The 103,389-nt window shown below is 70.9% G+C and carries 83 protein-coding genes, 2 pseudogenes and 1 riboswitch; of the genes and pseudogenes, 60 read left to right on the forward strand and 25 right to left on the reverse strand.

Annotation, left to right across the window (positions count from 1 at the left end; translation table 11 throughout):
• Positions 1 to 99: 99 nt before the first annotated feature.
• The 14 genes from pyrR (at position 100) to PV419_RS23925 (ending at position 17,041) form a co-directional block, all read left to right on the forward strand.
• A complete protein-coding gene (pyrR, locus tag PV419_RS23860) occupies positions 100 to 693 on the forward strand; it encodes a bifunctional pyr operon transcriptional regulator/uracil phosphoribosyltransferase PyrR (RefSeq protein WP_319692025.1) in 594 nt (197 codons plus the stop codon).
• 159 nt (positions 694 to 852) lie between these two features.
• The gene (locus PV419_RS23865) at positions 853 to 1,824 is read left to right on the forward strand and encodes an aspartate carbamoyltransferase catalytic subunit (protein ID WP_319692027.1); all 972 of its coding nucleotides are present in this window, start codon (positions 853 to 855) and stop codon (positions 1,822 to 1,824) included.
• A gap of 2 nt (positions 1,825 to 1,826) precedes the next feature.
• Positions 1,827 to 3,122 (forward strand): dihydroorotase, encoded by a 1,296-nt coding sequence (locus PV419_RS23870; RefSeq protein ID WP_319692029.1) that lies wholly within the window; start codon positions 1,827 to 1,829, stop codon positions 3,120 to 3,122.
• The gene (locus PV419_RS23875) at positions 3,119 to 3,772 is read left to right on the forward strand and encodes a hypothetical protein (RefSeq protein ID WP_415925374.1); all 654 of its coding nucleotides are present in this window, start codon (positions 3,119 to 3,121) and stop codon (positions 3,770 to 3,772) included. The genes PV419_RS23870 and PV419_RS23875 overlap by 4 nt, the downstream gene beginning before the upstream one ends.
• A gap of 170 nt (positions 3,773 to 3,942) precedes the next feature.
• A complete protein-coding gene (carA, locus tag PV419_RS23880) occupies positions 3,943 to 5,082 on the forward strand; it encodes a glutamine-hydrolyzing carbamoyl-phosphate synthase small subunit (RefSeq protein WP_319692031.1) in 1,140 nt (379 codons plus the stop codon).
• A complete protein-coding gene (gene carB / locus PV419_RS23885) occupies positions 5,075 to 8,386 on the forward strand; it encodes a carbamoyl-phosphate synthase large subunit (protein WP_319692033.1) in 3,312 nt (1,103 codons plus the stop codon). The genes carA and carB overlap by 8 nt, the downstream gene beginning before the upstream one ends.
• A gap of 133 nt (positions 8,387 to 8,519) precedes the next feature.
• Positions 8,520 to 9,656, forward strand: coding sequence for a quinone-dependent dihydroorotate dehydrogenase (locus PV419_RS23890; protein WP_319692035.1), 1,137 nt, complete (start codon positions 8,520 to 8,522; stop codon positions 9,654 to 9,656).
• Positions 9,653 to 10,501 (forward strand): orotidine-5'-phosphate decarboxylase, encoded by an 849-nt coding sequence (gene pyrF / locus PV419_RS23895; RefSeq protein ID WP_319692037.1) that lies wholly within the window; start codon positions 9,653 to 9,655, stop codon positions 10,499 to 10,501. Before PV419_RS23890 ends, pyrF begins: the two co-directional genes overlap by 4 nt.
• A 204-nt stretch (positions 10,502 to 10,705) precedes the next feature.
• Positions 10,706 to 11,029 (forward strand): integration host factor, encoded by a 324-nt coding sequence (locus PV419_RS23900; protein WP_009713618.1) that lies wholly within the window; start codon positions 10,706 to 10,708, stop codon positions 11,027 to 11,029.
• A 38-nt stretch (positions 11,030 to 11,067) separates the two neighbouring features.
• Positions 11,068 to 11,661, forward strand: a complete 594-nt coding sequence (gene gmk, locus PV419_RS23905; protein WP_319692040.1) for a guanylate kinase — start codon at positions 11,068 to 11,070, stop codon at positions 11,659 to 11,661.
• Between the two features lie 105 nt (positions 11,662 to 11,766).
• The gene (rpoZ, locus tag PV419_RS23910; RefSeq protein ID WP_319692041.1) at positions 11,767 to 12,039 is read left to right on the forward strand and encodes a DNA-directed RNA polymerase subunit omega; all 273 of its coding nucleotides are present in this window, start codon (positions 11,767 to 11,769) and stop codon (positions 12,037 to 12,039) included.
• 107 nt (positions 12,040 to 12,146) lie between these two features.
• Complete coding sequence (gene coaBC / locus PV419_RS23915; RefSeq protein WP_319692042.1) at positions 12,147 to 13,355, forward strand: bifunctional phosphopantothenoylcysteine decarboxylase/phosphopantothenate--cysteine ligase CoaBC; 1,209 nt, start codon at positions 12,147 to 12,149, stop codon at positions 13,353 to 13,355.
• A 243-nt stretch (positions 13,356 to 13,598) separates the two neighbouring features.
• Positions 13,599 to 14,807, forward strand: coding sequence for a methionine adenosyltransferase (metK, locus tag PV419_RS23920; RefSeq protein WP_319692044.1), 1,209 nt, complete (start codon positions 13,599 to 13,601; stop codon positions 14,805 to 14,807).
• A gap of 86 nt (positions 14,808 to 14,893) precedes the next feature.
• Entirely contained in the window at positions 14,894 to 17,041 is a 2,148-nt protein-coding gene (locus tag PV419_RS23925) for a primosomal protein N' (protein WP_319692047.1), read from the forward strand.
• Between the two features lie 60 nt (positions 17,042 to 17,101).
• Here PV419_RS23925 and PV419_RS23930 read toward each other — a convergent pair whose 3' ends face one another.
• Entirely contained in the window at positions 17,102 to 17,662 is a 561-nt protein-coding gene (locus PV419_RS23930) for a hypothetical protein (protein WP_319692049.1), read from the reverse strand.
• A gap of 239 nt (positions 17,663 to 17,901) precedes the next feature.
• Between PV419_RS23930 and fmt the strand changes: the two genes are divergently transcribed.
• The 3 genes from fmt (at position 17,902) to PV419_RS23945 (ending at position 22,502) form a co-directional block, all read left to right on the forward strand.
• Positions 17,902 to 18,834, forward strand: coding sequence for a methionyl-tRNA formyltransferase (fmt, locus tag PV419_RS23935; RefSeq protein WP_319692050.1), 933 nt, complete (start codon positions 17,902 to 17,904; stop codon positions 18,832 to 18,834).
• 150 nt (positions 18,835 to 18,984) lie between these two features.
• A complete protein-coding gene (locus PV419_RS23940) occupies positions 18,985 to 20,955 on the forward strand; it encodes an ABC transporter ATP-binding protein (protein WP_319692051.1) in 1,971 nt (656 codons plus the stop codon).
• Between the two features lie 89 nt (positions 20,956 to 21,044).
• The gene (locus tag PV419_RS23945) at positions 21,045 to 22,502 is read left to right on the forward strand and encodes an RsmB/NOP family class I SAM-dependent RNA methyltransferase (protein ID WP_319692054.1); all 1,458 of its coding nucleotides are present in this window, start codon (positions 21,045 to 21,047) and stop codon (positions 22,500 to 22,502) included.
• A 26-nt stretch (positions 22,503 to 22,528) separates the two neighbouring features.
• Here PV419_RS23945 and PV419_RS23950 read toward each other — a convergent pair whose 3' ends face one another.
• A complete protein-coding gene (locus tag PV419_RS23950; RefSeq protein WP_319692055.1) occupies positions 22,529 to 23,404 on the reverse strand; it encodes a serine hydrolase in 876 nt (291 codons plus the stop codon).
• A gap of 109 nt (positions 23,405 to 23,513) precedes the next feature.
• Between PV419_RS23950 and rpe the strand changes: the two genes are divergently transcribed.
• Both rpe and PV419_RS23960 read left to right on the forward strand, forming a co-directional pair.
• Positions 23,514 to 24,215: a ribulose-phosphate 3-epimerase gene (rpe, locus tag PV419_RS23955; protein WP_319692056.1), complete on the forward strand. Its 702-nt coding sequence runs from the start codon at positions 23,514 to 23,516 to the stop codon at positions 24,213 to 24,215.
• 114 nt (positions 24,216 to 24,329) lie between these two features.
• Positions 24,330 to 25,319 (forward strand): sugar-binding transcriptional regulator, encoded by a 990-nt coding sequence (locus PV419_RS23960; RefSeq protein WP_319692057.1) that lies wholly within the window; start codon positions 24,330 to 24,332, stop codon positions 25,317 to 25,319.
• A gap of 42 nt (positions 25,320 to 25,361) precedes the next feature.
• Here the strand turns inward: PV419_RS23960 and pseB are convergent, their stop codons facing one another.
• The 5 genes from pseB to PV419_RS23985 are packed head-to-tail and all read right to left on the reverse strand — an operon-like array spanning position 25,362 to position 31,380.
• Positions 25,362 to 26,366, reverse strand: coding sequence for a UDP-N-acetylglucosamine 4,6-dehydratase (inverting) (pseB, locus tag PV419_RS23965; protein ID WP_319692059.1), 1,005 nt, complete (start codon positions 26,364 to 26,366; stop codon positions 25,362 to 25,364).
• On the reverse strand, positions 26,366 to 27,043 hold the full coding sequence (locus tag PV419_RS23970; RefSeq protein ID WP_319692061.1) for a PIG-L family deacetylase: 678 nt from the start codon (positions 27,041 to 27,043) through the stop codon (positions 26,366 to 26,368). Before PV419_RS23970 ends, pseB begins: the two co-directional genes overlap by 1 nt.
• Positions 27,044 to 27,093: 50 nt before the next feature.
• Entirely contained in the window at positions 27,094 to 28,848 is a 1,755-nt protein-coding gene (locus tag PV419_RS23975; protein WP_319692062.1) for a carbamoyltransferase, read from the reverse strand.
• Positions 28,849 to 28,857: 9 nt separating this feature from the next.
• On the reverse strand, positions 28,858 to 30,066 hold the full coding sequence (locus tag PV419_RS23980; RefSeq protein WP_319692065.1) for a DegT/DnrJ/EryC1/StrS family aminotransferase: 1,209 nt from the start codon (positions 30,064 to 30,066) through the stop codon (positions 28,858 to 28,860).
• A 9-nt stretch (positions 30,067 to 30,075) separates the two neighbouring features.
• Positions 30,076 to 31,380 carry a peptide ligase PGM1-related protein gene (locus tag PV419_RS23985; RefSeq protein ID WP_319692067.1) on the reverse strand — a complete coding sequence of 435 codons (1,305 nt, stop codon included), beginning with the start codon at positions 31,378 to 31,380 and terminating at the stop codon, positions 30,076 to 30,078.
• Positions 31,381 to 31,892: 512 nt separating this feature from the next.
• Here PV419_RS23985 and PV419_RS23990 point away from each other — a divergent pair.
• Complete coding sequence (locus PV419_RS23990) at positions 31,893 to 33,683, forward strand: hypothetical protein (protein WP_319692069.1); 1,791 nt, start codon at positions 31,893 to 31,895, stop codon at positions 33,681 to 33,683.
• Between the two features lie 22 nt (positions 33,684 to 33,705).
• Here PV419_RS23990 and PV419_RS23995 read toward each other — a convergent pair whose 3' ends face one another.
• The 7 genes from PV419_RS23995 to PV419_RS24025 form a co-directional block, all read right to left on the reverse strand.
• On the reverse strand, positions 33,706 to 34,704 hold the full coding sequence (locus tag PV419_RS23995) for a glycosyltransferase family 2 protein (protein WP_319692071.1): 999 nt from the start codon (positions 34,702 to 34,704) through the stop codon (positions 33,706 to 33,708).
• Positions 34,683 to 36,374: a condensation domain-containing protein gene (locus PV419_RS24000; RefSeq protein WP_319692073.1), complete on the reverse strand. Its 1,692-nt coding sequence runs from the start codon at positions 36,372 to 36,374 to the stop codon at positions 34,683 to 34,685. Before PV419_RS24000 ends, PV419_RS23995 begins: the two co-directional genes overlap by 22 nt.
• A gap of 28 nt (positions 36,375 to 36,402) precedes the next feature.
• Positions 36,403 to 37,767, reverse strand: coding sequence for a peptide ligase PGM1-related protein (locus PV419_RS24005; RefSeq protein WP_319692075.1), 1,365 nt, complete (start codon positions 37,765 to 37,767; stop codon positions 36,403 to 36,405).
• Positions 37,761 to 40,295, reverse strand: coding sequence for an amino acid adenylation domain-containing protein (locus PV419_RS24010; protein WP_319692077.1), 2,535 nt, complete (start codon positions 40,293 to 40,295; stop codon positions 37,761 to 37,763). Before PV419_RS24010 ends, PV419_RS24005 begins: the two co-directional genes overlap by 7 nt.
• A 67-nt stretch (positions 40,296 to 40,362) precedes the next feature.
• Positions 40,363 to 42,147: an ABC transporter ATP-binding protein gene (locus PV419_RS24015; protein WP_319692079.1), complete on the reverse strand. Its 1,785-nt coding sequence runs from the start codon at positions 42,145 to 42,147 to the stop codon at positions 40,363 to 40,365.
• On the reverse strand, positions 42,144 to 43,850 hold the full coding sequence (locus PV419_RS24020) for an ABC transporter ATP-binding protein (RefSeq protein WP_319692081.1): 1,707 nt from the start codon (positions 43,848 to 43,850) through the stop codon (positions 42,144 to 42,146). The genes PV419_RS24015 and PV419_RS24020 overlap by 4 nt, the downstream gene beginning before the upstream one ends.
• Positions 43,851 to 43,976: 126 nt before the next feature.
• The gene (locus PV419_RS24025; protein WP_319692082.1) at positions 43,977 to 44,966 is read right to left on the reverse strand and encodes a methyltransferase; all 990 of its coding nucleotides are present in this window, start codon (positions 44,964 to 44,966) and stop codon (positions 43,977 to 43,979) included.
• A gap of 496 nt (positions 44,967 to 45,462) precedes the next feature.
• Between PV419_RS24025 and PV419_RS24030 the strand changes: the two genes are divergently transcribed.
• The 20 genes from PV419_RS24030 to PV419_RS24125 all read left to right on the forward strand — a co-directional run bounded on the left by PV419_RS24030 (position 45,463) and on the right by PV419_RS24125 (position 72,967).
• A complete protein-coding gene (locus PV419_RS24030; RefSeq protein WP_319692084.1) occupies positions 45,463 to 46,599 on the forward strand; it encodes a glycine amidinotransferase in 1,137 nt (378 codons plus the stop codon).
• Positions 46,596 to 47,663: a 3,5-dihydroxyphenylacetyl-CoA synthase DpgA gene (dpgA, locus tag PV419_RS24035; RefSeq protein WP_319692086.1), complete on the forward strand. Its 1,068-nt coding sequence runs from the start codon at positions 46,596 to 46,598 to the stop codon at positions 47,661 to 47,663. Before PV419_RS24030 ends, dpgA begins: the two co-directional genes overlap by 4 nt.
• Before the next feature lie 17 nt (positions 47,664 to 47,680).
• On the forward strand, positions 47,681 to 48,409 hold the full coding sequence (gene dpgB, locus PV419_RS24040; RefSeq protein WP_319692088.1) for an enoyl-CoA-hydratase DpgB: 729 nt from the start codon (positions 47,681 to 47,683) through the stop codon (positions 48,407 to 48,409).
• Complete coding sequence (dpgC, locus tag PV419_RS24045; RefSeq protein ID WP_319692089.1) at positions 48,406 to 49,740, forward strand: (3,5-dihydroxyphenyl)acetyl-CoA 1,2-dioxygenase DpgC; 1,335 nt, start codon at positions 48,406 to 48,408, stop codon at positions 49,738 to 49,740. The genes dpgB and dpgC overlap by 4 nt, the downstream gene beginning before the upstream one ends.
• An 8-nt stretch (positions 49,741 to 49,748) precedes the next feature.
• The gene (locus PV419_RS24050; RefSeq protein ID WP_319692091.1) at positions 49,749 to 51,074 is read left to right on the forward strand and encodes a PLP-dependent aminotransferase family protein; all 1,326 of its coding nucleotides are present in this window, start codon (positions 49,749 to 49,751) and stop codon (positions 51,072 to 51,074) included.
• Positions 51,071 to 52,261, forward strand: a complete 1,191-nt coding sequence (locus PV419_RS24055) for a cytochrome P450 (protein ID WP_319692092.1) — start codon at positions 51,071 to 51,073, stop codon at positions 52,259 to 52,261. Before PV419_RS24050 ends, PV419_RS24055 begins: the two co-directional genes overlap by 4 nt.
• Positions 52,262 to 52,315: 54 nt before the next feature.
• A complete protein-coding gene (locus PV419_RS24060; protein WP_319692094.1) occupies positions 52,316 to 53,356 on the forward strand; it encodes an LLM class flavin-dependent oxidoreductase in 1,041 nt (346 codons plus the stop codon).
• A gap of 246 nt (positions 53,357 to 53,602) precedes the next feature.
• Positions 53,603 to 54,385, forward strand: coding sequence for a TauD/TfdA family dioxygenase (locus tag PV419_RS24065; protein ID WP_319692096.1), 783 nt, complete (start codon positions 53,603 to 53,605; stop codon positions 54,383 to 54,385).
• Between the two features lie 67 nt (positions 54,386 to 54,452).
• Positions 54,453 to 55,760 carry an asparagine synthase C-terminal domain-containing protein gene (locus PV419_RS24070; RefSeq protein WP_319692098.1) on the forward strand — a complete coding sequence of 436 codons (1,308 nt, stop codon included), beginning with the start codon at positions 54,453 to 54,455 and terminating at the stop codon, positions 55,758 to 55,760.
• Positions 55,761 to 55,778: 18 nt separating this feature from the next.
• Complete coding sequence (locus PV419_RS24075) at positions 55,779 to 56,561, forward strand: enoyl-CoA hydratase/isomerase family protein (protein WP_319692099.1); 783 nt, start codon at positions 55,779 to 55,781, stop codon at positions 56,559 to 56,561.
• Entirely contained in the window at positions 56,561 to 58,045 is a 1,485-nt protein-coding gene (locus tag PV419_RS24080) for a class I adenylate-forming enzyme family protein (protein ID WP_319692101.1), read from the forward strand. The genes PV419_RS24075 and PV419_RS24080 overlap by 1 nt, the downstream gene beginning before the upstream one ends.
• Positions 58,042 to 61,116, forward strand: a complete 3,075-nt coding sequence (locus PV419_RS24085; RefSeq protein WP_319692102.1) for an AMP-binding protein — start codon at positions 58,042 to 58,044, stop codon at positions 61,114 to 61,116. The genes PV419_RS24080 and PV419_RS24085 overlap by 4 nt, the downstream gene beginning before the upstream one ends.
• A complete protein-coding gene (locus PV419_RS24090) occupies positions 61,109 to 64,909 on the forward strand; it encodes an amino acid adenylation domain-containing protein (protein WP_319692104.1) in 3,801 nt (1,266 codons plus the stop codon). Before PV419_RS24085 ends, PV419_RS24090 begins: the two co-directional genes overlap by 8 nt.
• The gene (locus PV419_RS24095) at positions 64,906 to 65,160 is read left to right on the forward strand and encodes an acyl carrier protein (protein ID WP_319692106.1); all 255 of its coding nucleotides are present in this window, start codon (positions 64,906 to 64,908) and stop codon (positions 65,158 to 65,160) included. Before PV419_RS24090 ends, PV419_RS24095 begins: the two co-directional genes overlap by 4 nt.
• Before the next feature lie 5 nt (positions 65,161 to 65,165).
• On the forward strand, positions 65,166 to 66,299 hold the full coding sequence (locus PV419_RS24100; protein ID WP_319692107.1) for a hydrolase: 1,134 nt from the start codon (positions 65,166 to 65,168) through the stop codon (positions 66,297 to 66,299).
• A gap of 44 nt (positions 66,300 to 66,343) precedes the next feature.
• A complete protein-coding gene (locus tag PV419_RS24105) occupies positions 66,344 to 67,108 on the forward strand; it encodes a TauD/TfdA family dioxygenase (protein WP_319692108.1) in 765 nt (254 codons plus the stop codon).
• A gap of 49 nt (positions 67,109 to 67,157) precedes the next feature.
• Complete coding sequence (locus tag PV419_RS24110) at positions 67,158 to 68,600, forward strand: MFS transporter (RefSeq protein WP_319692109.1); 1,443 nt, start codon at positions 67,158 to 67,160, stop codon at positions 68,598 to 68,600.
• A complete protein-coding gene (locus tag PV419_RS24115) occupies positions 68,590 to 69,810 on the forward strand; it encodes a cytochrome P450 (RefSeq protein ID WP_319692111.1) in 1,221 nt (406 codons plus the stop codon). Before PV419_RS24110 ends, PV419_RS24115 begins: the two co-directional genes overlap by 11 nt.
• A gap of 22 nt (positions 69,811 to 69,832) precedes the next feature.
• Entirely contained in the window at positions 69,833 to 71,155 is a 1,323-nt protein-coding gene (gene ccrA / locus PV419_RS24120; protein ID WP_319692113.1) for a crotonyl-CoA carboxylase/reductase, read from the forward strand.
• Positions 71,156 to 71,503: 348 nt separating this feature from the next.
• The gene (locus PV419_RS24125) at positions 71,504 to 72,967 is read left to right on the forward strand and encodes a GuaB1 family IMP dehydrogenase-related protein (RefSeq protein ID WP_319692115.1); all 1,464 of its coding nucleotides are present in this window, start codon (positions 71,504 to 71,506) and stop codon (positions 72,965 to 72,967) included.
• 78 nt (positions 72,968 to 73,045) lie between these two features.
• Here the strand turns inward: PV419_RS24125 and PV419_RS24130 are convergent, their stop codons facing one another.
• Both PV419_RS24130 and PV419_RS24135 read right to left on the reverse strand, forming a co-directional pair.
• Positions 73,046 to 73,846: a DUF2637 domain-containing protein gene (locus tag PV419_RS24130; protein WP_319692117.1), complete on the reverse strand. Its 801-nt coding sequence runs from the start codon at positions 73,844 to 73,846 to the stop codon at positions 73,046 to 73,048.
• Positions 73,843 to 74,049, reverse strand: a complete 207-nt coding sequence (locus tag PV419_RS24135) for a hypothetical protein (protein WP_319692119.1) — start codon at positions 74,047 to 74,049, stop codon at positions 73,843 to 73,845. Before PV419_RS24135 ends, PV419_RS24130 begins: the two co-directional genes overlap by 4 nt.
• A gap of 213 nt (positions 74,050 to 74,262) precedes the next feature.
• On the opposite strand from PV419_RS24135, the pseudogene PV419_RS24140 reads away from it, so the two are divergent.
• The 4 genes and pseudogenes from PV419_RS24140 to PV419_RS24155 all read left to right on the forward strand — a co-directional run.
• Positions 74,263 to 74,437: pseudogene (locus tag PV419_RS24140) on the forward strand (amino acid permease); the annotation flags it as partial.
• A gap of 108 nt (positions 74,438 to 74,545) precedes the next feature.
• The gene (locus tag PV419_RS24145) at positions 74,546 to 75,001 is read left to right on the forward strand and encodes an Lrp/AsnC family transcriptional regulator (protein WP_319692121.1); all 456 of its coding nucleotides are present in this window, start codon (positions 74,546 to 74,548) and stop codon (positions 74,999 to 75,001) included.
• Between the two features lie 166 nt (positions 75,002 to 75,167).
• On the forward strand, positions 75,168 to 75,983 hold the full coding sequence (locus tag PV419_RS24150; RefSeq protein ID WP_319692123.1) for a carbon-nitrogen hydrolase family protein: 816 nt from the start codon (positions 75,168 to 75,170) through the stop codon (positions 75,981 to 75,983).
• 55 nt (positions 75,984 to 76,038) lie between these two features.
• Positions 76,039 to 77,754 carry an NAD(P)/FAD-dependent oxidoreductase gene (locus PV419_RS24155; protein WP_319692125.1) on the forward strand — a complete coding sequence of 572 codons (1,716 nt, stop codon included), beginning with the start codon at positions 76,039 to 76,041 and terminating at the stop codon, positions 77,752 to 77,754.
• A gap of 39 nt (positions 77,755 to 77,793) precedes the next feature.
• Here PV419_RS24155 and PV419_RS24160 read toward each other — a convergent pair whose 3' ends face one another.
• Both PV419_RS24160 and PV419_RS24165 read right to left on the reverse strand, forming a co-directional pair.
• Complete coding sequence (locus PV419_RS24160) at positions 77,794 to 78,489, reverse strand: DUF5995 family protein (RefSeq protein ID WP_319692126.1); 696 nt, start codon at positions 78,487 to 78,489, stop codon at positions 77,794 to 77,796.
• An 88-nt stretch (positions 78,490 to 78,577) separates the two neighbouring features.
• Positions 78,578 to 79,441, reverse strand: a complete 864-nt coding sequence (locus tag PV419_RS24165; RefSeq protein WP_319692128.1) for an NAD(P)-dependent oxidoreductase — start codon at positions 79,439 to 79,441, stop codon at positions 78,578 to 78,580.
• A gap of 139 nt (positions 79,442 to 79,580) precedes the next feature.
• On the opposite strand from PV419_RS24165, the gene PV419_RS24170 reads away from it, so the two are divergent.
• Positions 79,581 to 80,426: a helix-turn-helix transcriptional regulator gene (locus PV419_RS24170; protein WP_319692129.1), complete on the forward strand. Its 846-nt coding sequence runs from the start codon at positions 79,581 to 79,583 to the stop codon at positions 80,424 to 80,426.
• A gap of 1 nt (position 80,427) precedes the next feature.
• Here the strand turns inward: PV419_RS24170 and PV419_RS24175 are convergent, their stop codons facing one another.
• The 3 genes from PV419_RS24175 to PV419_RS24185 form a co-directional block, all read right to left on the reverse strand.
• Positions 80,428 to 81,834, reverse strand: a complete 1,407-nt coding sequence (locus PV419_RS24175) for a uracil-xanthine permease family protein (protein ID WP_319692181.1) — start codon at positions 81,832 to 81,834, stop codon at positions 80,428 to 80,430.
• Between the two features lie 71 nt (positions 81,835 to 81,905).
• Positions 81,906 to 82,613, reverse strand: coding sequence for a winged helix-turn-helix domain-containing protein (locus PV419_RS24180; protein ID WP_319692130.1), 708 nt, complete (start codon positions 82,611 to 82,613; stop codon positions 81,906 to 81,908).
• 52 nt (positions 82,614 to 82,665) lie between these two features.
• Positions 82,666 to 83,928, reverse strand: a complete 1,263-nt coding sequence (locus PV419_RS24185) for an MFS transporter (protein ID WP_415925375.1) — start codon at positions 83,926 to 83,928, stop codon at positions 82,666 to 82,668.
• A gap of 107 nt (positions 83,929 to 84,035) precedes the next feature.
• Here PV419_RS24185 and PV419_RS24190 point away from each other — a divergent pair, with 107 nt between their 5' ends.
• The 11 genes and pseudogenes from PV419_RS24190 (at position 84,036) to PV419_RS24240 (ending at position 94,100) form a co-directional block, all read left to right on the forward strand.
• Positions 84,036 to 85,241, forward strand: coding sequence for an ROK family transcriptional regulator (locus PV419_RS24190; RefSeq protein WP_319692133.1), 1,206 nt, complete (start codon positions 84,036 to 84,038; stop codon positions 85,239 to 85,241).
• Positions 85,242 to 85,363: 122 nt separating this feature from the next.
• Positions 85,364 to 85,507: pseudogene (locus tag PV419_RS24195) on the forward strand (alginate lyase); the annotation flags it as partial.
• Between the two features lie 81 nt (positions 85,508 to 85,588).
• Positions 85,589 to 85,719: riboswitch (FMN riboswitch) on the forward strand.
• Between the two features lie 146 nt (positions 85,720 to 85,865).
• The gene (gene ribD, locus PV419_RS24200) at positions 85,866 to 86,987 is read left to right on the forward strand and encodes a bifunctional diaminohydroxyphosphoribosylaminopyrimidine deaminase/5-amino-6-(5-phosphoribosylamino)uracil reductase RibD (RefSeq protein ID WP_319692134.1); all 1,122 of its coding nucleotides are present in this window, start codon (positions 85,866 to 85,868) and stop codon (positions 86,985 to 86,987) included.
• Positions 86,988 to 87,617 (forward strand): riboflavin synthase, encoded by a 630-nt coding sequence (locus PV419_RS24205; RefSeq protein WP_319692135.1) that lies wholly within the window; start codon positions 86,988 to 86,990, stop codon positions 87,615 to 87,617. It begins immediately after the preceding gene.
• 65 nt (positions 87,618 to 87,682) lie between these two features.
• Positions 87,683 to 89,002, forward strand: a complete 1,320-nt coding sequence (locus tag PV419_RS24210; protein WP_319692183.1) for a bifunctional 3,4-dihydroxy-2-butanone-4-phosphate synthase/GTP cyclohydrolase II — start codon at positions 87,683 to 87,685, stop codon at positions 89,000 to 89,002.
• 82 nt (positions 89,003 to 89,084) lie between these two features.
• Entirely contained in the window at positions 89,085 to 89,570 is a 486-nt protein-coding gene (gene ribH / locus PV419_RS24215) for a 6,7-dimethyl-8-ribityllumazine synthase (RefSeq protein WP_319692137.1), read from the forward strand.
• Positions 89,571 to 89,606: 36 nt separating this feature from the next.
• A complete protein-coding gene (locus PV419_RS24220) occupies positions 89,607 to 89,879 on the forward strand; it encodes a phosphoribosyl-ATP diphosphatase (RefSeq protein WP_014174926.1) in 273 nt (90 codons plus the stop codon).
• A gap of 44 nt (positions 89,880 to 89,923) precedes the next feature.
• Entirely contained in the window at positions 89,924 to 90,772 is an 849-nt protein-coding gene (hisG, locus tag PV419_RS24225; protein WP_319692138.1) for an ATP phosphoribosyltransferase, read from the forward strand.
• A 73-nt stretch (positions 90,773 to 90,845) separates the two neighbouring features.
• Positions 90,846 to 91,325: a PH domain-containing protein gene (locus PV419_RS24230; RefSeq protein WP_319692139.1), complete on the forward strand. Its 480-nt coding sequence runs from the start codon at positions 90,846 to 90,848 to the stop codon at positions 91,323 to 91,325.
• Between the two features lie 223 nt (positions 91,326 to 91,548).
• On the forward strand, positions 91,549 to 92,964 hold the full coding sequence (locus tag PV419_RS24235) for a hemolysin family protein (RefSeq protein ID WP_319692141.1): 1,416 nt from the start codon (positions 91,549 to 91,551) through the stop codon (positions 92,962 to 92,964).
• Positions 92,961 to 94,100: a hemolysin family protein gene (locus PV419_RS24240; RefSeq protein ID WP_319692143.1), complete on the forward strand. Its 1,140-nt coding sequence runs from the start codon at positions 92,961 to 92,963 to the stop codon at positions 94,098 to 94,100. The genes PV419_RS24235 and PV419_RS24240 overlap by 4 nt, the downstream gene beginning before the upstream one ends.
• A 49-nt stretch (positions 94,101 to 94,149) precedes the next feature.
• On the opposite strand, the gene PV419_RS24245 is transcribed toward PV419_RS24240, so the two are convergent.
• Together PV419_RS24245 and PV419_RS24250 are read right to left on the reverse strand one after the other, a co-directional pair.
• The gene (locus PV419_RS24245; RefSeq protein ID WP_319692145.1) at positions 94,150 to 96,051 is read right to left on the reverse strand and encodes an AAA family ATPase; all 1,902 of its coding nucleotides are present in this window, start codon (positions 96,049 to 96,051) and stop codon (positions 94,150 to 94,152) included.
• 449 nt (positions 96,052 to 96,500) lie between these two features.
• Entirely contained in the window at positions 96,501 to 97,133 is a 633-nt protein-coding gene (locus tag PV419_RS24250; RefSeq protein ID WP_319692147.1) for a hypothetical protein, read from the reverse strand.
• A gap of 217 nt (positions 97,134 to 97,350) precedes the next feature.
• Here PV419_RS24250 and PV419_RS24255 point away from each other — a divergent pair, with 217 nt between their 5' ends.
• The 4 genes from PV419_RS24255 to PV419_RS24270 all read left to right on the forward strand — a co-directional run bounded on the left by PV419_RS24255 (position 97,351) and on the right by PV419_RS24270 (position 102,573).
• Positions 97,351 to 98,754 carry a peptidase C39 family protein gene (locus PV419_RS24255; protein ID WP_319692148.1) on the forward strand — a complete coding sequence of 468 codons (1,404 nt, stop codon included), beginning with the start codon at positions 97,351 to 97,353 and terminating at the stop codon, positions 98,752 to 98,754.
• 256 nt (positions 98,755 to 99,010) lie between these two features.
• Positions 99,011 to 99,511 (forward strand): Hsp20/alpha crystallin family protein, encoded by a 501-nt coding sequence (locus PV419_RS24260; protein WP_319692150.1) that lies wholly within the window; start codon positions 99,011 to 99,013, stop codon positions 99,509 to 99,511.
• Between the two features lie 101 nt (positions 99,512 to 99,612).
• On the forward strand, positions 99,613 to 99,966 hold the full coding sequence (locus PV419_RS24265) for a DUF2267 domain-containing protein (protein WP_319692152.1): 354 nt from the start codon (positions 99,613 to 99,615) through the stop codon (positions 99,964 to 99,966).
• A gap of 396 nt (positions 99,967 to 100,362) precedes the next feature.
• The gene (locus PV419_RS24270) at positions 100,363 to 102,573 is read left to right on the forward strand and encodes a putative bifunctional diguanylate cyclase/phosphodiesterase (protein WP_319692153.1); all 2,211 of its coding nucleotides are present in this window, start codon (positions 100,363 to 100,365) and stop codon (positions 102,571 to 102,573) included.
• 53 nt (positions 102,574 to 102,626) lie between these two features.
• Here the strand turns inward: PV419_RS24270 and PV419_RS24275 are convergent, their stop codons facing one another.
• Both PV419_RS24275 and PV419_RS24280 read right to left on the reverse strand, forming a co-directional pair.
• Complete coding sequence (locus tag PV419_RS24275; RefSeq protein ID WP_319692155.1) at positions 102,627 to 102,989, reverse strand: DUF779 domain-containing protein; 363 nt, start codon at positions 102,987 to 102,989, stop codon at positions 102,627 to 102,629.
• 39 nt (positions 102,990 to 103,028) lie between these two features.
• The coding region (locus PV419_RS24280) for a condensation domain-containing protein (RefSeq protein WP_319692157.1) at positions 103,029 to 103,389 on the reverse strand (361 nt) is incomplete at its 5' end.

Genomic DNA, 103,389 nt, shown 5'->3' on the forward strand with positions numbered 1-103,389 from the left:
CGATGCCGGGTCGGCCCGCCGCCCCTGCTACTGTGAATGGCGCAATTCCGACGTCCTTTAAGGTCCGTCCCGTGAGGCGGAGAAGGGGGTCCGTTTCGTATGGACGCACATACCACTGACGTGGCCGCCGCGGCGCGTTCCGTGCTCGAGGCACCGGACATCGCCCGCGTTTTGACCCGCATCGCCCACGAGATCGTCGAGCGCGCCAAGGGCGCCGACGACGTAGTGCTCCTCGGCATCCCGACCCGCGGTGTGCACCTCGCCCGGAGGCTGGCCACGCGGCTCGAGGAGATCACCGGCAAGGCGCCCGGACAGCTGCCGGTCGGCTCGCTCGACATCACCATGTACCGCGACGACCTGAGGCTGCGCCCGGCCCGCGCGCTCGCCCGCACCGACATCCCAGGCGACGGCATCGACGGCCGTCTGGTGGTGCTGGTCGACGACGTGCTGTTCTCGGGCCGCACCATCCGCGCCGCCCTCGACGCCCTGGGCGACATCGGCCGGCCGCGCGCGGTCCAGCTCGCGGTCCTGGTCGACCGCGGCCACCGCGAGCTGCCGATCCGCGCCGACTACGTCGGCAAGAACCTCCCCACGTCGCTGCGGGAGACGGTCAAGGTCCAGCTCACCGAGGAGGACGGCCGCGACAGCGTGCTCCTCGGCTTGCGCGGGACCGCCCCCGCGGACGGGCAGTAACCCCGGCGGAGCCGTCGCGGCACGAACCACGGCCCCACGGCCGCCCGCGGACGTAACCGGAGCCCCGGTGACCGCCGCGGGCCCGGTACGCCGGCCACGACGACGCCCCCGCCTGCCCGCTGCACGCCTGAACATCTCCCTCACTCACGGAGCAACCGGATGAAGCGCCACCTCATCTCGGCCGCCGATCTCACGCGCGACGACGCCGTCCTGATCCTCGACACCGCCGAGGAGCTGGCCCGTATCGCCGACCGGCCGATCAAGAAACTGCCGACCCTGCGCGGCCGCACCGTCGTCAACCTCTTCTTCGAGGACTCCACCCGTACCCGCATCTCGTTCGAGGCGGCCGCCAAGCGGCTGTCCGCCGACGTCATCAACTTCTCCGCCAAGGGCTCCTCGGTCTCCAAGGGCGAGTCCCTGAAGGACACCGCGCTCACCCTGGAGGCGATGGGCGCCGACGCCGTTGTCATCCGCCACCACGACTCCGGGGCCCCGCACCGGCTGGCCACCTCCGGCTGGATCGGCGGCTCGGTCGTCAACGCCGGGGACGGCACCCACGAGCACCCCACCCAGGCGCTGCTGGACGCCTTCACCATGCGCCGCCATCTGACCTCGGGCACCGGGCAGGACCTGGCGGGCCGCCGGATCACGATCGTCGGCGACATCCTGCACAGCCGGGTCGCCCGCTCCAACGTGCATCTGCTGTCCACCCTGGGCGCCGAGGTGACCCTGGTCGCCCCGCCGACCCTGGTGCCCTTCGCCGTCGAGAGCTGGCCGTGCGAGGTCTCGTACGACCTCGACGCGGTCATCGGCAAGTCCGACGCCGTGATGATGCTGCGCGTCCAGCGCGAGCGCATGCACGCCGCCTTCTTCCCCACCGAGCGCGAGTACGCGCGCCGGTACGGGCTCGACGGCGACCGGATGGCCCGCATGCCCGAGCACGCCATCGTCATGCACCCCGGCCCCATGAACCGCGGCATGGAGATCACCGCCGAGGTCGCGGACTCCGACCGCTGCACCGCCGTCGAGCAGGTCGCCAACGGTGTCTCGATCCGCATGGCCGTCCTGTACCTGCTGCTCGGCGGGAACGAGCCCGCCGTCGCCACGTCCCGCACCGAGGAGAACAACTGACCATGAGCGACACCCACAAGACCCTCCTCCGCGGCGCGAAGGTCCTCGGCGGTGAGCCGCGGGACGTGCTGATCGAGGGCGAGCGGATCGCCGCGGTCGGCACCGGCATCGACGCGGGCGAGGCCACTGTGATCGACGCAGAGGGGCAGATCCTGCTGCCCGGCCTGGTCGACCTCCACACCCATCTGCGCGAGCCCGGCCGCGAGGATTCCGAGACCGTCCTCACCGGCACCCGCGCGGCCGCCTCCGGCGGCTACACCGCCGTCCACGCCATGGCCAACACCTTCCCGGTCGCCGACACCGCGGGCGTCGTCGAGCAGGTGTGGCGGCTGGGCAAGGAGTCCGGCTACTGCGATGTGCAGCCCATCGGCGCCGTCACCGTCGGCCTGGAGGGCAAGAAGCTCGCCGAGCTGGGCGCCATGCACGACTCCGCCGCGGGCGTGCGGGTCTTCTCCGACGACGGCAAGTGCGTGGACGACGCCGTGATCATGCGCCGCGCCCTGGAGTACGTGAAGGCCTTCGACGGCGTCATCGCCCAGCACGCCCAGGAGCCGCGGCTGACCGAGGGCGCCCAGATGAACGAGGGCGTGGTCTCCGCCGAGCTCGGGCTCGGCGGCTGGCCGGCCGTCGCCGAGGAGTCGATCATCGCCCGCGATGTGCTGCTCGCCGCCCACGTCGGCTCCCGGGTGCACATCTGCCACCTGTCCACCGCGGGCTCGGTCGAGATCGTCCGCTGGGCCAAGTCCAAGGGGTGGAACGTCACCGCCGAGGTCACCCCGCACCACCTGCTGCTCACCGACGAGCTCGTACGCTCCTACAACCCCGTCTACAAGGTGAACCCGCCGCTGCGCACCGAGGCCGACGTCATGGCGCTGCGCGAGGCGCTGGCCGACGGCACCATCGACTGCGTCGCCACCGACCACGCCCCGCACCCGCACGAGGACAAGGACTGCGAGTGGGGCGCGGCGGCCATGGGCATGGTCGGCCTGGAGACCGCGCTCTCCGTCGTCCAGCACACCATGGTCGACACCGGCCTGCTGGACTGGGCGGGTGTCGCCGACCGGATGTCGCACCGCCCGTCGGCCATCGGCCGCCTGGCCGGTCACGGGCGTCCCATCGCCCCGGGGGAGCCCGCCAACCTCACCCTCCTCGACTCCGCATACCGTGGTGTAGTGAACCCCGCGGGCTTCGCCTCCCGCAGCCGCAACACCCCCTACGAGGGCCGTGAACTGCCGGGCCGAGTGACGTACACCTTCCTGCGGGGCCGGGCGACGGTCGTGGACGGGAAACTGGCGTGACACCTCTGAGCAGTCTGAGCAGCCTGACCAATCCGGTGGCGGGCCCCCTGGTGGGCCTGGCGGCGGAGCAGAAGTCGCAGGACGTGACGGACTGGGCCGCGCGCGCCGGCTGGGTCGTGGGCCTGCTGCTCGTCATCGCGCTCGTCTACTGGCTGATGCGCGAGGGGTGGAAGTGGCGGGGCACGCTCCAGGGCGATCTGCCCGAGCTGCCCCAGGTCCCGGACCCGGCCGAGCTCGGGCCCGCCCGGCTGAACCCCGCCCGGCTTTGCCTGTCCGGCCGCTACCACGGCTCGACCACGGCCGGGCAGTGGCTCGACCGGATCGTCGCCCAGGGCCTGGGCACCCGCAGCCGCGCCGAGCTCACCCTGACCGAGCAGGGCCTGGCCGTCGTACGCCCCGGGGCGCGCGACTTCTTCATCCCGGCCGCGAGCCTTCGCGGCGCCCGGCTCGACAAGGGCATCGCCGGCAAGGTCCTCGCCGAGGGCGGCCTGCTGGTGATCACCTGGCAGCTGGGCGACCGCCTGATCGACTCCGGCTTCCGCTCCGACCACGCGGCCGAGCACAGCGTCTGGATCGAAGCCGTGGGACGGCTCACATCAGGCACTGTGCCCGCCAAGACGCAATCCGAAGACACGGAAGGCGCACGTTGACCTCCTCCCCACCGCAGGGGCGGGGACGCCCCCAGTCGCCCAGGGGCTCTTCCTGCTTCACAGCCGACAGCCCCCGGGACGAACCCAAGACGAGGTCTTACATCAGCTCCACAGGCCGTAACCGCCAGCCCGGCGGCCACTACGGAACGTACCAGCCGGGAGGAAACCCGATGCCCGGATTCATGAAGAATCCCCAAATTCCCGCCATCCTCGTCCTGGAGGACGGCCGCACCTTCCGTGGCCGCGCCTACGGGGCCGTGGGGGAGACCTTCGGCGAGGCGGTGTTCTCCACCGGCATGACCGGCTACCAGGAGACCCTGACCGATCCCTCGTACCACCGCCAGGTCGTCGTCATGACCGCCCCGCACGTCGGCAACACCGGCGTCAACGACGAGGACCCGGAGTCGAAGCGGATCTGGGTCTCGGGCTATGTGGTCCGTGACCCCGCCCGGGTGCCCTCCAGCTGGCGCTCGCGCCGCTCCCTGGACGAGGAGCTGGCAGCCCAGGGCGTGGTCGGCATCAGCGGTATCGACACCCGCGCCCTCACCCGCCATCTGCGCGAGCGCGGCGCCATGCGCGTCGGCATCTTCTCCGGGCAGGAGATCGCCGACGAGGCCGCGCTGCTGGCCAAGGTGCGGGCCGTGCCCGAGATGAAGGGCGCGGACCTCAGCGGTGAGGTCGCCACCACGGAGCGTTATGTCGTCCCCGCGATCGGCACCAAGCGGTTCACCGTCGCCGCGGTCGACCTCGGCATCAAGGGCATGACCCCGCACCGGATGGCCGAGCGCGGCATCGAGGTGCACGTCCTGCCCGCGACCGCCACGGTCGAAGACGTCTACGCGGTGAACCCGGACGGGGTGTTCTTCTCCAACGGGCCGGGCGACCCGGCCACCGCCGACCACCCGGTCTCCGTGATGCGGGCGGTCCTGGAGCGCTCCACCCCGCTGTTCGGCATCTGCTTCGGCAACCAGATCCTCGGCCGCGCGCTGGGCTTCGGCACGTACAAGCTGAAGTACGGCCACCGGGGCATCAACCAGCCGGTGCAGGACCGGACCACCGGAAAGGTGGAGGTCACCGCGCACAACCACGGCTTCGCCGTCGACGCCCCGCTGGACAGGCCTTCCGACACCCCCTACGGGCGGGTCGAGGTCTCCCACGTGTGCCTCAACGACAACGTGGTCGAGGGCCTCCGGCTGCTCGACCGTCCCGCGTTCAGCGTCCAGTACCACCCCGAGGCCGCCGCCGGCCCGCACGACGCGGCCTACCTGTTCGACCGTTTTGTCTCCCTGATGGAGGGCCAGCGTGCCTAAGCGCACCGACATCCAGTCCGTTCTGGTCATCGGCTCCGGCCCGATCGTCATCGGCCAGGCCGCCGAATTCGACTACTCCGGCACCCAGGCCTGCCGCGTCCTCAAGGCGGAGGGGCTGCGGGTCGTCCTGGTCAACTCCAACCCGGCCACGATCATGACCGACCCGGAGATCGCCGACGCGACGTACGTCGAGCCGATCACCCCGGAGTTCGTCGAGAAGATCATCGCCAAGGAGCGCCCCGACGCGCTGCTGCCCACCCTCGGCGGGCAGACCGCGCTCAACACCGCGATCTCCCTCCACGAGGCGGGCACGCTCGAGAAGTACGGCGTCGAGCTGATCGGCGCCAACGTCGAGGCCATCCACAAGGGCGAGGACCGCGACCGGTTCAAGGACGTCGTGGAGGCCGTCCGCGCCAAGATCGGCCACGGCGAGTCCGCCCGCTCGGTCATCTGCCACTCCATGGACGACGTCCTCGCGGGCGTCGACGAGCTCGGCGGCTACCCCGTCGTCGTGCGCCCCTCCTTCACCATGGGCGGCGCCGGCTCCGGCTTCGCCCACGACGAGGAGGAGCTGCGCCGCATCGCCGGCCAGGGTCTGACCCTCTCGCCCACCACCGAGGTGCTCCTGGAGGAGTCCATCCTCGGCTGGAAGGAGTACGAGCTGGAGCTGATGCGCGACAAGCACGACAACGTCGTGGTCGTCTGCTCCATCGAGAACTTCGACCCGATGGGCGTGCACACCGGCGACTCGATCACCGTCGCGCCCGCGATGACGCTCACCGACCGCGAGTACCAGGTCCTGCGCGACATCGGCATCGCCGTCATCCGTGAGGTCGGCGTCGACACCGGCGGCTGCAACATCCAGTTCGCGGTCAACCCCGCCGACGGCCGGGTCATCGTCATCGAGATGAACCCGCGCGTCTCGCGCTCCTCCGCCCTGGCCTCCAAGGCGACCGGCTTCCCGATCGCCAAGATCGCGGCCAAGCTCGCCGTCGGCTACACCCTCGACGAGATCCCGAACGACATCACGCGGGAGACCCCGGCCTCCTTCGAGCCGACGCTCGACTACGTGGTCGTCAAGGCCCCGCGGTTCGCCTTCGAGAAGTTCCCGAGCGCCGACTCCACCCTCACCACCACCATGAAGTCGGTCGGTGAGGCCATGGCGATCGGCCGTAACTTCACCGAGGCGCTGCAGAAGGCGCTGCGCTCGCTGGAGAAGAAGGGCAGCCAGTTCTCCTTCGTGGGCGAGACCGGCGACAAGGCCGCCCTGCTGGAGGAGGCCCAGCGCCCGACCGACGGCCGGATCAACACGGTCATGGGGGCCATCCGCGCGGGTGCCACGCAGGAAGAGGTCTTCGAGGCCACGAAGATCGACCCGTGGTTCGTCGACCAGCTCTTCCTGATCAAGGAGATCGCCGACGAGCTCGCGGCCGTCGAGAAGCTGGAGCCGGAGCTGCTCGCCGAGGCCAAGCGGCACGGCTTCTCCGACGCCCAGATCGCCGCCATCCGCTCGCTGCGCGAGGACGTGGTCCGCGAGGTGCGGCATGCGCTGGGGGTGCGGCCCGTCTACAAGACCGTGGACACCTGCGCCGCCGAGTTCGCCGCCCAGACCCCGTACTTCTACTCCTCCTACGACGAGGAGTCCGAGGTCGCGCCGCGCGAGAAGCCCGCCGTGATCATCCTGGGCTCGGGCCCCAACCGGATCGGCCAGGGCATCGAGTTCGACTACTCGTGTGTGCACGCCTCCTTCGCGCTGCACGACGCGGGCTACGAGACCGTCATGGTCAACTGCAACCCGGAGACCGTCTCCACCGACTACGACACCTCCGACCGGCTCTACTTCGAGCCGCTCACCCTGGAGGACGTGCTGGAGATCGTCCACGCCGAGCAGCAGGCGGGCCCGGTCGCGGGCGTCATCGTCCAGCTCGGCGGCCAGACCCCGCTGGGCCTGGCCCAGGCGCTCAAGGACAACGGCGTGCCGATCGTCGGCACCTCGCCCGAGGCGATCAACCTCGCCGAGGAGCGCGGCGCCTTCGGCCGGGTGCTGACCGAGGCCGGGCTGCCCGCGCCCAAGTACGGCACCGCCTTCTCCTTCGACGAGGCCAAGGGCATCGCCGCCGAGATCGGCTACCCGGTCATGGTCCGCCCCTCGTACGTCCTGGGCGGCCGCGGCATGGAGATCGTCTACGACGAGCCCTCCCTGGCGGCCTACCTGGAGCGGCACGCCGGGCTGATCTCCGAGCACCCGGTCCTCATCGACCGCTTCCTCGACGACGCCATCGAGATCGACGTGGACGCGCTCTACGACGGCCACGAGCTCTACCTCGGCGGCGTCATGGAGCACATCGAGGAGGCCGGCATCCACTCCGGCGACTCGGCCTGCGCCCTGCCCCCGATCACCCTCGGCGGCTTCGACATCAAGCGGCTGCGGGCCTCCACCGAGGCCATCGCGCGCGGCGTCGGGGTGCGCGGCCTGATCAACATCCAGTTCGCCATGGCCGGGGACATTCTCTACGTACTGGAGGCGAACCCGCGCGCCTCCCGCACGGTCCCCTTCACCTCCAAGGCCACCGCCGTGCCGCTCGCCAAGGCCGCCGCCCGCATCTCGCTGGGCACGACCATCGCCGAGCTGCGCGCCGAGGGCCTGCTGCCGAGCGACGGCGACGGCGGGGAGCTCCCGCTGGACGCGCCGATCTCCGTCAAGGAGGCCGTGATGCCGTGGAGCCGGTTCCGCGACGCGTCGGGGCGCGGCGTGGACACCGTCCTCGGCCCGGAGATGCGCTCCACCGGCGAGGTCATGGGCATCGACTCGGTCTTCGGCGCGGCGTACGCCAAGTCGCAGGCCGGGGCGTACGGGGCGCTGCCCACCAAGGGCCGCGCGTTCGTGTCCGTCGCCAACCGCGACAAGCGCTCGATGATCTTCCCGGCCCGTGAGCTGGTCGCCCTCGGCTTCGAGCTGCTGGCCACCTCCGGCACCGCCGAGGTGCTCAAGCGCAACGGCATCAACGCGACCGTGGTGCGCAAGCAGAGCGAGGGCGAGGGCCCGGGCGGCGAGAAGACCATCGTCCAGCTCATCCACGCCGGCGAGGTCGACCTGATCGTCAACACCCCCTACGGCACCGGCGGCCGCCTCGACGGCTACGACATCCGTACGGCGGCCGTGGCCCGCGGCATCCCCTGCCTGACCACGGTCCAGGCCCTCGCGGCCGCCGTGCAGGGCGTCGAGGCGCTCGGCCGGGGCGCGGTCGGCGTCCGGTCCCTGCAGGAGCACGCGGAGCACCTGACCGCGGCCCGCGCGCGGTAGCGGCGGGAGGGGGACGCCGGGGCCGTACGCCCCGGCGTCCCCCTCGCCTCGGAGCGCCCCACTGTCCCCTCCCGCGCCTCTGCGGCGCCTCTCCAGTGTGTTCCCGCCGCGCGGGACGCGCAGAAAGCCCGCCATGTATCAGCTCTTCTTCCGTCTCGTCTTCCGCCATATGGATCCCGAGCGGGCGCACCACCTGGCCTTCTCCTGGATCCGGCTCGCCGCCCGCGTGCCGGTCCTGCGGACCTTCGTCGCGGCCCTCCTCGCGCCGCGCCACCGGGCGCTGCGCACCGAGGCGCTCGGCCTGCGCATGCACGGACCCTTCGGGCTCGCGGCCGGATTCGACAAGAACGCGGTGGGCATCGACGGTATGGCCATGGTCGGCTTCGACCATGTCGAGATCGGCACCGTCACCGCCCAGCCGCAGCCCGGCAACCCCAAGAAGCGGCTCTTCCGCCTGGTCGCGGACCGGGCGCTGATCAACCGCATGGGCTTCAACAACGAGGGCTCGGCGGCGGTGGCCGCCCGCCTCGCGGCCCGCCGCGCCGGCCGCCCGGCCTTCCGGACCACGGTCGGCGTCAACATCGGGAAGACCAAGGTCGTCCCGGAGGCGGAAGCCGTCGCCGACTATGTGACATCCACCGAGCGGCTGGCCGGCTACGCCGACTACCTCGTCGTCAACGTGTCCTCGCCCAACACCCCCGGGCTGCGAGACCTCCAGGCCGTGGACCAGCTGCGGCCCCTGCTGAGCGCCGTGCGCGAGGCCGCGGACCGCACGGTGGCCGGCCGCCGGGTGCCGCTCCTGGTCAAGATCGCGCCCGACCTCGCCGACGAGGACGTGGACGCGGTCGCCGACCTCGCGGTCGAGCTGGGCCTGGACGGCATCATCGCCACCAACACCACCATCGCCCGCGACGGCCTCGGCCTCGCCTCAGGCCCGGCACTCACCGCCGAGACCGGCGGCCTGTCGGGGGCGCCGCTGCGAGCCCGCTCCCTGGAGGTGCTGCGCCGCCTGTACGCCCGGGTCGGCGACCGGATCACGCTGGTGGGAGTCGGCGGGATCGAGACCGCCGACGACGCCTGGGAGCGGATCCTGGCCGGGGCCACGCTGATCCAGGGCTACAGCGGCTTCATCTACGAGGGCCCGTTCTGGAGCCGCCGCGTCCACCGCGGCCTCGCGGCCCGGCTCGCGGCGAGCCCGTACGCCACGCTCGCCGACGCGGTCGGCGCCGAGGCCCACAAGCCCGATGAGGCTGACAAGGAGAACGCATGACCCCCTTCGGTGCGCGCCTGCGCCACGCCATGGACGCCCGCGGCCCGCTGTGCGTCGGCATCGACCCGCACGCCTCGCTGCTCGCCGACTGGGGGCTCGGGGACGACATCGCGGGCCTGGAGCGGTTCACCCGTACGGTCGTCGACGTGCTCGCCGAGCGGGTCGCGGTCCTCAAGCCGCAGTCCGCGTTCTTCGAGCGCTTCGGCTCGCGCGGTATCGCGGTGCTGGAGCGGGCCGTCGCGGACGCCCGGGCCGCCGGGGCGCTGGTGCTCATGGACGCCAAGCGCGGCGACATCGGCTCCACGATGGCCGCGTACGCCTCCGCGTACCTGGACCCGGGCAGCCCGCTGTTCTCGGACGCCGTCACCGTCAGCCCGTATCTGGGGTTCGGCTCGCTGCGCCCGGCGCTGGACGCGGCGCGGGCGAGCGGGTCGGGGGTGTTCGTGCTGGCGCTGACCTCCAACCCGGAGGGCGCCGAGGTGCAGCACGCGGTACGGGCCGACGGGGCCTCGGTCGCCGCCACGGTGCTGGATCACCTCAGGGCGGAGAACGCGGAGGAGGCCCGCGCGGGCGACCTCGGCTCCTACGGCGCGGTCGTCGGCGCGACGCTGGGGGGCGCGGCGGGGGAGGCCGGGGCGGATCTGGCGATCGGCGGGCCACTGCTGGCTCCGGGCATCGGCGCCCAGGGCGCGACGCCCGCGGACCTTCCGGGGGTCTTCGGCGCGGCGGTGCGGAATGTGGTCCCGAGCGTCAGTCGGGGGGTGCTTCGGCACGGCCCGGACCCGGCTTCGCTGGCCTCTGCGGCGCTCCGAATGGCTGATCAAGTGCGCGCTGTGGCCGAATAAGCGGGTTATTTTGCCCCTAAATGTCCAAGTCGAGAGAGTCTGACCAGGACTTTTCGTCTGTTCTCGCTGACTGGAGCGGGATCGGCCGCTAGTCTCCGATCAGAGCCAGCGCGCAGCTGCGTTGCGCGTTGCTCCCCAGGTGAGGGGCGACTAGGTTCCTCACCGGTCCGTATCCGACAGTTCGACATCCGAGGTGACGTAGGCGTGGCTCTTCCGCCCCTTACCCCTGAACAGCGCGCAGCCGCGCTCGAAAAGGCCGCCGCGGCTCGCCGGGAGCGCGCCGAGGTCAAGAATCGACTCAAGCACTCCGGCGCTTCCCTGCACGAGGTCATCAAGCAGGGCCAGGAGAACGATGTCATCGGCAAGATGAAGGTGTCCGCTCTCCTGGAGTCCCTGCCTGGCGTCGGCAAGGTCCGCGCCAAGCAGATCATGGAGCGGCTCGGCATCTCCGAGAGCCGTCGTGTCCGCGGTCTGGGCTCCAACCAGATCGCATCGCTTGAGCGTGAGTTCGGCGGCGCCGCCGGCTGACGTTTCCAGGCACTCCGGGGAACCTGGATAATCGCTGCATGGCAGCACACTCCCGGGGGGCGACCCCCGTACCCCCGGACGCACGTCCGCGGCTGACCGTGCTCTCCGGCCCTTCCGGGGTCGGCAAGAGCACGGTCGTCGCTCATATGCGCAAAGCACACCCTGAGGTATGGCTCTCGGTCTCGGCCACCACCCGCAAGCCGCGCCCCGGCGAGCGCCACGGAGTCCAGTACTTCTTCGTGGACGACGGGGAGTTCGACAAGCTCATCGCCAACGGTGAGCTGCTGGAGTGGGCCGAGTTCGCGGGCAACCGCTACGGCACTCCGCGCGAGGCGGTCCAGGACCGCCTCGCCGCGGGTGAGCCGGTGCTGCTGGAGATCGATCTGCAGGGCGCCCGCCAGGTGCGCGAGTCCATGCCGGACGCGCAGCTGGTCTTCCTCGCCCCGCCGAGCTGGGAGGAGCTGGTGCGCCGGCTCACCGGCCGGGGGACCGAGCCGCCCGAGGTGATCGAGCGGAGGCTGGAGGCCGCGAAGACCGAGCTGGCCGCCGAGCCCGAGTTCGATGTGACCTTGGTCAATACCTCCGTCGAGGATGTGGCGCAAGAGCTGCTAACCTTGATGCGAGTCGTTTGATCTTCACTGGTATTCACAGCGCCGGTCTCGGCCGAAGCGTCAGTCACCACTGATCGAAACTGATCGAATTTCTCATCTCTTCATCACCCGTTCGGAAGGCAGAGAGTGTCCTCTCCCATCACCGCGCCCGAGGGCATCATCAACCCGCCGATTGATGAGCTGCTCGAGGCCACCGACTCCAAGTACAGCCTGGTGATCTACGCGGCCAAGCGTGCCCGCCAGATCAACGCGTACTACTCGCAGCTCGGCGAGGGCCTGCTCGAGTACGTCGGCCCGCTGGTGGACACCCACGTCCACGAGAAGCCGCTGTCGATCGCGCTCCGCGAGATCAACGCCGGTCTGCTGACCTCCGAGGCCATCGAGGGCCCGGCCCAGTAGTCGGAACTCCCACCACGGGCCCGGCGGCATGTCCGCCGGGCCCGTGGTGTGTCATGGGTACGTACATGACGGGGCAGCGCGTGACGCGGCGCGCGGAGAGGCGAGCGATGGACAAGCCCAAGGTCGTCCTGGGGGTCAGCGGCGGAATCGCCGCCTACAAGGCGTGCGAGCTGCTGCGCCGCCTCACCGAGTCCGGCCACGAGGTACGGGTCGTGCCGACCGCCTCGGCGCTGCACTTCGTCGGGGCGGCGACCTGGTCCGCCCTGTCCGGCAACCCGGTCGCCACCGAGGTCTGGGACTCCGTCCACGAGGTCCCGCACGTACGCATCGGCCAGTCCGCGGACCTCGTCGTGGTCGCCCCCGCCACCGCCGACCTGCTCGCCAAGGCCGCCCACGGCCTCGCCGACGACCTGCTCACCAACACCCTGCTCACCGCCCGATGTCCGGTCGTCTTCGCGCCCGCCATGCACACCGAGATGTGGGAGCACCCGGCCACCCAGGAGAACGTCGCCACCCTGCGCCGCCGCGGGGCCGTTGTCATCGAGCCCGCCGTCGGCAGGCTGACCGGCGTGGACACCGGCAAGGGCCGCCTGCCCGAGCCCGGCGAGATCTTCGAGGTCTGCCGCCGGGTGCTCGCCCGCGGCACCGAGGAGAGCCGCCTCGACCTCGCCGGACGCCATGTCGTGGTGAGCGCCGGTGGCACCCGCGAGCCCCTGGACCCGGTGCGCTTCCTCGGCAACCGCTCCTCCGGCAAGCAGGGCTACGCCCTGGCCCGGGCCGCCATCGCCCGCGGCGCCCGGGTGACCCTGGTCTCGGCCAACAGCGAGCTGCCCGACCCGGCCGGGGCCGACGTGGTGCGGGTGGGCACCGCGGTGCAGCTGCGCGAGGCGGTGCTCAAGGCCGCCGCGGACGCCGACGCCGTGGTGATGGCCGCGGCCGTCGCCGACTTCCGGCCCGCGACCTACGCCGAGGGAAAGATCAAGAAGCGGGACGGACAGGAGCCCGAGCCGATCGCCCTGGTCCGCAACCCGGACGTGCTCGCGGAGATCTCCGCCGACCGCGCCCGGCCCGGGCAGGTCGTCGTGGGCTTCGCCGCCGAGACGGACGACGTGCTCGCCAACGGGCGCGCCAAGCTCGCCCGCAAGGGCTGCGACCTGCTGGTCGTCAACGAGGTGGGGGAGCGCAAGACCTTCGGCTCGGAGACGAACGAGGCCGTCGTCCTGGCGGCCGACGGCACCGAGACACCGGTGCCCTACGGGCCCAAGGAGGTCCTCGCCGACACTGTCTGGGATCTGGTCGCCCCGCGCCTCGGCTGATGGTCCGGTCGGCCGGTCCGTATCGGGCCATCGGGGGGAATGACATTTTCCTGCCTCATCGGCAAGGCTGATTTTCCGGTCAGGGAGAGGTATGTTCCAGGTCACGGCCTGCCCGTTCTGTGGGACGGGGATGCTCGACCGGTGAGCGTGCCGGATAAACTGGCCGAGGAACCGCACCGGGCGCAGCTCCCGAGCGGTCCCAACCATGATCAGCCAGCAGCCGCTGCAACCCCAGGGAGCGATGTGTCCCGCCGCCTGTTCACCTCGGAATCAGTGACCGAGGGTCACCCCGACAAGATCGCTGACCAGATCAGTGACACCATCCTCGACGCGCTGTTGAAGGAGGACCCGACCTCCCGGGTCGCCGTCGAGACGTTGATCACTACCGGCCTGGTGCACGTGGCCGGTGAGGTGACGACCAAGGCGTACGCACCGATCGCCACGCTGGTGCGCAACAAGATCCTCGAGATCGGCTACGACTCGTCGAAGAAGGGCTTCGACGGGGCGTCGTGCGGCGTCTCGGTGTCGATCGGCTCCCAGTCCCCGGACATCGCGCAGGGTGTGGACGCGGCGTACGAGGCCCGGGTCGAGGGGGATGAGGACGAGCTGGACAAGCAGGGCGCGGGCGACCAGGGCCTGATGTTCGGCTTCGCCTGCGACGAGACGCCCGAGCTGATGCCGCTGCCGATCAACCTGGCCCACCGGCTCTCCCGCCGCCTGTCCGAGGTGCGCAAGAACGGCACCATCCCCTACCTGCGTCCGGACGGCAAGACGCAGGTCACCATCGAGTACGACGGCAACAAGCCGGTCCGCCTGGACACCGTGGTCGTCTCCTCGCAGCACGCCTCCGACATCGACCTGGACTCGCTGCTGGCACCGGACATCCGGGAGTTCGTGGTCGAGCACGTCCTCAACGGGCTCGTCGAGGACGGCATCAAGCTGGACACCGAGGGTTACCGCCTGCTGGTCAACCCCACCGGACGGTTCGAGATCGGCGGCCCGATGGGTGACGCCGGCCTGACCGGCCGGAAGATCATCATCGACACCTACGGCGGCATGGCCCGTCACGGCGGCGGCGCCTTCTCCGGCAAGGACCCGTCCAAGGTCGACCGCTCCGCCGCGTACGCGATGCGCTGGGTCGCGAAGAACGTCGTCGCGGCCGGCCTGGCCTCGCGCTGCGAGGTGCAGGTCGCCTACGCGATCGGCAAGGCCGAGCCGGTCGGCCTGTTCGTCGAGACCTTCGGCACCGCCACGGTCGACCCCGAGAAGATCGAGCAGTCCATCTCCGAGGTCTTCGACCTCCGCCCGGCCGCGATCATCCGCGACCTGGACCTGCTGCGCCCGATCTACGCCGAGACGGCGGCGTACGGCCACTTCGGCCGCGAGCTGGAGGACTTCACCTGGGAGCGCACCGACCGCGTGGACGCGCTCCGCGCGGCCGCGGGTCTGTAAGCCCCCCTGTACCGAATCGGACACCGGCCCGGGCGCCTTGCGGGGACCCCGGGCCGGTGTCCTTGTCGTCTGCTAAGACTGAAGCTGTGAGCAGCGACAACGGGCGGCCGGAGCCCGCGGCGGGGGAGCCGTGGGGGGAGCAGCTCGCGTTCATTCGGGAGACCGTGCGCCAGACCAGGGCGCCGAAGGCCAAGCCGCGGACGTGGCGGGGTGCCGCGCTGGCGCGGGAGTTGCCGGTCGCCAAGGTGCTGGTGGACAAGGGCCCGGTGCACCTGGACAAGCTGTGGGACTACGCGGTGCCCGCCGAGATGGACGCCGAGGCCAGGCCGGGCGTGCGGGTGCGGGTGCGGTTCGGGGCCGGTACGGGGAAGGTGCGCGAGGGGCGCCGGGAGGGCGGGGGGCTGCTCGACGGGTACATCATCGAGCGCGTCGCCGAGTCCGACTACCGGGGGCCGCTGGCGGCCGTCGCGCAGGTGCTCTCGCCGGAGCCGGTGCTGGGGCCCGGGCTGCTCGCGCTGTGCCGGGCGGTCGCCGACCGGTACGCGGGATCGCTCGCCGACGTACTGCAGCTGGCCGTGCCCAAGCGGAACGTACGGGCCGAGGGCGAGCCGTCCCCGTCGCCGCTGCCGCCGCCGGAGGTGCCCGCGGCCGGGAGCTGGGAGCGCTATCCGGCCGGACCCGGGTTCGTCGACGCGCTCGCGGGCGGCGGGACGCCGCGGGCGGTGTGGACCGCGCTGCCGGGACCGCACTGGCCGCGCGAATGGGCCGTCGCGGTGGCCGCCACCCTCGCCTCGGGGCGCGGCGCGCTCGTCGTCGTTCCCGACGGGCGGACGGCCGCGCGGGTGGACGAGGCGCTCACCGAGGTGCTCGGCGGGGCGGGACGGCATGTGCTGCTCACCGCGGACCTCGGTCCCGAGGAGCGCTACCGGCGGTGGCTGGCCGTCAGCCGGGGCTCGGTCAGGGCCGTGGTGGGCACCCGGGCGGCCATGTTCGCGCCCGTCAGGGGGCTGGGGCTGGTGGGGATCTGGGACGACGGCGACCACAGCCACAGCGACGACCACGCACCGTGCCCACACGCCCGCGACGTGCTGCTGCTGCGCGCCGTCCATGAGCGGACGGGCTTTCTGCTGGGCGATCTCGGCCGCACCGTGGAGGCCGCCCAGTTGGTGGAGAACGGCTGGGCCAGGCCCCTGGAGGCCGACCGCGAGCAGGTCCGGGTCGCGGCGCCGCTGATCCGTACGGTCGACGAGGGCGAGGTGGCCCGGGACGCGGAGGCGCGCGCCGCCCGGCTGCCCACGCTCGCCTGGCAGACCGTACGGGAGGCGCTGGCCCGAGGCCCCGTGCTGGTGCAGGTGCCGCGCCGGGGGTACGTGCCCCGGCTGGCCTGCGAGCGCTGCCGCGAGCCCGCGCGCTGCGCGCACTGCGCAGGGCCCCTGGAGGCCCGGGACGCGGACCGGCTGGCGTGCGGCTGGTGCGGCCGGGCCGAGACCTCCTGGCACTGCGCCGAGTGCGGGGGCGTGCGGCTGCGGGCGCGGATCGTCGGTGCCCGGCGCACCGCCGAGGAGCTGGGCCGGGCCTTCCCGGCGGTGTCGGTGCGGACGTCCGGGCGCGACCATGTGCTGGACCGGGTGCCGGACCGGCCGGCGCTCATCGTCAGCACCCCGGGCGCCGAGCCGGTCGCCGACGGCGGGTACGCGGCGGCGCTGCTGCTCGACGGCTGGGCCCTGCTCGGCCGCCCCGACCTGCGGGCGGGCGAGGAGGCGCTGCGCCGCTGGCTGGACGCGGCGGCGCTGGTGCGGGGCCATGGGGACGGCGGGCTGGTCGTGGTGGTCGCCGAGCCGACGCAGCGGCCGGTGCAGGCGCTGGTGCGCTGGGACCCGGCGGGTCACGCGGCGCGGGAGCTGGCCGAGCGGGCCCAGCTGGGCTTTCCGCCGGTCTCCCGGATGGCCGTGGTCGCCGGCCCCGCCGAGGCGGTGGAGGAGCTGATCACCGCGGCCCGGCTGCCGGAGGGCACCGAGACCCTCGGCCCGGTCCCGCTGCCCCCGGCGGAGCCCGGCCGCCCGCGCCGTCCCGGTCAGCCGCCGCCGGGGGAGGAGTGGCAGCGGGCGCTGCTGCGCGTGCGCCCGGGACAGGGCAGCGCTCTCGCGGCGGCGGTCAAGGCGGCGAAGGCGCAGCGGCTGGCCCGGGGCGAGAAGGATCCGGCGGTGCGGATCGACCCGCTCGACATCGGCTGAGCCGGGCTTCGGCCGGTGCGCCGGCTCAGCCGCGGCGCGTGTTCAGCCGGTCGCGTCTGCTCAGCCGTTGCGCGGGTTGGGGAGCGCGCCCGGGCGGGGCTCCTCGCGCAGCGCCGGGGTGGCCTGCGGCGGCATCGAGCGCGCCGCGGGCACCGAAGGCAGTGACGGCGCTGAGGGCACTGAGGGCCCTGAGGGCACCGACGGCACGGTGCCCGGCTCCGCGGTGCGTACCGACGCCTCGGCGCCCTCGGCGGCGGCGCTCTGCGCGGCGGCGGCCCGGCGCGCCCCGTAACGGCGGTGCACCGCCTGCTTGGTGACGCCGAGCGCCGAGCCCACCGCGTCCCAGGAGAAGCCGAGCGAGCGGTCGAAGTCCACGGCGGCCGTGACCAGCGTCTCGACGCTGTCCCGCAGCTCCTGGGCCAGGCGCACGGTGGGCGCCGGGGCGCGCCCGTAGACGACGAAGCCCGCGGACGCGCCCGTGCGCCGCGGACGGTAGACATTGCCGAGCTGGGCGGTGAGCGTGCGCAGCGCGTCCACCTGTCGGCGGACCCGCTCGATGTCCCGGACCAGGAGGTGCAGGCTGGCCCGTGCCTGGGCGTCGTGGGTTGCGTGGTCGGCCATGAACAAGCCTCTCGAATCCGGCGTTGATACTCGAAGGCAGGGGACGTGAAGTCGGAAACGCGCCGGGCCGCCGCAGCGGCCCGACGCGGTCAATCTGCCTTGACTGCCTTGACCAACGCGGCACGCGCCCGTCGGTCACGGTCCGGGGGCGTGCGCCACCGTTTTCGTACGCCCCCCGGAGCGCGGCGTCATAGACTGGTGCGCTGTTCCCGCTGCGCGTGAGAGGTAGTTCGCCACCCATGAGGCTCGTCTTCGCCGGTACCCCCGAGGTCGCCCTGCCTGCCCTGGACGCGCTGATCGCGTCCGACCGGCATGAGGTGGTGGCCGTCGTCACCCGGCCGGACGCGCCCGCCGGGCGGGGCCGGCGGCTGGTGGCGAGCCCGGTCGCCGAGCGCGCGGCGGAGGCGGGGATCGAGGTGCTCAAGCCGGCCAAGCCGCGCGACCCGGAGTTCCTGGACCGGCTCCGCGAGATCGCGCCGGACTGCTGCCCGGTGGTCGCGTACGGCGCGCTGCTGCCCAAGGTCGCGCTGGAGATCCCCGCGCACGGATGGGTCAATCTGCACTTCTCGTTGCTGCCCGCCTGGCGCGGCGCGGCGCCCGTGCAGCACGCGGTGCTGGCGGGCGACGAGGTGACCGGGGCGTCGACCTTCCTGATCGAGGAGGGTCTGGACTCCGGCCCGGTGTACGGGGTGGTGACGGAGGACGTACGGCCGACGGACACCAGCGGCGACCTGCTGACGCGGCTGTCCCTGGCCGGGTCCGGGCTGCTGGCCGCCACGATGGACGGCATCGAGGACGGCACCCTGCGCGCCGAGCCGCAGCCCGCCGAGGGCGTCTCGCTCGCCCCGAAGATCAATGTCGAGGACGCGGAGATCGACTGGACCGCGCCCGCGCTGCGCGTCGACCGGCTGGTGCGGGCCTGCGCCCCGGCGCCGGGGGCGTGGACCGCCTTCCGCGGGGAGCGGCTGAAGGTGAATGCGGTGGCGCTCGTGACGGACGTGAAGGACCTGGCGCCCGGCGAGCTCGCCGTGACGAAGAAGGCCGTGTACGCGGGGACGGGCAGCCACGCGGTGCAGCTGTCGTGGGTGCGGCCGCAGGGCAAGCGGCCCATGCCCGGGGCCGACTGGGCGCGTGGTGTGCGGATCGCCCAGGGCGAAGGACTGGGCGGGTAGCGCCCGCTGCCCGCCCGGCCGGCTCCTGGCGAGCGCGGTTACGTCGGGTTGACCTCAATAATGGTTCAAGTCTTACGGTCCTGAGGTGTGCCGCCGGTCCGGAAGAGCCGCGATCCCGGGACGGCACCCCAAGACCGACGGAGGTGCGCGATGGACATGGAAGCCACCGCCATGCACTCGCTCTACCGGACCGCGAGCGCCAACGACGACAAACGTCCCTTCTCCCGCGAGACCCTGCGGCGTATCGGCGGCTTCGCCCGCCCCCACCGCCGCCGCATCTCCTTCTTCCTGGCCAGCAGCATCGTCACGGCGGTGCTCGCGGTCGCCACCCCGCTGCTCGCCGGCCGGGTCGTCGACGCGATCGTGCACGGCTCCGGGCAGGGCACCGTCCTCGGGATCGCGGCGCTCATCGCCGTCATCGCGGTCGCCGAGGCCGCGCTCGGGCTGCTCACCCGCTGGCTGTCGGCGAACATCGGTGAAGGGCTCATCCTCGACCTGCGCACCGCCGTGTACGACCACGTCCAGCGCCTGCCCGTCGCCTTCTTCACCCGCACCCGCACCGGCGCCCTGGTCAGCCGCCTCAACAACGACGTCATCGGCGCGCAGCGGGCGTTCAGCGACACCCTCTCCGGGGTGGTCGGCAATATGGTCACCCTGCTGCTCACGCTCGTGGTGATGCTCGGCATCTCCTGGCAGATCACCCTGCTGGCGCTGCTGCTCCTGCCGATGTTCCTGCTGCCCGCCCGGCGGGTCGGCGGCAAGCTGGCGCGGCTGCGGCGCGAGGCCGCGGACCACAACGCCACGATGGGCACCCAGATGACCGAGCGCTTCTCCGCGCCCGGCGCCACGCTCGTCAAGCTTTTCGGCCGGCCGGACGAGGAGTCCGCCGAGTTCGCGGCGCGGGCCCGGCGGGTGCGCGACATCGGGGTGCGCACCGCGATGGTCCAGACCTCCTTCGTCACCGCCCTGACCCTCGTCTCCGCCCTGGCCCTCGCCCTCGTCTACGGCCTCGGCGGCTACTACGCCCTGCGCGACCAGCTCGACCCCGGCGCGGTCGTCGCCCTCGCGCTGCTGCTCACCCGCCTGTACGCGCCGCTGACCGCCCTGGCCGGCGCCCGGGTGGAGGTGATGAGCGCCCTGGTCAGCTTCGAGCGGGTCTTCGAGGTGCTGGACCTCGAGCCGCTGATCGCCGAGAAGCCGGACGCCCGCCCGGTGCCCGACGGGCCGGTGTCAGTGGAGTTCGACCGCGTGGACTTCGGCTACCCCTCGGCGGACAAGGTCTCCCTCGCCTCCCTGGAAGAGGTCGCGACCCTGGACACCCGAGGCGGGGAGCAGGTGCTGCACTCGGTGTCCTTCCGCGCCGAACCGGGGCAGATGGTCGCGCTGGTGGGCTCCTCCGGCGCCGGGAAGTCGACCATCGCGCAGCTGCTGCCCAGGCTCTACGACGCCGACGGCGGCGCGGTGCGGCTGTCGGGCGTGGACGTTCGCGACCTGACGGCCGAGTCGGTCCGCCGGACCCTCGGCATGGTCACCCAGGACGGCCACCTCTTCCACGACTCGATCCGCGCCAACCTGCTGCTGGCCCGGCCCGAGGCGGCGGAGGAGGAGCTGTGGGAGGTGCTGCGCCGGGCCCGGCTCGACGGGCTGATCGCGGCCCTGCCCGACGGCCTGGACACCGTGGTCGGCGAGCGCGGCTACCGGCTCTCCGGCGGTGAGCGCCAGCGGCTGACCATCGCCCGGCTGCTGCTGGCCCGCCCCCGCGTGGTGATCCTCGACGAGGCCACCGCCCACCTGGACTCCACCTCCGAGGCGGCCGTCCAGGAGGCGCTGGCCGAGGCGCTGGACGGGCGGACCGCGGTGGTCATCGCCCACCGGCTGTCCACCGTACGGGCCGCGGACCTCATCCTGGTCGTCGAGGACGGGCGGATCGTCGAGCGCGGCACGCACACCGCGCTGCTCGCGGCCGGCGGACGCTACGAGGAGCTGTACCGCACCCAGTTCGAGCAGCCGTCGCCCCTGAGCGAGGCGCCCCTGAGCGAGGTGGCCCTGAGCGAGGCGCCCCTGAGCGACGGGGCCCTGGTCGAGGCCCCGCCCCAGGCGGCCAAGGGCGCGCTGAACTGAGCCGGCCCGCTGGGCGAACCGCGCCCCCTGAAGAGCGAGCCGTAGGCTGGGACTCCTCAAGCCCCATCTTTCCCCGGAGCACATTTCCCGTGAGTCCCCAGCCCGGCCGTCCCCGCCGCAGCACCCCCGGAAAGCCCTACCGGCGCCCGAAGAAGGACCCCGTACGGATCCTCGCCTTCGAGGCGCTGCGGGCCGTCGACGAGCGCGACGCGTACGCGAACCTCGTCCTGCCGCCGTTGCTGCGCAAGGCCCGCCAGGAGAGCACGGAGGCCAAGCCCTTCGACGCGCGGGACGCCGCGCTGGCGACCGAGCTGGTCTACGGCACGCTGCGCCGCCAGGGCACCTACGACGCGATCATCGCCGAGTGCGTGGACCGGCCGCTGCGCGAGGTGGACCCGCCCGTGCTGGACGTGCTCAGCCTCGGCGCGCACCAGCTGCTGGGCACCCGCATCCCCACCCACGCCGCCGTCTCGGCGAGCGTCGAGCTGGCGCGGGTGGTGCTCGGCGACGGGCGGGCGAAGTTCGTCAACGCGGTGCTGCGCAAGGTCGCCGCCGACGACCTCGACGGCTGGCTGGAGAAGGTCGCCCCGCCGTACGACGAGGACCCCGAGGAGCACCTGGCGGTCGTCCACTCGCATCCGCGGTGGATCGTCTCCGCCCTGTGGGACGCGCTGGGCGGCGGCAGCGCCGGGATCGAGGACCTGCTGGAGGCCGACAACGAACGGCCGGAGGTCACCCTCGTCGCCCGGCCCGGCCGGAGCACGACGAAGGAGCTGACGGCGGCGGTCGGCGAGGGCTCCGCGCTGCCGGGCCGCTGGTCCCCGTACGCCGTGCGGCTCGCCGAGGGCGGCGAGCCGGGGGCGCTGGACGCGGTCCGCGAGGGGCGCGCGGGGGTGCAGGACGAGGGCAGCCAGCTGGTCGCCCTCGCGCTGGCGAGCGCGCCGCTCACGGGGCCGGACGAGCGCTGGCTGGACGGCTGCGCGGGCCCCGGCGGCAAGGCCGCGCTGCTCGGCGCGCTGGCCGCGGAGCGGGGCGCCGCGCTGCTCGCCGCCGAGAAGCAGCCGCACCGGGCGGGCCTGGTGGAGCGGGCGCTGGCGGGCAACCCAGGCCCGTATCAGGTGATCGCGGCGGACGGCACCCGGCCGCCGTGGCGGCCGGGCAGCTTCGACCGGGCCCTGGTGGACGTGCCCTGCACCGGGCTCGGCGCCCTGCGCCGCCGCCCCGAGGCGCGCTGGCGCCGCCGCCCGGAGGACCTGGCCGGCTTCGCGCCGCTGCAGCGGGAGCTGCTGCGCCAGGCGCTGACCGCGGTGCGGGTGGGCGGCGTGGTCGGCTACGCGACCTGCTCGCCGCACCTCGCCGAGACGCGGGCCGTGGTCGAGGACGTCCTCAAGGGCCGTGGCGGCCCCGCGCCCGCCGCCGAGTGGATCGACGCCCGGCCGCTGATGTCCGGGGTGCCCGCGCTCGGGGACGGCCCGGATGTGCAGCTGTGGCCGCATCTGCACGGCACGGACGGGATGTATCTGGCCCTGCTGCGCCGCACGGCCTGACCGGGGCCGCCTGACCGGGCGGGAGGTCATGCCGGGGCGAGGTCCTTGTGGACCGCGCGGGCGACGGCCTCAATGGTGGCGACTCCGGCGTTCATGGTGCGGTTGTCCTGGGTCAGGACCGTGAGGGTGTAGCTGTGGCCGCCGCCCGTGAAGGCGCCGATGCTGTGCACCCGCCAGCCGTGGGTGGCGCGGGACAGCCAGCCGTTCTTCACCCGGCTCCGCACGGTGTCCGGGGCGCCCGCCGGGGTGCCCCAGCGCTGGGAGGGGACGACCTTGCCCATCAGGTCCAGGATGTACGCGCGAGCGCTGTCGCTCAGCACCGTGTTCGGGGTGGTCACCAGGTCCAGGAGCCGCATCTGGTCGCGCGCGGTGATCTGTGTGAGGCCCCAGTGGCCGTCGGCGCCGGGGACGGTCCGGGACATCCCGGCGGCCAGGAGAAACTTCTTGACCTTCCCGGCGCCCAGCTGCCGCCACAGCGCGCTGGTGGCGACGTTGTCCGACTTGATGATCATGGCGGTGGCCAGGTCGGACTCGCGCCGGGTGAGCTGGCGGCCCTGCTCGTGGGCGTCCCACAGCAAGGTGGCCAGGACGGTCACCTTGACCACGCTCGCGGAGTCGAAGACCCGGTCCGCGCGCAGTGTGCAGACGGTGTCCGTGGCCGGGTCGCGCAGGGCGACCGCGACCGTGTCGGGTCTGCCGCGCAGCGCCGTGGCGATGTCCGTGGAGAGCTTGGTGGCCAGCCCCGCCCGGGCGGAGGTGCACACCGGCCGCCACGCCGTGGCCGTGGCGGCCCCCGCCCCGGTGGCCGGTGCGACCAGCAGCCCCACGGCCAGGGCCAGGGACAGCGCGCCCCGGGCGGGCCCGGACCAGTTCGCTGTCGCGGATATTCGGTGTCGCGTCATGCGTGTTTCTCATTCCCCTGCCGGATCGGGGCGACCGGAGGCCGGTTTCGGTGCGGCTTCGTGGTCACCCGGGTCCATGGGCCCGCGGCGGCCGTGGCAGGCTGGTGCCATGGCCGTGCAGATCAATCCCAGCATCCTGTCCGCCGACTTCTCCCGCCTGGCGGAGGAAGCCAAGGCCGTCGAGGGTGCCGACTGGCTCCATGTCGATGTGATGGACAACCACTTCGTTCCCAACCTGACTCTCGGCGTGCCGGTGGTCGAGGCGCTGGGCAAGGCGACGGACACGCCGCTGGACTGCCATTTGATGATCGAGGACCCGGACCGCTGGGCCCCGCAGTACGTCGAGGCGGGCGCGGGCTCGGTGACCTTCCACGTCGAGGCGGCCGCCGCCCCCGTACGGCTGGCCCGCGAGATCCGGGCCAAGGGCGCCCGGGCGTCGATGGCGCTCAAGCCCGCCACCCCCATCGACCAGTACGAGGACCTGCTGCCCGAGCTGGACATGGTGCTGGTGATGACGGTTGAGCCGGGCTTCGGCGGGCAGGCGTTCCTCGACATCATGCTGCCGAAGATCCGTCGCACCCGCGAGCTGATCTCCAAGCACGGCCTGCAGATGTGGCTGCAGGTGGACGGAGGCGTTTCCGCCTCGACGATCGAGCGGTGCGCCGAGGCCGGCGCCGATGTGTTCGTCGCCGGGTCCGCGGTCTACGGGGCACAGGACCCGGCCAAGGCGGTGGAGGAGCTGCGCGGTCTGGCCCGGCAGGCCATCCCCACGGCCCGGCGTGCGGAGGACGGGCCCGCGACCGCACGATGAACTCATGGGTAAAGGGCAGATCAAGTCCGCCGTTTCTGACAGGATGGACGGTGAGACCAGAACTTAGGAAGCAGTGAGGAGACCGCGGTGTCGACGGGCCGTTCAGGCACGCGGATGGGACCAGCCGAACTGGTGCAGGCGGCCGCCATGGCGCGCCGCTTCTACCTCGAAGGCAAGTCCAAGATCCAGATTGCCGAGGAGTTCGGCGTCAGCCGCTTCAAGGTGGCGCGGGTGCTGGAGACCGCGCTCGAGCGCGATCTGGTGCGCATTGAGATCCGGGTGCCCGCCGAGCTGGACGCGGAGCGCTCCGACGCGCTGCGCGCCCGGTACGGGCTGCGCCACGCGGTCGTCGTGGAGTCCCCGGCCGACGCCGAGGCCGACACCCCGGACCCGGAGAACCTCGGCGAGGTCGCCGCGGATCTGCTGGGCGAGCTGGTGACCGAGGGCGATGTACTGGGCCTGGCCTGGGGGCGCTCCACGATCCATATGGCCGCGGCCCTGCACCGGCTGCCCCCGTGCACCGTCGTCCAGCTCACCGGCGTGTATGACGCGGGCACCGCCGAGCGCGGCTCGGTCGAGGCGGTGCGGCGTGCCGCCGCCGTCTCCGGTGGCGAGGCGCACCCCATCTACGCGCCCATGCTGCTGCCCGACACGGCCACCGCCGACGCGCTGCGCGGCCAGACCGGCATCGCCCGCGCCTTCGAGTACTTCGACAAGGTCACCGTCGCCGCCGTCTCCATCGGCTCGTGGGAGGCCGGCATCTCGACGGTGTACGACATGCTGACCGAGCAGGAGCGGGCCCACTACGCGGGCCTCGGCGCCGCCGCCGAGATGTCGGCCCACCTCTTCGACGCCGAGGGCCGGCGCATCGGCCGGGACCTGGGCGAGCGGTGCATCACGGTGGAGGCCGACCGGCTGCGGCGGATCCCGGAGGTCGTCGCCATCGCGGGCGGCCGCCGCAAGGCCCCCGCGATCGGCGCGGTGCTCCGCTCCGGCCTGGTCACCAGCCTGGTCACGGACACCGCCGCCGCCGACCACCTGCTGCTGGAGACCGGCCCCGGCCCGCGCCCCGCGCTGGACCGGACGGACCCGGACGGGCCGTAGGGCGGGGGTGACGGGCGGGCAACCGGTTCGGACGCCGTGCCGTCACACGGCGTCCAGGTCGAGCAGCGCACGCAACTCGTCGACGGACAGCCACAGGTCGTTGGTGTTCGATCGATACGCGAATCCCTCCGGCACGGGCTGGCTGCCCTCTGGCGGCACGTAGTCCTCCGCTCCCACCGTCGGCACGACCACGTATCGGTCCTTGCTCTGGAAGGCCCGATGGCTGTCCTCTCTGGCGATCATCTCCTCGTGCAACTTCTCGCCGGGGCGGATGCCCACCTCGTAGTTCGGGCAGCCCGGGGCGATGGCCTCGACCAGGTCGGTGACCTTCATGCTGGGGATGCGGGGGACGAACAGTTCGCCGCCGCGCATCTCGTCGAAGCAGTTCACGACGAACTTCGCCGCCTGGGCGAGGGGGATACAGAACCTTGTCATCCGTTTGTCGGTGATCGGCAGGCTGGCCCCCTCGCTTGCCAGCTTGCGGAAGAGTGGGACGACCGAGCCGCGGCTGCCCATCACGTTGCCGTACCGGACCACCGAGAAGAGGGTCCCGTGCCGGGCCCATGCGCGGTTGGCGGAGGTGAACAGCTTGTCCGACACCATCTTTGTCGCGCCGTACAAGTTGATGGGACTGGACGCCTTGTCCGTGGACAGGGCGACCACCTTCCGTACGCCCTTCTCCGCTGCGGTCTCGATGACGTTCTGCGCCCCGTCGATGTTGGTCTTCACGAACTCGAACGGCTGATACTCCGCCGTATCCACCTGTTTGAGGGCCGCGGCGTGCACCACGTGGTCGATTCCGTGCATGGCGTACCGCAGGCGGTCACGGTCGCGTACGTCGCCCAGGACCCAGTGAAGCCGCGGATCCGCGTGGAACATCTGGCGCATCTCGTACTGCTTGAGTTCGTCGCGGGAAAAGATCACGAGGCGCTGCGGATCGAGATGGTCCAGCATGTGGCGGACAAACGTTTTGCCGAAGGAACCGGTACCACCGGTCACGAGGATTGATGACTGCCGCAGCACGCTTACCGAGGAGGACTCCAGCATCAGTCGCACAATTGCCGGATGAGGACGAACGGCTCGGCGCAGGCCCAGCCGGCGGACGAACCCCAGCTCTCGGCGATCGCCCGGATCGCCCTGGGCGACCGGGGATGCGGCCAGGGGCGGTTCTCGGTGGTGTAGCAGTCGAAGGAGCGGATCTTGTCCTCGATCGTGTCGGAGATGTTCGAGAACCAGTTGGGTCTGAAGGTGTTCTCGAAATGCGGTGTCCACTCGACGCTGGACATCGGCGCGTAGCTGAGCACGCGGCGCACCGGGGTGCCCACCCGCGGACGGGTCGCCACCATGACCGAGCGGAAGACCGTGCTGTGGTCCATGTTGATGTCCGCATGGACCGTGTACACCGTGTCGGGGCCGAATTCCGCCACGGCATCCTCAATGACCTTGTTGACCTCGACATGCGGCAGCGTGTCGAGCCTCATGTCCGGCAGGTGGTGCTGCCGGCAGTCGGTGACCCCGAGGATTTTCGCCGCGGCCCTGGCCTCCAGGAACTTCCTCTCCATGATCTCGACATCGCCCGGATACTGCTGGGAGCTTCCCTCGGTGACCCAGAGGATCGCCACCTCGGCGCCCTCGTGCAGCGCATGCTTGGCGATCGTGCCTCCCATACCGAGGATCTCGTCGTCCGGGTGGGCGGCAACGACCAGTATGCGTCTGGCGGACATGCGTCATCTCCCTCCGTTATGTCCGTTGCTTCGTCGGTCTTTGCTCGATGTCAGGGCTTGCGCACCACGAAATTCCCCAGCACCAGAACGTCCAGGCCGGTGGCGAAGAAGGTGCGCAGGGCGTCTTCGGTCGTGCACACGATGGGCTCGCCCCGGACGTTGAACGACGTGTTCAGCAGGACCGGCACGCCGGTCAGGGCCTCGAACTCGCGCAGCAGCCGGTGATACAGCGGATGTGTCTCCTCGTGCACCAACTGCACGCGAGAACTCCCATCCGTGTGCACGATCGCCGGTGCGTCCCGGCGCAGTGCGTCGTTCGCGGGGAACGCCATCGTCATGAAACGGGAGTCGGTGCTGTGGTGGAAGTAGCGGGGCGCGGCGGAGGCCGCCATGGAGGGCCCGAACGGGCGCCACAATTCACGCTGCTTGACCGCGGCGTTCACCTTGTCCCGAATCCCCGTGGTGCGCGGATCGGCGAGGATGCTGCGCTGTCCCAGGGCCCGGGGACCCGCCTCCAGACGCCCTTGGCACCATCCGACTATCTTCCCGGCGGCCAGTTCGCGGCTTACCGTCCCGGCCAGGTCGGCGCAGTCCTCATAGCGGATCCCGCAGTTGCGCAACACGGCCGCGACCGCGCCCGGGTCCTCCTGCGGACCCATCGCCAACGTGGTCAGCGTGGTCGGCAGGCATCCGGTCTCCTGGTAGCAGGTGACCAGCGCGGCGCCGGCCGCGGCACCCGAGTCGGCACACAGGGGATGTGCGAACACGTCGGCCACCTCGGGCAGCTCGAAGATCCGCGAGTTCATCTTCACGTTCAGGCCGACGCCGCCACCGATGCACACCTGGGGGATGCCGGTTTCCCGTACCGCCCACCGGATCAGTCGGCACACCGCCTCCTCAAGGGCCTGTTGGACGGCGAAGGCCAGATCCATGTGCCATGGCGTGACCTCTTCACGGGGCAGCCGCGGCGGGGCGCCCAGCAGTTTGACCAGCTCGTCGGTGAACCGGCCCGAATAGGAGTGCTCGCCGTAGTGGATGTAGGCCGGATCCAGCCGGAATTCGATGCCGTCCGGCGCGGGGCCCAGTACCCGGCCCACGGCGTCGGCCAGGGTGGTGTCCGGCTTTCCGTGCGCGGCCAGCCCCATGACCTTGTACTCACCGTCGTACGCGGCGAATCCCAGGTACTCGGTGAACGCCGAGTAGAACCAGCCCAGCGAATGCGGCATCCGGATCTCACGCAGGAGCGACAGCCGATGGTCGTCCTTGACCCACAGAGTCGTGGTGTGTTCGTCCCCCGAGCCGTCCGCGACCAGGACGACAGCCGACGGGAACGGCGACTCCATCGCCGCCTGGAACGCGTGCGTGAAGTGGTGCGGCGCGGAACGGATCGGCGGGAAGTCGAGGTCACCGAAGTGCTGTCGCCAGTGGCGGTGGTGGAACGCCGTGACGCGGTCGGTCCCGAACTGGCTCAGACAGGAACGCTGCCAGGACAGCGTCGCCTCGTCGACCGGCCAGTCCTCGGCGAGTCCCGCGAAGAACTTCTCCATCCGGCCGTCGGTGTAGGCCGGGAGGTTGTAGTTCACCGTCACGGCGGCGACACCGTCCAGGGACGTCCCGGCGGCCTCCAGACAGTACTGGAGCGCGCGCCGGGGATATCTGCCCACCGCGTGCTTGTCCCTGGCGAACCGCTCCTCCTCGGCATAGGCGATCACCTGTCCGCCCCGGACCGCCGCGACCGTCGGGTCGGCGTCCTGCGGCCCGGTACTGATCCCCAGGTACACCCGCTGTTCGGTCTGGTTCGACATGCCGCCTCCTCACCCCTCTCGCAGGGCCGCGCTCCGCGCCACCGCGTGGGCGACGTCTCCCGCGTGCTCGTGAATCCGGCGGATCACCGCGCAGACCTCTTCGACTTGGTGGTCGGTCATGGCCGACCACAGGGGCACGGTGATGATCCGGCCGGCCAGCGCCTCACTGTGCGGTACGGCACCGGCATCGCCGGCCGTCCCGCGGTACACGGTCTGCCGGTGCAGCGGCGGTACGAAGTACTTCCGGGTCGACACCCGCTCCGCGCCCAGGGCTTCGGCCAGCACGTCGCGGTCCAGGCCGAAATCCGCTGCGTGGACGGTGAGGCAGAAGTCTTTGTACGTGCTGCGCGCCCCCGCCGGAATCCGCTGGAAGCCGATCCCCGGCAGGTCGCTGAGTCCGGCCCGGTACCGCTCGGCGAGTTCTTCCCGGCGTTCCAGCCACCGTGGCAGATGCGGCAGGTTGTGCAGGCCCAGCGCGGCGGACAGCTCAGGCATGCGCCCGTTCAGTCCCACGAACAGGCTGTCGAAGTTTCCGGGGTTGCCGTACTCGCGGCCGATGCGGAGCCGCCTGGCCAGGTCGGCGTCGTCAGTGGCGATGAGCCCCCCTTCACCGGTGGTGAACGGCTTGGTGGGGCTGAAGCTGAAGACCTCCGCGATGCCCTTGGTCCCCACCATGGTGCCGTCCGGATAGCGTGCGCCGAACGCCGGGGCCGCGTCGATGACCAGCGGTACGCCCCGCTCGTTCGCCACCTTCGTGAGGGCGTCGGCGTCGCACGGCGCGCCGAAGGTGTGCACTCCCATGACGGCGGCACCGTCCTCGTCCAGCATCCGCGCGGCCGATTCGGGAGCCAGGGTGAAGGTATCGGGGTCGATGTCGGCGAGCACCGGATCCAGGCCGTTCCACAGGGCGGCGTGGCCGCTGGCCATGAACGTGAAGCTGGGCAGGATCACCGACCCGGTCCGGCCCAGGCATCGCAGCACCAGCATCAGCCCGGTGGTACAGCTGGACACGGCCACCGCGTGTTCGACGCCGATGAAGGCCGCCACCTGGCGCTCCAGCTCCGCCAGCCGCCCGCCCTTGGTGATGATGCCCGAGGCCAGAACAGCGTCCAACGCCGAGGTCAGCTCGGGATCGAGGGCGATACTCGGGCGGGACAACGGCAGCTCGTCCGCCACCACGGGCGCGCCACCGAGAACGACCGGCAATCCGGTACGCACGGTCCCCCCTCAGGCTTCCGGGAACAGGGTCGAGACCACGTCTTCGTACCTGCGGGCCGCCTCGACGTCCTCGGCTACCACGCAGTACCAGACGTCACCCCCGGAGAAGGCGGTGTTGAGCAGCACCCCGGTGCGGGTCTCGCGGTCGTAAGCGATCCCGGCCGCGGTCAGCCGCTCGGCGGCGGCGTCGAAGGACGGCACCTGCCAGCCGACGCGCTCCATGACCACGCGCCGCCGTGGGTAGTCCTGGCCGACCACATGCTCGCCCAGGACCCGGTACATATGGGTGGAGCCGGTGACGCGCCCGTTGTACTCGGTGAACAGCACCGCGCCGTCCGGCGTCACCACGGCGTCCGCGCTGAGCCGGCCGCGATACCCCATGGCGTGCAGCGGCAGGCACAGCCGGCGCCCCTCCTCGACCAGGACGGTGAGCTGCTCCGCCGTCAGCCCCGGTGCCGGGATCACCTGGGCGTTGGCCACCGGGGCCATGATCATCTCGCCGTGGGCGCCCAGCTCCGGACCCCGGTCCGTGATCAGGAACTCGGCGAAAACCGCGGTGCTCTCCGGGAAGTAGCGCTCGACCACCAGGTGGTACCGCCCGCCGTCGGTGAGCGGATCCCAGTGCTTGGCGAGGAAGTCGTCCACGGCGCTGCGGTCCGTGGCGAGCGTCACCTGGGGCGCTCCCAGAGCGCGGACTCCCGGGAAAGGGCTGAGGATCTGGTTTCCGGCGCCGCCGGAGGCGTACTCGTGTTTGGCGATCACCGGATGCCCGCGCTCCAGCATCTCCCAGATCGTGTCCTCCGCGTCCTGCCGGTTCCCGCACACCGTCCCCTCGGGCAGCGGCACTCCGCTGCCCGCCGCCACGGCGCGGAACACCACCTTGCTGTTGACCAGCGCCCCGCCGCCCTGGCTGAGGAAGCGGTGGCCCGGCACAGCGGTTTCCGCGCCGAGCGAGCGCGCCATTTCCGCCACCGCGGCGTCGGGCCATAAGGGGAAGACGGAGGTGATCTCCCGGCCGTCCACGGCCTGCCGCAGAGCCTCGTGGAACTCCGGGTTCACCAGTCTGTCCCGCGTCAGGCGGTAGCTTCCCTCGGCCCCCGGCGGTGGTACGACGACCCGCAAGCGGTCGCGCCTGGTGCCCGTGAGCGAGGTGACGTAGTCGAGGAACTCGTCCTGCGGCGGGACCGGCAGGACCACGATGTCGGTGTCCCGTGCGAACCACAGCAGGCGTTGCGCCCACCAGCCGGCGCCATCACGTTCGCTGCTGCCGACGAGATCCGCATTGGTGCTGTTGCCTATCAGAACTGCCACCATGTCAGGTTCTTCCCTTCGGCCGGTACGAGACGTGGGCGCGCGAATCAGATGGCGAGCAGCGTCGAGGAACGGTTTCCGACGAGCGGTCGCGGCAGGTGACCCCGGGGAGAAGGGGGTTCGGGAATTTTCCTCATTCCGGAGCGGATTCGACGCCGCGGAACAGGTCCCTGAGTGGAAATGCGTGCATTTACCAAAAGAATGCAACTGTTCATTTACTGAACCGGTTCAACTCAGGTGAGGTTAGCCAGCCTTCGGCAAGGCGTCAAGATAGTGTGTTGCTTCTGCCGGTCGCTTGACGGGGGTACTGAACCGGGTTAGCTTGTGCTATCTGCTCTTCTTCGATACATGGTGACGGACGAGGGTGGTGCCATGAAACTCGACAGTCTCGGCAAATGGCTTCCCCTCAAGGAAATACACCTGCTCCGAGGGAGTGGCTGACCCGTATGAATCGCCTCCGGCTCAGTGGCGCGGTGATCACCCACCCGCGTCGCATCGACTTCGCACGAGCACTCATGCGTTCCGCCCGACCGGGATTCCTCGACATCGTGCTCGACCCCGACCCCGACGGCCCGCCGACCGCACTGCGAAGCATGATGCGTGCGTGGGCCGATATCCCGGCGGATTCCACGCACCATCTCGTACTGGAGGACGACGCCCAGCTCTCACCCGGCTTCGCCGAACACGCCGAACGGGCGGCGGCCGCGGCACCGCACGCCGCCATCGCGTTCTACACCAACTGGAACGCGAGAAACGGCGCCATGGTCCGGGTCGGGGTACTGGCCGGCGCCCGCTGGGTCGAGGCGGTCAACGAATACACCCCCACCGTGGCCCTGCTGCTGCCCGCCGCGGTCGGCCGGGGATTCGCCGACTACGTGAGAGAGCACGCGGGCAGTGGTTCGGACGACATCCTGATGTCCCATTACCTCGCGGCCGCCGGCGTGCCGACCTACCTGACCGTGCCCAACATAGTCCAGCACGGCGCCGAACCCAGCATTTCGGGCAATGACGGGCAGGGGCAGCGCCGCGCCATCTGCTTCGCCGCACCGAGCCCCGAAACGGACTGGAGCCTCAGACATATCGTCGAGCCCGACGTGGTGCCGTATTTCGAACTCGGGGTGGCGCAGTGCATGGCCCGTGCCGGACGCCATTCCCGCTGGCTCCGGCGCGGCACTGAGCCTTCCATGCGCCGACTGGGCCTCGACGTCGACCTCTGCCACCGGGAGTTCCGCGAGTCGCTGCCGTCCCGGGCCGACGCCGCGGCCGGTCCGCTCTCCGAGGTCACCCTGGAGGAGATCTGGCAGGCGGCCTATGTGGCGGGTGCCGTCAGCCGTCGGTTCGACACCTTCCCGGACGTCGACGCACAAATCGGCCAGTGGAACGATGACCCGCTGGTGCGCGAGGCGTTGAGCACCCTCGCACCGGGCGGTCTGTGCTGGCGTTACGGCTCGGCCGAGCTCACCGCCATCCAGGATCATGTGACGGAGCTCGCCTGCCGGGCCGCCGCCGCCGGAGCCCGTTCCGCCCGGCCCGAGCGGCAACCCCCGCTCCGGCGGTCGGCGACCACCCCGACAACGCACCGGTTCGTCGTCGTCGGCGGGGCGGGAACGCTCCGGAAGTTCCTGCTCACCGAGCTCCCCGACCGGGGCCACCGGGTCGTGACCGCGCCGTCCGGCACCGGCTCCCCTTCTGTCTCCTTGCGTCCGCTCCTCGAGCACGCGGACGCGGTCCTCCACATACCCGATCCCTCGTCTCCCGCCGGCACGCTCCAGCGGCTCACCGAGGAGGCACGGGCCGTGGGCGTCCACCGCATCGCGTCCCTGGTGCTTCCCGGGCTCGGCGAGCAGCCGGACCCCGGCCCCTTTGTCACCACGCTGCGCCTGGGCCTGCTCTATGGCCCCTATGTGACCGACTCGCTCGTCAACGACCTGGTCCGGCAGGCGGCCGGGACACGGCCGCCGGTGGCGGTCCGCCCCTGTCTGCCGGAGCGGATCCAGCTCGTCCATGTCGAGGACCTGGCGGATCTGCTGGAGCTGTTCGCGGAGTCGGACACCACGTCGGGGTCCTTGTCGGGGTCTTTCGACGTCTGCAACCCCGACAGCCCCAGCGGTGCCGGGCTGTGGGACCTCGTCTGCCGGACCGTGCTGCGGGCTCCGGCCCCTCCGTACGAGGACACTTGCCCCGCCCCGCCCCTTCTGTCGCCCGCCCGTACGCAGACCGAACTGGGCTGGACCCCCTCTGTCGATCTCGTCTCCGGTATCAAACATGTGCAGCACTGGCTCGCCTGGTCGTCAATATCCGACTGAGCGGACGTGGACGACCGCCTCCTCATCCATCCCGCTGCCCCTCCAGAGAGCTGATCAGGTCGTGAACCCGACCGTCCGTAATGGCCGAATACTTCTCCCGCAAGGACGGGGGAACCTCTTCGACCAGCGCCGGGTCGATCCTGCCCAACAGGATCGCCGCCCGCTTGACGAACGCGTGGCGATGGCGCTCACTCGCCTCGATCAGCTCATCGAAGAACAGCGGCAGTTCCTCCGCGAGGATATTCCGGTCGTAGAGGGCCAGACATGACGCGGCGGATTTCATCTGCCTGTCCTTGAGGAAGGCCCGGATCAGGTCGATGGAACGGAAGCGGTCGAGCATGGCCCGGACGGTTCGCTGCTGAGTGATGGAAGGCGGCGCCCCGGCCTCCCTGATGCGCCAGTAGTAGACCGTGTCCGAGGTGATGTCCACGGCCTTCGCCATGAAATGCAGCGGTACGGAGACGGGGCTGTCCTCATAGAACATGCCCTCGGGAAACGAGAGGCCGTACCGGTCCCAGAAGGTGCGCCGGTAGACCTTGTTCCACATGGTCCGGTCCATGGCGAGCTCCGGGATGTCGGAGATGTGGGTGCGGGCTCGCCTCTCGCGGAACGCGGCGTACTTGTCGCAGGGGAAGAACCCCGAGGAGTTGAAGCGTAGGACGTTGCCCGCGGCGAAATCCGAGCCGCTGTCGTCCAGGGATGCCACCAGGGTCGCATAGGCGTTCTCGGGGAGCAGGTCGTCGGAGTCGGCGAAGGCCAGATAGTCGCCGCACGGGTCGCTGTGCGCTATCCCGGCGTTCCGGGCGGAGCCGGGCCCCTTGTTCACCGGCCGTCGAAGAATCCGGAATCGCGAGTCCCGGGCGAACCGCGCGGCGATCACCGGGCTTTCGTCGGTCGATCCGTCGTCCACCAGGATGACTTCCAGGTCGGATAAATCCTGTGCGGCGACGGACTCGAGACATTCCGCGAGATACGGACCAGAATTATAAAACGGAATGATCACGGAGAGTCTGGGAGGCATCTCGCTCCTTGTGCCGACTGCGGAACCTCGATCACATACCGGTGCGGGGCCATGGCGAATCTGCGGCCTTTGATGCCGGCGCCCACGAGCCGGTGGACATCTCTGGCGGTCGGGTTCTCCCGGTCCAGCTCCAGGTACGCCGTGATGGTCCGGTCCGCCCCACCGACGTCGCCCTCCGGAACCACTTTCACGCTTCTGGGCGCGAGACAGTCGACGATGGCGCGGCGTACCTCGGCCAGATCCACCCAGCAGCCGTCGATGTACTCCAGGCCGGGCTGCAGGGGGACGTCGAGGGGGCGCACGGCTCCCTGGAGCGCTTTACCCGCGGTCAACTCCCCGTCGTCGGCGACTCGCAGCAGGATGTGCTCGAGGCACCGAAGACAATCGGACAGCACATCCGAGGGAAAGAGCGCGGTGTCCCCCCAGAGCGATACGACGAACTCCTGCGACACCCGCCATACGTCCACGTAGAACTTGCCCGGCTCCCATATGTCGAGGCCGCCGTTGGCCCGGATCCTGGTGGAATCCCGCTCCTCGGGTGAGCCGTCGGGCATGGCCCCCGGGGAATCCGTTCTGGATCCGTGCAGGTTGATGAAGCACTCGAGGTCGGGGTGGACACCCCGGTCCCGGCTCAGCGCATCGGTGAGTTCGGCCAGCCGGTCGGGGTCGCACGACCCGAGGTGGTAGGCGGTCATGGACGCCTTCCAGGAGTTCCCGAGCACCTCGCGGAACGGCAGCTCGCCCACCTCGACGGTCACCGGTACCACCTGGTAGAAGTTCCCCAGAGAAGACCTACTGGCCTCGCTCAGGCGATTCGTGCAAAAGAGCCGGAAGGTGGCCAGGCCGGAGTGGCTGATCGCGCTCAGGAGGACCGAGAGCGCTCCCACGACCGCGGTGTGGGGGGTCACCTGGTGCTGTTCGGCGATGCGCGCGATGGCGGACGCGGCGGCCGGGGACGCCATCATGACCTCGGGGAAACGCGGTGACTCCGCCGGCCGCTGGGGGACGGGAAACCTGTCGTTGGGAAAACGCCTGAGCTGCCCGGCCCAGTAGTCCTCCACCACCCGCGCGGCCGAACCGCCGTCGGCGCGCTCCCGGGCGGCCTGCTCCCGTGGCTGCACGACCGGCCTGCGCAGGATCTCCGCCCGCTGGTCGGGTGGAGACGAGATGAGATCGATCATCTCTCGCTGTATCACCTCCTTGCCCCAACCATCCGTCGCCGTATGGGAGAGGGCGAAGGCGATCCGTGTCACCCGCCCCCCGGACAGGAGAAGAGCGACGCGGAGCGGCCACTCGACCGCGGTGAAGGGCATTCCTTCCATGTCGGCCAGGACACTTCTCGCGTCCTCGTCCGTCGCGCACTCCCGAAGGGCGACCGGAAGCCGCCCACGGGCATGGACGATCTGCCGGTACACCCCGGAACCGTCCAGATGTATCCGGGTCCGAAGCGCCTCATGACGCTCGATCAGCAGCCGCAGGGCCGCCGTCGCATCAGCGACATCCGCTCCCCGCGGTAGCTCGAGCAACAAGCCCAGGTTCATGTTCGCGAAATGCGGCGCCGTCTGCTCCATCCAGCGGCACACCTGCTTCTGGCTCCAGGTGAGGTCGTACGTTCCGGAGCCCTCACCGCGGAATTCGATGACCTGGCGCTGCCCGTCGCTCTGTTCCATTCCCGCCTCCCCTTCTGGGACTCCACGGTCACTCCTGCTGGGTGAACAGGGGTTTGAGAGCGCGGTCGCACGCCCAGGCGCGGTCCAGGTCCTCCGCCACGACGCAGTACATGACCCCGTCGCGGCCGTCGTGCGCGTTGGTCAGCACGACCCCGGTGCGGGCCTCGGGCCGGTACGCCAGACCCGCCTTCGTCAGCCGGTCCCGCGCCGCGGCGAAGGACGGGGTCGACCAGCCCTCCGGCCACACCCGTTCGAGGATGATGCGGTCCTCGCCGAAGCCGGGGCCCACGACGGCGTCCCCGATGACGCCGTAGATATGGGTCGACCCGGTGATCCGGCCGTTGTACTCGGTGAACAGCACCTCACGCCGCGGCGTGACGATCGCGTCGGGACTGAGGGTCCCCCGGTAGCCCACGGCGTGCAGCGCCGTGGCCAGCCGGCCCGAGCCCTCCACCAGCCGGTCCAGCACGTCCGGTTCGAGGCCCTGGGCGGGCATCACCTGACCGACCGCGTACGGCGCCGACAGCAGCTCGCCCGTCCCGGCCAGGCGCGGCCCCGAGTCGGTGACGGTGTACTCGGCGAAGAACGCGGAGCTGTCCCGGTAGTAGCGCTCCACCACGGGGCGGCTGCGTCCACCGGCGGTCAGCCATGCCCACCGCTCGTCGAGGAAGGCCTTCACCTCGGCCGCCCCGGTGACCGGGACCACCCGGCGGGCCCCGATGGGGCGCACGGTGGTGTCGGTGCTGAGGATTTCGTTGCCGCGCCCGCCGGACAGGTAGTCGTGCTTGACCACGACGGCCTCGCCACGCTCGAGCAGGTCCAGGATGGTTCGCTGCGCCACCTCCGCACTGGTGCACACCGCGCCGGGCGGCATGGGTACGCCCACCCCGCCGGCCAGCGCCCGGAACGCCGACTTGCTGTTGACCAGCGCACCGCCGCTCTGGGAGACGAAGCCGTGGCCGGGCATGGCCGTGGTGACGCCGAGGCGCCGGGCGAGGTCCGCCACGGCCGCGTCCGGCCACAGCGCCGACAGATGGCGGACGTCGCGGTCGCCGATCACCTCGCGCAGCCGCTTGACGACGTAGGGGTCGGCCAGGCGCCCGGCGGTGAGTGTGCCGGCGTCGTCCGTCCCCGCCGGGGGGACCACGAACGTCAGCGTGTCGGCGCGGGTCCCGGTCAGCGAGGTCGCGTAGGCCACGAAGTCCTCGTCCGGCGACTGGGGGAGGACCACGATGTCGCCGTCGGTGGCGAACCAGACCACTCGCTGCACCCACCAGCCGGTCCAGCCGCGGTCGGTGCGGACGTCCTCGCCGAAGTCGTTGCCGATCAGGACCCGGACGGAGTGGGAGTGCGCCGCGCGCTCGGCCGCGCGGTCGCAGGGCGGTATCAGCACGGGCGCTCCCGTTCGACGATGCGGGCCACGGTGGCGACGGTGGGGCTGCTCAGAAAGTCCATCAGCGGTATCTCGACGGACAGTTCGTCACGGACCGCGGAGAGCATCTGCAGCAGACGCACCGAATCGCCGCCCGCCGCCATGAAGTTGGTGTTCACGGCGACCGACCGGACACCGAGGACGTGGCACCACAACCGGGCCACCGCCCGCTCCGCCTCGGTGCGCGGCTCGCCGGCCGGATCCGTCCCCGAGTCGGAATCCGCGTCGGCCGGCGGGGCGGGCAGCCGTGTCCGGTCGAGCTTGCCCGTCGGGCCCAGCGGCATGCTCTCCACGGTCAGGATCCGCCAGGGCACGGCGTAGTCCGGCAGGATCGACTCCAGATAGCGCCGGAGATCGTCCGGATCCGGTGCGAACACGGTCGCCGGTGACACATAGCCGACGATCCGGAGGCCACCCGGATGGTGGGCGGGGACCGCCGCGGCCTGCGCCACCGTCGGGTGGGCACGCAGTGCCGCTTCGATCTCACCCGGCTCCACCCGGTGCCCCCGGACCTTCAGCTGCCGGTCCTCGCGGCCGGTGAAGACCAGCGCCCCATCGGCACGCCGGCGCGCGAAATCGCCCGTCCGGTAGGAGCGGACACCGTCGGACCGGGTCCCGAACGCGCCGGCCGTCGCCTCCGGCTGGTTCCAGTAGCCGACGGCCAGTCGCTCGCTGACCAGCTCCACCTCTCCGTACACCTCGGTGGGCAGACCGTCCCCGTCGAGCAGCCGCACCTCGACACCCGGCACCGGACGGCCGACCGGCAGGGCGCCGGCGGGCACCTCGAAGCGGCTCGCCCGGTACTGGAGCGCCAGTGTGCACTCCGTGGGGCCGAGGCCGTTGATCAGAGTGCAGTTGTCCGGGAACACCGCCGAGAAGCGCCGCAGATCCTGCCCGGTCGCCTCCTCACCGCCGAGGACGACCGTACGGACGCCGGAGAGCGACTCCTCGGGCCCGGCGCCCTTCCGCTCCGGGGGAAGGTCGCCGACGAGGTGCCGGAACAGGGTCGGGGTGCAGTGGAGAAGGGTCGCCCCCACGGCCGCGAGGCGTGCGCGCAGGTCGGGCGCGGACAGCAGCGGGTCGACGATGTGCAGGCTCGCGCCCGTCAGCAGGGCACCGAAGAGGTCCATCACCGCGGCGTCGAACGTGAACCGGGCCAGCAGCGGCACCCGGTCGCCGGGGGCGATACCGGCCTGCTCCGCGTAGAGGGTGGCATGGCCCAGGACGTTGCCGTGGGTCTGCATCACGCCCTTGGGCGCGCCGGTCGTCCCGGAGGTGTGCAGCACATAGGCCAGGGTGTCCGCACCGGGCGGCGCCATGTCCCCGGAGGCCGACCCGTCCGCCGGGGAGAGGGGGATGACGGGTCTGTCCCCGGCCAGGGCGGCCGCCCTGTCGGCCAGCGCGGGGTCGCAGGCCACGACGGCCACATCGGCGTCGGTGACGATCCGGGCCAGCCGCCCGTCGGGCTGACGCGGGTCCAACGGCACATAGGCCACGCCCGCCTTGAGCGCGGCCCACACCCCGAGGACCGCCTGCACGTCGTGCTCGCACAGCAGCGCCACGCGGCTGCCGGGCGCGGCTCGGCGGCCCAGCCGGTGGGCCAGGAAGGTGGTGGTCCGGTCGAGTCGCGCATAGCTGTACTCACCTGAGGGACCGCTCACCGCCGTCCGCGCCCCGTGCTCGGCGGCCACCGCCCGGAACCGGTCGACGAGGGAGTCGGGCCCGGCGCCGGCCGCCTGCCGTCCGTCCGGCGCAGGGTCGGCGATGCTCTTCAAACCGTCCTGGACGGGCAGTTCCCGCACCCGACGACGAGGGTCGCGCACCGCGCCGGACAGCAGCGTGGCGCAGTGGCCGAGCAACCAGACCGCGGTGGCGGAGGTGAACAGGGTGGCGTCGTAGCGCAGCCGCAGAACGGCTCCTGTGGCGTCGCGGGCCAGGGCCAGCGAGATGTCGGCTTGGTACGGAAGGGCACACGACGCCCGTGCGGTGACGACGATCCGCGGTGCCGCCGCGGCCCCGTCGGGTTCGCGGGCGCTGCCGAGCGCGTCGGTCACGGCCTCCTCGACGGCGCCGGCCAAGGTCGTGAAGGGCTCCGCCGGGGCCAGCCGTACGCGTATCGCCAGCGGGCCGGACGGATGCGAGAACGCGCCGACGCCGTCCCCGTCCAGGCCGATGAGCAGGTCGGTGGTGCGAGTGTGCCGATGCACGACGGCGGCGGCCACGGCGAGCAGAAGCACCGTGGACGGTGGGTGGTCAGCGGTGGTCGGTAAGTGCGCCGGTACCTGTGCCGGTAAGTGCGTCGGTACGGGCGAACGTCCCGTCCCCGCCATCGCGTCGAGCAGCGCGGCCACGTCCTCGGGCAGCGCCGATTCCACCAGCGCGGCCCGGTACGGGCCCGCGGCGCGGCGCGGCAGGTCGGTCGGCAGCTCCGCCGGAGCCGGGCCGGAAGGCAACGCGTCTCGGTCGGTTGTCGGAGCGTCGGCGCCCATGGTCTCCCTCCCATCGTCGGCTTGCCTGGCAACAGCCGCCCATTCTCGGGCCCACACCTTCGAGGGGTCACGTACCGCCGGTCCGCACCGCCGGGCCCTCGTCCGGCCCGTGCCACGACTCCCACAGGGCCGCGTAGGGGCCGCCGCGGCCGATCAGTTCGCGGTGCGGACCGGCTTCGGTGATGCGACCGTCGTCCAGCACGACGACCCGGTCGGCGTCGTGGGCGGTGTGCAGCCGGTGCGCGATCGCGATGACGGTCCGCCCTTCCAGTACGGCCGCGAGCGACCGCTCGAGATGGCGCGCGGTCCGGGGGTCGAGCTGGGCCGTGGCCTCGTCCAGCACCAGGGTGTGCGGATCGGCGAGCACCAGACGGGCCAGCGCCAGCTGCTGGGCCTGCGCCGGCGACAGGCGCGCCGCTCCGGAACCCACCTCCGTGTCGAGGCCGAGGGCCGAGGCCCACTCCCATGCGTCGATCGTCTTCAGGGCCTTCTCCAGCTCGTCGTCGGCGGCCTCCGGCCTGGCGATGAGCAGGTTGTCGCGCAGGGTGCCGCGGAAGACGTGGTGTTCCTGGCTGACGAGGGCGACCTGGCGGCGCAGCTCCGGCAGCGGAAGAGCGTCGAGGGGTACGCCGCCGACGGTGACGGAGCCGGTGCGCGGGGTGTGGATTCCGGCGAGCAGTCGGCCGAGGGTGGACTTGCCCGCGCCGGAGGGACCGACGATCGCCAGCCGTTCCCCGGGCCGGATGACCAGGTTCACGTCCCGCAGGATGTCGTGTCCCTCCCGGTACGCGTAGTGCACACCACGGACCTCGATCCCCTGACCGGCGGGCGTGTGCACGGCGTCCTGCCCGGCCTCGGTGTGCCGGTCGGGCAGCGCCTGGCCCACTCCCAGGATGCGGGCCAGGGACGCGCCGCCCACCTGCAACTCGTCCATCCAGAACAGCAGCCGGTCGACGGGCCCGATGATCTGCTGGACGTACAGGGTGGCGGCGGTCGCGGCCCCGAGGCTCACCGCGCCGTCGACGTAGAACAAGCCGCCGACGACGAGGGTGGCCGCCACCGGGAGCATGTAGGCGGTGTCCGCGAACGGCAGGTACACGCTGCGCAGCCAGAGGGTGTGGCGTTCGGCGGCGTAGGACTCGGCGATGTCGCGGTCGGTCCGGGCCAGGCGCCGCTTCGCGATGCCCAGCGCCTCCACCGTCCTCGCCCCGTCGACGGTTTCCGTCAGTCCCTCGGTGAGCCGGGAGTACGAGGCGCTCGCGCGCAGATACCCGGGCCGGGCGCGCCTGAGGTACCAGCGGGTCGACGCCCACAGGACCGGCACCGCCACCAGACTGGGCAGCAGGAGCAGCGGGCCGGCCAGGGCGATCGCGCCCAGGGTGAGCAGGATGGTACACAGGGCGATCAGGGTGTCGGGAGCCGCGAGCTGCACGGTGCGCGACAGGACGTCGATGTCCCGTGTGGTACGCGCGACCAGGTCCCCGGAACCGGCCCGTTCCACCGTCGTCAGCGGCAGCTCCAGCACCTTCCTGACGAAGTCCTCCCGCAGCCGGGCGACGATCTTCTCGCTGAGCCGGGTCGAGGTGACGGTCGCATAGCGTTCCAACAGGGCCTGGGCGGCCACCGCGGCACAGATGACGGCTCCCGCGGTGGCGGCGGTGCCCGCGTGGCGTCCGGCGTCCTGGACCAGGTCGCCGAGCATCCAAGGGGCGACCAGGCCGGCGGCCGCGGCCAAGGAGTACAGCAGCAGCGAGGCGGCCAGTTGGCGTGGGTGGAGCAGGACGAGGCGCCGGGCGTAGGCCCGTACCTCGGCGGCGTCGGCGACGGGCAGGGTGGATTGCGGCTGACTCATGTGGTGACGACCTCCCGGGTGACCACGGACCGGTAGCGGGGATCGTTCAGCAGCTCGTAATGCGGACCGGTGGCGACGACCCGTCCGCCGTCCACCAGCACGGCCTGGTCCGTGTGGGCCAGGAGGATCGGGCTGGTGGTGAACACCGCGGTCGTCCGGCCGGAACGGTGTGCCGCCAGACGGGCGGCGATCCGGCCCTCGGTGTGGGCGTCGACGGCGTTGCTCGGTTCGACCAGGATCAGTACCTCGGGGTCGGCCAGCAGCGCCCGGGCGAGCCGCAGCCGTTGCTGCTGGCCGCCGGAGAACTCGCGCCCGCCGACACCGATGTCCCCGTCGGTGCCGCCCGGCAGCGTGTCCAGGAGGTCGAGCGCCGAGGCATCGTCCAGGGCCTGCCGTATCAGCCGCTTGTCGCCCAGGGCCCGGTCGCGGGGGTCGAGTTCGGTGCGCAGCGGTCCGGAGAAGAGCGGGGAGTCGTTGTCCGCGACCAGGATCAGGCGCCGTGCCTCGGCCAGGGGCAGAGCGGACAGCGCCACGCCCCCGTAGGAGACCTCCGAGTCGGTGTACCGGCCGAGCCGGTCGGCGAGCGGGGCCGCGTCCTCCTGCTCGGTGCAGACGACTCCGACGAACCGCCCCGCGGGCAGGACAAGACCCGACTCCGGGTCGGTCAGCTCGGACGCGTCGGCGGGAGCGGCGGCGGTGCCCGTCGCCGGCTCGGGTTCCAGGGCGAGGAAGTCGGTCACCTGCCGGGCGGCCACCAGGGCGCGGGTGAGCTGGTCGATCATGCCCGTGATACGGCTCAGCTGGTCGGCGAGGAACACCGCGAAACCGTAGAAGGACACCAGCGCTCCGGCGCCGATCCGGTCGGTCTCGACGTAGTGTGCGCCCAGGGTGACGATCGCGGTGACGAGCAGCCCGGGCAGCAGGATCCGCGCGGCGGATATCCAGGACTCCACACCGGCGACGCGCACCCCGTGGTGCCGCACCCGCTGGGACGCCTCCTGATAGCGCCGGGCGAAGACCTCCTCGCCCCCGATACCGCGCAGGACGCGCAGGCCGTCGACGATGTCCACGGCCAGCCCGGTCATCGCGCCCTGGCTCTCCCTCAGCTCCCCCTGCCGACCGTGCAGACGCCGCATGAGCAGGGTCATCAGCCAGGCCATCAGCGGCACACCGGCCAGGGTCACCAGGCCCAGTTGCCAGGACGTGGCGAGCATGATCCCGGCGACGACGACGGTCGAGACGACCGCGCCGCTGCCCCGGGCGGTGCTCTCCAGGGCCGCCCCGATGCGGGTGATGTCGGCGGCGCCGACACTGACCACCTGGCCGGTGGACACCCGCTTGGGCAGGGTGGCCCCGAGCCTGGTGGCGTGCCGGGTGACGTACTGCATGGTCAGGTAGCCGGCGCCGAACCGGTTGTTCTCCGAGCTGCGGTCGCGCAGCATCCCGGAGAGTGCCTGGACGACGCCCAGGGCCAGGACCGTGCCGCCCCACAGCAGCAGTTCGTCCCGCTGCCGGGGGATGAGACCGGCGTCGACGCCCCGGCCGACCGCGGCGGGGACGAGTCCCTGGGCGAGGGCGCAGACGATCCCGCAGGCCGTGGCGAGCGAGATGCTGCCCCGGCGGTCGGCGATGAGGTGGAGCAGATAGCGAAGTGGCGAGCGCGTGTCCGGGGTGCCCGGACGGGGATCTGGGATGGGACGCATGTCACCCAAACAGTGGTCTCGTGGCCTCGGACATGAGCCAGGAAATGGCTACAGACATGAGCCAGGAAATGGCCTCAGACATGAGCCAGGGAGCGGTGGATACGGGAGGGGGACCCGATATTACTACTACCTTTTGACGCCGTAGGTCAGCCCGTGTTCGTACGGCAGGCCCGAGGTGGTCCGCACGTCCTGGAAACCGGCCGTGCGCAGCCAGTCCTCGTAGTCCCTGGCCGGATAAGCCATTCCCTGGCCGCTGGCGAGGACGTTGAGGTAGAGGGAGAGCCGGGCGGAGAAGATGCCGGCCGTCTCGTCGTCGGACACGTTGTACCCGTAGACGAAGACCCGGCCGCCCGGGGGCAGGGCCTGGTGCGCCTTGGTGAGCAGGGCGACGATCTGCTCACCGGAGAAGATCTCCAGGACATGGCTGAACAGGACGCCGTCGACCCCGGTGGGGAAGTCGTCCTTGAACAGGTCCCCGGGATGATGTCGCACCCGGTCGCCCAGGTCGGCCGTGGTGTCCTCGGCGAGCCCGGAGACGCTCGGCAGGTCGAAGACGGTGACCCGCAGGTCGGGGTGGCGCCGCACGAGGTGTGAGGTGGTCGTCGCGTCGCCGCCGCCGACGTCCAGCAGGTGCCGGACGGAGGAGAGTTCGGGGTGGTCGAGGAGCGCGGGAAGCGACCGCAGGGTGAACGCGCTCATCGCGGCGTGGAACAGCGCTTCGCGTTCGGGCTGGTGGGACAGGCGCTGGTAGAGGGTGGGTTCGTCGCCGGGATAGGCGGCCAGGGCGGTGTTGGTGCCGGCCCGCAGCGCGGTGGTCATCTGCCCGAACGCCGGGTAGTAGACCTCTTTCCAGCCGATGAGGATGTGCCGCCAGCTGTCGGGCCCGTCCGGGACGAGCAGGTCGCGTGCGGCGTCGGAGTTGGCGTAGCGCCCGTTCTCACGGCGGAGCAGCCCGGTGACACACACGGCCTGCAGCAGTACGCGGAGTTGGTGGGCTGGGAGTCCGGTGGCGGCCTGGATCTCCTCGAGCGTCGAGTCGGGCCGCGAGTCGAGGAAGCGGAAGATGTCGCACTCGACCGCTGTGGCCACGGCGTTGAACAGGGCCGGGGCGTTCACAAGAAAATGGAAGCGGTTTACGACAGGATCCGAGGACCGGTCAGCGTCGAAATCGAGCGAATTCGACCATAAATCTTGAGTCATCAATGGTTCTTTCTTCGATGCATACATGTCCGCTGAATAACGGCTGAGCAATCGCCGAATAACCGAGGGTGAACCTAACATGATCTCAGGCGAACGGGCAAGGGATATGCTCGCGAAAGTTTCGTCCGTATTGCCCCGTTCCGCCACTCAAGGGGTGTGGTTGTTCGGAATTCCGAACGGCTTGCGAATCTTGCTTGACGGAGCATATTGACCGTCGTACAGTGAGATCGCTTTCTGTCGCTTTCGCGACCATGCCACCCGTGAGAACGCGGCTGTATTGGCCTCCCCGTAGGTTTACCGTACCGGGCCGTTTCCCGTGGTACCTCACGCATGTCCAGCTCCGCTGCTTTCAGATCCATGGCCCGCATCGGGCTCCATCCGTTCGTCCAGCACTCAGGGGGAACAGATCGCCATGCAGCTGAACAGTTACGACGAATGGTCCACGCTCAAAGAGGTCATTGTGGGCTCGGCGGTCAATTACACATCGCATGAGCGCGAGTTATCGTTCGACCTCTTCTTCCACGACAACCTGATCCGGACCGAGTGGTACTATCCGCGGCTGCGGGCCTCCGGGCCGGCCGGCGGGAGCTCCAGTTCGCCGATCAAGCAGCGCTACGTCGAGGAGCTGCGGGAGGACATCGAGGGGATCGTCAGCGCTCTGGAGTCGCTGTCGGTGACCGTACACCGCCCGCTCGATGTGCACGAGACGACCTCGCAGGTCACCACGCCGGCCTGGTCGGCGGCGGTGGTGCCGCCGCTCAACGTCCGGGACAACACCCTCATCCTGGGTGACGAGATCATCGAGACCGCGCCGATGATCCGGTCCCGCTACTTCGAGACACAGTTCCTCACCCCGGTCTTCAACGAGTACTTCCGGCAGGGCGCCAGGTGGTCCGTGATGCCGCGCCCGCTGATGACCGACGCCTCCTTCGACCTCTCCTACGCCCGCACCGGCACCGCGGGCGGGCCGATGGAGCCGGTGGAGGATCCGCAGCCGTCGCCCTACGACGTCGGCTTCGAGATGATGTTCGACGGCGCGCAGTGTCTGCGGCTGGGCCGCGACGTGGTCGTGAACATCTCGACGGAGAACCACGCCATGGCCTGCGACTGGCTGGAGCGTCATCTCGAAGGCCGTTTCCGTATTCACCGCGTCCACCGCCTCAGCGACAGCCACATCGACAGCATGGTGCTGGCACTCGGGCCCGGAAAGCTCCTCGTCCGTTCGCCGGAAGTGGTCGACCAGCTGCCCGCTCCACTGCAGAAATGGGATGCGATCGTTCCGCCTCCGCCGGAGGGCAACAACTTCCCCGAATACGACGACGGCGACCTGATTCTCACCAGTCCGTTCATCGATCTGAACGTACTCTCGGTGACCCCGGACACGGTTCTGGTGAACGAGGCGTGCCCGGAATTGATACGGACGCTGGAGAACCATCGATTCACGGTGGTTCCGGTCCGGCACCGGCATCGGCGGCTGTTCGGCGGTGGATTCCACTGCTTCACCCTGGACACCGTACGAGAGGGAGGGCCGGAGGACTACCTCGAATGAGTGGGGCGCGAGTCGTGGCCGTGGGCACGGCGGTTCCACCACATTCGTACACCCAGAGTGAATTACTCGAGGAATTCCACATCACCGATCCACGGATCAGGTCGGTTTTCCTGGGCGGCGCGATCGAGCGCCGCCATCTGCTCCTTCCCCCTCGCGGGCCCGACGGGACGCGACAGCCGGAGACGCAGGGCGATCTGCTGCGCAAGCACACCGCGGGCGGACTGGATCTGGGCCGAAGGGCGGTCGAGACATGCCTGGAGCGGGCGGGCCTCGCCTTGGGCGATGTCTCGTACCTGTGCTGCGTCACCTCGACCGGATTCCTCACCCCCGGCCTCTCCGCGCTGCTGATCAAGGAGCTCGGGCTCAACCGGCACTGCACCCGGCTGGACGTGGTGGGCATGGGCTGCAACGCCGGGCTCAACGCCCTCACCGCGACCGCCGGCTGGGCCGCCGCGCACCCCGGCGAACCGGCGCTCATGGTCTGTGTCGAAACCTGCTCGGCGGCCTACGTCTTCGACGGGACCATGCGGTCGGCCGTGGTCAACAGCCTCTTCGGCGACGGCGCCGCGGCCGTCGCCGTCGTGGCCGCAGGCCCCGGGCAGGACGGGCCGCCGGCCGCGGCGGGACCGGAACTGCTGCGGTTCTCCAGCCGCATCATTCCGGAGGCGGTCGGCGCGATGCGCTACGACTGGGACGACGACCACGGCAAGTTCAGCTTCTACCTCGACCCCGACGTGCCCTACGTCGTGGGGGCGAACGCCGGGCCGGCGCTGGAGCGGCTGCTCGCCGGCACCGGACTGCGTCCGTCGGGCATCGCCCAGTGGATCGTGCACTCCGGCGGCAAGAAGGTCATCGACGCCATCCGGGTCAACCTCGGCCTGACCCGTCACGACGTCCGGCACACCCTGAGCGTGCTGCGGGACCACGGAAACCTGTCCAGCGGGTCGTTCCTGTTCTCCTACGAACGGCTGGCGGCCGAGGGCGCGGTGGCGCCGGGCGACATCGGTGTCCTGATGACCATGGGACCCGGTTCGACGATCGAGATGGCCTTGGTGCGCTGGTGAGCGCGGAGGAGGGCACAGTGAAGGCGAACAACGACGAAACGGTCCTGCCGGCGGATGTGGCCGACGGGCTCGGCGTCGGCGTGGAGATCGACGGCGCACGTCCGCTCGCCGACCTGACGGCGGCGGTGAACGCGGCCTGCGACCGGGCCGAGGAGCGTGAGGGACGGAGCGTCGTGGTCCTGCGGCTGGCCACCGCGCTGCCCGAGCACCGGGCCTGGCCCGGCGCCGTCGAACTCCGGGACGTCAGCCGCTGGGAGAAGGCGCTGCGCCGGCTGGAGCGGCTGCCCACGATGAACATCGCCGTCGCCCGGGGCACCTGCGGCGGTCCGTCCCTGGACGTCCTGCTCACCGCCGATTACCGGATCGTCACCCCCGATCTGCTGCTGCTGCCACCGGTCAACGACGGGCACTTCTGGCCCGGGATGTCCGTCCACCGGCTGGTCCAGCACCTCGGGGTGGCGAGGGCGCGACAGATCGTCCTGTGGGGCGACGACATCGAGGCCGAACGGGCCATCGAGGTCGGCCTCGTCGATCAGGTGACCGAGAGCGTCGACGAGGCACTGCACACGGCCGCGGTCCTCATGGGCCGTATCTCCGACGCCGAGCTCGCGGTACGGCGGCAACTGCTGTACGACGCCGCGTCGACGCCGTTCGAGGACGCGCTCGGGCTGCACCTGGCGGCCTGCGCCCGGGAGTTGCGGCGCCTGGACGCCGAGGGCTCCCGGGAACTGGAGGACAACCGATGACGCCCCTGGCCGCACCCGCGCCCTCGTTCACCGGAAAGCTCCGGGCGGACGGAGAAACCCTCGCCCGGTACGCGGCCGACGCCGATGACCTGCTCGCCTCCCTGCCCGCCAAACCCGACCGCGACGAGGGCCGGCGGCGGCTGGCGCAGGAGGCCCTGGAGTCCTGCCGGGCCGTGCGCGGCGCGTTCCTGGACCGGCACGCCGACGAGGTGTACGCCGCGCTGACCGACGGCCTCACCCGTCATCTGCGGTTGACACCCCTGGTCCACGCCGCGGCCGAGCGGTTCCCCGGGCTGGTACCGACGCGTGCGCAGCTCGACGCCGAGCGGGGGCACGTGCAGGCGGACAAGGAAGGCCGGGAGATCGACCAGGGCGTCTTCCTGGCCGCCCTGCTCAGGTCCGCCACGGCCGGGCCGCACCTCATGGACGCCATGCTGTTGCCCACCGAGCGCGCCACCACCCTGCTCGAGGAGTTCCGTCGCAACGGACGCGTGGCGCTGGAGTCGGTCCTGCTGGAACGGCGCGGCGAGCTCGCGTATGTGACGATCAACAACCAGCACTGCCTCAACGCGGAGGACGAGCGGCTGGTCGAGGACCTGGAGACCGCCGTCGACCTGGCGCTGCTGGACGACGCCGTGCGGGTCTCGGTGCTCCGCGGCGGCGTCATGACGCATCCGCGGTACCGGGGACGGCGCGTGTTCTGCGCCGGCCTGAACCTGTCCGACCTGCGCAACGGCGCCATCTCGCTCACCGGTTTCCTCCTCGGACGTGAGCTCGGCCTGGTGGCGAAACTGGTGCACGGGGTGGTGACCGACCCCGACCAGGGCGCCTGGGCCCGACGGACGGTACAGAAGCCGTGGATCGCGGCGGTGGACGCGTTCGCCATCGGGGGCGGTATGCAGCTGCTGCTGGCCTGCGACCACGTCATCGCCGAGCGGGACGCCTACTTCACCCTGCCCGCCGCCCAGGAGGGCATCGTGCCCGGTCTCGGCAACCTCCGGCTGACCCGTTTCACGGGCGCCCGGCTCGCCCGGCGGATCATCCTGGGCGGGCAGCGCGTCCGGGCCACGGACCCGGAGGCCGTGCTGCTGTGCGACGACGTGGTGCCCGCCGAGGAGATGGACACGGCCATCGCGCGCACCGCACGGGATCTGGCCGCACCGGCCGTCGCCGCCAACCGGCGCATGCTCGTGCTCGCCGAGGAACCGCCACAGCTGCTGCGCGCGTACGCCGCGGAGTTCGCCCTCGTCCAGGCGGAGCGGCTGTACAGCCCCGACGTCATCGACAAGGTCGAACGGCGCTGGGCCGCCCGCTCCTCGGCCAGGCGGTGACCGGACCGGTGACGGAGCTGAACCGGTCCTCGCTGCACGGGTCGGTCGGGGAGCCGTCGCTGGAGGCCGTCCGCTTCCTCAACGAGGTGATGAGCCGCCATCCGGAAGCCATCTCCTTCGCCCCGGGCGCACCCCACCCCAAGGCCGTGGGCGACATCGACACGGAGCGGTACGTGCGCGGCTACCTCGAGCACATCGCGGGCGGCGACCGACCGGCTCTGGAGCGGGCACGGCGCAGCCTGTACGAGTACGGCCCCAGCATCGGCCTGATCAACGACCTGATCGCGGACGCACTGCGGCGGGACTGCGGTATCGATGTGCCAGGAACGGCCCTGGTCGTCACCGTCGGGGCACAGGAAGGCATGTTGCTGGCGCTGCGCGTGCTCTTCCGGTCGCCCGGTGGGCCGGCGCGGGATCTGCTGGCCGTCCCCAACCCCAGCTACGTCGGCATCACCGGAGCCGCCCGCCTGCTCGACATCGACATGGTGCCGATCCCCGAGGCCGACGGCGGCATCGACGTCGACCTGCTGGCAGCAGCCTGCGCCGAGGCCCGCCGGGCGGGCCGACGGATCCGCGCCTGCTACGTCGCACCGGACTTCTCCAATCCGGGCGGGACCCGGATGACACCGGCCGCCCGGCACCGTCTCCTGGACCTCGCCGAACGCGCCGACCTGTTGCTGCTGGAGGACAGCGCCTACGGATTCACCGCGGGCCCGGACGACGGCCTGCCCACGCTGAAGAGCCTGGACCGGACCGGCCGGGTCGTCCACATCGGCACCTTCGCGAAGATCTGCTTCCCCGGCGCCAGGGTCGGCTACCTCGTCGCCGATCAGCCGGTGCGGGCACAGGACGGGACGGTCAGGCCGCTCGCCGACGAGATCGCCGTCGTCAAGGGCATGGTCACCGTGAACACCTCGCCCCTGTGCCAGGCCGTGATCGGCGGCATGCTCCTGGCGCACGGCGGCTCCCTCGCCGAACTCAGCCGCCGAGGAGCACAGACCTACCGGCGCAACCTCGCCCATCTCGTGGGCGCCCTGGACCGGCATCTGCCGCCCGGCGCCGTGCCGGGCGTGCACTGGAACCGGCCGGACGGCGGCTTCTTCGTCACGATGACCCTGCCCGTGCCCGCGGACGCCGCGCTGCTCGAGGTGTCGGCATCGGCGTACGGGGTGCTGTGGACCCCCATGGCCCCCTTCTACCTCGACTCCACGGGAGACCGGATGCTCCGCCTGTCCTGCAGTTACCTGGACCCCGACCGGATCGACACCGGTGTGGCCCGGCTGGCCGACTTCCTGAAGAACGAGACGGGCCCGCGCGGCGGGGTCCGGTCATGACCGGGCCCCGGCCGATGCCGACGGTGCGGCGCGGGTTCTTCGACCCGCCGCCAGAGCTCGCCGAATACCGCGAGCAGGATCCGCTGATGCGCCTGAAGTACCCCGACGGGCACGTCGGCTGGCTGGTCACGGGGCACCGCCTGGCCCGTACCGTCCTCGCCGACAGCCGGTTCAGCGCCCGGTCCGAGCTCAAGCGCGCTCCGGTGCACCGCCCCGGCGCCGACCCCTTCTACGGGAAACCGGCCCTGCCCGGCTGGCTGGTCGACATGGACCGCCCCGAGCACACCCGGCTGCGCCGACTGCTCGCCGGACAGTTCACGGCACACCGGATGGAGGAGCTGCGGCCCCGTATCCACCGCATCGTCGAGGACCACCTGAACGAGATGGAGCGGCGGTCAGGCCCCGTCGACCTGGTCACGGCGTTCGCCCTTCCCATCCCGTCCCTGGTGATCTGCGAACTGCTCGGTGTGCCCTACGACCGGCGCGAGGCGTTCCAGCGGGACAGCGCGACCCTGTTCCGGCTGGACGCCACCGCGGAAGAGGCGGCCGGGGCCATGGAGGGGCTGGAGGCCCTGCTCCGCGAGGTGACCGAGTACCAGAGTCGGCCCGGCGGCAGCGGACTTCTGGGCGCTCTCGCCGTCGGCGGCCAGATGAGCATGGCGGAGATCACCGGGACGGGGGTTCTGCTGCTCACCGCCGGGCACGAGACGACTGCCTCCTCACTGGCCCTGGGGGTGTTCGCCCTGCTGTGCCACCCCGAGCAGTTGGCGGCACTGCGCGCCGACCCGGCGCTGGTGGACGGCGCGGTGGAAGAGCTCCTCCGTTACTTGACGATCTTTCAGTTCGGGGTGCCGCGCACGCCGCTGGAGGACGTGGAACTCGAAGGCCGGGTCATCAGGGCGGGGGAGTCGGTGACCATCTCGCTGCCCGCCGCCAACCGGGACCCCGACCGGTTCGAGGACCCCGACCGGCTCGATGTGACCCGGCAGGCCAGGGGCCATCTCGCATTCGGGTACGGGATACACCAGTGCCTCGGCCAGAACCTGGCCCGCGCCGAGATGCGCACCGCGTTGCCCCTGCTGCTCGCACGGTTCCCGCAGCTTCGGCTCGCGGTGCCCGCCGAGCGGGTTCCGCTCTCCCACGACATGGGTTTCTACGGGGTCCACCGCCTGCCGGTCATCTGGTGAGGACCCTTCCCAGGCCTCTCCCACGCCGCCGCCGACCACCGACAGGAGCCGACCATGGTGAAGGTGTACTCGGTCACGCCGGAGTCCGTACCGGCGCGGTCCTCCGCCGTGCACGACACTGCTGCGGAGGGCTTCGCCGAACGGCTGACAACGACCGCCCGCGCATCCGAGCGGGCGGGCTGGGAAGGCATCCTGGTCCCGCACAATCTGCACGAGGTGGATCCGTGGATCGTCGCGGCCCACATCGGCTCGGCCACCCGGACCCTCGTACCGCTCCTGGCGCTCCAGCCCGCCGCCACCCCTCCGCACACGGCGGCCCTGTGCGCCGCCGCCTACGCGATGCTCCACGGCCTGCCTCTCTACTTCAACCTGGTGGCCGGCGCACGCGACGACGAGATGCGCAGGATCGGTGACGACCTGAGCCACGACGAACGCTACGCCCGGCTGCGCCAGTACGGACATGTGCTCAGGCGGCTGCTGCGGGGCGAGACGGTCGACGCCGAGGGCCCCTACTACACGTACCGCGGCTTCCGCCTGGAACCGCGGCCCGATGTCCTGTCCCGCTGCCGGATCTTCGTCGCCGGCTCCTCCTCGGCCAGCGTGTCCGCGGCCAAGGAGATCTCCGATGTGGTCGTCACCCACCCACTGCCGTACGAGGAGTGGCACCGCACGTTCCTGCGGCCGCTGCGGGCCGACGACTACATGGGGGACATCGGCATCAGGATCGGCATCCTGTGCCGTCCGGACCCGGAGGAGGCCTGGAAGCTCGCGTACGAGCGCTTCCCCGACTCCTGGATCGGACGGCAGGAGACGCTGCTGAAGACCATGTCGCAGAACACGTGGTCGCGACAGCTGGCACAGCGCGCCGTCGAGGCCGACGGGCGGCCCGTCGACGTGGAGCGGAGCACGTACTGGCTCGGTGCCTTCCGCAGCGGTCTGGCCAGCGCCCCCTTCCTGGTGGGCGGATACGACGAGGTCGCCGCCCGCCTCGGCGACTACGTCCGGGCGGGGGTCGGGCATGTGCTGCTCAACGGGGGACTCGACGAGGACTTCGAGCATACGAGGGAGGCCGTCCGGCTCGCCTCGCGAAGGTGAGCCGCGGGGGCGAGCGTCGAACTTTTCTGCCGGTTGTCACTCCTAACTGCCGGTCTTTATTTCCGATTTGTCCTTGACCCTCCTCCGGCCGCCCTATTAACGTGCTGTACCGGTTCAGTAAACGCTTGCTCACCCGTGAGTACCTGTCGGCTCTCCCTGTTGCCTGAGCTGCCCAAAACTGAGCCGCCCGCATCCCGGAGACCGGTTTTCTGCATTTCGCTGTAGTTGATGCAAGTAAACGCACTCATGGAGACGGTGAAAATGATCAGCTCGTGCCACATGGAAGAAATTGCGCAGCGATCGATATGTGCTCCTGGACAGCATTGGGAATTGCGGGAGAAGCTCGACGACTGCGGATTCGTCATTCTCGAACCGGGCGGGCCGGACGAGCGGGCCCTCGATGAAATCATGCCGGAGCTCGGCAAACCGGTCGAATACGGCTTCGGCACCAAACTCACCCTCGAACCGCAGGAAGCGTCCGACAATCTGCAGTTCACCACCAGTGGAATGCCGTTGCACACCGACGGGCCTTTCAATGCGGGTCCGCCGGTCAAATACATCGGCATGTACTGCGTAACGGCTCCCGAAGTGGGCGGGGAGTCGCTGGTCGCAAGCAATGCCGCGTTCTTCGAGCACGCCCCGGCCGATCTGCTCGAAATCATGGACGACATCGTCATCGAGTACCGGAACCGGATCTCCGGCTATTACAAGGACCGGCCCGCGGGGAGCCATCCTCGGGTGGCGCCCGTTCAGATCGATCCGGAGACCGGTGAGCGGAGACTGGTCATCGGTCTCACCGACCCCGACGATCCGATGCGCACCCATGATGCGGTGGTGGTCGGCTACGGGGAGGCGGAGAGCGCCGAGTTGCTCGGCAGAATCAAGACGGTGCTGCACCTTCCGAGCGTGCTGTACGCCCACAAATGGCGGGTCGGCGAGGTGATGATTATGGACAACCGGCGGGTCATCCATGGCCGTGCCGCCTTCCCGGGTCAGCCCCGCAAACTGGTCCGGCTGTCGGTTTCTTGAGAGCGGGTGTCAGATGAACAGGTATCCCTCGGTTCTGTTGGACGTCCGTAGCCGGCGTACCGGCCTCATGACACGGCTCGACTCCGCCGCGGAGCCCAGCGAAACGGGCCATCTCATCGTCGAGGAATTCGGCCGGGGATGGCCGCTGCCCTCCGGCGATATCGACAGCTGCAACACGATCGAATGGACCGAACAGCAGGTCACGGTCCGCACCAGCCGGCAGAACCCGACGATTCTGTACTACTGGGGTGAGCCCGGTGGCGGCCGCTTCCTGATCGGGACCGACCTGGCCGAACTGGCCGCGCGGGCCATCGTCCGTACGGGTGCGGAACCTGATCGTGCCGTGCGGGTCCGCTCCCTTCTGGAGTCGATCCACAAGATCGGCGGCGGCCGGACGGTGGTGTTCTCCCGCTCCGCGGACGGCGGCACGGTGGAGGTCACCGAGACGGTGACACGAGGCTGGAAGGTCGCGCCCATAGCGGGCGAGACCCCGGTGGAGGCAGGAAACCGGCAGATCGAGGCGCTGCTCCAGGAGATCACCGCCAGCGGCAAACCGCAGCCCGTCACCGCCGTGGTGTCCGGTGGCGTGGACTCCGGGCTTGTCGCCGCGCTGGCGCAGCAGGCCGGAGTGCTTGATCACCTCGCCACGCTGGGCACGCCGTGGGGTGATGAGTACGCCGCGGCGGATGAGCTCGGCGCCCATCTGGGGATGACGGTCCGCCATGTCGCGCTGTCGGAGGACGACATCCTTCGAGCCCTTCCGGACATGGTCCGGATGCTGGGCAGGCCGAGCCGGGAAACCGTCGCCGGGGGCGTCAGTCTCGTCGCGGTCTATCGGCAGGGCCAGATCCCTCCCGGCACCGTGCTGACCGGCGTCGGTGCCGATTTCATCAACAGCGGGCTGCGCGTCGAAGCGGGCGCGGTGTCCGATCTTCAGCGTGCCGTCGCCGACTGTCTGGCCGATGCGGCGCTGGCCGGCGAGTTGTCCGGCGTGGCAGCCGCGGCACACGGTTATGCCCTGCGCCATATGTACTGGAACGCGTCCGTCATTCAGGCTGCCCTCGACACGGCGCCCGAAATCATGCGCTATCGCGATCGCGAGAAAGGGCATATGCGGGCGGCCGCGGAACGACTTCTGCCGCAGAACATCGCATGGCGGGCCAAGCAGGCTCTGCATCACGGCAGCGGTGTCGATCGCAATCTGGACGGCGCCATAGCCCGTCGTATCGGCATGGACACGGTCGATGTCGAACGGTTCTACGAGCTCATCACCTGTGAACTGGTGAGCCAACTTGTTGATTCACCGCATGAGCCGGTCGACTCGGACGGCTGCCTGGAGGCGGCGATATCCGCTTACATCCGTGAGTACCGCTGAGGACGGGGGACGAGAATTATGGCACTGATCAACGTCGAAGATGTCGAGCGGGTGCGACTCCTCACGCTGGCCCATGAAAAGCCGACGAATCCGTTCGGAAAGGAGATGGCAGGAGTCTTCATGGAAGCCATGCGCGAAGCGGATGGCGACGAAAACATCGACGCCATTGTGGTCAGCGGCGGTCGGGATCGATGTTTCAGCGCCGGCGGCGACTTCAACGAGGCGCTGCGGCTGGCGACGGACGATGCCGTCAACGAGACCATCGACTGGTGTACGGATCTTTATCTGTCGGTTTTGGACACGAGCAAGCCGACGATCGCGGCGATCGACCGTCACGCCATCGGTCTGGGATTTCAGCTGGCCATGATGTTCGACTGGAAGATGATGACGACGCGTGCGGATCTGGTGATGCCCGAGCTGGAACACGGGATCGGTGCGTCCATGGCGGCCACGATTATCTCCACGACGTGCGGTTACGATGTCGCCCGCCACGCCATCATGTCGTGCCGGCCGATCGCGCCCGATACCGCTCTGCGGCTGAGCATGGTGGACGAGGTGTGTGAGCCGGATTTTCTGCTCGACCGGGCACTGCAGCGGGCACAGCGGATGGGGCGGTATCCGAACGTCGCGTTCTCGGCGACCAAGAGGGTTCTCACCGACCGTCTGCGGACGGCACTTGAGTACAGCCGCGAAGAGTCCAAGGCGGTGCACCGCAAGACGTTCGCCGCCAAGGCGATGCACAAGCACTTCGGTAATATTCTGGGAACTCAGAGCGAAAAAGCGGCGAGCGCCGCATCGTGATGACCGACAGGAGCGCTGTCCGTACCGGCGAAACGGAGATCCGTCCGCTGTACCCGGCATTGCGCGCGGTCGCCATGCGAGCACCGGACGCGCCGGCCGTGGTCGGTTTCGACGGCACAGCCCTGGCCTATGGCCAGTTGCTCGAGACCACGGACGCTGTCGCCGAAGCGCTCAGCGGCTCCGTGCGGTCCGCCCGGGTCGTCGGCCTGGCCCTGGACGATCCGCTCACCTTCGTCGCCGCCTACTTCGCCGCCGCCAAGCTCGGCCTGGTCATCGTGTTGCTGGACAGCAGAGCGGCCCCCGAGGAGACGGCACGCCTGGCGGCCAAGTTCGACCTGGACGTGCTGGTGCGCGACGGGGCAGCGGGCAGCGGCTCCATCGCGGTCGAGGCCATCGGAACAGCCGGCCGCGGCGCCGCGATGTCCCATGAGTACCTGCCCGCCGACTTCGTCGTCCATTGCACCTCGGGCTCGACCGGTGAGCCGAAGGGCATCGTCATGAGCCAGCCGGCGGTCATGGAGCGGGTGCGGTCATGGTCGCACCACGGCGAACTGCGGCCGTCGGACGTGGTGTTGTGCGCACTGCCGCTGTGGCACGGTCACGGAATCGACGTGCTGACGCTGCCGAGCCTCCTGAGCGGAGCGAAGGTCGTCTTCGCGCGCGGTGCGCATCTGACCGCCCGCGGTCTGGCCCGCATGATCGATGCGCACGCGGTGACCATTGTCAGCGGCCTGCCGGTGATGTACCACATGCTCGTCGAGGCCGACGGGGTGGACCGGTCGATGCTCGGTTCGCTCCGACTGGCCCTCACCGGATCCGCACCCATCAGCGCTGACACCCAGGTGAAGTTCCGCGAGCAGTTCGGGCTGCCGCTCCGCCAGGGGTACGGACTCGGCGAGATCGGCATCATCACCTATGACGCCGCATACGCGGGGCCCGGCACCATCGGGCTCCCCCTGTCGGGTATCGACTGGCGGCTGGAACCGGTCGAGATGCCCGACGGCGAGAGCCAGGTCTTCGAACTCCTGGTGCGCGGACCATCCCTGGCCCGCGGGTATTACCGAGACCCGGCGGCAGAGGCGACGATGTTCGTGGACGGCTGGCTGAGAACGCATGATCTCGTCGCCGTGCGGCCGGACGGCTGGTTCATCCGTGGGCGCAAGTCGACCTTCATCAACGTCACAGGCAACAAAGTCGCACCGACCGAAGTCGAGATGGCACTGCGCAAATGCGACGGCGTCATCGACTGCGCGGTCGTCGGGGTGCCCGATGGGGAATGCGGCGAACGGGTCGCCGCGCTGATCGTGTCCGGCGCCGCGGGTGATCCGGAAACCGTCCGGCGACAGGTGGGTGCGCATCTGCTCCCGCACCAGTTCCCCCAGACGTACACGTTCGCCGCCACGGTGCCGCGAACCCCTGTCGGCAAGATCGACTACGAAGCGGTCAGGCGCATCATCCACAGCGACGGAGCGATCTCGGAATGACCGGCCTGGACAGTATCGGCTGTCACCACCCGAATCCCGCGGGTGAACCGTCGGCGAAGACAGCCGTCGAGTGGTGTGGTTCCCAGCTGACCTACCCGCAGTTGGACGCCGCGGTCACCAGCCTGGCCGACCGGCTCGCCGCAGTCGGCGCGGCACGGGCGAGCGTGCTGGTCATGGGACCGCTGACGCCCGCGTATGTGGTCGGGCTGCTGGCCACCTGGCGGGCCGGGGCGGTGCCGGTGCCGGTCGATGCCGGACTGACCCCACAGCAGTACGCGTGGCTGGAGGAACGCACCTGTCCCGCGGCGGTGGTCAGTCACGATGCCACCCCGGCGGACCAGTACAGGGGGGCGACCACCGGGCCGACCGAGATCGTTCTCGACGCCGGCACCGCCGAGGTCATCATCGAGTCGGCCCCGGAAACCACGTGGCGGGCAAGGACGTTCCGCGATCCCGACGCGGGCTATGTGATCCCCACCTCCGGTTCGACGGGGGAACCCAAGGCCATCGTCGGCAGCCGCCGTGGCCTGGAGGAATTCCTCACCTGGTTCCGGCACGAGTTCGGGCTCGACCACTCCGATCGATGCGCCGCCGTCACCCGGGTGAATTTCGACCCCTCACTGCGGGAGCTGCTCGGTGTGCTCGGCGTGGGCGGAGTGCTGTCGCTGCCGCCCGTCGACGCACAGCTGGACCTGCCCGCCTTGGCCGACCACCTGGTCGACCGCGGGCCGACGACGCTGTTCCTCGTGCCGTCCACGGCGACGCGCCTGGCCGACGAACCGCGCCTCGCGACGGCCGGGCTACCGGACCTGCGGCTGATCTTCTTCGCCGGCGAGGTGCTCGGCCGACGGGTCGTCGAGCAGTGGGCAGCGATCGCGCCGGGCGCCGAGATCGTGAACCTGTACGGCCAGACGGAAGCAACGCTGGCCCAGCTGTACCGGCGCGACGTCCAGCACCTCGACCACGACAAAACCCGGTCGATACCGGTCGGAAAACCACGACCCGGCGTCGAAGTGACCATCACCGACCCCGACAGCACCGGAGTCGGTGACATCCTGCTCGCCGCGGAGGCGCCGGCCCTCGGGGTCCTGCACCCGGAATCCGGAGACGATCCCGGCGTTCACGGGATTACCCCGATCCCCGCCCCACTGCCCACCGGCGATATCGGCCACCGGACCGGCGACGGTGACCTGGTCATCGTCGGCCGGTCAAGCAACGACATCAAGTTCGGGGGCAGACGGGTCTCCTTTCACCCACTGATCGACGCCGTCGAGGCGCTGCCGGAAGTACGGCAGTGCGTCGTCGTCGACCGCGGCGGCCCGCACGTCTTCGTCTCGGTCGCGCCGTACGACGCCGCTGCCGTCGAGCCGTTGCGCACCACGATCCACACCATCGGCAGGAGCGGGAAACTCCCACGCTTCACGCTGCATCTGCGCGCGGATCTGCCCGTGCTGCGCAGCGGGAAGGTGGACCGCCTGGCACTGCTGGAGTCCGCGGACCGACTTACGGAAGCGTCCGCAGCCGCCGCACCCGACGAACCGCCGGGTGACGCCGGGCAGGCCGAGGTCGAGCAGCTGTTACGCGACCTGCTGGGACCGGACATCGGCACGGCCGGCCTCGTCGACGCGGGCGTTTCGTCACTGGACATGCTCACAGCCGTCTCGAAGATCAATCGCACCTACGGGATCCGGCTCACGGTCCCGGAATGCTTCGCGCTGCGCGACGCGCCGTCCCTCGCCCGCGAGATCGACAAGAGAAGGTGCTCCGAAGAGGGCGCCGGAGCCTTCGCCGACGAGACCGCCGGCACTCCGAGGACGACGGAGACCGCTGTCTATCCGCTGTCGAGCCGTCAGCTGGCCTACATCTGGGTCTGCATGCCGGGCGGCAACGCGAACTGGTGCAACCTCTCCCGTGAGATCCAGGTCGCACCGCGGTGCTCCGAAACAGCGGTCGCGAAGGCGCTGCACACGCTGCTCATGCGACACGACGCACTCGGGCTGGCACTCACCGCCGATGGACGGCACCAGACCTGGACACCGCCGCCGGCATCGTCCCCTCCGGTCGCCGTCGTGGACACCGGTGTCGCGGTGGACTCGGCAGCGTTTCGGACGAGGGTCCAGACCGAGCGTGCCGCGCTGGTGTCCGAACTGATCGACCCCGCGGCTCCGCCGCCGATACGGGCCTTGCTCGTACGGGGCACCGACGGCTCCTCGGTCGTGCTGGCCGCGCATCACCTGTTCGTGGACGGGCTGGGCATGGACGTGCTGGCCGATGAGCTGCACGCCGTGCTGACCGGGCGGGGACTCGACCCCGCGGCGGACCCCGACAGCTACCGCGCCTACTGTGTCGCGACGGCGCGAGCGGAACTGCCGGGCGCTGCGGCCGCCTACTGGCGCGGTCTGCTGGACGGCGTCAGCCAGGTCCGGCTGCCCGAAGCCACCGGCGGTGACGGGGCCCAGGGCGAGCTGGTCTCGATGCCCTTGGGGACACTGTGCACACGCGGGGTCCATCGGATCGCGCAGGACATGGGCGTTTCCGCGTTCACCGTCGCCTTGGCCGCGTTCGAGACGGCGGTCGCGGACACCTTCGGCCTCGACCAGCCCCCGATCATCGTGGCCAGCCAGTACCGCGGGAACGCCGATGCCGCGGCGGTCGGAATGTTCACCACCACGCTGATCGTCCGCAGTCCGGGCGCACCGTCCCCGCGGCACAACGTGGCAGCCTTCGCCCGCCAGTTGGCCGAGGGCGCGGAGCACAGCGGCTGGGAGTTCGACCAGCGCGTCGCAGATCTGGGGCTGACCGACACGGACTGCTTTCCGCTGTCCACGATCCTGTTCAACCAGCGCCCCATGCCGCGTGACCGGCGTGCCCGCGCTCTCGGGTCCTGGCAACCGAGAGCGCTGGGCCGTGCGCTGCGCTACCAGCTGCAGGGGGAAGTGCAGATGTCCGGACCCGAGATGGTCATGACGTACTACTACCGAAAGGGCATCTCCGGCGCCGACGTGATTCCGAGCGTGCACCGCAATCTCCTGCGGGCCATCCGCGCGGGGCAGGAGGCAACCGATGGCTGAACACGCGTTAGGTGGTGCCGCCGAAACGTCGCTCGGCCCGATCCAGCGCGCGTATCTGGTCGGCGACCAGGACGGGCTCGAACTGCGCAGCCCCGCCCGCTACTACCTCGCCTGTGATGTGCACGTGTCCGGCGTGGAGGACATCCAGCCGCGGCTGGACCGTCTGGTGCGCGGCAATCCCCTCCTGCGCCTGAGTGTCGGACACGACCTGATACCCAGGCCCGTCGCCGCCGACGCGGTGGTGCCGGTAGCCGTGCTGGAAGCGACCGAGAGGACGTTCGACACGATCGACCGCGACGTTCGCGACGAATTCAGCTCCGATTCGTTCGAATTCGACGCCTGGCCGCAATTACGGATCACCGTGGTGCGTTCGCCGCGGCGGGCCAGGATCCATCTGGTCTACGCGCTGTGGCTGATGGATGCCGCGTCGCTCAACCTCTTCCTGCGAGAACTGGTCTCTCCCGCCCGTCTCCCACCACCACCCTCGAACGGCGCCGCTACCCCCGCCCCGGACGCGGTGGGAAGCCGGCGGCGAGAGCGCGACGAACGGTACTGGCGCGCGGTGGCGCCGACCCTGCCCGAGGCCGCCGAGGTGCCCCTGAGGCCCGGCTGGCGACAGGCGGGCCGGGCCATCACGCACCGGATGCTGCACATCGACGAGGCCACGGCGAGCGCGATCGCGGATCAGGCACGCCGGCACGGCCTGACCGTTCCGATGTTCTTCCTCACGGTGTACGGGGCGCTCCTCGGCACTGTCGGGGGCGGCAGATCGCACACGATCACACTCGTCCATTCGCAGCGGCCCGTCGGTGCCGAGCAGGTGCTCGGAAACTACGGAAGCCCCCTTCCGCTGGCCATACCGGCGGCCGAGGGACGCACCTTCGTCACCCTCGCGCGAGAAGTGCAGGGCCGCTTCATGGAACAGCTGTTGCACTCCTCACTCAGTGGTCCCGATATCGCCCGGCTGGCCGACCCGTCCGCTGATCGGCGCCGTCTGCAGTACCCGTTCGCCTTCACGGCGGCGGAACTCGACACCAAGGGCGAGGCGAAGCTCGGACTGCGGCGTGACTGGGACAGCCTCCAGTTACGGGTGCCGCAGGTCCTGCTGGACCACCAGGTCGGCGTGGAGTCCGACGGCAGCTTCCGATTGGGTTTCGACTGGCGCACCGACGCTTTCGACGAAGGCTTCGTCGACGATTTCATCGAGCAATACGCCCGTAGCGTGGCCCAGTTGGCGGCCAACGAGACCGACTGGGTCCGTACGGGCGAGCGCACAGGACCCGTCGACACCGACACCGGCCCGCGGCCGGCGGATCACAGCGGCGTGACACTCCACCAGCGGGTCATGCGGACGGCCGAGCGGACACCCGACGCACCGGCGGTCCGTGACGACGACGGCGTTCTCACCTACGCCATGCTGGCCGCCGCCGCCTCGGACGTCGCGGAGCGACTGGTGGCCGCGGGCGCCGGTGTCGGTGATCACGTCGCCGTCCACGTGCCGCGCGGACGCGGCCAGGTGGTGGCGATCCTCGGCGCGCTCCTCGCCGGTTGTGTGTTCATCCCGCTGGATCGCGGGGTGCCCCCTGGCCGTCTCGACCGCATCACCCGCCAAGCCCACCTGCGGTTCGCCGTGACCGGGCAGGAGGCGGGCGACGCCGACCACTGGCGCCGACGCGGGGTGTATCCCCTCGCGACAGCGACAGCGACAGCGACAGCGGCACAGGGCCGGCGCCGGCCGCCGAGCCGTGGCGCGCCCGATGTCGCATACGTGATCTTCACCTCGGGGTCGACAGGAGAGCCGAAAGGTGTGGTCATCCGGCACGCGGCCGTGCTGAACACCATCGACGCGGTCAACGGTCTGATCGGGCTCGGCCCCTCCGACAGCGTGCTGTCGGTGTCGTCGATCGGCTTCGACCTGTCGGTGTACGACGTGTTCGGCCCGCTGCTCGCCGGGGCGACGGTGGTCATGCTGTCGGAGGACACCGCGCGCACGCCGTCGGCATGGTCGAGGACCATCACAGAAAACGCGGTGACGATCTGGAATTCGGCTCCGGCGCTGGCAGCGCTGCTCGCGGAGGAGGCCGGCGCCCTGCCTTCGGTGCGGGCCTATCTGCTCAGCGGAGACTGGATTCCGCTGCGCCTGCCCAGCGCGTTGCAGCGGATATCCGCCGGGTCGCAGGTCATCAGCCTGGGGGGTGCGACCGAGGGCTCGATCTGGTCGATCTACCACCGGATCACGACGGCCGATGGCTCCGGCCGGTCGATCCCGTACGGGAAACCGCTGCCCGGCCAGGACATTCTGGTGCTGGACGCGCAGCGCCGAGCGTGCCCGAACTGGCACATCGGCGAGATCTGCATCGCGGGTGCGGGAGTCGCCGACGGGTATCTGAACGATCCGGACCGGACCTCCCACGCGTTCGTCGACGATCCCGAGTACGGCTGGATCTACCGGACCGGCGACCGCGGTCGCCGCGGCCCGGACGGCGTCGTCGAGTTCCTCGGTCGCGCCGACACCCAGGTGAAGGTCAACGGCTACCGGGTCGAACTGGGCGAAATCGAATCGCTGCTCAACGAGATGGCGCATGTGCGCCGAAGCGCCGCGTGTGTCTCCGAGGACGGCGGTGGCGTCCTCGCCTTCGTGACCCTGTCGCCCGACGCCCCGGCCGCGTGGCGGGAGCGGAGCATCGCCGCGCTGCGGGACGAACTGCCGTCGTACATGGTCCCCTACGCGCTCATCGACATCGATGAGATTCCGCTCACCAGCAGCGGCAAGGTCGATCACCGCCGGCTGCGCGCGGCCGTGCCGACCACCGGCACGCCGGTGGAGTCGCCCGAGCCCCGGCGGAAGGGACTGCATGTCCACGAGGTGGAGGCCTGTTGGACCGAGATCCTGGGAAGGGCGCCGGGACGGGAAGGGTTCTTCGAGTCCGGCGGTGGCTCCCTCGACGCGATCCGGCTGTTGTCGTTGCTGCGCAGCAGGTTCGGATACGACGTCCCGTTCGGCCGGTTCCTCGCGACCCCCACCGTGACCGGCCTGGCGGAGCTGTGCGGGACCGAGCGCCGATCGGCGAACACAGCGGTGTGGAGTTTCACCCCGCGTTCGGTGGCGAGTCCGCGTGGCAGAGTGATCGTCTTCCCACCGGTCGGTGGTGGCGTCGCGTGCTACTCCGGGCTGATCCGAAGCCTGCCGGGGGATCTCGACGTGCATGTGCTCGGTTTCGACCGACCGATCGAACTACCGCGGCACACCGTCCCGACACTGGACGCTGTCGCGGACGTCTGCCTCCGGCGCCTGGCGGCGGAGATCACGGATTCGGGGGTGCCTTGTGTTTTCGTCGGTTGGTCGTTCGGCGGCGCACTCGCGGTAGAGGCCGCACGCTCGGCGCCGTACCCGATGACTCAGGTGGTCGTGCTGGACACCCCGGTGTCGGCGGCGTCGCGCCACTGCGATGACACCGATGCGGTCATGCTGTCCGAATTCGTCGACGATATCCGGCGCGTGGGTGGCGTGGCGGTGTCGGCGGCGGACGTGAGCGCGGACCCGGCATTGCACCGCAGGTTCGAGGTGTACCGGCAGAACAAGCTGCTGCTGCGGGACTGGGAGCCACGACCCGTGGGGGTACCGGTCGTCGAATGCCGCGCCGGTGAACGGCCGGCCGAGCCCGACCCGGACGCCTGGCGACGGTGGGCGCCGGCGGTGCGCACCGTCCCGCTCACCGGAGGGCATTTCGATGTGTTCGAGGCGCAGAACGCCCATCGAGTGCGAGACGAGATCAAGGGAGCCTTCCAGTGAACGAATCGATGGTGCTCGAGGCCGTTGTCGGTCAGCTGCGCAAACAAGGATATTCACTCCGTCCGGAGGAGTACGACACGGATCTGATCAGCGCGGGAGTCAACTCCGTGAATCTGGTCAGACTGCTGTCCACACTTGAGGATTCGTTCAATGTCGAAATCCGGGTCGCCAAATTCGCCGAACAGCCGGTGACCGTCGCACGCCTCGCAGAATTGATCATTTCCAATCGCGGAGTCGATGCGGAGCGATGACACCCATGAAGTTGACTCAAGCCTCGTCCCTTGTGGAGCAGGCGCATGAGATCGCCGCGCTGGCGAGTCGGCATGCAGAGAAAGCCGAGGCGGCGCGCACACCCGATCCCGAGGTCATGGCCGCGGTGGTCGCCGCCGGATCGGCGCGCCATTTCGTGCCGATATCGCTCGGCGGTTCCGGCGGCACGTTCGCCGAGTTGAAGCAGGCCGCCGCCGTCATCGGCGCGGAGTGCCCGGCAACCGCCTGGTGCATGGTGGTGGCCGCGCTCATGACCCGGGCGGCGGGACATCTGCCACCAGAAGGACAGAAACAGCTCTGGGCCGGCGGGCCGGACACCCTCATCGCCGGGGGCGTGACACCCCGCGGCACCGCGACTCCGGCGGCTGGTGGCTGGACGCTGTCGGGAGCCTGGCCGTCGGCAACGGCGTCCGAGCACGCCGACTGGATACTCCTCGCCGCCGTGGTGGAGGACGACGACGCAGGTGGCAACCGAGTGTTCCTGGTGCCGCGTGCCACGGTCCGCATCGAGAAGACCTGGGACGACGTCGGGATGCGGGCGACCGGAAGCCACACCGTGGTCGTCGACCAGGTCTTCGTCGCGGCACGGATGACATTCCCGTTCGGCCGCATGGCCGACCTGGACGCTCCGCAGGCCGGCCCGGACGGCCGCGCGATTCCGCTCCTGGCAGTGAACACGTTCATTTTCTGTCTGCCGATGCTCGGCGCCGCCCGCGGCGCACTGCGCCACTGGAAGCAACTGATCGGGCCGAAACTCCGTAACCGGCCGACCGAATACGATCCGCTGGTCGCCCACCACGCCGATGTGTTCGCACGCAGCTCCAGCGAGATCGACGCAGCCGAATTGATTCTCGATCGCATCGCACAGCTCATTGATTCGGCACCGACCATCACCCGCGCCCAGGTGGCTCGCAACCACCGGGACTGCGCCTTCGCAGCCGATCTGCTGATCTCCGCGGTGGATCGTCTCATGCGCTCATCCGGCACCAGCGGCCACAGTACCGGGTTGACGCTGCAGAGGCTCTGGCGCGATATCCATACCGCGGGCTCGCACGCGGCGTTGCAATTCGGCACGGCAGCAGCCGGCTACGTCCGGGAAGAGCTCACGTCCGTCGGCTGAGCGAAGCCGGTTCCGCCGTCATCGATCTGCGAAGAGACAGGAATATGGATTCGATCACCGACATGCGGCACATCGTCGCGGACGCACGCTGCGGCCGCGGACCGTCCTCGGCATACCTGGAGAAGCTGGAACGCCACGGTTTCGTCGTTCTGGAGCCCGATGACGAGGGTTCGGTGTCATTGGAAGACCTCATGGCTCCACTCGGTGTACCGGTGTCGTATGGCTTCGGTACGCAATTGATCCAAGAGCAGCGACCGAATACCGAAAATTCTCAGTTCCGGACGGGTGCCATACCGATGCATGTCGATGGACACCTCAATGCCAACCCGGTCAGCTACATCGGGCTGGAATGTCTCGAAGCCCCGTACGAAGGCGGTGAGACGCTTGTGGCGAACAGCAGGGCATTCTTTGCGATGGCCCCCGATGATCTCGTGGAAACACTTCGCGAAATCAAGGTCGAATACTGGTCCAAGGTTTCTGGATTCTATGCCGAGCGCCCCGACGGAAACCCGGTTGTGGCGCCGGTGCAGGTAGATCCGGTAACGGGTGAAGACGCGTTGTGTGTCGGGGTCGACTATCCGGAGGATCCGAGTCGGAATTTCGGCGCTGCGGTGGTGGGGTACAGCAAGGAGCAAAATCTCGCTCTGTTTGAGAAGCTGGCCGATGTATTGAGTCGACCCGAGGTCATGTACACGCACAAGTGGCGGGTCGGTCAAGTCCTGATCATGGACAACCGGAGAGTCGTGCACGGACGGGCGGAATATCCTGTCGATTCCCCGAGGAAGGTGCTGAGGATCTCGGTCGCCTGATCCGCCGTTTCGCACCGTTCATAGCTCCGCCCCTTCGCTCGGAATGATTATGTCTGATTCCACCACATCCCGGGATATCGGAGTCGGCCCGGATTCCCGCCGACTTCGCCCCGGTATCGTGCTGGGCGTTCTGCTCAGCTGCCAGCTGGTGATCATTCTCGACGTCACCGTGATGAATGTGGCGCTGCCCCGTATCCGGTCCGACCTGAACTTCAGCGCCACGGGCCTGTCCTGGGTCATCGATGCGTACACCCTGGCGTTCGGCGGGCTGCTGCTGCTGAGCGGGCGCGCCGGTGACCTCTTCGGCCGCCGTCGGATGTTCATGGCAGGCGTCGCCCTGTTCACCGTGGCTTCGCTGATCGGCGGCCTGGCACCCTCAGCCGGCTGGCTGATCGTCGCCCGCGTTGCCCAAGGGATCGGCGCCGCCATGGCGGGCCCGAACGCACTTGCGCTGCTGACCACGATCTTCACCGAGCCGAAAGCCCGGATGCGAGCGCTGGCGCTGTACTCGGGCATGGCCAGTGCCGGATTCGCGATCGGCCTGATCGTCGGTGGTCTGCTGACCGAATGGCTCGGCTGGCGAGCCGTGTTGTTCATCAACGTCCCGCTGGCCGGGCCGGCCGCTGTGCTGGCCTTCCGGTATGTGCCCGTGGTGCCGCGTCAGCAGGCCCGACTGGATCTGCCGGGCGCGTTGACCGCGACCACCGGGGTCGCCGCCCTGGTCTATGGCTTTATCCGCACCGCCTCGCACGGCGGAGTGGACGCGACGGCCGGCCTTTCGCTCCTCGCCGGCGGGGTGATGTTGGTGGCCTTCCTCATGATCGAGAGACGGTCGGCACAGCCGTTGCTCCCACTTGTCCTGTTCGTCGACCGCAATCGCGCGGCTGCCTACACCAATGTGTTCCTCGGATACATGGCAAGCATGTCGATGTTCTTCTTCTTGTCTCTGTATATGCAGGACGTGCGCGGTATGGGCCCACTACGAACGGGTTTCGCGTTCCTCCCGACGGCCGTCCTGATGTTTGCGATGATCCGGTCGGTCCCGCGGCTGCTGCGGCGTTTCGGGCCGAAGCCGGTGACGATGACCGGGACGGTGTCGATGGTCGCCGGACTGGTGCTGTTGACCCAGCTGACCACCCACACCGCCTACTTCCCTCTGCTGTTCGTGGCGACCGTGTTGATGGGATGCGGCACGGGGCTGGGTTTGATGCCACTGAGCGTGATCATCATGGCCAATGTGCCGTCGAGTGCGGCCGGGGCGGCCGGCGGGGCGCTGCAGACCATTCAGCAGGCTGGTGCCTCGCTCGGCCTGGCGATTCTGACCGCGGTATTCGGCGCGGCCTCCCGGGATGTGACCGGTGCGCCGCAGCGTGCCATGGTCAACGGAATCACCGCCGCCTTTGCCGCCGCTGTTGTCATGGCGGTGTTGACTTTTCTGGGGACACTCGCCTTCCGCCGTAAGGACGCTGAGAGGGTTCACCATGACTGCTGATCACATTCACCGGCTGACCGAGGATTTTTTTCAGGATCCGCATGCCACGTACCGACTTCTGAACGAGCACGGCCCGGTTCATCGGGTGGAATTTCCGAACGGCATGAATGCGTGGCTGGTCACCGGATACGAGCTCGCCAAGCAGGCGTTGGCGGACCCCAGCGTGAGCAAGGACCTCTATGGTTCTGCGGGGGAGATCGCCCAGGCCAACGGCAACGTCGTACTTCGACTGGACCCGCCGGTGAACGACCACATGCTCTACAGCGATCCGCCGCGGCACACCCGCTTGCGGAAGATCGCCATGAAGGCGCTTTCCAGCCGGGCGATCCGCGATTTCACCCCCAAGATTTCACAGATCGCGGACTCCTTGCTGGATGCTATGGCCGGAAAAGAGTCGGTCGATCTGCTGGAGGCCTACGCATATCCGTTTTCGGTCACGAACATATGTGACCTCATCGGAATCGACGCCTCCGATCGAACTGAGTTCCAGGGCTGGTTGACCACCCAGGTATCCACCGCGGGCGTCAGCGAGAAGTACGCCGCCGCCGCGAACTTCGAGGCGTATGTCTGGCGTCTTGTCGAGGAACGCGAGAAGGTGGTCGGAAACGATCTCATTTCGGAGTTGGTGACGCCGTCGAGCGATGGGGACCGGCTCGACGAGCGAGAGCTCGTGGCCATGGTGAACGTGATTCTCCTGGGCAGTCAGGAAACAGTTGCAGGCCTTATCAGCAATGCTGTTCGGACGATGCTGACCCAACCTCGGCTACTTGATGAACTGAAGCGAGACCCAGACCTGATCCCGGCCTTCCTCGAGGAGGTGCTGAGGTACGAGAGTTCGGGGAACATCGGAACGTACCGTTTTACTACGGAGCCGATCCAGCTGGGTACCCAGGTGATCGACAGCGGGCAGATCCTGCTCGTGGTGCCGGCGGCCGCAAATCGTGATCCCAAGCAATTCGACAGACCGGATGAGATGGACCCGCACCGATCGGACAACCGGCATATCGCTTTCGGATACGGGGTCCATCGCTGCCCCGGAGCCTCCTTGGGGAGAACGGAGGCTCACATAGCGATATCCAGGCTCCTGGAACGTTACCCCGACATCTCTCTTGCTGTACCCGCAGAGGAATTGCGGTGGCAGCAGAGCCTTATTTCCCGCTGTCTTGTGTCGTTGCCGGTCCGGCCAGGGGAACTCTCACTCCGATCGTGATATCGCAGTCGAAAGGATAAGCATGGACGAACTCTCTCAAGCCGTGGTGTCCGGGGCCTCTCCCGATGTGCTCGAGCGCATTCCGGTTCCTGCCGAGTACATAGCCGCACATCTACGGATAGAGGATGTCGGAATATTCTCCGCCGTCGAGGACAAGGATGTCAGAAAGTCGCTCCATGTCGGGCCCGTGCCCATGCCGGAACTCGCTCCGGACGAGGTTCTCGTCGCCGTCATGGCTGCGGCCATGAACTACAACACGATTTGGTCGGCGACATTCGAGCCCCTGCCCAGCTTCAAGTTCCTGAGCCACTACGGAAAGCAGGGCGGTTGGGCGGCCCGGCACGATCAGCCGTACCACGTGCTCGGTTCCGACGCCGCGGGTGTGGTGGTGCGGGTCGGCGCCGGTGTGCGCAATGTGCGGATCGGCGACCAGGTGGTCGTGGCGACCGCGCACGTCGATGATCAGGACCCGGTCACCCACAACGACGGCATGCTGGGTGCGGAGCAGCGGGCTTGGGGATTCGAGACCAACTTCGGCGGCCTTGCTCACTATGCGATTGTGCGGGCAAGCCAGGTGCTGCCCAAGGCCGCTCACCTGAGCTGGGAGGAAGCGGCGTGCAACCCGCTGTGTGCCGGGACCGCCTACCGGATGCTGGTGAGCGAGCGCGGTGCCAATATGCGACAGGGTGATGTCGTTCTCGTATGGGGTGCGGCCGGTGGACTGGGCGGTTACGCCGTTCAATTCGTGCGAAATGGCGGCGGTATTCCCATCGGAATCGTCGGTTCGGCGGAGAAGGCCGAGATCGCGCGTCGGCTCGGCTGCGAGCTGGTGATCGACAGGCATGACATCGGTGAGATCTCTGCGGACCCGGATGCCACCGTCCGGTCGGGCAAGCGATTGGGGCAGATCATCCGGAAGGAGGTCGGAGAGGATCCCAATATCGTGTTCGAACACGTCGGGCGGGATACCTTTGGTATATCGGTATTCGCGGCCGCGCGCGGCGGCACCATTGTGACCTGTGGATCGAGCACGGGGTATCAGCACAGCTTTGACAACCGCTACCTGTGGATGCGGTTGAAAAAGATCATCGGCAGCCACGGTGCGAATCTGTACGAGCAGTGGCAGGTGAACCGTCTCATCCAGCGAGGAAGCATTGTGCCGATGCTCTCCGAGGTGTATCCGTTGGAGATGGTCGGCCAGGCCGCACGTGCGATTCAGAAGAATGAGCACATCGGCAAGGTAGGAGTGCTCTGTCTGGCGCCCACGGCGGGTCTCGGTGTGACGGACGTCAGCCTGCGGGGCCGCATCGGGGAAGGCCGGGTGACGCCGCTGATGCCGGCGTGACCCGACGGCGGCCGCACAACCGCCGGTAGGACGGCGTCCTGAGGGGCGGCGTGCGGAGCAACGGTGGGCGACACCCGGCAGCACCCCGCCGTCATCCGCACGCCGACGCGGCACGCTGCCGGTCGCCCGCTTTCCGAGCCCGGCCGACTCCGTTCACGGGGGCTTGTTCGCGGTCCGGCGGGTGCTCGGGTAACGTTTTGACGTAAGGCAGGTTCCCTGTCGGCATCGGAGTCCCGTCGGCACCGGAGCCCCCGCAGTTCCTCTTTGGAGGACCACACGATCGCGGGGGTCTTTTGCTGTGTCTCTGTGCGAGTGACCTGCGCTGTTTCGCGTGAAAATGTGGGACTTATGCGTTTTCTTGAGCCCGGTACGGGGCGCCACGTGGCTTCATCCCCGGTTCCCTACGACCTGACGTATGACGACGTCTTCATGGTGCCCAGCCGCTCCGCGGTCGGTTCGCGCCAGGACGTGGACCTGTCCTCGCCCGACGGCACCGGTACCACCCTCCCGCTCGTGGTGGCCAACATGACCGCGATCGCCGGGCGCCGCATGGCCGAGACCGTCGCCCGCCGCGGCGGGATGGTCGTCATCCCGCAGGACATCCCGCTGGACGTGGTCGCCGATGTGGTCGGCTGGGTCAAGCGGCGCCACCTCGTCCTGGACACGCCGATCGTGCTCGGCCCGACCGGAACGGTCGCCGACGCCCTCGCGCTGCTGCCCAAGCGGGCCCATGGCGCGGGCGTGGTCGTGGAGGACGGCCGCCCGGTGGGTGTGGTCACCGAGTCCGATCTGACCGGCGTGGACCGCTTCACCCAGCTGAGCGAGGTGATGTCCCGGGAGCTGCTGCTGCTCGACGCGGACATCGACCCGCGCGAGGCCTTCAACCGCCTCGACGCCGCACACCGCAAGCTCGCCCCCGCGGTGGACGCGGACGGGCAGCTGGTCGGCATCCTGACCCGCAAGGGCGCGCTGCGCGCGACGCTCTACCGGCCCGCGGTGGACGCGGACGGACGGCTGCGGCTCGCCGCGGCCGTCGGGGTCAACGGCGATGTGGCGGGGCGCGCCAAGGCGCTGCTCGCGGCGGGGGTGGACACGCTGGTGGTGGACACCGCGCACGGTCACCAGGAGTCGATGATCAGCGCGCTGAAGGCGGTCCGGGCGCTCGACCCGGGGGTGCCGGTGGTCGCGGGCAACGTCGTCGCAGCCCAGGGCGTGCGCGACCTGATCGAGGCGGGCGCCGACATCGTGAAGGTGGGCGTCGGCCCCGGCGCGATGTGCACCACCCGCATGATGACGGGCGTGGGGCGGCCGCAGTTCTCCGCGGTGCTCGAATGCGCCGCCGAGGCGCGGAAGTTCGGCAAGCATGTGTGGGCGGACGGCGGCGTGCGGCATCCGCGGGACGTCGCGATGGCGCTGGCCGCGGGCGCGTCCAACGTGATGATCGGCTCGTGGTTCGCCGGGACGTACGAGTCGCCGGGCGATCTGCAGCACACCGCCGACGGGCGGCCGTACAAGGAGAGCTTCGGCATGGCCTCCGCCCGCGCCGTGCGCAACCGCACCAGCGAGGAGTCGGCGTACGACCGGGCCCGCAAGGGGCTGTTCGAGGAGGGCATCTCCACCTCCCGGATGTTCCTGGACCCGGCCCGGCCGGGCGTCGAGGACCTGATCGACTCGATCGTCGCGGGCGTGCGCAGCTCCTGCACCTACGCGGGCGCGGGCTCGGTGGAGGAGTTCCACCAGCGGGCCGTGGTCGGGGTGCAGAGCGCCGCCGGCTACGCGGAGGGCAAGCCGCTCCACGCCAGCTGGGACTGAGGGATCAGCGATGCTGTGTGGCCCCCGCTCGGTCGAGCGGGGGCCACGGCCGTACCCGGGGCGGGCACGCGACCGCGCTCATGGCTTGTCGCGCTGGTCGGCACCCCGGGTGCGGGGCAGGGCGTGGCGCGGCGGGCTGGTCAGGGTGATCTGGCGCACCAGTTGGTGGAACGAGACCAGTGCGGCGACGGGCGGCAGCCCGGCGACGGCCATGCTGGGCGGGTCCTTGGGCGCGTGCGCGACGCAGAGGAAGACCGCGATGGTGGAGAAGAGCACCACCACCGCCCAGGAGTGCGCCGCGCCCCGGCGGTGCAGGGCGGCGCGCAGCACCGACAGCGAGGCGACCAGCCAGGGCCCGTAGACCAGCAGGGGCCACCACGCCGCCATGGACTCCGAGGTGCTGGGGGAGGCCAGATAGCGCAGCGGGCCGTAGGAGACCATCCCGCCGAGCACGCTCAGCATGGCCACGATGACCGTGGTGACCGCCGCGAAGAGCAGGCTGATCAGCTGCAGCCACGGCATGGTCGGCAGCCGGAAGCGGACCCGCCGCCGCCGCCCGCGGCCGCGGACATGCGCGGGGGAGCGGGCGGCGGGGAAGCTGCCGGTGGTCCGCTCGGCCGGCTCGTCGAGCAGGGAGCCGCCGGGCGGGCCGACGGGCGAGTCGAGCGAGGACGCGGGGGAGGCGCCGGGGGCGGAGGTCTGGAGCAGCCGGGCCAGGTCCCCCTCCAGGTCCCACCGGCTCTCGATCGTCTCGGGGTCCGGCAGCGGGAAGCCCAGCGAGTCGTCGGGGGCCATGTCGAACCGCTCGCCGGGGGCGGGCCGGTGGCCGGTGGGGTGCGGGGGGCCGTAGCCGCCCGGCCTCGGCTCGGTGTACGTCATGCCTGTACGCCCGGTTCCGTGGTGCCGCAGCGGTGGACGAAGTCGGTCTCGATGCGGTTCAGGGTCCGCAGGAAGTCCTCCCACACCCGGGCGCAGTACTCGAGCGGAAGCCGCTCATCCTCGCCCCCGTGGCCTCCGGGACGGTATCCGCCGTCCGGGCCGTGGGGGTCATGATCGGTGCTCTGCAGGCTGTCTGGGGTCACGCTCCCACCAACGAGGGCCAAATTGGTGCCGTATTGTGGCATTCGGGTGAAACGCGCGTCAGCACGGCCCGGCCTCCCGCAACGATTCACCGCACGGCCACTCCGTGCGCAACGTTCGTACACCTATGCGCAAGAATGGTGCATTAAGGACGGGCCTGTGTGTCGGGGCTCCATGCCCCGGGGCTCGGCTCCAGGGGGCTCGGCTCCCGGCTGATGCGGCGCAAGCCCGTCGAACTGCTGGTCGCCGAGGGCGGTCAGGGCGAGGGCGGGAAGCTGCGCCGCTCGTACTCGGCGAGGCGGTGCCGGACGCCGGGCCCGCGATTGGTGTCTGATCCTGGAGTACGGGGTGTCGGTGGCCGCCGTCGCGGTCGGCTGGGGCCACTGGATGATGGCAGCCTGGACAAGGTGACCTGGATGGCCGTCGGCCTTGTGCTGTACTTCGCATACGGCATGCGCCGCTCCCGACTGGCCACGGCAGAAAAGTGACATCCCCGCAGTGCGACTGAACGATCTGGACGAACGCATCGTCCACGCCCTCGCCGAGGACGCCCGCCGCAGCTACGCCGACATCGGGGAGGAGGTCGGCCTCTCCGCCCCCGCCGTCAAGCGACGCGTGGACCGGCTGCGGGCCGAAGGGGCCATCACCGGCTTCACCGTACGGGTCGACCCCGCCGCCCTCGGCTGGGAGACCGAGGGCTTCATCGAGCTCTACTGCCGCCGCAACACCTCGCCCGACGACATACATCGTGGTTTGAACCGCTACCCCGAAGTGGTCTCCGCGTCGACCGTCACCGGCGACGCGGACGCCATCGTCCAGGTCTTCGCGTCCGACATGCGGCACTTCGAACGCGTCCTGGAGCGGATCGCGGGCGAGCCCTTCGTGGAGCGCACCAAGTCCGTCCTGGTCCTCTCGCCCCTCCTGCGCCGCTTCGGCTCGGGAGCGCCCGCGTAGCCCTGCTCGACGCAACGAATCGTCGCGGCGGGCCCGGAAGACGTCATGAATCGACGCCGGATGCGCAACGGTCGCGCCTTGTCCGCCGATCTCGGGCCGACGTACCGTCTTTGTGCCGTTACGTCTCTCCGTCTCTTCCTGTCTCTCTTCCGCCCGAGGTCCGCCCATGCCCACGCTGCGCACCGCCCTGCTCCAGAGCTCCGGCCACCCCGGCGAGACCGCCCATAACCTCAAGGTCCTCGACGAGGCGGCCGGGCGCGCGGCGGCGGCCGGGGCCGGGCTGCTGATCGCCCCGGAGCTGTTCCTCACCGGATACGCGATCGGCGACGGCGTGCGGCGGCTGGCCGAGCCGGCCGACGGTCCGGGCGGCCGGGCGGTGGCCCGCATCGCCACCACCCACGGGCTGGCCGTCCTCTACGGCTACCCGGAGCGCGCGGGCGGCACGGGGGACGCCGACGGCGCGATCTTCAACTCCGCACGGCTGGTCGGCCCCGACGGCGCCGAACTCGCGAACTACCGCAAGACCCACCTCTTCGGCGACTTCGAGCGCGCGTGGTTCACCCCCGGCGACACCCCCGTCGTCCAGGCCGAACTCGGCGGCGTACGCCTGGGCATCATGATCTGCTACGACGTGGAGTTCCCCGAGAACGTCCGGGCCCACGCCCTGGCCGGAACCGATCTGCTGCTGGTGCCCACCGCGCAGATGCACCCCTTCCAGTTCGTGGCCGAGGCCCTCGTCCCGGTGCGCGCCTTCGAGAGCCAGCTGTACATCGCGTACGTCAACCGCACCGGGCCCGAGGGCGACTTCGACTTCATCGGGCTGAGCTGCCTGGCCGGGCCCGACGGCACGGTCAAGGCCCGCGCCGGGCGAGGCGAGGAGCTGGCCCTCGGCGAGGTGGACCCGGGGCTGCTCGCCGCCTCGCGCGCCGCGAACCCGTATCTGGGCGACCGCAGGCCCGAGCTGTACACGCCCCTGACCTGACCCCGCCGCCCCGCGCGTCCCTCGTTCACCCCTCCCCGCAAGGAGTCCGTACCCGATGACGTCCATGGTGCCCACCGCCGTCCACGACCAGCAGGACGACCAGCAGGACGGGCGGCGGCCCGACCCGCCGCTGACCATGTTCGGCCCGGACTTCCCCTACGCCTACGACGACTACCTCGCCCACCCCGCGGGGATCGGCCAGATCCCCGCGACCGAGCACGGCACCGAGGTCGCGGTCATCGGCGGCGGGCTGTCCGGCATCGTCGCCGCGTACGAGCTGATGAAGATGGGCCTGAAGCCGGTCCTCTACGAGGCCGACCGGATCGGCGGGCGGCTGCGCACCGTCGGCTTCGAGGGCTGCGACCCGTCGCTGACCGCCGAGATGGGCGCGATGCGCTTCCCGCCCGGCTCCACCGCCCTCCAGCACTACATCGACCTGGTGGGCCTGACGACCCGGCCCTTCCCCAACCCCCTCGCGCCCGACACCCCCTCGACCGTCGTCGACCTGAAGGGCGAGTCCCACTACGCGCGCACGCTGGACGACCTGCCCGAGGTCTACCACCAGGTGATGGAGGCATGGAACGCCTGCCTGGAGGAGGGCGCCGACTTCTCCGCCATGCAGCGCGCCATCCGCGAGCGCGACGTCCCGCGGATCCGGGAGATCTGGTCCCGCCTGGTCGCCAGGCTCGACGACCAGACCTTCTACGGCTACCTCTGCGACTCCCCGGCCTTCGCCTCCTTCCGGCACCGCGAGATCTTCGGTCAGGTCGGCTTCGGCACCGGCGGCTGGGACACCGACTTCCCCAACTCCATCCTGGAGATCCTGCGCGTCGTCTACACCGGCGCGGACGACGACCACCGCGGCATCGTGGGCGGCAGCCAGCAACTGCCGCTGCGGCTGTGGGAGCGCGAGCCGCGCAAGACCGTGCACTGGGCGCCGGGCACCTCGCTGGCCTCCCTGCACGGCGGCCGGCCGCGCCCGGCCGTCACCCGGCTGCACCGCGCGGCGGGCGACCGCATCGTCGTCACCGACGCGGCGGGCGACATCCGCTCGTACCGCGCGGTGGTCTTCACCGCACAGTCCTGGATGCTGCTCTCGAAGATCGAGTGTGCTGACTCGCTCTTCCCCATCGACCACTGGACGGCGATGGAGCGCACCCACTACATGGAGTCCAGCAAGCTGTTCGTGCCGGTGGACCGCCCGTTCTGGCTGGACAAGGACGAGGTCACCGGGCGGGACGTGATGAGCATGACGCTCACCGACCGCATGACCCGCGGCACCTATCTGCTGGACGACGGGCCGGACCGGCCCGCCGTCATCTGCCTCTCGTACACCTGGTGCGACGACAGCCTCAAGTGGCTGCCGTTGTCCGCGAACGAGCGCATGGAGGTCATGCTCAAGTCACTGTCGGAGATCTATCCGAAGGTCGACATCCGCAAGCACGTCATCGGCAGTCCGGTCACCGTCTCCTGGGAGAACGAGCCCTACTTCATGGGCGCGTTCAAGGCCAACCTCCCCGGCCACTACCGCTACCAGCGCCGCCTGTTCACCCACTTCATGCAGGACCGCCTCCCGGCCGACCGGCGCGGGGTCTTCCTCGCGGGCGACGACATCTCCTGGACAGCGGGGTGGGCCGAGGGCGCCGTACAGACCGCGCTCAACGCGGTGTGGGGCGTGATGACCCACTTCGGCGGGCGGACGGACCCCACGAACCCGGGCCCGGGCGATGTCTACGACGAGATCGCGCCCGTCGAACTCCCCGAGGACTGAGCCGGTGGGTTTGTGGTGGGTATGAGACGCCCAGCGTGGTCAACCGGTGCGCAGCGGAGTGAGCAGAAAGCGCCCCACCAGCCCGACGCTCTCGTCGACCCGCTCGACGAACTCCTCGGTGAGGTCCGGCAGTCCGCGCAGCCCCCACAGCGCGCGGAACGCCGCCCACGCGGCGCCCCGCGCCTTGTCCAGGCTCCACGCCCCCACCACATGGGTCAGCGGATCGGCCACGTCCAGCAGATCGGGGCCGGGCATCAGCTCCTCACGGATCCGCTCCTCCAGCCCGGCGAGCAGGGTGCCCACCCGGTCGAAGTCACCCTCCAGGTCCTCCGGTTCGGCCTTCCGCGCCCGGCAGGTCTCCACAAGCGCGAGGGCCAGGTCATGGCCGATGTGCGCGTTGATCCCGGCCAGCGCGAACTGCAGCGGACGGACCGCGGGATGGCGCCGCAGCTGGAACAGCGGGCGCCAGCAGGCGGGCGGCCGCCGCCCGGCCGCCACCGCGTCGACGGCGGCCAGATAGCGGGCGGCGAAGCGCACATCCAGGTCCTCGGTCGCGGCCGGGTCCTGGAAGTACTCGGCCGTGAGCCGGTGGCCGACCTCCTCGGTGACCGCCAGATACACCCGGTTGAAGACCGCCACCCCGTCCCGGGGCGGCAGCGTGGCGCCGAACGCGCGCATCCGCGCCACGACACCCTCCACGGTCCGCGGCGCGTGCCGCTCGGCCGACGTCGTCATGGACGCAAGCGTCGCAGCAGGGCCGCGGCCGGACCGGCCGTACGCCGCCGGTTCCCCGAAACGGGCTAACCCGGCTCCGTCAGCTTCATCACAGGGACCCGGCGCCGAGGGCCGTCCACAGCGTCGGGTACAGCGGCCGCCAGCCCAACTCGGCGCGGAGCCGGGCGTTGGAGCACACCCCGTACCAGGGGTCGGGGTCCGTGCGGTCCGCCATGCCCTCCGGGACCGGGACGCCGTTGACCTGGTGCAGCTCCACCGCCGTGACGGGCGCGTCGTCGACGATGTTGTACCTCCGCCCGGCCACCCCCGGCGCGGTCAGCAGCCGCAGCAGTCCCTGCGCCACATCGGCGTGATGCACCATCTGCAGCCGCTGGTGGCCCGCCCAGTGCGTGGCCCACCTCAGCGCATCCGCCAGATGCGGGTCGCCCTCCCCGTACACGAAGGCCAGGCTGCCGATCCGGACGTCCAGACCGCGCTCGCGGTGCAGCGCCAACAGGCCCTGCTCGGCCTCGGCCTTCGACGCGGCGTACGCGCCCCACATCGGCCCGCCCGGCACCGTCTCGTCGTCCTCCACCAGCGGCCGGCCGCGCCCCAGACCATAGGCCAGATTAGTGCTGACCTGGACAAAGCGCGGGACGCCCGCCTCCAGCGCGGCCCGGGCGAGACCGAGGGCCGCGTCGCGGTTGACCGCCCACGCCTCCTCGTCCGGCACGCCCCGGAACGCCGCCGCGACGTTGACCACCGCGTCCGCCCCGGCCAGCGCCTTGCGTACGTCCTGCTCCTCGCGCAGATCGCCGATTGCCACCTGGGCGCCGAGCGCGGCGAAGCGCGCGCCTTTCGCCTCGTCGCGCACCAGGACCCGCACCTCGTCCCCGGGCGCGCCCCACCGCAGCAGCCGCGGCACGAACCGCTCTCCCACCTTGCCGGTCACCCCGGTCACCAGCGTCAGCATGTGCCGACTCCCTTCGTCGGTTCTCTCGTGTTCCGTCGGCAATGACCCTGCGGGAGTACGTGGCCGACCGGGAGAGCACCGCCGATCCGGGGATTGGCAGACCCTGGATGAGGAGCCGGTGACCGGCGACCCTTGAGGCGTGGACCGCACCCAGCTCGCCGACTTCCTCCGCCGCTGCCGCACCCGGCTCTCACCCGCCGACGTCGGGCTCGGCCCGGGCGCGCGCCGCCGCACCCCCGGGCTGCGCCGCGAGGAGGTGGCCCAGCTGACCGGCATGTCCACCGACTACTACACCCGCCTGGAACAGGCCCGCGGCCCGCGCCCGTCGCGGCAGATGCTGACCGCGCTGGCCCGCGCGCTGCGGCTCACCGACGACGAGCGCGACCACCTCTTCCACCTGGTGGGGGAGGAGCCGCCGCGCGACCGGTCCGCCTCCGGGCATGTGCGGCCCGGCCTGCTGCGGGTCCTGGACCGGCTGTACGACACCCCGGCGCAGGTGATCAACGACTGGGGCGAGGTGCTGGCACAGAACGCGATGGCCGCCGCCCTGACCGGCGACGTCAGCTCCCGGCCGCCTGGGCAGCGCAACATCGTGCGCAAGTACTTCACCGACCCGGACGCGCGCCGGCTGTTTCCGCCGGAGGACCAGGAGGAGCACGCCCGGCGCCATGTCGCGAACCTGCGGGCGGTGCTCGCCGCCCGCCCCGACGACCCCGGCCCGGCGGCGCTCGTCGCCGAGCTACGGGCGGCGAGCGCGGAGTTCGGCGCGCTGTGGGAGGCGCATGAGGTCGCCGTGCGGCGCTCGGCGGTCAAGCACTTCCTGCACCCGGTGGTGGGGACGCTGGAGCTGGAGTGCGAGGTGCTGCTGAGCGCCGAGCACGCCCAGCGGCTCATCGTCTACTCGGCCCGCCCGGGCACCGAGTCCGCCGAGCGGCTGGAGCTGCTGCGGGTGGTGGGGCTGCAGGACCTCGCGGCGCCCAGGTAGCTCAGGGCTTCGCGGGGTTCCCGGCGGCCGCCGCCGGCTCGTCGTCGTACGCGCTGGTGCCCGCGTCCAGCAGCGGTTCCTCCCGCTTCATATGGGCCGGGGCCAGCGCGCGCAGCAGGTGGTAGCCGCTGAGCACGACGACCGTGCCCAGCGCGATCCCGCTGAGCTCGAAGTTGTCGCTGACCTTGAGGCTGACCCCGCCGACGCCGATGACCACACCGGCCGCGACCGGCACCAGGTTGAGCGGATTGCGTAGATCCACCTTGTTGTGCACCCAGATCTGGGCGCCGAGCAGCCCGATCATGCCGTACAGGATGACGGTGATCCCGCCCAGCACGCCGCCGGGTATCGCCGCGACGATTGCCCCGAACTTGGGGCACAGCCCGAAGAGGAGCGCGAAGCCGGCCGCGGCCCAGTAGGCGGCGGTGGAGTAGACGCGGGAGGCCGCCATGACGCCGATGTTCTCGGAGTACGTGGTGTTGGCCGGGCCGCCGACCGCCGTGGAGAGCATGGTGGCCGCGCCGTCCGCCGCGATGGCGGTGCCGAGGGTGTCGTCGAGCGGGTCGCCGGTCATCTCGCTGACCGCCTTCACATGCCCGGCGTTCTCGGCGATCAGCGCGATGACGACCGGCAGGGCGACCAGGACGGCCGACCACTGGAAGCTGGGCGCGTGCGCGGAGGGGAGGCCGATCCAGTCCGCCTTGGAGACCCCGGACAGGTCGAGCCGCCAGTGGTCGGTGATCCGTCCGCTGCCGTCCAGCGAGTGGATCCTGCCGAAGACGCGGTCGAAGAGCCAGGAGATCACGTAGCCGAAGACCAGGCCCGGGAAGATCGCGACCCGCGACCAGAAGCCGCGCAGACAGACCACGGCGAGACCGGTGAAGAGCATGGTCAGCAGCGCGACCCACTGGTCGGCGGGCCAGTACGTCTTCGCCGTCACCGGCGCGAGGTTGAAGCCGATCAGCATGACCACCGCGCCCGTGACCACCGGCGGCATCGCCGCGTGGATGATGCGCGCGCCGAAGGTGCGGACCGCCAGGCCGCTGAGGAACAGCACCCCGCCGACCACGAGAATCGCGCCGGTGACGGCGGCGCTGCCACCCCCCTGCGCCCTGATCACGGCGGCCACGCCGACGAAGGAGAGGCTGCAGCCCAGATAGCTGGGCACCCGGCCGCGGGTCGCCAGCAGGAACAGGATGGTCGCGACCCCGGACATCATGATCGCGAGATTGGGGTCGAGCCCCATGAGCACCGGGGCCACGAAGCTCGCCCCGAACATCGCCACGACGTGCTGCGCGCCCAGCCCCGCCGTCCTGGGCCAGGACAGCCGCTCATCGGGCTTGACGACGGCTCCGGGGGCGGGCGTGCGCCCGTCGCCGTGCAGGGTCCAGCGCACGCCGAGGCCCATGGTTGTGCTCCACTTCATTGCTCACGGGGGATCGCGGCAATGTTAGTGGGTCGAAAATGTGTTTCATCCCGCTAAAGATCCGTGATCCGCACGTCCAGCAGGTCGCGCAGCGCCCGCCGCCCCTTCTCGCTGACCCGCAGCGCACGCTGGCTGCCGATCCGCACGCACCACCCCGCGTCCAGCGCGTGCCGGCACAGCGCGGCCCCCGCCATGCCCGCCAGATGGGGCCTGCGCTCGGTCCAGTCCAGACAGCTGCGGGCCATCGGCCGACGACCGCGCGGGGCGGCCGACAGATCCACGCCGAGCCGCCGGAACCAGGCAAGACCGGCGTCGGTCAGCGCGAACCCCGTCGCGCCCTGCAGCAGCCCCTGCTCCAGCATCGCGTCGGTGATCGCGGTGCCCAGCCGCCCGGCGAGATGGTCGTAGCAGGTGCGGGCCCGCGCCATGGCCGCGCAGGCGCCGGCGGCGCGCAGCGTCCGGGGCGCGGGCGGCGGCGCGGCGTGGCCGGACAGGTCCTCGATCAGCTGGGCGATCTGCGGCCCCGCCAGCCGTACGTAGCGATGCCTGCCCTGCCGCTCCTCCGCCAGCAGTCCGCCCTCGACGAGCCGGCTCAGATGCTCGCTCGCGGTCGACGCGGCCACCCCGGCGAGCCGCGCCAGCTCCCCGGCGGTCCAGGCCCGCCCGTCGAGCAGCGCCAGACAGAACGACGCGCGGGTCTCGTCCGCGAGCAGCGCGGCGAAGCGGGCGAGCTGGGGGCCACGGGGATGGGTTTGCGCCATACGGCCATCATGCGCCCCCGACACTTCGGCCCCGGCCGAACGGTGCGCCCCGTCAGCGCGGTGTGGTGCTCGGCGCCGCGGTGTCGGCGTGGCCGTCGGGCGCCGCCGCGCCCGGCTGCCCCGACGACGAGCCCCGCAGCGCGCCCGCCCCCGCCACCAGCCCCAGCGCCAGCACGGTCACCAGACCGAACGAGACCGTCAGCGAGGTCGCGTCGGCGATCGACCCCATCGCGGCCGGAGCGATCAGGCCCGAGGTGTACGTGATCGTGGCGACGCCCGCGATCGCCTCGCTGGGATTCGGCCCGCTGCGCCCGGCCGCCGCGAAGGCGAGCGGGACGACCACCGCGATGCCGAGGCCCAGCAGGCCGAATCCGGCGATGGCGAGGACGGGCCCGGTGGCGGTCACGACCAGCACACCGCCGGCCGTGGACAGAACGCCGCCCGCGCGTACGGTCCGTACCGCGCCGAAGCGGCCCACCACCGCGTCGCCGACGAGCCGGGCCGCGGCCATGGTGCAGGAGAAGGCCGTGGTGCAGGCGGCGGCGAGGGCGGGGGAGGAGTCCAGGGCGTCCCGCAGATAGACCGCCGACCAGTCCAGGCTCGCACCCTCGGCGAACACCGCGCAGCAGCCGACCGCGCCGATGAGCAGCGCGGAGCGGGGCGGCAGGGCGAAGCGGGGCGGCGGGTTCTCCTCGGGGGCGCTGCGCAGGTCGAGCACCCAGTGGCAGACGACCGCGCCGACCGCGGTGAGCACGGCGGCGGCGAGGCCGAGGTGCAGCCGGGCGTCCGCGCCGGTGTGGGCGGCGAGCGTGCCCGCCGCCGAGCCGAGGAGCGCTCCAACGCTCCACATCCCGTGCAGCCCGGACATGATGGAGCGGCCCAGGCGCGTCTCGATCTCCACGCCGAGGGCGTTCATGGCGACGTCGGCCGTCCCGGCGGCGGCGCCGAAGACGAACAGCGCGCCGCACAGCCAGACCAGGCCGGGCGCGAGCGGGGGCAGCACCAGCGACAGGCACCACAGCGCGAGCAGCCCGCGCAGGGCGGCGCGGGCGCCGAAGCGGTGGCTGATCCGCCCGGCCAGGGGCATCGCGACGGAGGCCCCGAGCGCGGGGAAGACCAGCGCGAGGCCGAGCAGGCCCGCGCCGAGGTCCAGGTGTTCCTGGATCCAGGGGACACGGGTGGCGAAGTTGCCGGTGACCGCGCCGTGCACGGCGAACACGGCCGCCACGGCCACCCGCGCCCGGCGGAGCGGCCCCCCTTTTTGTGGTTCGGTTCGCCTGGGCCGCGGGCCTCTCGCCTCCGTATCGCTGTCCATACCTGCTGCCCACCCTCCCGGAGACGCGATTTCGCCCACGGAAACTATCAGGAAGGGTCCCTGATAGATAGAGTCCGAAGGAGCGGTGCCTCTGAAAGGATCCCGCCATGACGTCGACGCGCGTGCCCCTGGCGGGCCGTACCGCCTCCCCGAGTACGGCGCGGGCCATCAATGACCGCCTCGCCCTGCACCTCCTCAAGGACGAGGGGCCGCTGACCGCCGGCCAGCTCAAGACCCTGACCGGGCTGTCCCGGCCCACCATCGCGGACCTCGTGGAGCGGCTGCGGGGCGCCGGACTGATCGCGGTCGTGGGGGAGGCGGGCGCCGAGCGCCGGGGGCCCAACGCCCGGGTGTACGGCATCGTCGCCGACAGCGCGCATGTGGCGGGCGTGGACGTCCGCGCGCGGAGCGTCGCGGTGTGCGTGGCCGATCTGCTGGGCGACATCTCGGCCGAGGCGTCGCTGCCGGTCGCCGCCGACGCCGAGCCCGCGCGGGCCGCCGAGGCCACGGTGGACCTGGTGCGGCACACGGCCCGGGAGGCCGGGGCCGAGCGGCTGCACCACATCGGCATCGGCGCCCCGGGGCTCGTCGACCCGGCGACCGGCGAGCTCGCCGCCACCGATGCCCTGCCCCGCTGGCACCGTGAGCTGAGCGCGGCCCTGTACGGCGGTCTCGGGGCGCCGGTGCTGCTGGAGAACGAGGTCAATCTGGCCGCCGTCGCCGAGCAGCGGCTCGGCGTGGTCCGCGACCGGGACACCTTCGTGCTGCTGTGGCTGGGCCACGGCGTCGGCGCGGCCGTCGTGCTCGACCGGAGGCTGAGACGCGGAGCCTCCGGGGGGACGGGGGAGATCGGCTTCATGCCGGTGCCGGGGACGTCCGGGCTGCCGTCGGCGACCGGCTGCGACGGCGGCTTCCACTCGCTCGCCAGCAGCCCCGCGGTCTGTGAACTCGCCCGCGAGCTGGGGCTGTCGGCCGACGCGGCGGACGACGCGCCCGCGGCGGAGGCGGTCGTACGGGCCGCGGTGGACGCGGGGGAGCGGGGCGAGCCGTTCCTGGACGCGCTCGCGGGCCGGATCGCGGTCGGGGCGGCCGCGGTGTGCGCGGTACTCGACCCGGGCTGTGTGGTGCTCGGCGGAGAGGTGGGCCGGGCCGGGGGCGCCGCTCTCGCGCGCCGCGTCGAGGACCGGGTCCGGGGCATGTCGCCGCTGCGCACCCAGGTGCGGGCGGGGGTGGTGGGCGGCGGCGGGGTGTTGCGCGGCGCGGTCCTGACCGCCATGGACGCCGCCCAGAACCAGCTGTTCGGCGCCCCTTAGCCGGTCCGCGGCTCGGCGCCGCGCCTCCTCCTCACCCTTCTCGCCGCTGTTCCGAGTTGTGCGCGCGTCTCTTGTCGTGAGCATGGCCCCACATAGCCTGACCCGCGATCGCGATCCTGAAAGACTTCCGCGCCTACGCGGCGAGCGACATCGTGCACGCGGCGGCCGACGCGGGCGACCGCAAGGCCAAGGCGGCGCCCGGCGGCGACCTGTGGGCGGTGCGGCCGGCCGTCGAGCTGCTTGACAGCATCGCCACCGCTGGCTGACGGGCGGGTGAGGCAAGCCACACTCCCGCGGCTCCAGCTGTGCCGATGTCCCATGGCACACTGGGGCCGTACCAGTGACGTCAGCGCACTCCGGGGTCGGTGAAAATCCGAACCGGCGGTTACAGTCCGCGACCCGTCCGCCGCCAGCGGCCGGTTGACCAGGTGAAATTCCTGGACCGACGGTGAAAGTCCGGATGGGAGGCAGTGCGCGGCGGGAGCAGAGCACCGGTGCGCCGCTGTCGGCGGCCCGCCCTTTGTGGCGGACCGTATCCCGGCCGAGGCGTTCCCCGGTGCAGCCTTTCCGCTTCTGTCATCTCGACAGCCCCGGAGTCCGTGCCCGAAGAGGCAGGAGGACCCGGTGGCCACCGCAGCCGAAGCCGAAGCAATGCGCCGTGCCGTCGCGCTCGCCGCCCGGGGCCTCGGCCACACCAGCCCCAACCCCGTCGTCGGCTGTGTGATCCTCGACGCCGACGGCCGTACCGCCGGCGAGGGCTGGCACCAGGGGGCCGGCGGGCCGCACGCGGAGATCCACGCCCTGCGCGCCGCCGGCGAGCGGGCCCGCGGCGGGACCGCCGTCGTCACCCTCGAACCCTGCAACCACACCGGCCGCACCGGCCCCTGCGCCCAGGCGCTGCTGGACGCCGGGATCGCCCGCGTCGTGTACGCGGTCGCCGACCCCCACGCCGAGGCCGCCGGCGGGGCCGCCACCCTGGCCGCCGCCGGGACCGCCGTCGAGAGCGGACTGCTCGCCGAGGAGGCCGCCGCGGTCAACGAGGCCTGGCTGACGTCGATGCGGCGCGGCCGCCCCTTCGTGCTGTGGAAGTACGCCGCGACCCTGGACGGGCGCAGCGCCGCCGCCGACGGCACCAGCCGGTGGATCACCTCCGCCGCCTCCCGTGCCGATGTGCACCGGCTGCGTGCCGAGGCGGACGCCGTGGTGGTGGGTTCCGGCACCCTGCGCGCCGACGACCCGCAGCTGGCCGTCCGCGGCCCAGGCGGCGCCCGGCAGCCGCTGCGCGTCGTACTCGACCGCAGGGCCACCATCGCGCCGGGCGCCCGGGTCCTGGACGGCACCGCGCCCACGCTGGTCGCCGTCGCCGAGGACGCCCCCGCCCCGAGACTGCCGGGCGGTGCCGAGATGGTACGGCTGCCGCGCGCCGCGTCGGGGCCGGGCCTGGACATCCCCGCGCTGCTCGGCGAACTCCACGCGCGCGGGGTCCGTTCGGTCCTGCTGGAGGGCGGCCCCACGCTCGCCGGGGCGTTCCTCGCCGCCCGCGCCGTCGACAAGGTCGTCGGCTATCTCGCCCCCGCCCTGCTCGGCGCCGGCGCCCCCGCCCTCGCCGACGCCGGAATCACCACCATCACCCAGGCGCTGCGCCTTGAGCTGACCGATGTCGCGCGGCTCGGTCCCGACCTGCGCGTCACCGCCGTGCCCACCGTGTCCGCCGCCCCCGCCCCCATCGCCCCCGAGGAGAGCTGAGTGTTCACCGGAATCGTCGAAGAACTGGGCGAGATCGTCGCCGTCGAGAACCTCGGCGACGCGTCCCGCTTCCTGGTCAGCGGCCCCGTCGTCACCGAAGGCGCCAAGCACGGCGACTCCATCGCCGTCAACGGCGTCTGCCTCACCGTCGTCGACCACGAGGACGGCCGGTTCTCCGCCGACGTCATGGCCGAGACCCTGAACCGCTCCAGCCTCGGCGCCCTCACCGTCGGCTCCCGCGTCAACCTGGAGCGCCCCATGGCGCTCGGCGGGCGCCTGGGCGGCCATCTGGTGCAGGGGCACGTGGACGGCACCGGCACCATCGTCGAGCGCAAGCCTTCCGAGCACTGGGAGATCGTCAAGATCTCGCTCCCCACCGACCTGAGCCGCTATGTCGTCGAGAAGGGGTCCATCACGGTCGACGGCATCAGCCTGACCGTCGTCGACGCGGGCCCCGACTACTTCACCGTCAGCCTCATTCCGACGACCCTCGACCTGACCACCCTGGGCGTCAAGCAGGCCGGCGACCCGGTCAACCTCGAAGTGGACGTGCTCGCCAAGTACGTGGAGCGGCTGCTGGGCAAGGACGCGGGCGCCCCCGGCGCCCCGGACGAGGGGGCCGTCGCATGACCGCCCCCGCCGGCGACGCACAGGAGTCCATGGACAGCAGGAACACCAGGAAGCGACACACGACCATGACCCCCTTGCAGAGCGTGCAGACCGTCCAGAGCCTGCGGAACGCCGTCGAGTGGCCCGACGAGCTGGCGCTCGACTCCGTCGAGCGGGCGATCGCCGAGATCGCCGCCGGGCGCCCCGTCGTGGTCGTGGACGACGAGGACCGGGAGAACGAGGGCGACCTCATCGTCGCCGCCGAGAAGGCCACCCCCGAGATCGTCGCCTTCATGATGCGCGAGTGCCGCGGGCTGATCTGCGCCACCTTGGGCGCCGCCGACCTCGACCGGCTGCGGCTGCCGCAGATGGTGGAGGAGAACTCCGAGTCCATGCGCACCGCCTTCACCGTCTCGGTCGACGCGACCGCCGAACACGGCGTCGGCACCGGCATCTCCGCCGCCGACCGGTCCACCACCCTGCGCCTGCTGGCCGATCCGCACAGCACCGCCGGCGACTTCGCGCGCCCCGGACACATCTTCCCGCTGCGCGCCCGCGACGGCGGCGTGCTGACCCGCGACGGCCACACCGAGGCCGGCGTCGACCTCGCCCGGCTGGCGGGGCTGCGCCCGGCCGCCGCGATCTGCGAGATCGCGGGCGTGGACGGCACCATGCTGCGCCTGCCCGAACTGGTCTCCTTCGCCCGCGAGCACGGGCTGGCGATCATCTCCATCGAGGCCCTGATCGCCTACCGCCGGGCCACCGAGTCCACCGTACGGCGCGAGGCCGAGACCCGGCTGCCCACCGCCTTCGGCGACTTCCAGGCGTACGGGTACCGCTCCACCACCGACGGCGTCGAGCACATCGCCCTTGTCCAGGGTGATATCGGCGACGGCGAGGACGTCCTGGTCCGCATCCACTCCGAGTGCCTGACCGGCGACGTCTTCGGATCGCAGCGCTGCGACTGCGGCCCCCAACTGCACGCCTCCCTGGAGCGGGTCACCGCCGAGGGCCGCGGCGTGGTGGTCTATCTGCGCGGCCACGAGGGCCGCGGCATCGGGCTGCTGTCCAAGCTGCGCGCGTACGAGCTGCAGGAGCTGGGCCGCGACACCCTCGACGCCAACCTCGAACTCGGCCTGCCCGCCGACGCCCGCGACTACGCCGCCGGCGCCCGCATCCTCGCCGACCTCGGCGTGCGCTCGCTGCGCCTGATGACCAACAACCCGGAGAAGACCGCGGCGCTGGTCCGGCACGGGCTGCGGGTCACCGGCCGGGAGTCGATGCCCATCCAGGCCGGCGAGCACAACCTGCGCTATCTGCGCACCAAGCGCGACCGTATGGGCCACGACCTGCCGTGGCTGGAGAGCGGCCGTCCCCAGCCGATGTCCGCCTGCGGCAACCAGTAGCCGCGGCCCCGTACCCAAGAGCGAACCGCACCAGAGCAACACCCGCACCAGAGCAACACCCGTAGCAAGGAGAGACGTAGACGTGAGCGGTAAGGGAGCCCCCGAGCTGTCCGTGGAGAACTGCGGAGACCTGCGCGTCGCCGTGGTGGCCTCCCAGTGGCACGCCCAGGTGATGGACGGACTCGTCGACGGGGCGCTGCGCGCGCTCCGCGAGCTGGGCATCGACGAGCCGGCCCTGCTGCGCGTGCCGGGCAGCTGGGAGCTGCCGGTGGTCGCCAAGGCCCTCGCCGGCCGCGGCTACGACGCGGTCGTGGCCCTGGGCGTCGTCATCCGCGGCGGCACCCCTCACTTCGACTATGTGTGCCAGGGCGTCACCCAGGGCCTCACCCAGGTCAGCGTGGACACCGGGGTGCCCATCGGCTTCGGCGTACTGACCTGTGACACCGAGGAACAGGCCCTGGACCGGGCGGGGCTGGAAGGGTCGAGCGAGGACAAGGGCCACGAGGCCGTCACCGCGGCCGTCGCCACCGCCGCCATCCTGCGGTCGGTCTCCGAGCCCTGGCTCTGAGTCGTGCACCGCGGCCCCAGTAGGATGACGGGCATCATGCCCAAGAAGACGTTCGAGGAGCTCTTCGCAGAGCTTCAGCAGAAGGCCCTCACGGCCGATCCCGCGACCTCCCGCACCGCCGACCTGCTTCAGTCGGGCGTGCACGCCATCGGCAAGAAGGTCGTGGAGGAGGCCGCCGAGGTGTGGATGGCCGCGGAGTACGAGAGCGACGCCGCGGCCGCCGAGGAGATCTCGCAGCTCCTCTACCACCTCCAGGTGATGATGATCGCCCGGGGCCTGACCCTCGACGACGTCTACGCTCACCTCTGAGCACGCCCCACCCCAACCCTCGCCCACGTAAGGAAAAAGGTCTCATGCTGCGCATCGCCGTCCCCAACAAGGGTTCACTGTCCGAGCCTGCGTCGGCGATGCTCCATGAGGCGGGCTACCGGCAGCGCAAGGACCGCAGGGAGCTGGTGCTCGTCGACTCCGACAACGACGTCGAGTTCTTCTTCCTGCGCCCCCGCGACATCGCCGTGTACGTCGGCTCCGGCCGCCTGGACATCGGCATCACCGGCCGCGATCTGCTGCTCGACTCCGGTTCCCAGGCGGAGGAGATCATGCAGCTCGGCTTCGCCGGTTCGACCTTCCGCTACGCCACCCGGCCCGGCACCGCGAAGGACGTCAGCGAATTCGGCGGCATGACGGTCGCCACCTCCTTCTCCGGCCTGGTCACCAAGCACCTCGCGGACAACGGCGTCGACGCCGCCGTCGTGCACCTCGACGGCGCCGTCGAGACCGCCATCCAGCTCGGTGTGGCCCAGGTCATCGCCGATGTCGTCGAGACCGGCACCACCCTGCGCAACGCCGGCCTGGAGATCATCGGCGAGCCGATCCTGGAGTCCGAGGCGGTCGTCATCCGCCGCACCGGCGCCCCCGCCGACGACCCCAAGGTCCAGCAGTTCCTCCGTCGGATGCAGGGCGTCCTGGTGGCCCGGCGCTACGTGATGATGGACTACGACATCCGCGTCGAGCAGGTGGAGCGGGCCGTGGCCCTCACCCCCGGCCTCGAGTCGCCCACCGTCTCCCCGCTGCACCACGAGGGCTGGGTCGCGGTCCGCTCGATGGTCCCCACCAAGGACGCCCAGCGGATCATGGACGAGCTGTACGACCTGGGCGCGCGGGCCATCCTGACCACCGGCATCCACGCCTGCCGCCTCTGACCCCCGGCGCGCCCGTTCACGGCCCGCCCCTCAACCAGGCCCACCTTCCTCTCACGGAGAGACCCCACGTCACGTGTCCGCCCCCGAGCCAGCGCCCGCGCAGCCCCCTGCCGGGCTCCCCGCCCTCCCCGTCACCTTCCGGCCGACCCGCACCCGGGCCGTCCTGCTCACCACGGGGGTCCTCCTGGTCGTCGTCCTCACGGCGGTCAGCCTGCTTCTGGAGGGGCTGAACCCGGGGGAGAAGCTCAGCTTCGTCTTCACCGGTCTGCTGTTCTTCGGCGTGCTGGCGCTGCTCAGCCGGCCCAAAGTGGTCGCCGACGCAGGTGGGGTGACCGTCGTCAACCTGACGACCAAGCGCCGACTGGCGTGGGCGGAGGTCGTCCGGGTCAACCTGCGGCCCGGCGACCCGTGGGTCTACCTGGACCTCTCCGACGGCACCAGCCTGCCCGCGATGGGCATCCAGCCCGGCATCGCCAAGGCCCGCGCCATCGGCGACGCCCGCGCTCTGCGGGCGCTGGCCGAGCAGCACGGCACGGGCCCGTCCGAAGAGTGAGCGATGACCGACGGCCGCCCGATCGGCCCCCGGGGCCTGCCCGGAACGCCGGATCCTTGATTACCCTGTTGCGAGGGCGCCGACGGTGCCCCGGCCCGTACCACCTGTCCGCGCGCCCCTCAGCGCACCCCGGCAGGCCCCTGCGACCCGAGGAGTGACTCCCTCCAGAGATGGACGGATCGTCCTGTAGTACCTGCGCCGCCTCTCACCCGACGGCGGCGGCATGAGCACCACCCTGTCCCTCCTGCTGCTCGCCGCAGCACTCATCCTGATCCTCGCCAATGGCTTCTTCGTGGCGGCCGAATTCGGCCTGGTCACCGTCGAGCGGCCGGACGCCGAGCGGGCCGCCGCCGAGGGCGACCGCCGGGCCGGAACCGTCGTCGAGGCCCTGCGCGAGCTGTCCTTCCAGCTCTCCGGCACCCAGCTCGGCATCACCATCACCTCCTTGGTGGTCGGCATGCTCGCCGAGCCGGCGCTGGGCGAGCTGCTGACCCCGCCGCTGACCGCCACCGGGCTGCCGCACGGCGCCGTCTCCGGCATCGCCGTCGTGGTGGGGATGCTGGTCGCCTCCGCCGTGCAGATGATCGTCGGCGAGCTCGTGCCCAAGAACTGGGCCGTCTCCCGACCGCTGCAGGTCGCGCGGTTCGTCGCCGGGCCGCAGTACGCCTTCGCCCGCTTCTTCCGCCCGGTCATCGCCCTGCTCAACACGGTCGCCAACCGGCTGGTGCGGGCCCTGGGCGTCGAGCCCACCGAGGAGCTGGCCTCCGCCCGCACCCCCGGCGAACTGGTTTCCCTGGCCCGCCACTCCGCGCGGGCCGGCGCGATCGAGCAGGACACCGCCGACCTGTTCGTACGCACCCTCTCCCTCGGCGAGCTGACCGCCCAGCATGTGATGACCCCCCGCGTCCGGGTCAGTGCCCTGCAGTCCTCCGCGACCTCGGAGGACGTGCTCAACCTCACCCGCGCCACCGGGCTGTCCCGCTTCCCCGTCTACCGCGACCGGCTCGACGAGGTGGTCGGCATGGTGCATCTCAAGGACGCCCTCGCGGTGCCCTCGCAGGAGCGGCTGCGCACACCGGTCGCGCGGATCGCCCAGCCCCCGCTGCTCGTTCCCGAGACGCTGCCCGTCCAGCCCCTCCTGGAGCGGCTGCGCAGCGAACAGCCGATAGCCGTCGTCGTCGACGAGTACGGCGGCACTGCGGGCGTGGTCACCCTGGAGGACATCGTCGAGGAGCTGGTCGGCGAGGTGCGCGACGAGCACGACGACGAGGCCGCGGACACCCCGGACCTGATGCCGGCCCCGGCCGAGGACGGCCGCCCCGCCTGGGAGGCCGACGGCGGTTGCCGCGTCGACACCCTGCGCCGGATCGGCCTGGAGGCGCCGGACGGACCGTACGAGACGGTGGCCGGCCTGGTCGCCGACCTCCTCGCGCGGATCCCGGCCGTCGGCGACACCGCCGAACTGCCCGGCTGGAAGCTCTCGGTCCGGCAGGTCGGACACCACCGGGCCGAGCGAGTGCGGATCATACGCACCGGAATGGGAACCGGAACGGGAACCGGAGCCGGGGCGGCGGCCGCCACCGGCACAGTCACAGCGAGCGGCGCCGTGAGCGGCGGCGCGCGGGGGGCGGAGCGATGAGTCTGGTCCAACTTCTCTTCGCCGCGCTCCTCGTCCTCGCCAACGGCTTCTTCGTCGGCGCCGAGTTCGCCCTCGTCTCCGTCCGCCGCAGCCAGATCGAGCCGCGCGCGGCCGAGGGCTCGGCCCGCGCCCGTACGGTGCTCACCGGCCTGGAGAGCCTGCCGCAGATGATGGCGGCCGCGCAGTTCGGCATCACCGTCTGCTCGCTGACGCTCGGCGCGGTCGCCGAGCCGACCGTCGCGCACCTGCTGGAGCCGGTCTTCCACGCCGTCCATCTGCCCGGCGGTCTTGTCCACCCCCTCGGTTACGCCATCGCGCTCGCGGTGGTGGTCTGTCTGCACCTGGTCATCGGCGAGATGGTGCCGAAGAACCTGGCCATGGCGGCCCCCGAGAAGACCGCGCTGTGGCTCGGGCCCGGCCTCGTCGCCTTCGCCCGGCTGTGCCGGCCGGTCACCGCGCTGCTCGGCGCCTGCGCCCGGCTGGTGCTGCGGCTGTTCCGGGTGGAGCCCAAGGACGAGGTCGAGGCGGTCTTCACCAGCGAGCAGCTCACCCATCTGGTCGAGGACTCCCGGCAGGCGGGGCTGCTCGACCCCGGCGAACACGAGCGGCTCGCCGACGCCCTGGAGCTGGGCAGCCGCCCGGTCACGGATGTGCTGCTCGACCCGGCGGGCCTGGTCACCGTCGATCCCTCGGTCACGCCCCGGCAGATCGAGGAGCTGACCGTACGGACCGGCTACTCCCGTTTCCCGGTGCGCGGGGCCGGCGGGGCCTTCATGGGCTATCTGCATGTGAAGGACGTCCTGGACCTGGAGGCCCGGGAGCGGGCCGTACCCCAGCATGTGTGGCGCCCGATCGGGACGCTGCGGGCGGAGCTGCCGCTGGACGACGCGCTCACCGCGATGCGGCGCGCGGCCGCGCACCTGGCGGCCGTCGCCGACGCGTCCGGGAAGGTGCTGGGGCTCGTCGCCCTGGAGGACGTCCTGGAGATGCTGGTGGGCGAGGTGCGCGACCCCTCCCACCGGGGCGGTACCCGCGACCGCGTGGCCGAGCCCCGGGGTGAGGCGGCGCCGTCCCCTGCCGAGGCGTCGGAGGCTTCGGCGGCTTCGGAGGAGGAGCGGCGGGCGATGGTCGGCTGAGCGGGCGCCCCCGCTCAGCCGTGGGCCGTCGCGTCGGGCGCTGTTCCGGCTATTCCAGCGGTGGGTCCTGCGGGTCGCGGTACATGGGACCGCGGCCCGAGAGGACCTCTCCGTAGGCCTGCATCAGGTCCGGCAGCCGCAGCGTGGCGAGGTCCTCGCGGGTCGGCGCGCCGGTCCAGCCGGACAGCCGCAGATCCCGGTAGGCGCAGCTCTTCTCGTACAGCGTTCTGAGGAACCGCCCGTTGCCCAGCTCGTCGATCCAGCCCTGGTCCACGACGTGCCCGCTGATGGAGCGCAGCTCCTCCACGGCCTCCTCGTCCCACAGGTCGCCGTTCTCGGCGGCCAGGACCTCGCCGATCCGGGTGAGCTCCAGCGGGCGGTAGCTGGGGAAGTCGACGCGCGTGGTGAAGCGTGAGCCGAGGCCGGGGTTCGCGGCCAGCAGCCGGTCCATGCCCTCGGGGTAGCCGGCCAGGATCACCACGAGGCGGTCGCGGTTGTCCTCGGCGCGCTTGAGCAGCACCTGCAGCGCCTCGTCGCCGTACGCGTCGCCCTTGCTGTAGCCGGAGTTGGACAGGGAGTACGCCTCGTCCACGAACAGCACCCCGCCGAGCGCCGAGTCGATCAGCTCATTGGCCTTCACTGCGGTCTGGCCCAGGTACTCGCCGACCAGGTCGGCGCGCCCGGCCTCCACCAGATGGTCGCCGCCCAGCAGTCCGAGCGCGTAGAAGACCCGGCCGAGGATCCGGGCGACCGTGGTCTTGCCGGTGCCTGAGGGGCCGGAGAAGACGAAGTGCCGCTTGGGCGGCTGGACCGGGAGGCCCTGCCCGGCGCGCAGCCGGGCCATGTGGAGCTGTGCCGACAGCGCCCGCACCTGCCGCTTGACGGGCTCCAGGCCGACCATGCGCTCCAGCTCCTGCAGCGCGTTCTCCAGCAGGACCGGGTCGGAGGGGCCGGGCTGCGGGGGCACGCCGGCTCGCTCGCGCGGGCCGTCGGCGGTCACCACGGGGGTGCTCACCAGCGGGGGGCCCTCCGGCTCCGGGCCGGTGGTGCGCAGCTCGCGGCCGTCCGGCGGGTCGGCCGTGACCAGCGGGTCGGGGTCGATGGCGGCGGCGTCGCGGCCCTCGGCGGCGTCCTGGCTGCCGAGTCCGGCCAGCGATACGGCGGCCAGGTCGGCGGTCTCGTCCAGGCCGTCGCCCTCGGCTATGGCCGCGAGCCGGGCCGAGGTGTCCATGAAGGTCGGGTCGATGCGGTGCACCGCCCGGTAGAGGGGCAGCGCCGCGGCGCTGCGGCCGGTGCCCTCGTGGGCGCGGGCCAGCCAGTAGCGCAGCTCCTTGCGCTGCGGCTGCTCGCTGCGGCAGCGCATCAGGGCGGCGGCGAGCAGCGGTTCGGCCTGGCTGAACATCTCGAGGCGGACCCGGGACATGCCGCCGAACAGCCCCGCCTCGATGCCCAGTAACGGGTCGTCCAGCAGCGGCTCGGTGTGCCGCACCAGCTGCTCCCAGTCCTTGACCAGATAGGCCCGGCAGGCGTGCAGAAAGCGCGCCTGCGGATCGGCCTCCACGGGCGGGCAGCCCGCCAGGGCCCGGTCCAGCTCGGGCACGTGGCGGCCGTCGAGCCAGTGGGAGGCGTGCGCGAGCAGCAGGTCCCGGCTGGTCTCCAGCACCGGCTGAACCCACCAGCCCAGCCAGTACCAGGAGTTCAGGGTGCGGTGGTGGCGGGCGCGCTGCTCGCCGAAGCGGTCGCGGTGCCGGTACATCCGCAGCAGCGCGGTCGTGGTGTCGGCGCGCAGCGCGTGCAGGCCGAGCCAGGCGTCGGCCATTCCGGGGTCGTGCCGCACCGCGGCCCGGAACTCGTCCTCGGCCTGTGCGTACCCGCCCATGGTGTAGGCGTCGACGGCGCGCAGCCAGGCGAGATCGGCTGGGGCGTGCGAACCCTGCGTGCCGAAATCCATCACGTCCCCCACAAACCCTGCCCCCGTGGTTGCCGCAGGGGCGGCTGCCCCGTTTCGCATCGTACCTGCGCAGGCCGCACGGGCCGAGGGTGCCGCACGGCTGTTCGTGTCCAACTTGCCTGGCCGGGCGGCGTGCGCGGGGGCGCGCACGGGGCGCGAAAGGCCGGAAGACGCTGGTCACCGAGGGTGAGGGGGGTGCGGAGCAAAAGCGGCGAAAGGGACCTCCGGGAGACCCTCGAAGGGTCTCCCGGACAGGACGAAGCCCCCGATCACGGGGGAACAACCGGGGGCTTCGCGATATGGGGCGACTCGTACGAGTCGCACATTGAGAACGTAAGACCTGTATGGGCCCCCGGTCAAGCCGAGTTGGGGCGCGCGTCGCGGGCCGTGAGGCCGATCGGGTGCAGCCCGACCGCGCATGGTTACGCAGCGTGAGGCCGAGGGGAGGGTCAGGCCGCCACGGCGGGCCCCGCCAGCAACTCGTACCCCTCTTTTCGCTGCACCACCAGAGTTTCGGCATACGGGCGCGAGGGGTCCCCGGCGAAATGCGCGCGCTCGGCGAGAAGCCAGCCGTCCCAGAATGTGGACATCTCCGGCCCGTCCCGCAGCTGTCCCCGCCGCCAGGACTCCGCGTCGGGCAGCTCCATCCACAGCAGATGCGCGAGATACGGGCGCAGGGCGCGGCGGCCGCTGCCCACGCCCTCGACGAGCACCACAGGAGCCGGGTCGAGCCGCCGCCGGCCGGCCGCGAAGCGGCGCTCCACCCAGTCGTACGGCGCGTACCGGGCGGCGGCGCCGCGGGCGAAGGGGATGAGGACCTGCTCGCGCAGCCGCCCGGTCCAGGCGAACAGCTCCTCGTGGGTGGCGAGGTCGTCGGTGTGCAGCACAGGGGCGCCGCCGAGCGCCGCCGCCAGCCGCCCGGCGAACGTGGTCTTGCCGGACCCTGCGTGCCCGTCCACCGCGACCAGCCGGACCGGCCCGCACGAGGGCGGCAGGGCGTGCAGCCGCCCGGCCAGCGCGCCGAGTGCGCCCGGGGCGGCGGGCAGGGCGGGCGGGGTGGTGGTGGGGCGGGACGGGTCCATCGCCGACCACCTTAGACCGTTCGACCGCAGGGCCCACGGCGTCGCGCACCCCATCGCCGGACGGTCTTTCTCCGCTCTGTTTCACTCCAATGGTCCACACCAATATTGATGAGGTGGCGCGCCGGGAATCACTGGCCTGAAACCATTCGCAGCGGCCATAGTTGTGCGACTGTCGCGCATCCGCGGCCCACCCGGACGACGACTGGGGGAACCCCGTATGACCAGATCCGGAGACGGATTCACACCTCGCCGCACCGTGCTCGCCGCCGCCCTCGCCGCCACCGGGGCGGCCGCGCTGGCCTCGTCAGCTGCGGCGCCCGCCGCCGCGGCCGCCGCGCCGGCGCGCCCGGCGGCCCGGCCCGCCCGCAGAGCCGCCGCCCCGGCCATCGGCTACCACGGCTGGACCAGCCTCGCCGACTGGCGGTCCGGAGCAGGCAACGGCGTCCGCGTCGAGGCCGGAGCCCGCCCCGGCGTGGTCATCTCCCGCCCCGCGGGCACCGCCGACTACACCGATCCGCACACCGGCACCACCGCCGCCTGGGAGTACGCGACCTGGACCTCCCCGGCACACACCCTGCCCCACCCGGTCACCGAGGCGATCGTCTCCTGGAACGCCCGCACCCCGGCCGGCACCTGGATCCAGGCCGAGCTGAAGGGCACCTATACCGACGGCACCGACACCCCCTGGTACGTGATGGGCCGCTGGGCGTCCGGGGACGGCACCGACTCCATCCGGCGGACCTCGGTCGACGACCAGAGCGACGGCAAGAGCGCGGTGTGGACCGACACCTTCGCCGTCGACGACCCGGCGAGCGGGCTGCGGCTCGCCTCGTACCGGGTGCGGCTCACCCTCTACCGCAGGCCCGGCAGCGGCCTGACGCCCACGGTCTGGCGCGTCGGCGCCATGGGCTCGGACGTCCCCGACCGCTTCGAGGTGCCCGCCTCCACCCCGGGCCTGGCCGGCGGCCGGGAGCTGGCCGTGCCGCGTTACTCGCAGGAGATCCACAAGGGCCAGTACCCGGAGTACGACAACGGCGGCGAGGCGTGGTGCAGCCCCACCTCGTCCCAGATGATCGTCGAGTACTGGGGCCGCAAGCCCTCCGCCGAGGACCTGGCCTGGGTCAACCCCGACTACGCCGACCCGCAGGTCTGTCACGCCGCCCGGCACACCTTCGACTACCAGTACGAGGGCTGCGGCAACTGGCCGTTCAACGCCGCCTACGCCGCCACGTACCGCGATATGCAGGGCGTGGTCACCCGGCTCGGCTCGCTGAACGACGCCGAGAAGCTGATCGCCGCAGGCATTCCGGTGATCACCTCCCAGTCCTTCCTCAAGGAGGAGCTGACCGGGGCCGGTTACGGCACCGCGGGCCATCTGATGACCGTGATCGGCTTCACCGCCGACGGCGACGTCATCGCGAACGACCCGGCGTCGGCCGACAACGCGGCGGTCCGCCACGTCTACAAGCGGCGCGAGTTCGAGAACATCTGGTTGAGGACCAAGCGCTACAACGCCCAGGGCAAGGTGGCCTCCGGTACCGGCGGCGTGTGCTACCTGTACTTCCCAGCCAGGCCGACCGCGAGCCAGCGCCGGGCCCTGCTGGAGCTGGGCATCCGCTGAGCCCACCGGCGGCGCCCGGCCCCCGGCCCTTCGGCCCCGGGCGCCGCCTTCACCCCTTCGGCCCTTCGACCTTTCCTGACCTGCCCTTCCCCGCCCCGGCCATGATCCGAGGTGCGGGCGGCCCTCCGGCTGCCCATCCTGGACAGGGAGGACACCTCAGCCGCCTCGTCAACCATGCTCCGCCCGGCCCGCCGGTCGAGCCGGACGGTGGACACAAGACATCCGCGGATCACGGAGAGGACGGAGGTGATGGGCGATGAGCATGCCCGTCCGACGAACACGAAACGAGGGCGCGACGGAGCGCCAGCGCGGCTGGGCACGCAGTCCGCTGGCCGAATTCGACGACCTGCTCAACCAGATGGGCGGTCTGCTCGAATCCACGGTCGGCGGTGTGGTGCCGGGCGTCGGCCTGGTGGCCTGGACGCCGTCCGCCGACGTGTCCGAGACCGACGAGGCGTACCACGTCCAGATCGAGCTCCCGGGCGTCAGCCGCAGGGAGGTCGATGTCGAGGTGAGCGGGCAGGAACTGGGCGTTTCGGGGGAGATCAAGGAACGCGAACGCACGGGCGTCCTGCGCCGCAGTACTCGCCGTACCGGCCGCTTCGACTACCGGGTGCGGCTGCCGAGCGAAGTGAACACCGAAGGCGTCAAGGCGACCATGTCCGACGGCGTGTTGTCGATCAATGTCCCCAAGGCGGAGACCACCAAACCCCGCCACATCGAAATCACCGAGGCCGGCGAGAGCGGGGGCCGCTGAGCCCGCCGAAGGATGCTCTGTCCCGCGGCGGTGTCGCGCCCTTCGGGTGTGTTCCGCCGCGGTCGGCGGAAGGACACAGAAGGACGCGGAAGGACAACAAGATGGTTGCGACAGGCTTTTCCTCGTTCGACACCATGGTCGACAAGGCCAACCGGCTTCTGAAAGAGATCGAAGAGGCGTACGGCTGGCCCAAGGAGCGCCGCAAGCAGTCGTACGCGGCCCTGCGCGCGGTGCTGCACCATCTGCGGGACCGGCTCCCGGTCGACGAAGCCGTGCAGTTCGGCGCGCAGCTCCCGACCTTGTTGCGCGGTGTCTACTACGACGGGTGGCGGCCCGCGCACACACCGGTGAAGATGAACAGCGAGGAATTCTTCAGGCGGGTCCGCGCGGACTTCCCGTACGCGATCGAGGGTGACACCGAGCAATTTGGTTCGCACCGTTCTGCAGACCCTTGAGCGTCATGTCAGTGAAGGCGAGTGGAATGATCTGAAGGCGCGGATGCCGTCGTCGCTGGCCCATGTCCTGCCTTAGCGTGTAAGCGTCCGAGTATCTGTCCGGCTTCTCCCGGCTTTTCCGTTCCTGGCGCCGAAAACGACCAAGAAGCGGACTAGTGATTTCCACTTCACGCTCCACAACGGACGGCCGATCAGTAATCTCGGCTCAGCAGCGGGTTGCCCTGCCGCTATTCGTCATGCTCCACTTCCCCGAGGACGCGGACGACCCTGAGGGCGGCCCCGGAAGCCGGAAGAGGGCGAGGAAGTGCAGGACGTGTACTGGCGGCCGAAGGGCGACGACGGCGCAGGCGAGGACGCGGCGGCTCATGACGGCCTCGCCGCGGTGGGGCCCGCGCTATGACCTCCGGGCCGGGTGGCGGGCGGAGACCGAGGGAGAGCACGGTGGAGAGCGCGGCGGCCGCGGACGCCCGGGTCAGGCGGTTCGCCGAGGTCTGGAGCCGCGCCGTCCATCCGGTGACGGCGACGACGCTGACCCGTGCCGAGTTCGAGGCGTGCCTGGTGCCGCTGGCCCGGCGGCTGAGCGCGGCCCTCGGCTCCGAGCCCTTCGACACCGGCCCGGCGTACGAGGTCGGGGCCGCGCTGGTGGGCGCGCAGTGCACCGAACCCGAGGCGCTGCCGGCGATCCTGGGCGCGATCGACAGCCATCTGGTGGAGCACTGCCCGCCCGGCGAGCCGACGGCAGAGCCGATGACCGGGCCGATGGCCCAGGACGAGGCGCGGGCCCGCTGCACCCGGCTGCAGCACGCCCTCGCCGCAGGCTTCGTCCGCGAGCTGAGGAAGCGCGAGCGCGACCAGCACGAGGCCATCGCGCGCGCCGCGGAGGCCGCCCGCACCGAGGCCGAAAGGGCGCTGCACGCCAGTGAGGCCAGGTTCCAGGCGGTGTTCGAGGGCGCGGTCGTCGGCGTCGGGATCTGCGGCCTCGACGGTGAGATCCTGGTCGTCAACGACGCCATGGCCCGGATGTTCGGCGGCATGGACTTCTTCCGCCCCGGCCGCAACGTCAACGAGTTCGTCCACCCCGACGACGCGCCCGGAGTCCACGAGACCTACCGCGAGCTGGTGACCGGTCGGCGCGACCACTTCCGCGTCGAGAAGCCCCACTACCGCGACGACGGCAGCGTGCTGTGGACCAATCTCACGGTCACCCTGCTCCGCGACTCCACCGGCGCCCCGCAGTACCAGCTCACCCTCGCCGAGGACATCACCGAGCACCGGCTGCTGCGCGAGCGGCTGCGCTACGAGGCCACCCACGACGAGCTGACCGGGCTGCCCAACCGCACCCTGTTCCTGGAGCGCCTGGACAAGGTGCTGGCCGGCGAGGCCGACGACGAGCGCTTCGGCGTGTGCTACCTGGACCTGGACGGCTTCAAGTCGGTCAACGACAGCCTCGGGCACATCGCGGGCGACCGGCTGATCAAGGCCGTCGCCGAGCGTCTGCAGGACTGCGCGGCCTCCCCCGACGAACTGATCGCGCGCGTGGGCGGCGACGAGTTCCTGGCCCTGGTCACCGGCCCCACGGCTCAGCAGGACTCCACCGCGCTCGCCGGCCGGATGCTCGCCGCCCTGGAGGCGCCCGTCCGCGTCGACGGCCGCGAGCTGCTCGTCCGCGCGAGCATCGGCGTCGTGGACGGCTTGGCCGGTGAGCTCAGCCGGGCCGAGGTGCTGCGCAGCGCGGACATCACGATGTACCGGGCCAAGGCGGCCGGCGGCAACCGCTACGAGCTCGCCGACGCCGACTCCAACGCCCGCGTCATCGCGCGCCACAGCCTGACCAACGGCCTGCCCGCCGCCCTGGAGCGAGGCGAGTTCTTCATCGAGTACCAGCCCCTGGTGCGGCTGGCCGACGGCACCGTACGCGGCGCCGAGGCGCTCGTACGCTGGCTCCACCCCAAACACGGCGTCCTCGGCCCCGACCAGTTCATCCCGCTCGCCGAGGACACCGGGCTGATCGTGCCGCTCGGCCGCTGGGTGCTGGAACAGGCCGCCCGGCAGGCCCGCGACTGGCGGGACGACGCGTCGGAAGACGGCGGCCAGCTGCGGGTCAACGTCAACCTCTCGCCCTGCCAGCTGAGCCACCCCAGCCTGGTCTCCGACACCGTGGCCGTCCTGGAGGACGTGGGGCTGTGCCCGAGCGCGCTGTGTCTGGAAGTGACGGAGAACGACCTGATCGGCGTGGACGAGGACGCGCTGCGCCCGCTGCGCCAACTCGCCGACCTGGGTGTGGACATCGCCCTGGACGACTTCGGCACCGGCTACTCCAACCTCTCGTATCTGCGCCGGCTGCCGGTCTCCACGCTCAAGCTCGACCGTTCCTTCACCCGCGGCATGCAGCGGGCCCCGATCGACCCGGTCGACGTCAAGATCGTGGAGGGGATCGTCTCGCTCGCCCATACGCTCGACCTGGCGGTGACGGTGGAGGGCGTGGAGACGGCGGTGCAGGCCGAGTGTCTGCGGGGCCTGGGCTGCGACACCGCCCAAGGCTGGTACTACGCCCGCCCCGGCCCGCCCGAGCGCCTCCACACCCTCGCCCTCGCCGACGCGAGCTGACGCCCGCGGCCGACTTCGAGCCCGCCGCGGGCGCGTCCCGCGTCAGCCCGGCGTCAGTCCGGCGCGTCCAGCAGCCGGGAGCGGATCAGGAACCGGACGCCCTCCGGGGCCTCCAGAGAGAAGCCGCTGCCGCGGCCCGGCACCACGTCCACCGTCAGATGCGTATGCCGCCACCGCTCGAACTGCTCGGCCGACATCCAGAACCCGACCGGCTCCGCGACGCCCTCCACCGTCAGCGACCCGAGCAGCACGTCCGCCGCCCCGGTCCGGAACTCGCCCAGCGGATAGCACATGGGCGCGCTGCCGTCGCAGCAGCCGCCCGACTGATGGAACATCAGCGGGCCGTGCGCCTCGCTCAGCCGCCGGAGCAACTCCGCCGCGGCCGGGGTCAGCGCGACCCGGGACACCTCGGTCATCGGAAGAACCCGCGCTTCTTGAGGGAGCGGATGGCCAAGCTATCGCCTGCTGCCGAAAATCTCCACGCCGATCTCGCCGATGTGCAGACCGGGGTCGGCTGCCAGCGCTTCCAGTACCTGTACGAATCCAGTGGCCAAGGCTTGCGCCGTGCTGAGGTCGAACAGGTCCGTGTTGTATTCGACGAACCCGTCCAACCCCTGCGGCTCGCCGTGCGGATCGTGCCGTTCGGCAAAAATGACGGACAGGTCGAAGTGCGCGACTCCCACCTGGACCGGCTCGGTGCGGGCCCGTACACCGGCGAGGGTGAATTCCCGGTCGGGTGCGTTGTCCAAGGTCAGCATGGTCTGGAACAGCGGATGCCGGGCCGGCGAGCGGGTGGGGTTGAGGGCCTCGACGAGT

Origin of the sequence: Streptomyces sp. ME19-01-6 (genome assembly GCF_033793745.1) — a bacterium.
Lineage (GTDB): Bacteria > Actinomycetota > Actinomycetes > Streptomycetales > Streptomycetaceae > Streptomyces.

Excerpts from the sequence above, each read along its gene's own strand:
- pyrR (WP_319692025.1), top strand. The coding sequence starts at position 100 with ATGGACGCACATACCACTGACGTGGCCGCCGCGGCGCGTTCCGTGCTC.
- PV419_RS23865 (WP_319692027.1), top strand. The coding sequence starts at position 853 with ATGAAGCGCCACCTCATCTCGGCCGCCGATCTCACGCGCGACGACGCC.
- PV419_RS23870 (WP_319692029.1), top strand. The coding sequence starts at position 1,827 with ATGAGCGACACCCACAAGACCCTCCTCCGCGGCGCGAAGGTCCTCGGC.
- carA (WP_319692031.1), top strand. The coding sequence starts at position 3,943 with ATGCCCGGATTCATGAAGAATCCCCAAATTCCCGCCATCCTCGTCCTG.
- PV419_RS23890 (WP_319692035.1), top strand. The coding sequence starts at position 8,520 with ATGTATCAGCTCTTCTTCCGTCTCGTCTTCCGCCATATGGATCCCGAG.
- pyrF (WP_319692037.1), top strand. The coding sequence starts at position 9,653 with ATGACCCCCTTCGGTGCGCGCCTGCGCCACGCCATGGACGCCCGCGGC.
- gmk (WP_319692040.1), top strand. The coding sequence starts at position 11,068 with ATGGCAGCACACTCCCGGGGGGCGACCCCCGTACCCCCGGACGCACGT.
- coaBC (WP_319692042.1), top strand. The coding sequence starts at position 12,147 with ATGGACAAGCCCAAGGTCGTCCTGGGGGTCAGCGGCGGAATCGCCGCC.
- PV419_RS23930 (WP_319692049.1), bottom strand. The coding sequence starts at position 17,662 with ATGGCCGACCACGCAACCCACGACGCCCAGGCACGGGCCAGCCTGCAC.
- fmt (WP_319692050.1), top strand. The coding sequence starts at position 17,902 with ATGAGGCTCGTCTTCGCCGGTACCCCCGAGGTCGCCCTGCCTGCCCTG.
- PV419_RS23940 (WP_319692051.1), top strand. The coding sequence starts at position 18,985 with ATGGACATGGAAGCCACCGCCATGCACTCGCTCTACCGGACCGCGAGC.
- PV419_RS23950 (WP_319692055.1), bottom strand. The coding sequence starts at position 23,404 with ATGACGCGACACCGAATATCCGCGACAGCGAACTGGTCCGGGCCCGCC.
- rpe (WP_319692056.1), top strand. The coding sequence starts at position 23,514 with ATGGCCGTGCAGATCAATCCCAGCATCCTGTCCGCCGACTTCTCCCGC.
- PV419_RS23960 (WP_319692057.1), top strand. The coding sequence starts at position 24,330 with ATGGGACCAGCCGAACTGGTGCAGGCGGCCGCCATGGCGCGCCGCTTC.
- pseB (WP_319692059.1), bottom strand. The coding sequence starts at position 26,366 with ATGCTGGAGTCCTCCTCGGTAAGCGTGCTGCGGCAGTCATCAATCCTC.
- PV419_RS23970 (WP_319692061.1), bottom strand. The coding sequence starts at position 27,043 with ATGTCCGCCAGACGCATACTGGTCGTTGCCGCCCACCCGGACGACGAG.
- PV419_RS23975 (WP_319692062.1), bottom strand. The coding sequence starts at position 28,848 with ATGTCGAACCAGACCGAACAGCGGGTGTACCTGGGGATCAGTACCGGG.
- PV419_RS23985 (WP_319692067.1), bottom strand. The coding sequence starts at position 31,380 with ATGGTGGCAGTTCTGATAGGCAACAGCACCAATGCGGATCTCGTCGGC.
- PV419_RS23990 (WP_319692069.1), top strand. The coding sequence starts at position 31,893 with ATGCGTTCCGCCCGACCGGGATTCCTCGACATCGTGCTCGACCCCGAC.
- PV419_RS23995 (WP_319692071.1), bottom strand. The coding sequence starts at position 34,704 with ATGCCTCCCAGACTCTCCGTGATCATTCCGTTTTATAATTCTGGTCCG.
- PV419_RS24000 (WP_319692073.1), bottom strand. The coding sequence starts at position 36,374 with ATGGAACAGAGCGACGGGCAGCGCCAGGTCATCGAATTCCGCGGTGAG.
- PV419_RS24010 (WP_319692077.1), bottom strand. The coding sequence starts at position 40,295 with ATGGGCGCCGACGCTCCGACAACCGACCGAGACGCGTTGCCTTCCGGC.
- PV419_RS24015 (WP_319692079.1), bottom strand. The coding sequence starts at position 42,147 with ATGAGTCAGCCGCAATCCACCCTGCCCGTCGCCGACGCCGCCGAGGTA.
- PV419_RS24020 (WP_319692081.1), bottom strand. The coding sequence starts at position 43,850 with ATGCGTCCCATCCCAGATCCCCGTCCGGGCACCCCGGACACGCGCTCG.
- PV419_RS24030 (WP_319692084.1), top strand. The coding sequence starts at position 45,463 with ATGCAGCTGAACAGTTACGACGAATGGTCCACGCTCAAAGAGGTCATT.
- dpgA (WP_319692086.1), top strand. The coding sequence starts at position 46,596 with ATGAGTGGGGCGCGAGTCGTGGCCGTGGGCACGGCGGTTCCACCACAT.
- dpgC (WP_319692089.1), top strand. The coding sequence starts at position 48,406 with ATGACGCCCCTGGCCGCACCCGCGCCCTCGTTCACCGGAAAGCTCCGG.
- PV419_RS24055 (WP_319692092.1), top strand. The coding sequence starts at position 51,071 with ATGACCGGGCCCCGGCCGATGCCGACGGTGCGGCGCGGGTTCTTCGAC.
- PV419_RS24060 (WP_319692094.1), top strand. The coding sequence starts at position 52,316 with ATGGTGAAGGTGTACTCGGTCACGCCGGAGTCCGTACCGGCGCGGTCC.
- PV419_RS24065 (WP_319692096.1), top strand. The coding sequence starts at position 53,603 with ATGGAGACGGTGAAAATGATCAGCTCGTGCCACATGGAAGAAATTGCG.
- PV419_RS24070 (WP_319692098.1), top strand. The coding sequence starts at position 54,453 with ATGACACGGCTCGACTCCGCCGCGGAGCCCAGCGAAACGGGCCATCTC.
- PV419_RS24075 (WP_319692099.1), top strand. The coding sequence starts at position 55,779 with ATGGCACTGATCAACGTCGAAGATGTCGAGCGGGTGCGACTCCTCACG.
- PV419_RS24080 (WP_319692101.1), top strand. The coding sequence starts at position 56,561 with ATGACCGACAGGAGCGCTGTCCGTACCGGCGAAACGGAGATCCGTCCG.
- PV419_RS24085 (WP_319692102.1), top strand. The coding sequence starts at position 58,042 with ATGACCGGCCTGGACAGTATCGGCTGTCACCACCCGAATCCCGCGGGT.
- PV419_RS24090 (WP_319692104.1), top strand. The coding sequence starts at position 61,109 with ATGGCTGAACACGCGTTAGGTGGTGCCGCCGAAACGTCGCTCGGCCCG.
- PV419_RS24100 (WP_319692107.1), top strand. The coding sequence starts at position 65,166 with ATGAAGTTGACTCAAGCCTCGTCCCTTGTGGAGCAGGCGCATGAGATC.
- PV419_RS24105 (WP_319692108.1), top strand. The coding sequence starts at position 66,344 with ATGGATTCGATCACCGACATGCGGCACATCGTCGCGGACGCACGCTGC.
- PV419_RS24110 (WP_319692109.1), top strand. The coding sequence starts at position 67,158 with ATGTCTGATTCCACCACATCCCGGGATATCGGAGTCGGCCCGGATTCC.
- PV419_RS24115 (WP_319692111.1), top strand. The coding sequence starts at position 68,590 with ATGACTGCTGATCACATTCACCGGCTGACCGAGGATTTTTTTCAGGAT.
- ccrA (WP_319692113.1), top strand. The coding sequence starts at position 69,833 with ATGGACGAACTCTCTCAAGCCGTGGTGTCCGGGGCCTCTCCCGATGTG.
- PV419_RS24125 (WP_319692115.1), top strand. The coding sequence starts at position 71,504 with ATGCGTTTTCTTGAGCCCGGTACGGGGCGCCACGTGGCTTCATCCCCG.
- PV419_RS24130 (WP_319692117.1), bottom strand. The coding sequence starts at position 73,846 with ATGACGTACACCGAGCCGAGGCCGGGCGGCTACGGCCCCCCGCACCCC.
- PV419_RS24150 (WP_319692123.1), top strand. The coding sequence starts at position 75,168 with ATGCCCACGCTGCGCACCGCCCTGCTCCAGAGCTCCGGCCACCCCGGC.
- PV419_RS24155 (WP_319692125.1), top strand. The coding sequence starts at position 76,039 with ATGACGTCCATGGTGCCCACCGCCGTCCACGACCAGCAGGACGACCAG.
- PV419_RS24160 (WP_319692126.1), bottom strand. The coding sequence starts at position 78,489 with ATGACGACGTCGGCCGAGCGGCACGCGCCGCGGACCGTGGAGGGTGTC.
- PV419_RS24165 (WP_319692128.1), bottom strand. The coding sequence starts at position 79,441 with ATGCTGACGCTGGTGACCGGGGTGACCGGCAAGGTGGGAGAGCGGTTC.
- PV419_RS24175 (WP_319692181.1), bottom strand. The coding sequence starts at position 81,834 with ATGGGCCTCGGCGTGCGCTGGACCCTGCACGGCGACGGGCGCACGCCC.
- PV419_RS24180 (WP_319692130.1), bottom strand. The coding sequence starts at position 82,613 with ATGGCGCAAACCCATCCCCGTGGCCCCCAGCTCGCCCGCTTCGCCGCG.
- PV419_RS24185 (WP_415925375.1), bottom strand. The coding sequence starts at position 83,928 with ATGGACAGCGATACGGAGGCGAGAGGCCCGCGGCCCAGGCGAACCGAA.
- PV419_RS24190 (WP_319692133.1), top strand. The coding sequence starts at position 84,036 with ATGACGTCGACGCGCGTGCCCCTGGCGGGCCGTACCGCCTCCCCGAGT.
- PV419_RS24210 (WP_319692183.1), top strand. The coding sequence starts at position 87,683 with ATGACCCCCTTGCAGAGCGTGCAGACCGTCCAGAGCCTGCGGAACGCC.
- PV419_RS24220 (WP_014174926.1), top strand. The coding sequence starts at position 89,607 with ATGCCCAAGAAGACGTTCGAGGAGCTCTTCGCAGAGCTTCAGCAGAAG.
- hisG (WP_319692138.1), top strand. The coding sequence starts at position 89,924 with ATGCTGCGCATCGCCGTCCCCAACAAGGGTTCACTGTCCGAGCCTGCG.
- PV419_RS24235 (WP_319692141.1), top strand. The coding sequence starts at position 91,549 with ATGAGCACCACCCTGTCCCTCCTGCTGCTCGCCGCAGCACTCATCCTG.
- PV419_RS24240 (WP_319692143.1), top strand. The coding sequence starts at position 92,961 with ATGAGTCTGGTCCAACTTCTCTTCGCCGCGCTCCTCGTCCTCGCCAAC.
- PV419_RS24245 (WP_319692145.1), bottom strand. The coding sequence starts at position 96,051 with ATGGATTTCGGCACGCAGGGTTCGCACGCCCCAGCCGATCTCGCCTGG.
- PV419_RS24250 (WP_319692147.1), bottom strand. The coding sequence starts at position 97,133 with ATGGACCCGTCCCGCCCCACCACCACCCCGCCCGCCCTGCCCGCCGCC.
- PV419_RS24255 (WP_319692148.1), top strand. The coding sequence starts at position 97,351 with ATGACCAGATCCGGAGACGGATTCACACCTCGCCGCACCGTGCTCGCC.
- PV419_RS24260 (WP_319692150.1), top strand. The coding sequence starts at position 99,011 with ATGAGCATGCCCGTCCGACGAACACGAAACGAGGGCGCGACGGAGCGC.
- PV419_RS24265 (WP_319692152.1), top strand. The coding sequence starts at position 99,613 with ATGGTTGCGACAGGCTTTTCCTCGTTCGACACCATGGTCGACAAGGCC.
- PV419_RS24270 (WP_319692153.1), top strand. The coding sequence starts at position 100,363 with ATGACCTCCGGGCCGGGTGGCGGGCGGAGACCGAGGGAGAGCACGGTG.
- PV419_RS24275 (WP_319692155.1), bottom strand. The coding sequence starts at position 102,989 with ATGACCGAGGTGTCCCGGGTCGCGCTGACCCCGGCCGCGGCGGAGTTG.